Annotated in this window: 85 protein-coding genes and 6 pseudogenes (2 of these 91 only partly in view); 45 read left to right on the plus strand and 46 right to left on the minus strand. The window is 63.4% G+C overall.

Features of this window, described 5'->3' with window-relative positions:
• Positions 1-2,236: the 5' portion of a glycosyltransferase gene (locus IPK66_15810; GenBank protein MBK8176661.1), read on the minus strand. Its footprint begins 1,547 nt before the window's first position; only the first 2,236 of its 3,783 coding nucleotides appear in the window; the start codon lies at positions 2,234-2,236; the stop codon falls past the left edge of the window.
• 579 nt (positions 2,237-2,815) lie between these two features.
• Between IPK66_15810 and IPK66_15815 the strand changes: the two genes are divergently transcribed.
• Positions 2,816-3,061 carry a hypothetical protein gene (locus IPK66_15815; GenBank protein MBK8176662.1) on the plus strand — a complete coding sequence of 82 codons (246 nt, stop codon included), beginning with the start codon at positions 2,816-2,818 and terminating at the stop codon, positions 3,059-3,061.
• A 106-nt stretch (positions 3,062-3,167) separates the two neighbouring features.
• On the opposite strand, the gene IPK66_15820 is transcribed toward IPK66_15815, so the two are convergent.
• Positions 3,168-3,521, minus strand: a complete 354-nt coding sequence (locus IPK66_15820) for a hypothetical protein (GenBank protein MBK8176663.1) — start codon at positions 3,519-3,521, stop codon at positions 3,168-3,170.
• A 106-nt stretch (positions 3,522-3,627) separates the two neighbouring features.
• On the opposite strand from IPK66_15820, the gene IPK66_15825 reads away from it, so the two are divergent.
• Positions 3,628-4,323: an IS6 family transposase gene (locus tag IPK66_15825; protein ID MBK8176664.1), complete on the plus strand. Its 696-nt coding sequence runs from the start codon at positions 3,628-3,630 to the stop codon at positions 4,321-4,323.
• 183 nt (positions 4,324-4,506) lie between these two features.
• Here IPK66_15825 and cyoD read toward each other — a convergent pair whose 3' ends face one another.
• The 8 genes from cyoD to IPK66_15865 all read right to left on the minus strand — a co-directional run bounded on the left by cyoD (position 4,507) and on the right by IPK66_15865 (position 14,872).
• Positions 4,507-4,872, minus strand: coding sequence for a cytochrome o ubiquinol oxidase subunit IV (gene cyoD, locus IPK66_15830; GenBank protein ID MBK8176665.1), 366 nt, complete (start codon positions 4,870-4,872; stop codon positions 4,507-4,509).
• Positions 4,872-5,516 carry a cytochrome o ubiquinol oxidase subunit III gene (cyoC, locus tag IPK66_15835; GenBank protein ID MBK8176666.1) on the minus strand — a complete coding sequence of 215 codons (645 nt, stop codon included), beginning with the start codon at positions 5,514-5,516 and terminating at the stop codon, positions 4,872-4,874. The genes cyoD and cyoC overlap by 1 nt, the downstream gene beginning before the upstream one ends.
• Positions 5,513-7,486: a cytochrome o ubiquinol oxidase subunit I gene (gene cyoB / locus IPK66_15840; protein MBK8176667.1), complete on the minus strand. Its 1,974-nt coding sequence runs from the start codon at positions 7,484-7,486 to the stop codon at positions 5,513-5,515. The genes cyoC and cyoB overlap by 4 nt, the downstream gene beginning before the upstream one ends.
• Before the next feature lies 1 nt (position 7,487).
• The gene (gene cyoA / locus IPK66_15845; protein ID MBK8176668.1) at positions 7,488-8,417 is read right to left on the minus strand and encodes a ubiquinol oxidase subunit II; all 930 of its coding nucleotides are present in this window, start codon (positions 8,415-8,417) and stop codon (positions 7,488-7,490) included.
• A 14-nt stretch (positions 8,418-8,431) separates the two neighbouring features.
• Positions 8,432-10,162 carry a ubiquinone-dependent pyruvate dehydrogenase gene (gene poxB, locus IPK66_15850; GenBank protein MBK8176669.1) on the minus strand — a complete coding sequence of 577 codons (1,731 nt, stop codon included), beginning with the start codon at positions 10,160-10,162 and terminating at the stop codon, positions 8,432-8,434.
• Positions 10,163-10,436: 274 nt separating this feature from the next.
• Positions 10,437-10,832: a hypothetical protein gene (locus IPK66_15855; GenBank protein MBK8176670.1), complete on the minus strand. Its 396-nt coding sequence runs from the start codon at positions 10,830-10,832 to the stop codon at positions 10,437-10,439.
• A gap of 230 nt (positions 10,833-11,062) precedes the next feature.
• A complete protein-coding gene (locus tag IPK66_15860) occupies positions 11,063-13,123 on the minus strand; it encodes a thiamine pyrophosphate-requiring protein (protein MBK8176671.1) in 2,061 nt (686 codons plus the stop codon).
• A 486-nt stretch (positions 13,124-13,609) separates the two neighbouring features.
• Positions 13,610-14,872: a sodium:proton antiporter gene (locus tag IPK66_15865; GenBank protein ID MBK8176672.1), complete on the minus strand. Its 1,263-nt coding sequence runs from the start codon at positions 14,870-14,872 to the stop codon at positions 13,610-13,612.
• A gap of 170 nt (positions 14,873-15,042) precedes the next feature.
• Between IPK66_15865 and IPK66_15870 the strand changes: the two genes are divergently transcribed.
• Together IPK66_15870 and IPK66_15875 are read left to right on the plus strand one after the other, a co-directional pair.
• Positions 15,043-15,810 carry a DUF4396 domain-containing protein gene (locus IPK66_15870; GenBank protein MBK8176673.1) on the plus strand — a complete coding sequence of 256 codons (768 nt, stop codon included), beginning with the start codon at positions 15,043-15,045 and terminating at the stop codon, positions 15,808-15,810.
• Between the two features lie 195 nt (positions 15,811-16,005).
• Positions 16,006-17,805, plus strand: coding sequence for a glycoside hydrolase family 15 protein (locus IPK66_15875; protein ID MBK8176674.1), 1,800 nt, complete (start codon positions 16,006-16,008; stop codon positions 17,803-17,805).
• 35 nt (positions 17,806-17,840) lie between these two features.
• Here the strand turns inward: IPK66_15875 and IPK66_15880 are convergent, their stop codons facing one another.
• From IPK66_15880 to IPK66_15890, 3 genes and pseudogenes are all read right to left on the minus strand, one after another.
• The gene (locus IPK66_15880; GenBank protein ID MBK8176675.1) at positions 17,841-18,221 is read right to left on the minus strand and encodes a sensory rhodopsin transducer; all 381 of its coding nucleotides are present in this window, start codon (positions 18,219-18,221) and stop codon (positions 17,841-17,843) included.
• Positions 18,222-18,235: 14 nt separating this feature from the next.
• Positions 18,236-19,332, minus strand: a pseudogene (locus IPK66_15885) (mandelate racemase).
• A gap of 16 nt (positions 19,333-19,348) precedes the next feature.
• A complete protein-coding gene (locus tag IPK66_15890) occupies positions 19,349-20,404 on the minus strand; it encodes an SDR family oxidoreductase (protein ID MBK8176676.1) in 1,056 nt (351 codons plus the stop codon).
• Positions 20,405-20,612: 208 nt separating this feature from the next.
• Between IPK66_15890 and IPK66_15895 the strand changes: the two genes are divergently transcribed.
• Positions 20,613-21,542, plus strand: coding sequence for a cation transporter (locus tag IPK66_15895; GenBank protein ID MBK8176677.1), 930 nt, complete (start codon positions 20,613-20,615; stop codon positions 21,540-21,542).
• Between the two features lie 146 nt (positions 21,543-21,688).
• On the opposite strand, the pseudogene IPK66_15900 reads toward IPK66_15895, so the two are convergent.
• A pseudogene (locus IPK66_15900) lies at positions 21,689-21,850 on the minus strand (transposase).
• 333 nt (positions 21,851-22,183) lie between these two features.
• Here IPK66_15900 and IPK66_15905 point away from each other — a divergent pair.
• From IPK66_15905 to IPK66_15920, 4 genes and pseudogenes are all read left to right on the plus strand, one after another.
• Positions 22,184-22,783, plus strand: coding sequence for an IS1595 family transposase (locus IPK66_15905; GenBank protein MBK8176678.1), 600 nt, complete (start codon positions 22,184-22,186; stop codon positions 22,781-22,783).
• A 75-nt stretch (positions 22,784-22,858) separates the two neighbouring features.
• Positions 22,859-23,718, plus strand: a pseudogene (locus IPK66_15910) (site-specific integrase).
• A 12-nt stretch (positions 23,719-23,730) separates the two neighbouring features.
• A pseudogene (locus IPK66_15915) lies at positions 23,731-24,264 on the plus strand (transposase).
• Between the two features lie 186 nt (positions 24,265-24,450).
• Positions 24,451-25,032: a transposase gene (locus IPK66_15920; GenBank protein ID MBK8176679.1), complete on the plus strand. Its 582-nt coding sequence runs from the start codon at positions 24,451-24,453 to the stop codon at positions 25,030-25,032.
• A 59-nt stretch (positions 25,033-25,091) separates the two neighbouring features.
• On the opposite strand, the gene IPK66_15925 is transcribed toward IPK66_15920, so the two are convergent.
• Positions 25,092-25,961, minus strand: a complete 870-nt coding sequence (locus IPK66_15925) for a DDE-type integrase/transposase/recombinase (protein ID MBK8176680.1) — start codon at positions 25,959-25,961, stop codon at positions 25,092-25,094.
• 180 nt (positions 25,962-26,141) lie between these two features.
• On the opposite strand from IPK66_15925, the gene IPK66_15930 reads away from it, so the two are divergent.
• A complete protein-coding gene (locus IPK66_15930) occupies positions 26,142-26,285 on the plus strand; it encodes a hypothetical protein (GenBank protein MBK8176681.1) in 144 nt (47 codons plus the stop codon).
• A gap of 186 nt (positions 26,286-26,471) precedes the next feature.
• Positions 26,472-27,089, plus strand: coding sequence for an IS630 family transposase (locus IPK66_15935; protein MBK8176682.1), 618 nt, complete (start codon positions 26,472-26,474; stop codon positions 27,087-27,089).
• Here IPK66_15935 and IPK66_15940 read toward each other — a convergent pair.
• The 5 genes and pseudogenes from IPK66_15940 to IPK66_15960 all read right to left on the minus strand — a co-directional run bounded on the left by IPK66_15940 (position 27,072) and on the right by IPK66_15960 (position 31,139).
• On the minus strand, positions 27,072-27,341 hold the full coding sequence (locus IPK66_15940) for a transposase (GenBank protein MBK8176683.1): 270 nt from the start codon (positions 27,339-27,341) through the stop codon (positions 27,072-27,074). The two genes, IPK66_15935 and IPK66_15940, sit on opposite strands and share 18 nt — an antisense overlap.
• Before the next feature lie 15 nt (positions 27,342-27,356).
• Complete coding sequence (locus IPK66_15945) at positions 27,357-27,629, minus strand: transposase (protein ID MBK8176684.1); 273 nt, start codon at positions 27,627-27,629, stop codon at positions 27,357-27,359.
• Positions 27,630-27,702: 73 nt separating this feature from the next.
• Positions 27,703-28,188 (minus strand): annotated as a pseudogene (locus IPK66_15950) (transposase).
• Positions 28,189-28,531: 343 nt separating this feature from the next.
• Entirely contained in the window at positions 28,532-29,653 is a 1,122-nt protein-coding gene (locus tag IPK66_15955; GenBank protein ID MBK8176685.1) for a glycosyltransferase family 4 protein, read from the minus strand.
• A gap of 124 nt (positions 29,654-29,777) precedes the next feature.
• Positions 29,778-31,139 carry an oligosaccharide flippase family protein gene (locus IPK66_15960; GenBank protein ID MBK8176686.1) on the minus strand — a complete coding sequence of 454 codons (1,362 nt, stop codon included), beginning with the start codon at positions 31,137-31,139 and terminating at the stop codon, positions 29,778-29,780.
• A 477-nt stretch (positions 31,140-31,616) separates the two neighbouring features.
• Between IPK66_15960 and IPK66_15965 the strand changes: the two genes are divergently transcribed.
• Both IPK66_15965 and IPK66_15970 read left to right on the plus strand, forming a co-directional pair.
• On the plus strand, positions 31,617-32,552 hold the full coding sequence (locus IPK66_15965) for a glycosyltransferase (GenBank protein ID MBK8176687.1): 936 nt from the start codon (positions 31,617-31,619) through the stop codon (positions 32,550-32,552).
• Positions 32,553-32,850: 298 nt separating this feature from the next.
• Entirely contained in the window at positions 32,851-34,515 is a 1,665-nt protein-coding gene (locus IPK66_15970; GenBank protein MBK8176688.1) for a glycosyltransferase family 39 protein, read from the plus strand.
• A 113-nt stretch (positions 34,516-34,628) separates the two neighbouring features.
• Here the strand turns inward: IPK66_15970 and IPK66_15975 are convergent, their stop codons facing one another.
• Both IPK66_15975 and IPK66_15980 read right to left on the minus strand, forming a co-directional pair.
• A complete protein-coding gene (locus IPK66_15975) occupies positions 34,629-35,663 on the minus strand; it encodes a glycosyltransferase family 2 protein (GenBank protein ID MBK8176689.1) in 1,035 nt (344 codons plus the stop codon).
• A 69-nt stretch (positions 35,664-35,732) separates the two neighbouring features.
• Positions 35,733-37,571 carry a matrixin family metalloprotease gene (locus IPK66_15980; GenBank protein ID MBK8176690.1) on the minus strand — a complete coding sequence of 613 codons (1,839 nt, stop codon included), beginning with the start codon at positions 37,569-37,571 and terminating at the stop codon, positions 35,733-35,735.
• A 924-nt stretch (positions 37,572-38,495) separates the two neighbouring features.
• Here IPK66_15980 and IPK66_15985 point away from each other — a divergent pair.
• The 3 genes from IPK66_15985 (at position 38,496) to IPK66_15995 (ending at position 43,443) form a co-directional block, all read left to right on the plus strand.
• Entirely contained in the window at positions 38,496-39,761 is a 1,266-nt protein-coding gene (locus IPK66_15985) for a glycosyltransferase (protein MBK8176691.1), read from the plus strand.
• Between the two features lie 669 nt (positions 39,762-40,430).
• Entirely contained in the window at positions 40,431-41,531 is a 1,101-nt protein-coding gene (locus tag IPK66_15990; protein ID MBK8176692.1) for an NADH:flavin oxidoreductase/NADH oxidase, read from the plus strand.
• Positions 41,532-41,967: 436 nt separating this feature from the next.
• The gene (locus tag IPK66_15995) at positions 41,968-43,443 is read left to right on the plus strand and encodes a glycoside hydrolase family 13 protein (protein ID MBK8176693.1); all 1,476 of its coding nucleotides are present in this window, start codon (positions 41,968-41,970) and stop codon (positions 43,441-43,443) included.
• A 122-nt stretch (positions 43,444-43,565) separates the two neighbouring features.
• Here the strand turns inward: IPK66_15995 and IPK66_16000 are convergent, their stop codons facing one another.
• The 3 genes and pseudogenes from IPK66_16000 to IPK66_16010 form a co-directional block, all read right to left on the minus strand.
• Entirely contained in the window at positions 43,566-47,960 is a 4,395-nt protein-coding gene (locus tag IPK66_16000; GenBank protein MBK8176694.1) for a DEAD/DEAH box helicase, read from the minus strand.
• 242 nt (positions 47,961-48,202) lie between these two features.
• A pseudogene (locus tag IPK66_16005) lies at positions 48,203-48,680 on the minus strand (MliC family protein).
• A 250-nt stretch (positions 48,681-48,930) separates the two neighbouring features.
• Positions 48,931-49,821: an EamA family transporter gene (locus IPK66_16010; protein MBK8176695.1), complete on the minus strand. Its 891-nt coding sequence runs from the start codon at positions 49,819-49,821 to the stop codon at positions 48,931-48,933.
• 153 nt (positions 49,822-49,974) lie between these two features.
• Between IPK66_16010 and IPK66_16015 the strand changes: the two genes are divergently transcribed.
• Together IPK66_16015 and IPK66_16020 are read left to right on the plus strand one after the other, a co-directional pair.
• Positions 49,975-50,664, plus strand: coding sequence for a winged helix-turn-helix transcriptional regulator (locus tag IPK66_16015; GenBank protein MBK8176696.1), 690 nt, complete (start codon positions 49,975-49,977; stop codon positions 50,662-50,664).
• 181 nt (positions 50,665-50,845) lie between these two features.
• Positions 50,846-53,614, plus strand: a complete 2,769-nt coding sequence (locus IPK66_16020; GenBank protein MBK8176697.1) for an SUMF1/EgtB/PvdO family nonheme iron enzyme — start codon at positions 50,846-50,848, stop codon at positions 53,612-53,614.
• A gap of 108 nt (positions 53,615-53,722) precedes the next feature.
• Here IPK66_16020 and IPK66_16025 read toward each other — a convergent pair whose 3' ends face one another.
• Together IPK66_16025 and IPK66_16030 are read right to left on the minus strand one after the other, a co-directional pair.
• Positions 53,723-55,543, minus strand: coding sequence for a hypothetical protein (locus IPK66_16025; protein ID MBK8176698.1), 1,821 nt, complete (start codon positions 55,541-55,543; stop codon positions 53,723-53,725).
• Positions 55,540-56,847, minus strand: a complete 1,308-nt coding sequence (locus IPK66_16030) for a ferritin-like protein (GenBank protein MBK8176699.1) — start codon at positions 56,845-56,847, stop codon at positions 55,540-55,542. Before IPK66_16030 ends, IPK66_16025 begins: the two co-directional genes overlap by 4 nt.
• On the opposite strand from IPK66_16030, the gene purE reads away from it, so the two are divergent.
• From purE to minE, 5 genes are all read left to right on the plus strand, one after another.
• A complete protein-coding gene (gene purE, locus IPK66_16035; protein ID MBK8176700.1) occupies positions 56,825-57,310 on the plus strand; it encodes a 5-(carboxyamino)imidazole ribonucleotide mutase in 486 nt (161 codons plus the stop codon). The two genes, IPK66_16030 and purE, sit on opposite strands and share 23 nt — an antisense overlap.
• Positions 57,311-57,321: 11 nt before the next feature.
• A complete protein-coding gene (locus tag IPK66_16040) occupies positions 57,322-58,419 on the plus strand; it encodes a 5-(carboxyamino)imidazole ribonucleotide synthase (protein ID MBK8176701.1) in 1,098 nt (365 codons plus the stop codon).
• 348 nt (positions 58,420-58,767) lie between these two features.
• Complete coding sequence (gene minC / locus IPK66_16045; GenBank protein MBK8176702.1) at positions 58,768-59,604, plus strand: septum site-determining protein MinC; 837 nt, start codon at positions 58,768-58,770, stop codon at positions 59,602-59,604.
• Between the two features lie 77 nt (positions 59,605-59,681).
• Positions 59,682-60,497 (plus strand): septum site-determining protein MinD, encoded by an 816-nt coding sequence (gene minD, locus IPK66_16050; GenBank protein ID MBK8176703.1) that lies wholly within the window; start codon positions 59,682-59,684, stop codon positions 60,495-60,497.
• Positions 60,494-60,778, plus strand: coding sequence for a cell division topological specificity factor MinE (minE, locus tag IPK66_16055; GenBank protein MBK8176704.1), 285 nt, complete (start codon positions 60,494-60,496; stop codon positions 60,776-60,778). Before minD ends, minE begins: the two co-directional genes overlap by 4 nt.
• A gap of 67 nt (positions 60,779-60,845) precedes the next feature.
• Here minE and moaA read toward each other — a convergent pair whose 3' ends face one another.
• Complete coding sequence (gene moaA / locus IPK66_16060; GenBank protein ID MBK8176705.1) at positions 60,846-61,838, minus strand: GTP 3',8-cyclase MoaA; 993 nt, start codon at positions 61,836-61,838, stop codon at positions 60,846-60,848.
• A gap of 536 nt (positions 61,839-62,374) precedes the next feature.
• On the opposite strand from moaA, the gene IPK66_16065 reads away from it, so the two are divergent.
• The gene (locus IPK66_16065; GenBank protein MBK8176706.1) at positions 62,375-63,004 is read left to right on the plus strand and encodes an autoinducer synthase; all 630 of its coding nucleotides are present in this window, start codon (positions 62,375-62,377) and stop codon (positions 63,002-63,004) included.
• A 21-nt stretch (positions 63,005-63,025) separates the two neighbouring features.
• Here IPK66_16065 and IPK66_16070 read toward each other — a convergent pair whose 3' ends face one another.
• Positions 63,026-64,522, minus strand: coding sequence for an outer membrane protein transport protein (locus tag IPK66_16070; GenBank protein MBK8176707.1), 1,497 nt, complete (start codon positions 64,520-64,522; stop codon positions 63,026-63,028).
• 152 nt (positions 64,523-64,674) lie between these two features.
• Here IPK66_16070 and IPK66_16075 point away from each other — a divergent pair, with 152 nt between their 5' ends.
• The 4 genes from IPK66_16075 (at position 64,675) to IPK66_16090 (ending at position 67,273) form a co-directional block, all read left to right on the plus strand.
• A complete protein-coding gene (locus IPK66_16075) occupies positions 64,675-65,214 on the plus strand; it encodes a hypothetical protein (GenBank protein MBK8176708.1) in 540 nt (179 codons plus the stop codon).
• 246 nt (positions 65,215-65,460) lie between these two features.
• Complete coding sequence (locus tag IPK66_16080) at positions 65,461-66,279, plus strand: LuxR family transcriptional regulator (protein ID MBK8176709.1); 819 nt, start codon at positions 65,461-65,463, stop codon at positions 66,277-66,279.
• Positions 66,280-66,290: 11 nt separating this feature from the next.
• Entirely contained in the window at positions 66,291-66,620 is a 330-nt protein-coding gene (locus tag IPK66_16085; protein ID MBK8176710.1) for an HNH endonuclease, read from the plus strand.
• A 143-nt stretch (positions 66,621-66,763) separates the two neighbouring features.
• The gene (locus IPK66_16090) at positions 66,764-67,273 is read left to right on the plus strand and encodes an acyl-CoA thioesterase (protein ID MBK8176711.1); all 510 of its coding nucleotides are present in this window, start codon (positions 66,764-66,766) and stop codon (positions 67,271-67,273) included.
• Here IPK66_16090 and IPK66_16095 read toward each other — a convergent pair.
• The 3 genes from IPK66_16095 to IPK66_16105 form a co-directional block, all read right to left on the minus strand.
• On the minus strand, positions 67,270-68,508 hold the full coding sequence (locus IPK66_16095; GenBank protein MBK8176712.1) for an MFS transporter: 1,239 nt from the start codon (positions 68,506-68,508) through the stop codon (positions 67,270-67,272). The two genes, IPK66_16090 and IPK66_16095, sit on opposite strands and share 4 nt — an antisense overlap.
• Before the next feature lie 231 nt (positions 68,509-68,739).
• Complete coding sequence (locus tag IPK66_16100) at positions 68,740-70,608, minus strand: hypothetical protein (protein ID MBK8176713.1); 1,869 nt, start codon at positions 70,606-70,608, stop codon at positions 68,740-68,742.
• A 47-nt stretch (positions 70,609-70,655) separates the two neighbouring features.
• Complete coding sequence (locus tag IPK66_16105; GenBank protein ID MBK8176714.1) at positions 70,656-71,531, minus strand: hypothetical protein; 876 nt, start codon at positions 71,529-71,531, stop codon at positions 70,656-70,658.
• Between the two features lie 964 nt (positions 71,532-72,495).
• Between IPK66_16105 and dnaE the strand changes: the two genes are divergently transcribed.
• The gene (gene dnaE, locus IPK66_16110; protein MBK8176715.1) at positions 72,496-76,014 is read left to right on the plus strand and encodes a DNA polymerase III subunit alpha; all 3,519 of its coding nucleotides are present in this window, start codon (positions 72,496-72,498) and stop codon (positions 76,012-76,014) included.
• 85 nt (positions 76,015-76,099) lie between these two features.
• Here dnaE and ggt read toward each other — a convergent pair whose 3' ends face one another.
• Positions 76,100-78,016 carry a gamma-glutamyltransferase gene (gene ggt / locus IPK66_16115; GenBank protein ID MBK8176716.1) on the minus strand — a complete coding sequence of 639 codons (1,917 nt, stop codon included), beginning with the start codon at positions 78,014-78,016 and terminating at the stop codon, positions 76,100-76,102.
• Between the two features lie 873 nt (positions 78,017-78,889).
• Between ggt and ccoN the strand changes: the two genes are divergently transcribed.
• From ccoN to ccoS, 8 genes are all read left to right on the plus strand, one after another.
• Entirely contained in the window at positions 78,890-80,368 is a 1,479-nt protein-coding gene (gene ccoN, locus IPK66_16120; GenBank protein MBK8176717.1) for a cytochrome-c oxidase, cbb3-type subunit I, read from the plus strand.
• 21 nt (positions 80,369-80,389) lie between these two features.
• Positions 80,390-81,118: a cytochrome-c oxidase, cbb3-type subunit II gene (ccoO, locus tag IPK66_16125; protein MBK8176718.1), complete on the plus strand. Its 729-nt coding sequence runs from the start codon at positions 80,390-80,392 to the stop codon at positions 81,116-81,118.
• A gap of 31 nt (positions 81,119-81,149) precedes the next feature.
• Complete coding sequence (locus IPK66_16130; protein ID MBK8176719.1) at positions 81,150-81,290, plus strand: cbb3-type cytochrome c oxidase subunit 3; 141 nt, start codon at positions 81,150-81,152, stop codon at positions 81,288-81,290.
• Positions 81,291-81,294: 4 nt separating this feature from the next.
• Positions 81,295-82,158: a cytochrome-c oxidase, cbb3-type subunit III gene (gene ccoP, locus IPK66_16135; protein MBK8176720.1), complete on the plus strand. Its 864-nt coding sequence runs from the start codon at positions 81,295-81,297 to the stop codon at positions 82,156-82,158.
• A gap of 347 nt (positions 82,159-82,505) precedes the next feature.
• Positions 82,506-84,002: a cytochrome c oxidase accessory protein CcoG gene (ccoG, locus tag IPK66_16140; GenBank protein ID MBK8176721.1), complete on the plus strand. Its 1,497-nt coding sequence runs from the start codon at positions 82,506-82,508 to the stop codon at positions 84,000-84,002.
• Positions 84,003-84,006: 4 nt separating this feature from the next.
• The gene (locus IPK66_16145; protein MBK8176722.1) at positions 84,007-84,540 is read left to right on the plus strand and encodes a FixH family protein; all 534 of its coding nucleotides are present in this window, start codon (positions 84,007-84,009) and stop codon (positions 84,538-84,540) included.
• A gap of 4 nt (positions 84,541-84,544) precedes the next feature.
• Positions 84,545-86,989 carry a heavy metal translocating P-type ATPase metal-binding domain-containing protein gene (locus IPK66_16150; GenBank protein ID MBK8176723.1) on the plus strand — a complete coding sequence of 815 codons (2,445 nt, stop codon included), beginning with the start codon at positions 84,545-84,547 and terminating at the stop codon, positions 86,987-86,989.
• Positions 86,990-87,003: 14 nt separating this feature from the next.
• A complete protein-coding gene (gene ccoS / locus IPK66_16155) occupies positions 87,004-87,189 on the plus strand; it encodes a cbb3-type cytochrome oxidase assembly protein CcoS (GenBank protein MBK8176724.1) in 186 nt (61 codons plus the stop codon).
• A gap of 63 nt (positions 87,190-87,252) precedes the next feature.
• On the opposite strand, the gene IPK66_16160 is transcribed toward ccoS, so the two are convergent.
• Positions 87,253-89,955: a glucosidase gene (locus tag IPK66_16160; GenBank protein ID MBK8176725.1), complete on the minus strand. Its 2,703-nt coding sequence runs from the start codon at positions 89,953-89,955 to the stop codon at positions 87,253-87,255.
• A 259-nt stretch (positions 89,956-90,214) separates the two neighbouring features.
• Here IPK66_16160 and IPK66_16165 point away from each other — a divergent pair, with 259 nt between their 5' ends.
• Entirely contained in the window at positions 90,215-91,660 is a 1,446-nt protein-coding gene (locus IPK66_16165) for a GMC family oxidoreductase (GenBank protein MBK8176726.1), read from the plus strand.
• A gap of 134 nt (positions 91,661-91,794) precedes the next feature.
• Here IPK66_16165 and IPK66_16170 read toward each other — a convergent pair whose 3' ends face one another.
• From IPK66_16170 to IPK66_16180, 3 genes are all read right to left on the minus strand, one after another.
• A complete protein-coding gene (locus IPK66_16170; GenBank protein MBK8176727.1) occupies positions 91,795-93,504 on the minus strand; it encodes a GMC family oxidoreductase in 1,710 nt (569 codons plus the stop codon).
• A gap of 213 nt (positions 93,505-93,717) precedes the next feature.
• Positions 93,718-94,905, minus strand: a complete 1,188-nt coding sequence (locus IPK66_16175) for a cyclase family protein (protein MBK8176728.1) — start codon at positions 94,903-94,905, stop codon at positions 93,718-93,720.
• A 3-nt stretch (positions 94,906-94,908) separates the two neighbouring features.
• Entirely contained in the window at positions 94,909-95,778 is an 870-nt protein-coding gene (locus IPK66_16180; GenBank protein MBK8176729.1) for an SDR family oxidoreductase, read from the minus strand.
• A 232-nt stretch (positions 95,779-96,010) separates the two neighbouring features.
• Here IPK66_16180 and msrB point away from each other — a divergent pair, with 232 nt between their 5' ends.
• Both msrB and IPK66_16190 read left to right on the plus strand, forming a co-directional pair.
• The gene (gene msrB, locus IPK66_16185) at positions 96,011-96,457 is read left to right on the plus strand and encodes a peptide-methionine (R)-S-oxide reductase MsrB (protein MBK8176730.1); all 447 of its coding nucleotides are present in this window, start codon (positions 96,011-96,013) and stop codon (positions 96,455-96,457) included.
• Between the two features lie 48 nt (positions 96,458-96,505).
• A complete protein-coding gene (locus IPK66_16190; GenBank protein MBK8176731.1) occupies positions 96,506-96,709 on the plus strand; it encodes a hypothetical protein in 204 nt (67 codons plus the stop codon).
• A 45-nt stretch (positions 96,710-96,754) separates the two neighbouring features.
• Here IPK66_16190 and IPK66_16195 read toward each other — a convergent pair whose 3' ends face one another.
• From IPK66_16195 to IPK66_16210, 4 genes are all read right to left on the minus strand, one after another.
• Positions 96,755-98,020: a TolC family outer membrane protein gene (locus IPK66_16195; GenBank protein ID MBK8176732.1), complete on the minus strand. Its 1,266-nt coding sequence runs from the start codon at positions 98,018-98,020 to the stop codon at positions 96,755-96,757.
• Between the two features lie 215 nt (positions 98,021-98,235).
• A complete protein-coding gene (locus IPK66_16200; protein ID MBK8176733.1) occupies positions 98,236-101,829 on the minus strand; it encodes a hydantoinase B/oxoprolinase family protein in 3,594 nt (1,197 codons plus the stop codon).
• A gap of 27 nt (positions 101,830-101,856) precedes the next feature.
• Positions 101,857-102,660 (minus strand): SDR family oxidoreductase, encoded by an 804-nt coding sequence (locus IPK66_16205; GenBank protein ID MBK8176734.1) that lies wholly within the window; start codon positions 102,658-102,660, stop codon positions 101,857-101,859.
• Positions 102,653-104,248: an AMP-binding protein gene (locus tag IPK66_16210; GenBank protein MBK8176735.1), complete on the minus strand. Its 1,596-nt coding sequence runs from the start codon at positions 104,246-104,248 to the stop codon at positions 102,653-102,655. The genes IPK66_16205 and IPK66_16210 overlap by 8 nt, the downstream gene beginning before the upstream one ends.
• Positions 104,249-104,564: 316 nt before the next feature.
• On the opposite strand from IPK66_16210, the gene IPK66_16215 reads away from it, so the two are divergent.
• Both IPK66_16215 and IPK66_16220 read left to right on the plus strand, forming a co-directional pair.
• A complete protein-coding gene (locus IPK66_16215) occupies positions 104,565-105,953 on the plus strand; it encodes an aspartate aminotransferase family protein (GenBank protein MBK8176736.1) in 1,389 nt (462 codons plus the stop codon).
• Positions 105,954-106,195: 242 nt separating this feature from the next.
• On the plus strand, positions 106,196-108,085 hold the full coding sequence (locus IPK66_16220) for a PBP1A family penicillin-binding protein (GenBank protein ID MBK8176737.1): 1,890 nt from the start codon (positions 106,196-106,198) through the stop codon (positions 108,083-108,085).
• A gap of 89 nt (positions 108,086-108,174) precedes the next feature.
• Here the strand turns inward: IPK66_16220 and IPK66_16225 are convergent, their stop codons facing one another.
• On the minus strand, positions 108,175-108,330 hold the full coding sequence (locus IPK66_16225; protein ID MBK8176738.1) for a DUF1127 domain-containing protein: 156 nt from the start codon (positions 108,328-108,330) through the stop codon (positions 108,175-108,177).
• A 236-nt stretch (positions 108,331-108,566) separates the two neighbouring features.
• Here IPK66_16225 and IPK66_16230 point away from each other — a divergent pair, with 236 nt between their 5' ends.
• Together IPK66_16230 and IPK66_16235 are read left to right on the plus strand one after the other, a co-directional pair.
• Positions 108,567-109,511, plus strand: a complete 945-nt coding sequence (locus IPK66_16230; protein MBK8176739.1) for a transcriptional regulator GcvA — start codon at positions 108,567-108,569, stop codon at positions 109,509-109,511.
• 383 nt (positions 109,512-109,894) lie between these two features.
• Positions 109,895-110,827 carry a DMT family transporter gene (locus IPK66_16235; GenBank protein ID MBK8176740.1) on the plus strand — a complete coding sequence of 311 codons (933 nt, stop codon included), beginning with the start codon at positions 109,895-109,897 and terminating at the stop codon, positions 110,825-110,827.
• Positions 110,828-110,863: 36 nt separating this feature from the next.
• Here IPK66_16235 and IPK66_16240 read toward each other — a convergent pair whose 3' ends face one another.
• Positions 110,864-111,220 (minus strand): DUF1232 domain-containing protein, encoded by a 357-nt coding sequence (locus IPK66_16240; protein ID MBK8176741.1) that lies wholly within the window; start codon positions 111,218-111,220, stop codon positions 110,864-110,866.
• 336 nt (positions 111,221-111,556) lie between these two features.
• A complete protein-coding gene (locus IPK66_16245; protein MBK8176742.1) occupies positions 111,557-112,228 on the minus strand; it encodes a DsbA family oxidoreductase in 672 nt (223 codons plus the stop codon).
• 23 nt (positions 112,229-112,251) lie between these two features.
• Between IPK66_16245 and hspQ the strand changes: the two genes are divergently transcribed.
• Positions 112,252-112,719, plus strand: a complete 468-nt coding sequence (hspQ, locus tag IPK66_16250; protein MBK8176743.1) for a heat shock protein HspQ — start codon at positions 112,252-112,254, stop codon at positions 112,717-112,719.
• Positions 112,720-112,770: 51 nt separating this feature from the next.
• On the opposite strand, the gene IPK66_16255 is transcribed toward hspQ, so the two are convergent.
• Both IPK66_16255 and IPK66_16260 read right to left on the minus strand, forming a co-directional pair.
• Positions 112,771-113,445: a TIGR04283 family arsenosugar biosynthesis glycosyltransferase gene (locus IPK66_16255; GenBank protein ID MBK8176744.1), complete on the minus strand. Its 675-nt coding sequence runs from the start codon at positions 113,443-113,445 to the stop codon at positions 112,771-112,773.
• 459 nt (positions 113,446-113,904) lie between these two features.
• Positions 113,905-115,343, minus strand: partial view of an acyl-CoA synthetase gene (locus tag IPK66_16260; protein MBK8176745.1) — the 3' portion only. Its footprint extends 208 nt past the window's final position; only the last 1,439 of its 1,647 coding nucleotides appear in the window; its start codon lies beyond the right edge, outside the window; it ends in the stop codon at positions 113,905-113,907.

Below are 115,343 nucleotides of genomic sequence, written 5' to 3' on the forward strand. Positions count from 1 at the left end.
CCTCGGCGCAGCCGCCCAGGGGCAAGGTTCGGATCTCGCCGTCAAATTCGGGGTCGGGCCTGTGCCGGTGATGAAAGGAGTAGGGCACCCCGGTGACGATGTCGGCTCCGAAGCGTTGCGCTGCACGAATGAAATCGCTGACGGCGTGCGGCATCAGCAGGTTGTCGTCGTCGACAAACAGAAGATACTCGCCAGAGGCGTTGCGGACGCCAGTGTTCCTTGCGGCACCCAGATATTTGTTGTGCTGCCGCACCACTTTCACCGGTATGCCCCATTCTCCTTTTTCGATCTCGCGGAGATACTCGAGCGTCCTTGGCTGCTGGCTGCCGTCGTCGATGACGACGAGCTCGATGTTCGGGTACGTCTGGGCAAGGATCGACTCGAAGGCTTGCTGGAGAAAGTGCGGCCTTTCGTAATGCACGAGGCAGATGGAGACACGCGGCTTCGGCGCGCCGTCGGACTCGATATCGGCCGACTCGGCCGCTCCCGGGGCGGAGCCCGCTTCGGCCTTTTCGAGCCTCGCCGGAGCTTCCTCCGACAATTTCATGAAATCGCGCCAGCGCTGGCGCGTAAGTGGCTGCTCGATCGCCATCCGCGAAGGCTGCTGCCCGTCTTTCAGACAGGCCGCAATTCGCTCGGCCAGCGCCGCGGATTGCGGTGGCACGAGACAGCGCGACCGATCCTCCTCGGCGACGAGTTCGCCTGTGCCGCCGGTGCTGGTGGCGATGAAGGGAATGCTCAATTGGAGACATTCCGCCACCACGCACGGTGAGTTCTCGGCGAGCGAGGGAATGACGGCGAGACGGCCGGCCCCGCCGAGATACGCGTTAGCCTCGATCTGGCCGAGACCGGCGAGGAAGCGGACTTTAGTGCCCCATTTTGTACTTCTCGACAAGATATAGGCGGCGGAGTTCATCGCGCCGATCTTCCAGATCTTGCCCAGGAACGTGATCGTCACGCCCGCCAGACTGACTCCCGAAGCGATCGCCCGGTCGAGCGCATCGCAAAACAGCACGACGCCCTTTCGGACCTCTTGGCGCCCGAAGAATACGATTTCCGAAATCGATCGCCCGGACGAAGCGGCGTTGGGGAGGACGGCCTGTCGTCCCGCCACGCTCACGATATTCTGCTCGACGTAGAGGGACTTCGGCAATATCCAGTCGTGCGCCTTCATCCAGTGAAGGAGATACTCGCTGGGGCTGACCACGAAGTCGGCATACTCGACGCATTTTTTCTCCATGTAGGAGAGAACGACCAGTTGCGAATGCGCCCATTGCTGGGAGTTAAGTTCATGGGTCCAATCGTTCGGGCCATGCGTGACGACGAGGGTTTTCGGATTGCCCGCCATGACGCCCGCTTTTGCGGCCATGACCGTGTAAAAGCCTTGCCCGCCGCATTCGTTAAAATAAATCACGCCGTAATTCTTATCGCGAACATATTTATAAATCGCATAGGAAACCCGCCGGATGTCACGGAACTGCTCAAATATCTCAGAATATCTAGGAAGATAGTCGAGTGTGATCCCCATAGATCTATACCTAGCCGCCACATCAACGAACGGCTCCGACCGGATTCGCGGTCCATTATCGTCGCAGTCAATGAATAGGACGGTCACCTCCCATCCGGCTTCAGCAAATTCAATCGCCAACCCGGTATTGGCAGTGCCGATACCTCCATTCTTGAATAGTCCGTGAAACTCCGTTGTCACGAAGCAAACGCGCTTCGACTGTACAATCAGGGCCCCGGCGGGTAACCCTATTGTGTAAAAGGAGTCAGTAGTCTCGGCCGCATTCGCCTCGATGAGGCCCACTTTCCGCTGGACGTCCGGGCGAGCCTCAGGTGGGAAAAAGCACATAATTTGGGCGACCGAAAGATCTCCAACTGTATGCTTCGCCAAGAACTTGTTTCGGGATGGAACGTAGATTTCAACCACGGCGTCCGGCCTGTGGTGGGCCAGCTCTGACAGAATTTGCAAATCAAACTCATGCCAAGCGACAAAAAATCCAGAATTTTCACCGCACCCTAAATAAGTACTTACATCTATCCTTGATATGCCAGTGCTTCCGACAGACAAAATATTTCCACAACAAATAATATCAAACTTTACTACACTGTTTTGATCTTCAACATCGAGTATCCAACCGAATATCCCCCGGTCGTCAACAGCATCGACTACCCCAGCGACTGCCGCGGTCTCGCTCGGCCACCTGGGGAGACGAGCAGGCACACCGGTCAACCGACCCTTTCTTTTGGTCGAGCCAGGATAATAGTCCGCGCGGCTAGGCAATGGTTGATCCCCCCCTTTTTGCCCCCTGGACATTTCTTAAGGCGGATCTTGTCGCATGACAATGGCCTCATTGGGGTTACGTCGGTAGGTTGTTGCACGGATCGGCGGAGTTGCCGTCGGGAGCTGGCCGGCGTAGGGAAGGGTCCCTTTTCTGACCGATGGACGCGTAGCCGTGCCGTTCAAAGCCAATGCCGATCGCCGGCGACGGACCTGGCGGAGGCAGCGGTCGGCTTCACGCTCGCCGCACTGGGCGTGCTGGAAAACCTAATGTTGACCGGCGCGGGGGCGATCAACCTGACCGGCAACACGCTCGCCAACGTCCTCGTCGGCAACCGCGCCGCATACCGGCTGGCCGGCGGGAGCGCCGACCTGTTCATCTGAACTGAAGGGCGGCGACACCGCCGACAGCCTCGTCGCGGCGGTGGGCAACCGGCTCGACTTCAGCGCCGCGCTCAAGGAGGCGTTCGAGGTAAACAACGTCAGGCTGGCCACGACGGCAGGTGACCTGCGATCGGTGGAACGTTCACGGTGGGAGCGACCAACATCCGCTTCCTTGCCGCGACCGACCAGCTGCAGATCGACATCGACGGCAACGCCCTGTTCGGCGCCGTCGACTTTGAGGTCGTCCTCGGCGGCGTCAGCACGGTGGCCTGTTCAGCCGCGCTCGACACCCTCCCTGCTCGGCTGGGCCTGTTGCGCAGCGGCGCCCGGCGAGGAACACGCGCAGGCGCGCCGCCGCCCCCTTGCCCCCTTCGCCGATCCCCCCACGATTGATGCTGACGGGGTCCGGTTGCGAGCGGCCCGTCGATCGTCGTCGGCTTCCGCTTTCGCGAGAACCGAAGAGCGGGGCCCGATCGACGCTGATGACCCTTCGCGCCGGCTATCGCTCAAGGACTCGTTGTTTCTGCTCGTCCCAGGTGGTCAGCACCACCCGTGTAAGGTCCTCCAACTGCATGCCCTTCGGCTGTCGCCCGTCGAGGATGGCCTCGATGATGTCGGGGGCCATCAGCGTCAGGCGGAGCAGGCGGTTGACGAAGCTGCGGGTGACGCCCTCGGCCTCGGCCAGTTCGCCGGCCGATCGATACCTGCGCTCTTCCAGCATCCCCTTCCAGCGGTGCGCCCGCGCCAGCGCGCGAATCAGGGTGTCGTCCGGCCGTGGCTTCGCCGGCGCCCAGGCATCGCCGCCGTCCGGGGCGACGATCACCTTGCGGCCGCCACGCCGTTTCCAGGTCATCGGGATGCGGACGGTGATGATCTTGCCGTCGAACTCCCAGTTCTCGCCGGGGAAGGCACTGTCACGGGAACGTTGGCCTGCGCCACCGCCGCGGTAGCCTGCGGGGATGCAGCCTGTCTCGTACGCCCGTCACCAATTCCCGCCGAGCGTGATTCAGCACGCGGTGTGGCTCTATCTTCGTTTCCAGCTCAGTCTCAGGGACGTCGAAGATTTGTTGGCCGAACGCGGCCTGGACGTCAGCTACGAAACGATCCGTCGCTGGGTGATGAAGTTCGGTACGGCTTACGCGAAGCGGCTCAAGGCTGGACGCCCGAAACCGGTCGGACGGTGGCATCTCGACGAAATGTTCGTCTCGATTGGTGGTCGACCAATGTATCTGTGGCGCGCTGTGGATGCCGAAGGGGAAGTGCTGGACATCCTGGTCCAACGCCGCCGCAATAAGCATGCTGCGCTTAAACTTCTTCGCAAGTTGTTGAAAACGCGGGGAATGAGTCCCGACGCCATCGTGACGGACAAGCTGAGATCCTATGGGGCAGCACTTCGCGCGCTCGGCATGCAGCGACGACACGTAACTGGTGGCCGTTCGAACAATCGCGCCGAGAATTCACACCAGCCCGTGCGACGACGAGAGCGGGCGTGGCTGAGGTTCAAGAACCCGGGGTCAACCCAGCGCTTTCTGTCCGCTCACGCTGCCGTCTACAACACGTTCAACGTCCAACGCCATCTGATCTCGCGCCGAACCCTGCGTATCTTCCGTGCCACCGCCTTTGCTCAATGGAGCATCGTTACGAGCGTCGCGTGAACACACGCGAGCAGCTTTCCCCAGTTCGAGCGTCTCGTGAAGATGTGACAATGACCCCCCAGGGAATGCACAAACTACATCACCAATTGCGGATATCGACAGTCATCGTGAAATCGCTCTAGCGAGACGAAAATCTACTCCCATAAAGTGAAGGCGGAACATCGTCGCTTTGGAGACCTGCATTCAATGCATCGGAGCGGGCATCATGTTGGCGTTGAGATTGGCGATGATCCAGCAGGAGCCGGTGATGACGAGAAAGACAATGAGCAGGCCGAAGGCCAGCGCCAGAATATTGTTCGTGTGATCGGGCCCGCTACCCAGGTGCAGGAAGAAGACGAGGTGAACGCCGATCTGCGCGAAGGCGAGGACGATCAGCCCCACCGCAATGCCCGGTGCCCACAAAAGGTCAGTCTGCGAAACGACGAACGAAGCGATCGTCGCGAGGATCGCGAGGCCGAGCCCCACGCTGTACGAAAGAACGCCGGCACCGGCCTCGTTCTGCTCGACCCCCGGCGTCCGGTCGTAAAGCAAATGATCGTCGTCGCTCATCACCGGGCTCCCATCAGGTAAACCAGCGTCATCACTCCGATCCAGACGATGTCGAGCGCGTGCCAGAACAGGCTGAAGCATAGCAGGCGACGCAGCACGGCAGGTCGCAGGCCCTTGGCGACGACCTGGGCCACCAGATAAACGAGCCAGACGAGGCCGAGGGTGACATGCGCGCCGTGGGTGCCGACGAGGGTGAAGAAGGCAGAAAGGAAGGCGCTGCGCGATGGTACGGCGCCCGCGCCCACCATCCCGCCGAATTCGGAAATCTCGATGAAGAGAAAGGCCCCGCCGAGGACGAACGTGAGGGCGGCAAATAGGAGGAAGCGCGACGTCTGCCGTCGTTCGGCGGACAACGCCCCGAGCCCGCACGTATAGCTTGAGAACAGCAGGCACATCGTCTCGATAAAGACGTTGCGAAGATTGAACAGCTCGCTTCCGGCGGGTCCGCCGGCGGTGTTGCCCGACAGGACCGCGTACGCTGCGAACAGCGCCGAGAACATGACGATGTCACTGAGGATAAAGATCCAGAACCCGTAGGCGACGACGATGCGGGTCGGGGCCGGCCCATCGCCCGGCCGGTGACCAAATCCCCCTCCGTGCTCGGCGGAGACGGCGCCGACGGTATCGAGTGCCGCTGTCGTCATGCTGACCGCCCGAGGCCCGAGCGGGCCTGTTCCATATCCGCGACTTCGGACGCCGGGATTTCATGCTCCCGGTGGTCGGACCAGCCGAACACGAGAAGCGTGACCGCGGTGGCGAGAAGGCCGAAGATCACCAGCGCCCAGATATGCCAGATCAGGGCGAAGCCGGTCACCACCGCGAAGAACGCGAGGATGAAACCGACCGGACTGTTGCAGGGCATCTCGATGCTTTCGTAGCGAGGCGCCTCGGTTGGGCGGAGCCCGCGCCGCTTCATCTCCCAGAAGGCGTCGATTGCCTCGACTCTGGGCAACACCGCGAAGTTGTACGCCGGCGGAGGCGAGGTGGTCGCCCACTCCAGAGTTCGGCCGTTCCAGGGATCGCCGGTCATATCGCGGCGACGCTCGCGCGTGCGGATGCTGACAGCGAGTTGGGCGATCTGGCAGAGAATGCCGCAGAAAATGACGATGGCACCACACTCGGCGACCAGCAGCAGTGGCTGCCAGCCCGGCTCGGGAATGTGCTGCAGGCGCCGGGTCATCCCCATCAGGCCCAGGACATAGAGCGGGGTGAAGGCGAGATAGAAGCCGACGAGCCAGCACCAGAAGCTGGCTTTGCCGAACCGCGCGTCGAGGGTGAAACCGAACACCTTGGGGAACCAGTAATTGTAGCCCGCGATGCCGGCGAAGATGACGCCGCCGATGATGACATTGTGGAAATGGGCAACCAGGAAGGTGCTGTTGTGCAGGACGAAATCGATCGGTGGAACAGCGAGGAGAACCCCGGTCAGCCCGCCGATGACAAACGTGACCATGAAGCCGATGGCAAACAGCATCGGCGTGCTGAACACGACCCGCCCGCGAAACATCGTGAACAGCCAGTTGAAGACCTTGACGCCGGTCGGCACGGCGATGATCGACGACATGATGCCGAAGAACGCATTCACGTCGGCCCCCGCTCCCATCGTGAAGAAGTGGTGCAGCCAGACCGTAAAGGAGAGGATGCAGATGCCCAAGGTGGCGAGAACCATCGAGCGGTAACTGAACAGAGATTTTCCGGAGAATGTCGCGACCACTTCTGAGTAGACGCCGAATGCCGGCAAGATGAGGATGTAGACTTCCGGATGGCCCCAGGCCCAGAACAGATTAACATACATCATCTGATTGCCGCCGGCATCGTTGGTAAAGAAGTGCATGCCGAGGTAGCGGTCGAGCAACAGCATCACGAACGTCGCGGTCAGGATCGGAAACGCGGCGACGATCAAGAGGTTGGAGGCGAACGCGGTCCAGCAGAACACCGGCATGCGCATGTATGTCATGCCGGGCGCGCGGAGCTTGAGGATCGTGGTGACGAAATTGACGCCGGTCAGCAACGTGCCGATGCCCGAGATCTGCAATGACCAGAGGTAGTAGTCGACGCCCACATCCGGTGAGAAAGCGAGCCCCGAGAGCGGCGGATAGCCCATCCAGCCGGTGCGCGCGAAATTGCCGATGACGAGCGAGGCGTTGATCAGCAGGGCTCCCGAGGCGGTGAGCCAGAAGCTGATCGAGTTGAGCACGGGAAAGGCGACGTCGCGCACGCCGAGCTGCAACGGCACGACGACATTCATCAGGCCGACGACCAGCGGCATCGCCACGAAGAAGATCATGATCGTGCCGTGCGCGGAGAAGATCTGGTCGTAGTGGCTGGGGGGCAGGTAGCCTTGCGCCTCGCCGACGGCCAGCGCCTGCTGGGTGCGCATCATGATCGCATCGGCGAAGCCGCGCAGCAGCATGACCAGCCCGAGGAAGACGTACATGACGCCGATACGCTTGTGATCGACGCTGGTGATCCACTCGCACCAGAGGTAAGGCCACCAGCCCTTCACCGTGATGATCCCGAGCACGACAAGAATGACGAGGGCGACCACCGCCGCGCTGATCAGCGGCAGCGGCTCGTCGAACGGAATTGCCGCCCAGCTCAGCCGTCCCAGCATCTCAACCTCCTGCCTGTGGTACCGCCCGACACCACGCCTCCCCGGCACCGGCCGTCTCGCTGGTGCCCGCCGTCTGGTCGACGATCCGCTCGAACAGGTTCGGTGCGACCGAGCGGTAGGTCATTGCCGGCACGGCTTTGCTCGGCTTCGCCAGTTCCGTGTAGACGGCATCGCCGAGCGCGCCACCCGTATCGCGCACCTGCGCGAGCCAGCGGTCGAATTCGCCGGCCGGGACCGCCTTGATGACGAACCTCATCTCGGCAAATCCGTCGCCGCTGAAATTCGCCGAGAAACCGGGGTATTCACCCGGTTCGTCAGCGAGCAGGGCGAGGTGCGTGGTCATCCCGCCCATCGTGTAGATCTGGCTGCCGAGTTGCGGGACGAAGAATGAGTTCATCACCGTCGCCGAAGTGAGCCGGAACGAAACCGGAGTTCCCGCCGGAACGACCAGCGTGTTGACGGTGGCCACGCCCTCGTCCGGGTAGATGAACAGCCATTTCCAGTCGAGCGAGACGACGTCGACCCGCAACGGCGGGGCGTTCGCGGGAATGGGTGCCCGCGGATCGAGATCGTGCGAGCCGATCCAGATCACCCCGCCGAGCAAGGTCACGATCAGCGCCGGGATCGACCAGACGACGAACTCCAACCGTCCCTCGTAGGACATCTCGGGGCTGCGCTCGGCACGCGGATTGGATGATCGGTACCACCAGGCGAACACCAAGGTCGCGAGGATCACCGGCGCAACGACGACAAGCATGATCGCCGTGGCGTTGATCAAGATCAGGCGCTCCGCCGCGGCGATCGGTCCTCGGGGATCGAGGATGCCGGCCGGCTGACACGAGACGACGAGCAACGCGCTGCAAACGGCGAGCCCGCGGGCAAGCCCCGAACGCCAACACCTTCGTTGCAGATTGGCTGTTCCTGATCGCATCGGAAACGAGCCTCCTAACGCCACAGATTGGTTCGGGCGAGGTCGATCACTTCGTCGGTTCTGCCGCCGATCACCGCCTTTACCATGTAGAGCGTAAAGCCCTTGGCCATCTCGAGCGTGATCGACGGCGGCATGACCAGTTCCGTCCGGTTCACCACCGCATCGATGAGTACCGGCCCCTCGTGGGCAAGGGCAGCGGTTATCCCGTCGTCCACGTCGGCGGGGTCTTCGAGCCGGATACCGCGGATGCCGATGGCTTCGGCCATCGCCGCGAAGTTCGGATTTTGCAGTTCCGTGCCGAAATCGAGAAATCCGGTCGATTTCTGCTCGAGCTCGATGAACCCGAGCGCGCCGTTGTTGAACACCACCACCTTCACCGGAAGGCGGTGCTGGGCGAGGGTGAGGAAGTCGCCCATCAGCATGGTGAAACCGCCGTCGCCGGATAGGGAAATGACCTGCCGGCCGGGAAACGCTGCCTGGGCGCCGATCGCCTGCGCCATGGCGTTGGCCATCGAGCCGTGCCAGAACGAGCCGACGAGTCGCCGCTTTCCGTTCATCGCAAGGTAGCGCGCCGCCCACACTGTCGGAAGCCCGACGTCGCAGGTGAAGATGGCGTCTTCCGCCGCGCGGTCGCTGACCGCCTTGGCGATCTGCTGCGGGTGGATCACCCCCTTGCCGCGGGTGGCTACGGCGAGATCGTCGAGCCCCTTGCGCGCTTTGGCATAGTGGTCCTGCGCCTGGGCGAGATGCGCGCCGTCGCGTTTTTCGTCGAGTAGCGGGAGCAGTGCCGCGAGCGTCGCCCGGACGTCGCCGGCGACGCCGAGATCGACGGGAACCCGCCGGCCAATGTTCTCCGCCCGGATGTCCACCTGCGCGATGCGAACGTTCGGTCCGTCGGGATAGAACTGACGATAGGGAAAGTCGGTGCCGAGCATCAGCAGGACGTCGCAGTCGCGCATCGCGTAATAGCCGGACGAGAAGCCGATCAGTCCGGTCATGCCGACGTCGTAGGGGTTCTCCCACTCGACATGCTCCTTGCCGCGGAGCGCGTGCACCATCGGCGCCTTGAGGCGCTCGCCCAGAACGAGAAGCGCGTCGTGCGCACCTTCGCACCCGGAGCCGCACAAGATAGTCACCCGGGCCTCGCCGTTAAGCAGTGCCGCAAGGCGTTCGAGATCGCCTCGCCGCGGTGCGACGTCCGGTGCCGGCGGCAGCCCCTCGGCCTTGGTGGGCGGCGCCTCGACGGCCGCCTGCAGTGCCACGTCGCCGGGCAGCACCAGCACCGACACACCGCGCTCGCCGACGGCGGTACGGATGGCGATCTCGATGGCGCGGGGCATCTGGTTGGCACCGGCGACGAGCTCGCAATAGTGGCTGCATTCCTGGAAGAGCGTCTGCGGATGGGTGTCCTGGAAGTAGCCGCTGCCGATCTCAGCCGACGGAATATGGGCGGCGATGGCAAGCACGGGCACGCGCGAGCGGTGACAGTCGAACAGCCCGTTGATCAGATGCAGATTGCCCGGCCCGCAACTCCCGGCACAGGCCGCCAGCGCCCCCGTCAGATGGGCCTCGGCCCCGGCCGCGAACGCGGCGACCTCTTCGTGTCTGACATGTACCCAGTCGATCTGGCCCTGGCGGCGAATGGCGTCGGTCAGGCCGTTGAGGCTGTCACCGACGATCCCGTATATCCGCCGGACGCCTGCTGCGGCGAGAATTTCCACGAACTGCTCGGCAACGGTTTTTATCTCCCGTCTCCCTGGCCGATCGCGCGCCGACGCTCTGCGCCGTGCCTGGGTTGTCGCCGGGGAGCCACCCTGTCACGCCGGAGCCGTTCACGCTGTGAAGCAGCACCGACGTAGGGCCTCGCCCTCACTAGCCTCAACCCATTGACATAATTGCGCGAGTTTCGTTTGGGGTGGGATCCCGATTTGCGCCGATCGCCCCCCCCCACCTGATCGTTTCTGCCAAAATTTCAACACGTTGACTCTGTTTTGGCAAGGGGTCCGCTTGGACGCTCTTTCACATATCGCGCCAAACGCGCGTGGCACGATCGGCAAGTTTGGAGTCGAGGGCATCTTCAATCAGCAACGACTTCAGGTCGCTCTCCGTGGAATCCACGCCGTTGTGACCAGCGGCACGTCCAGCTTGCGGCGCCATCCTCAAGACTTCGGCAAGGTGCACGGGATGACGGTCGCTGAGCTGGGATATCTGCTCGAGATCCGATAGAGGATCGCCCGTCAGCATCTCGAACAGCAGTCGCGCTCGGCCGCGGGTTGAATACTTTTCCTCGAGAGTGCCGCGATAGCTCGGGCACATGACCTTCCCGGAGCGATTTCGGCACTTGCCGACGCCGACGCAACGACTGGCGGCACCGACAAAATCCCTTTCCTTGCGATAGGTGAAGGCGGTCTCCACGGCTGGGGGGGGGGAAATCGGGGCCGGCGCGCAGGTTTGCGTCCATGGACAGGGGGTTGACGACCTTGCCCGGGTTCATCTTCCCGTCGGGATCCCAGATCGACTTGAACTCACGGAACGCCTCGATCAGCTCCGGGCCGTACATCTTCGGCAGCAGATAGGCCCGGATCTGTCCATCGCCATGCTCTTTGGAGAACGAACCCCGGTAAGAGAGCACCAGGTCGGACGCGTCATCCAGGAAGCGCCGCCAGCGCCGGATGCCGTCGTTGCTGGACAGATCGAAATCGATGCGGACGTGGATGCAACCATCGCCGAAATGGCCAAAGAGCGCGCACCCGTACTCGTAACGCTGGAGAAGGGCGCGGAACTCGCGCAAGTAGGCTCCGACCTTCTCGGGCGACGTTGAAGCTCCTCTCGGGGAGCAGTTCGTCGAAATTGTAGCCCGAGACTCGACGGGGTATCCGCGGGTAGCGGGCCCGGATCAGGTCGGCGTATCGATCGCGCAACGCCTTGAGTTTCGCGTGGATTTCGCCGCGGCGACCGCCATCGCGAATGATCGCCTGCAGTTCGTCGTCCGCGGTCGCCCCGACCCACATCCGGTGGCCATCGTAGGTCAGCACCTCCAGCCGGCGCACGTTGTCGGCGGTTCGCCCCGCCATCACCGAATGGACGCCACAGGAGTTGTTGCCGATCATTCCACCCAGCGTGTTGTGGGCGTGGGTGGCCGGATCAGGGCCAAACGTCAGGTGATGACGCTCGGCGGACTGGCGCAAATCATCGAGAACGCAGCCCGGCTGCACGCGCGCCAACTTCGCCTCCGGCCGGATTTCAGTAATCTCGTTGAGATATTTGGACATGTCGACGACAACGGCCGTATTGCAGCACTGACCGGCGAGGCTCGTGCCGCCGCCGCGTGGCAGCAACGGGGCACCGTGGGCGCGGCTACCGGCATCGAATCGCACTTCGCCGGAGATGGCGATGACCGGCCGGTCGGGATATGCCATTTTGGCGGCGAAGGCATATGGCACGCCGCTGCCCATGGTCGCGAGCTTGCCAGAGAGCGAGCCCATCATGCCCCGGCGCATCTTGATGTTACGCGCATACCAGTTGGTGTGCGAGCCGGAGTCGCCACACACGATCGCGTCGTCGGGCAGAATCGACGACAGCTCCCAAAAGATCCGCTGTGGATTGATGGGGTTTGCAGGTTCCATCGCCTTGGCTTCGACCTCGCGCCACCACGACGCGACATTGTCCTCGATCGTCGATCGCCATTTCCCATCGCCTTTGGCTTTGAGGAGCGGGATCAAGCGCCTGAGGGTCTCCGCGCTGTCGCCAACGAGGTTGACCTCGGTGGGGTAGCGCAGATTAAAGTTGCGGGGCTGAATATCGATCTGGACGGCGCGCGCCTGACCCTCTTTCGGCAGGAACTCTGCGTAAGGAAAGGTCGTGCCGACCAGCAGCAGCGTGTCGCAGTCTCGCATCATCTCCCAGCTCGGGCGCGTGCCCAGGAGCCCGATCGAACCGGTGACAAAGGGCAGATCGTCCGGCACTGCGGCCTTGCCGAGCAACGCCTTGGCGACGCCCGCGCCGAGCGCCTCGGCGACGGCGACGACTTCGTCGGTCGCATGCAGTGCTCCGGCGCCGGCGAGAATGGCGACGCTGCTTCCCTCATTCAGCACTGCCGCGGCACGCGCCAGGTCATCGTCGGTCGGCGTGGGATGGGGGTCCGCATAACCGACGCCGGAATAGACATTGCCATGAGTCCGCGGCGGGCTTTCAATCGCGCCCATCTCCTGAACGTCGTTAGGAACAATGATGCAGGTGACCGTGCGTTCGGCGGCGGCGATGCGGATGGCCCGGTCGACCACGTGACGAACCTGCGCCTGGTTCACGATGGTTTCGACGTATGATGCCGCGACGTCTTTGAACAGATTATGCAGATCGACTTCCTGCTGATAATCGCTGCCGAGCGACGAGGATGCCTGCTGCCCCACGATCGCGACAACGGGAACATGGTCCATCTTCGCGTCATAGAGGCCGTTCAAGAGATGGATTGTCCCCGGCCCGGAGGTGGCGAGACAAAGGCCGACTTCGCCGGTGAATTTGGCGTGCCCGCCGGCCATGAAGGCCGACATCTCTTCGTGGTGAACCCGAATGTAGTCAAAACGGTCTTCCATTCGCCCCATGGCGCCCATCAAGCCACTGATCCCGTCGCCCGGGTAACCGTGGACGCGGCGGATGCCCCAATCGGCAACGCGCTGAAGCAGAAAATCGCCGACAGTCTGGCTCATGACTCCCTCCTCCAGTTCAAAGTTGTATGCGGCGCAAACCCCGCGCTCAGACCGTCTGCGCTCAGCTCGTCACAGTGAACGCCTCGTCAAACGCCAGTCAAACACCTGCTCCGTCCAACGTTAGCCAGCCACGATCGTTCCGATTTTCAGGGTAGTCCTTCAGTGAATGAGGAGAGTTACTCTCGGCAAGCGGCTGACGCACCTCGTATTCCGAAGTTTGTGCGATTTTCTCTGGCTTGGGGAGGGACTGACACAGGCTGGCAGGAAACAGCGGCATGCTCCCGGATTTACATAGAGGACACGGTCCCAACTACTGCGTCCGGATCGCCTTTATCCGCGATCACCGGCGGCCCCTATCCGACCGACCTGCGGAAAACGATGAAAATTATTACCAGGGGAGACGACTAACGCAGAGCGCTGTGAGGCTGGTAACCATGAGCCGCTGGTTCTGCGCTCCGCGCGAGGCTTATTCTCTGTGAGTTGAGATCAGCAGCGCGCTTGCTCACGCTGGACGAGGCGGCGCACCACCCGACCCAGCGACAGGCCCTGAACAAGGATGCTGAACAGAACGACGGAATAGGTGATCGCAAGGATCAGCGGCTTGCTTGCGGAATCCGGCATGGACAGCGCCAGCGCCACCGAGATGCCGCCCCGAAGACCGCCCCAGATCAGCACGGGGACCGTGCCGGGGGCGAACCGGTGCCATGTACGGAGGATCAGGAACGGGATCGATACCGCCAGGGTTCTGCCGGCCAGCACCAGAGGAATGGCGAGCGCAATCAGCCAGGTGAAGGCGGCGTCGAAACCGAGTACCAGCACTTCCAGGCCGATTAGCAGGAACAGCACCGAGTTGAGAATCTCGTCGACAACCGTCCAGAAGGCGAACAGGTAGCGCTGCGTTTCATCGCTCAGTGCGTCCTGCGGCCCGCGGTGGCCGATCAGCAGACCGGCGACGACGACCGAGATCGGCCCGCTCATGTGCAGGCGGCTGGCGAGCGCGTAGCTGCCGGTGACCAGCGCCAGCGAAATCAGGATCTCGACAGGGAAATCGTCGATCGCCCGCATCGCCCGATAGGCAACATAGCCGCTGGCGAACCCCAGAATCGCACCGCCCAATGCCTCGTAGAAGAACATCTCGGCAACACACATGACGCTGACCCCCTTCCCCTCACCGCCAGCAGCGAGAGCCAGAAGCACGGCGAAGATGACGACGCCGACGCCGTCGTTGAACAGCGACTCACCCGCCATGTCGGTCTCGAGGACTTCGGGAACCCGGACCTGTTTCAGGGTGCCGAGCACGGCGACCGGGTCCGTCGGGCTGATCAACGCGCCGAACACCAAAGCCCAGGAAAGAGGAAGGGGCGTGCCGAGCGCGCGGGCGAGCCACCACAGACCATAACCGACGACCACCGTCGAGATGAGCACGCCCAGCGTCGCCATCAGGCCGACCGAGGCTGAACGCCTTTTCAGCGTGGAGAAGTTGACGTGCAGTGCGCCCGCGAACAGCAGAAAACCGAGCATCCCTTCGAGGAGCGCCTGCTGGAAGTGAACCTGCCGGACGAGGCCGGTCAGCTCTTCGTAGGCCTTGATGTCGGCGTCGTAGGCCTCGACCGCCGAGAAGGCCAACGAGGCGACCAGCCCGATCAACAGCAGGCCGATCGCGTGCGGCAGGCCGATGAACCGATGGTTGATCCAGCCGAACGTCGCCGTCAGAGCGAGCAGGACGGTGATCAACTCAAAAACCGACATCTCGATCTCCCGGTCGTTTTGGCGGAACGCCCGGCGCGTTCACGAAGTGCCGTTGCGGCGCGCGAACGCTCCAGCAGGATCGCTTCAGATCAAAGGGGGGAACCCGCTGCCGCGCAGGCCGTTCCCGAAGGGATTGCCCGAACGAGGACCAATACGGGGAGCGGAATGGAATGACCGCTTTTGCTTGGCTACATGATGCCGCCATGCTGTCGATTGCGATCGGGGCGGCATCGGCGCTGATCATTGCGGTGGACGAAATCAAACGCCCGCAGATGATGTGGATCATGAACGCGGTCTGGCCGCTCACGGCACTGTTCGGCACCGTCTTCACCCTTTGGGCCTATTTTAGGTACGGCCGTGCCACTCCGAAGCATGACGCCCCGAATCATCACGGGATGACTCACCAGGGGCCGGGCGGCGACAGCGGCCATCATCACGCGCGGAATCAGGATCGATCCTCATTTCCGGTCAAGGTGGGAAAGGGGACATTGCACTGCGGCAGTGGCTGCACCCTCGGAGACATTGTCGCGGAATGGCTCGCCTTCCTGGCACCCGTCGTCGCGGTTTGGTTCGGCTGGCGCTGGCTGTTCGAAACGAAGATGTTCGCGGTATGGATCCTCGATTACGTGCTCGCCTTCACGTTCGGGATTGCGTTCCAGTATTTCACCATCAAGCCAATGCGCGAACTGTCCGCCGGACGGGCCCTGGTCGAGGCGGTGAAGGCGGATACCGCTTCCCTGACCGCCTGGCAGATCGGAATGTATGGTTTCATGGCGTTCGCCCATTTCTCCATATTCCCCCGCTTTCTTGGCATCGGGTTGACGGTCAATTCCGTGGAATTCTGGTTGGCGATGCAGATCGCCATGTTGTGGGGGCTCGCGACCAGCTATCCAGTCAACTGGTGGCTGATCCGCAAGGGAGTGAAGGAAGCAATGTAGGGCTGCGCCCTGGTCTCCGCTTTGCCTGGCCGCGGCATTCCCAGCCGGATTTCGACGACGCTTGGCGAGGCAGATCTGTGGCAGCCCCAGGAAAAGCAGTCTTCGTCGATTAACAGGCCGTTGCAAATTCGCATGGAACGGCGTCGCGGTTCCGTAGGTCGGACCTACTATCACCCTCAGCATCTCGGCGGAACAATGGCACTACCTATCGAAGATTACGCGCTGATCGGTGACATGCACACAGGGGCGCTGGTCGGGCGTAACGGATCAATCGACTGGCTCTGTTTGCCGCGGTTCGACTCGCCCGCATGCTTCGCGGCGCTCGTCGGCAATGACGAGAACGGCGCGTGGTCGCTTTCGCCATGCGGTGAAGTCCGGGCCTCGCGCCGTCGATATCGCGAGCACACGATGGTTGTGGAGACAGAATTCGAAACGGCTGACGGAGTCGTTTCGCTGCTCGACTTTATGGCGCTGACCGACAACTGCGGCCGCGCCGACGTCGTCAGGATTGTCTGCGGTCGAAACGGTACAGTACCGATGAAGACGGCCCTACGTTTCCGCTTCGACTACGGTCGGATCATCCCGTGGGTCAGAAAGGAGGATGGACAGCTGCGTGCCGTCGCCGGGCCGGATGGGCTGTCTCTGCGGACGCCCGTGCGGACCCACGGAGAAGACCACAGCACGATCGCAGAATTCACTGTTCACGAGGGTGATCGCGTTCCGTTTGTATTGACGTGGCATCCGTCCTATCGCTCGCTCCCGTCCCCAATCGAACCGGAGATGGCGTTGCGCCAGACGGAGGCGTGGTGGCACCGCTGGGCTGATGGGTGCAGCTATGAGGGCCCGTGGCGCGATCAGATGGTGCGCTCGCTCCTGACCCTGAAGGCACTGACACACTTACCGACCGGCGGCATCGTCGCTGCGCCGACGACCTCTCTGCCGGAAGCCCTCGGCGGAACGCGCAATTGGGACTATCGGTATTGCTGGGTGCGTGACGCTACCTTCACCCTGCTGGCGTTCGTTGCTTCTGGGTATGAAGACGAAGCAGCGGCGTGGCGCGACTGGCTGCTGCGGGCGGTGGCTGGTGAGCCGTCTCGCGTGCAGGTCGCGTATGGCATCGCCGGTGAGCGTCGCATCGAGGAATCGCAGCTGGACTGGCTGTCGGGATACGAGGGCAGCCGGCCGGTGCGCGTGGGCAACGCCGCACATACGCAGCGTCAGCTCGACATCTACGGGGAGATCATGGATGCCCTGCACGCCGCGCGGACGCATGGGCTGTCGTTCCGCCCGGAAGGCTGGCGTGTGCAGCGGGCGATGCTCAAATTCCTCGGACAGGCGTGGGCGCAACCCGATGAGGGGATCTGGGAAGTGCGGGGACCCCGCCGGCACTTCACGCATTCGAAAATGATGACGTGGGTGGCCTTCGACCGCGCGATTAAGGATGCCGAGCACTTCGGCTGGGATGCGCCGCTCGACGACTGGCGTCAGGTGCGCAAGACGATCTGCAACGACGTTCTCACCAACGGTTTCAATCGTAAGGTCGGTGCATTTACCCAATTCTACGGCGGGACCACTCTTGATGCCGCTCTGCTGCTGATGCCGTTGGTCGGCTTCCTGCCCGCGACAGACCAGCGCGTGGCCGGAACCGTCGAGGCGATTCAGCGCCATCTGAAGAGCGACGGATTTATTCAGCGCTACACCGCCGATCCCAGTGTGGATGGACTCCCGCCGGGTGAGGCCGCCTTTCTGCCGTGCAGCTTCTGGCTGGTCGATAATCTCGCGCTGGCCGGGCGCAACGACGAGGCCGAGCAGTTGTTCGAGCGGCTCTTGGGCGTTTGCAACGACGTCGGCTTGTTATCGGAGGAGTATGATCCGGTCAAGAAGCGCCTCGTTGGCAACTTCCCACAGGCGTTTTCCCATGTCGCCCTGATCAACTGTGCCCACAACCTGACACATGGTCGCACCGGACCTGCCCAGCGGCGGGCGGGTGGGTGAGGTTCTGGGCGGCTGAGCCCCTGCGGCGACTGCCTCTATTCAATTGCGAATGCGATCGTCGAGATCAGCGCCAACGCCTCCTGTCGGGTATCGAGCCGTGTGTGCTGGACGACGACCGGAACATCGGACTCGATCACCGAGGCATAGTCCGTGTCGCGCGGCACGGGAGATGGATCAGTGAGGTCGTTGAAACGCAGGTGCAAGGTGCGGCGTGCCGGAACGACGACCCGGTAGGGACCGACCGGGTCGCGATCGGCAAAGTAAACGGTGATTTTGACCCGCGCATCGTCACCGCCGGCGTTCAGAAAGCAGGCGGTCTCGTGGCTCTCGAAGGCGCGTCCGTCGCCAGTGCTGCAGCTGGGAATGTAGCCTTCGGCGATGACCCACCGCCGCTTTCCGATCGGATGCTTGCTCATCGTCAGTCTCTTTTTCACGCAGCGAAGCATGCGGCGTCCGCCCGCTTGAGGTCCAGTCCCAGCCCGGCTCGGGTGAGGTCGGGTGAGATTGTTCCGCCGCGGGGTGCGAGCGCGCCCTCGAACAGCATCGGTTCGATGCGGGCGTGATCGTGGAAGTATTCAACGTTGCGTACCCGCGCGCAGGCGCAGCCGAGGTGCCCGTGCAGCGTTGGCGCCGTGTGTGCCGATAGCGATATATCCCAAGCGTCGCCGAGCGCGCAGACGATGAGGAAGCCGGTAATGCCGCCACAGCGGGTTGCGTCAGCCTGCAGTACATCGACCGCGCGCGCCGCCAGCATGCGTTGGAAATACATGGGATCGTAACCGTATTCACCGGCCGCAATCTCCATGCACGGAGGCGCACGCTCGATCATCAGCGCAAGACCCGACAAATTGTCGGACGAGACCGGCTCCTCAAACCATAAGACGTCGTGCTCGGCAAAGCGTTCGGCCAGACGCAGCGCCTGCTTGAGGCGGTAGGCGCCTTTCGCATCGACAAAAAGTCCAACGCTCTCGCCAATCGCCTCTCGTGCGCTCAGCACCCGATCCGGGTCACGGCACGGTTCCCGCCCGACCTTCATCTTCACCTGCGAGATGCCGGCCTCGGCCCAGCCGGATAGCTGGCGCGCGAGACGCTCGTCTGAATAGGAGGTAAAACCACCGCTTCCATACACGGAGATGGCGGGCCGCACGCAGCCGATGAGGTTCGCCAGCGGCTGATTTAGAAGCTTGGCCTTCAGGTCCCACACCGCGATGTCGACAGCCGAGATCGCGCAGGCTGCGATCCCCGGCCGGCCAACGTTGCGGACGGACCGGAACATGGCGTCCCACGCCCCCTCGTCGCGAAGGCGTCACGACCGCAGACGATGGGCGCGAGTTTCTCCGCGATCAGGTGTGCCGCCGTCCGGTCCGCGTACGAATACCCGTACCCCACGTTGCCGGCACCGTGCGCCATCGCCAAAACGATGGTCGCTTCGGTCCATTCGATCGTACCGTCGGATTCGGGCGCGTCGGTCGGGATCGTGAACGCCGCCGCTTCGATAAGGTCGATGGAAGCTTCGGGCCGATGCATCGTCGTGAGCGCCTGCTCACACCACATTCTGGCGCTCGAGCCGGCGGCGGGATGGATGGCCGCTTCCGTGACGTCCGCGTGTGGCAACTGCGATCGCCGCACCAATCCCGGCGGCGAGCGCGACACTGGCGCCGATGACAGCGCGGCGAACGTTCGTCGGATCGACCATCACCAGGCTCGACCCCGCCTCCTCGTCGAACCGGCCGCGGGCGCGATGCATCTCTTCCGGTGCCGGCGCTTCCAGATTGTCGATCCGTCCGGGCAGGATGGGACGTTTGGATTGCTGACCGGAAATGACGTGTCGGGCGAGGTAAGCGTCCAGATACTCCGGCATCAGTTGCGCGCCCACGATCGTCTTTATCGAGGACCAGCCGAGCCAGTACTCGCGGCGGGGATCGAGCGCGGCACTGACCAGCGCATCGGCAACCGCCTCCGGCTGGAACACCGGTGCCACCGGACGCGGCTCACTCGGAACGTGTGCGCGTGCCCACTCGAACTGCGGCGTATTGACCGCCGGGAGTTCCACCATGCACACACGGATGGCGCTGCCTTCGGACTTCAACTCCGAGTGCAGCGAGCCAAGAAAACCGCGAATGGCAAACTTGGCACCGCAGTACGCCGACTGCAGTGGGATGCCACGATACGCCAGCGCCGAGCCGACCTGCAGGATCGTGCCGCGATCGCGCGGGCGCATGTGCGCGAGGGCAGCGAGAATCCCGTTGACCGAGCCGAGGTAGGTGACGTCTGTCACCCGTCGAATCTCCTGCGCGCGCAAGTCCCGGATCGGCGAGAACACGGTGAGCATGGCGGCGTTGATCCACAGATCGATCGGTCCCAGCTCTTCTTCCACCCGCTCGGTCGCTGCGCGCACGGCATCGGCATCAGCCAAGTCGAGGGGCAAAGCCAATCCCGTTCCACCGGCGCGGGTCACGTCTTCGACCGTCGCCACCAGGGCGTCGGCCTGCCGCGCGATCAGTCCGACGCGCGCACCCCTCTTCGCGAACGCCACGGCGGTGGCACGGCCGACCCCAGCCGAAGCCCCAGTGATCACGATCGTCGACGGGCTGTTCATCGCATCTCACCTTTCGTAGCAACGGAGAGAACAACGGAGGTCTGCGACGAGCGTTCCATGCCATCTCATGCACTACAGTGCATTACGCGCGGACATATACATGTGGCTGGTCCATATGGCTGGGTATCCACAATTGGCGCGAAAGCGCCGGAACTTTGGCGGGATTTGCCGGTTCGCCCTGCAGAGCGGCAAATGCAGGGAGCACGAGATGGCGGCAGAGTCCCGGAAAGCAGTCATCGCAGCATTAATGGGCAACGCCGCCATCGCCGCCAGCAAGTTCGTGGCTGCCGCCTTCACCGGCAGTTCGGCGATGATCTCCGAAGGGATTCACTCTGTCGTCGATACCGGCAACCAAGCCATTCTGCTGCTCGGCATGCGCCAGAGCCGCCGCGCTCCGGATGCAACGCATCCCTTCGGATACGGCAAGGAGCTGTATTTCTGGACTCTGATCACCGCGATCCTGATTTTCGCGGTCGGTGGCGGGATGTCTTTCTACGAGGGCATCACCCACATTCTCAATCCTGCCCCGCTAGGCAATGCCATCTGGAACTATATCGTCATCGTCATTGCGCTTCTCTTCGAGGGCTTCAGTTGGAGCGTTGCCTATCGCGCGTTTCGTCGCACGAAGCGGCACCGCGGGTTCTTCGGATCGCTGCACGCCAGCAAGGATCCGTCGCTGATGACGGTGCTGCTCGAGGACAGCGCCGCGATCATCGGCCTGGTGATCGCATTCCTGGGTGTCGCCCTCGGCCACTGGCTGCACAACCCCTATCTCGACGGCAGTGCGTCGCTGGCCATCGGCGTCCTGCTGGCGACGGTTGCCGCCGTCCTTGCTTACGAGAGCAAGGGGTTATTGGTTGGCGAAGCCGTCGTGCCGGAAAAGCTGGCGGCGATACGATCGCTCATCGAAGCCGATCCGGCGGTCCGCGAGGCCGTCCGCGCGCTGTCGATGCATTTTGGTCCGCACGAGATTCTGCTCAACCTCGACATCCGCTTCCGCGATGGCTTATCGGTCTTTGAGCTGAGTGCAGCCATCGACCGGATCGAAAAGGCCATCCGTCGCGACCACCCCGATATCAAGCACATCTTCATCGAAATGGAGTCTCTAACGTCAAAACGTCGTGCAACGGCCGGCTAGAGCATCGGGTGTTCATTCGTGTCCGTATCCTGTGGCATTGAAGTAGTTGCGACACTTGTTTATGAAACGGCATGGAATAAGGACCAGATATTCTGGGTGATCGGCGTTCAAATTTGGCTCTGACGCAATTTTTGTGGTGATTGCGCCTATTGGTGACCGATGACGCTGGCCTGAAGCAAGTCGATTTTTCCTCTACCGTACATCTGGCGTTTGACGAGTTTGAGTTTGGTGATTTGACCTTCGGTATGTCCATTGGACCATGGGGAGACGATTGCCGCCCTGACCGCCGCCTGATCTTTAACGATGCCCGCGTTTATAAGTGAAACGCAGCGATGTTCTTTGATTTAGGGAGTCTTCGTGCGATTCGGGGGCCTCGCGAGATCGAGGTGGTGCAATGTCGGAATCGGTTCGGTCGACGCTGGCTGAAATCAAGACGGTCGATGACATGGTGCGAGCGTTCAACGACGACGAGCGCTGCCGCCGGCTGATGGAAAGCATGGTCTGGCCGACCCGGGCGGGTCTATCCGGCGTGTGGCTATCGACGCTCGATTGCGCTCGCTGGGCGCGATATGGGGAATTGGCGGGCGCGGCCGGGTCTCTACCAGTGCTCGAACGGCAGTTGCCGGTTCCAGTTCACGGTGATGACACGGACACCGCTGCATTCGACCAAGCTGCCGCTCAGCACCTGGCTGAAAGCCCTCTGGCTGACCCTGCAATCGGATAAGGGGCTGTCATCGGTGCGCCTGGCCGAGGCCCTCGAGGTCAGCCAGCCCACGGCATGGCGCATGGGCCATGCGCTGCGTCTGATGATGGCGCGCGAGACTCCGCTGGAGGGAACGGCCGAGATCGATGACTTCTATCTTGGCGGACGGCCCCGCAAGCAGCGCGACGCACCGCCGGTTGGCCGCGGCCGGAAAGGCCAGAAGCCGACGGCCAGGACGCCCGTCCTCGCGGTGGTCGAGCGGCCACATGACGCGGTGATTGGAACGGTCGCGGGTGGCGCCCGGGCCGCGGTGGTGGTCGATCTCTCTGCCATCGAGGCCGAACGAGTCCTCGAGAAGGAGGTCAACGTGGCCGCGACCCATCTGATGAGCGACGCGTGGAGCACCTTTGTCGCCGTCGGCCAGAGCTTCGCCACGCACGATACGGTGCAGCATGCCCGGTGCGAATATGCGCGCGGCACGGTCCACACCAATTCCGTGGAGGGATTGAACGAACCCGGTGTCGTGGGAGTGGGGTGATCGGTTAGCGGGGGCGGCTCCCGTCTGGGAGGATTACGGCGTGTTGAAGCCCGATCCTCAGACAGGAGCACCGCGATGGCCGAGATGAGCCCTCTGCGCCGCCGCATGGTCGAGGACATGACCGTCCGCAATCTGTCATTGGCGACGCAACGATCCTATCTTCACGCGGTCAGCAAGTTCAGCGGCCACTTTGGTCGCTCGCCGGACCAGCTTGGCCTGGAGAACGTGCGGGCGTTCCAGGTCCATCTGGTGTCGACCGGCATTTCGTGGCCGGCGCTGAACCAGACGGTGTGTGCGCTGCGGTTCTTCTACGGCGTCACGCTGGGGCACGGTGAGATCCCGGAGCGCATCCCTTATGCACGCGAGCCGCGCACGCTGCCGGTGGTGCTGAATGCCGATGAAGTGGTGCGCTTTCTCGAGGCGGTGCCGAGCCTGAAGACCCGCGTGGCGTTGACGACGGCCTATGCGGCGGGGCTGCGGGCGTCCGAGGCGGTCGGTCTGAAGCTTGCTGATATCGACAGCGCGCGGATGGTGATCCGGGTCGAGCATGGCAAGGGCGGCAAGGACCGCACCGTCATGCTGTCGGCCCAGCTTCTGGGCATCCTGCGCACCTACTGGCGTCTGGCCCGGCCCAGCCACTGGCTGTTCCCCGGCCGCGATGAGACGAAGCCGGTCGACGTCAAGTGCTGCACGCGGCCTGCCGCTCCGCCTGCGCCGCGGCCGGACTTGCGAAGCGGGTGACGGTGCACACGCTGCGGCACAGCTTCGCCACCCACCTGCTGGAGAACGGCACCGACACCCGCATCATCCAGGTGCTGCTTGGCCATGCCAACCTGTCGAGCACGGCGCGCTACACGCGGGTCTCGAACGGCCTGATCCGGCATACGCAGAGCCCGCTCGACCGCCTCACGCTGGAGGTCGTGCCGCCCGCCTGATCCGGCCGCGCGATGGCGGCGACATGGGAAGTGGCGGATGTCTTCCGCCGCCACGGCGAGGCCTATCGGCGCATGCATCACGCTCACCTCGGCCGGGTCGAACGGCGGGTGATCAGCGCCATCACGCTGTGCCGGACGGCGGCGCTGGGCGGCCATGCCGAGAGCTGCGCCGACTGCGGCTTCGTTCGTCGCCTCCGCGATCTGCGGCGCGTCGAATGAGTGGTCTATGCGAAGCCGCCGTTCGGTGGCCCGGAACAGGTGCTGGCCTATCTCGGTCGCTACACCCACCGCGTCGCCATCGCCAATTCGCGCTCGGTCGAGGTGACGGGCAGCGACGTCGCCTTCCGCTGGAAGGACTATCGCCACCACGGCAAGGCGAAGCTGATGGTTCTCGCTGCCGATGAATTCATCCGCCGCTTCCTGCTCCACGCCCTGCCGGACGGCTTCCATCGCATCCGCCATTACGGCTTCCTCGCCAATCACCAACAGGCAGCAAAGCTGGCGCTCCGCCGCGAGCTGCTGGCCGCCTCGCCGACGGTCGATCCCGAGACCAAGGTCCCACCCGAGCAGAAGCAACTTACAAGCGCGTTCGATCGCTGCCCCTGCTGCGGCGGCCCGATGATCACCTTCGCCATCCTTCTGAGGCCGCCGCCGCAACCCTCGTTCCGGCAGGACACTTCATGAGTGGCCGCCACCCTTGCTGCCCCGCCTGTCCAGCACCGATGCTGCCGTGTGCCGGCACCCATCGTCTTGCCCAACAACCGTTCCGGCAGCACCAGGTCCGGCGCGGCGCCCCACGAAACCCCGGTTCAGCTCACTGCTGCCACCAACCGCCCGGCGTCGCCGGCCTCGACCGCGCCGGATCGATCCCCATGCCGAGCCGCCCGAAAGCGGTCTCGGACCACCAGACGCAGCAACAATCCCCATAGCTCGGCCATCCGCGGGTTCGTTCAATCCGGCTTCGATGAGGTCGCGCCGGCGCACGCCGAAGACCTCGTCCGCGACCTCACAGAAGCCTCCAGATTCAATTCCCGCGTCCGCCGTACCGCCGCTGGCGTGTTCCATCACATCAGTCCGGAGCACGCCGACCTCTACTTCCACGAGATGGGCTACCGCTGGTCACAGCGCGTTATCGCCGGCCAGACCACCCGCCGGTCGCCCCGCGGACGGGAGCGCGTTCGAACCCTCTGGGACCGCATCCCGCCTGCTATGCAACTCGTTGCGGTCCTCAGAACCGCTGTCGACCGCCAACTCCGCCGAACCCGCAACGGCAGCATCTCGATCAAATCGCCAATCGCAGCGTTTTGCTTATGAACGCGATCGTCCTCACGGGTTCACATCGGTGCCGATCGATACTCATCCCAAAGAAAGATTTATTCCATAATATCAATAACCTGCCGCGTCTCGGAAGGGGCTCCATCTTGTTGTCGTTTCACAGCGGCGAACAGGCCGCCGCCCCGATGGGCGTCCCGGCCGAGCATGATCGGCCCCGCGACGGTGACACCGAAGTGCAACTGCGCTTGACCCCTGATGCTACCTCGTGGGCCTTGCTCAATCCGGATCATCTCGATTTCAGGCCTCGGCAGGCCGCGCCGCAAGCATTCACCGATCAGATCGCGCGTCGTCGCTGTCGATGCATCGCAGGTTCTGCCGGCATGCCGTGTCGGTCGGTAGGGGGTCATGGACGTCCATGACCGGGCACGCGCGAATAGCGCGTCGTCGCCATCGGGGCTGCGCGGCGGCTCGAGGGCCAACACCCCCGCGGCACCGACCCGCAAGATGCAAAGGCCGCCCGCCACCCGCTCGAACCGGGCACGATCCGTTTTCCCGGGCTTCCAGCTCCGATCCACGAGGTAATACCGATGCGTGCATCGCGACCATCGGCGTAGCCCTTCAGATAGACGTCCTCGTCCTTCAGCGACCGCCACAGCCGTTCGATGAAGACGTTGCATCCATCGGCCGTCCATCGAGATCCGAATGTCGGCGCTCGCCAGCCGGCCGGTGAAGGCGGCGCTGATGGACTGGCTGCCCTGGTCGGTATCGAAGATATCGCGCCGGCCGAAGCGCGCCAGCGCCTCGTCGAGGGCGTCGCCGCAGAACGCGACGTCCATCGTGTTCGACAGCCGCCAGGCCAGTACCGCCCGGCTCACCCAGTCGATGATCGCCACCAGGTAGAGGAAGCCACGGCCGATCGGGATGTAGGTGATATCCGCCGCCCACACCTGGTTCGGCCGGTCGATCACTAAGCAGGATTCCCTTGGGCGATCCACATATGGCAGGCTCTGGTGGAGGGATCACTGGATTTTGGTGTTGTCATGGCGGGTCGTCCTCGGGTAGTGGCGACGGCGGAGCAGTGCGAGGAGTTGCGTGCGCTGGCCGGTTCGCCGGATCGGGCGTAAGCGGATCGGGCGCGGTCGATTTTGTTGTCGCTGCAGGGTTGGTCGAGCGCTCGGATTGCCGAAGCGTTTTCGGTCGAGCCGAACAGCGTGCGCCATTGGCGCTGGACGTTCGGTCGCGAGGGGTGGCGGGCCTGCGCGCCCGCAAGGCACCGGGGCCGGAGCCGGTGAAGGCGCGGGCGGCGCTGGCGGTGGTCTCGGCAGTGCTGACGGACGAGGTTGCCGATCGGCGGAACTGGACGCTGCCGCGGTTGCAGAACGAGATCGAGCGGCGCACCGGCGAGCGGATTTCCAAGTCGCGGCTGAGCGTGGTGATGCGCAAAAGGGGGCTTTCGCTGGCGGCGACCCCGGCACACGCTGAAGGGGCGGCAGGACGCCCAGGCCGTCGATCGCTCCGGCCTGCGGCTTCGTCTGCTGAAGCAGCAGGCCCAGGCCGGCGACCTCGTGCTGCTGTTCGAAGACGAGTCCGAGGCGCTCACCCATCCTTATCTCGCGCATGTGTGGGCCGGGCGCGGCGCCGACCTGCGCGTCGCAGCGCCCGGCCAGGCGCGCAAGGTGGCGATGATCGGCGCGCTCGACTTCGCGGCCGGCACGCTGGTCGTCGAGACCAGCCGGAGCAAGCGAAGCAGCGATTTCATCGCTCTGCTGACGCGGCTCGACGAGCTCCATGGCCCGCGCCCCGGCCGACCGACGAAGCCGGTCGTGCTCGTCATCGACAACGGTCCCATTCATACCAGCAAGGCGTCGCGTGCCGCCCTCGCCGCGCGGCCATGGCTGTGCGTCGAATGGCTGCCGAGGTACGCCCCCGAGTTGAACGACATCGAACATGCTTGGCGTGACCTGAAGCGGCATTTCCTCGCCCATCAGACCTTCCGAGACCTCGACCATCTCGACCGCGCCATCCATGCTGCCGTCACTGACCTCAACAACGAACGCCAATCCAAAACGTGTGCAAACCTACGAATCGCTGCTTAGGTCGTGCAGCAGATACGGGACGATCTTGTGCCCCGGCGCCGGCTTGGTCGTCCGCGGCTTCGGCCCCAGGGCTACGATCCCCATCCGCCGCATCAGCCGCTGCACCCGCTTGCGGTTGACCGAGAGACCTTCCGCCCGCAGCATCCCCGTCATCCGCCGCGAGCCGAGGAACGGCCAAGCGGTGAACAGCCCGTCGATCCGTAGCATCAGCGCCAGATCGGCGTCGTCGTTCGCCGGCGCTGGCCGGTACACGCCCGGACCTCCTGGCTAAAAATCCCGCTCGACCGTCAGCTGCCCGATCTTGGCGTGCGGCGTCTCGATCTCCCGCTCGCGCGCCTCGTCCGCGTCGATGCCGACGCCCGGATCGAAGGCCGGCGCCGCGTTGTCCAAGAGCTGCTTCTTCCAGGCATAGCTCTGGTTCGGATGAACCTCATAACGCACCGCCAGGCCCGCCACCGTCGCCTGCTCCCGCAGTGCCTCCAGCGCGATCTTCGCCTTCAGCGCCGCATCGAGCTTCCGTCTCGGCTTCTTCATCATCATCTCCGTCTACCACGACGGAGCCGACCCCGCTCCAATCAAGCCCCTGGTCCCAAATTCGGGGTCCACTTCACGGCTTCTCCTCGCGAAAGAGCCGCTGGACCCGCTTACGGTCCACCGCATGGCCCTCACGGCGGAGCATGACGTGCAACCGCCGATAGCCGAAAAGCCGCCGCTCCTGGGTCAGAGCCTTCAGCCGCTCGCGCAGGGCCCCGTCGTCAGGGCGCGTAGCCTTGTAGCGCACGCTCGTCCGATCGGCCCCGATCACCCGGCACGCCCGCCGCTCGCTCATCTCGAAGGCCCGGTGCAGATACGCCACCGCCTCCCGTCGCGCAGCGTTGTCAAGCATGGGGTCCGCCAGCAATCCGCTTCAGCCGCGCGTTCTCGCGCTCCAGCGCCTTCGGCCGTCGCGCCTCCGACACGTCCAGGCCGCCGTATCTGGTCTTCCATTTGTAGAACGTCGGCGAGCTGACCCCGTGCTTGCGGCACAGCTCTGCCACCCCGACCCCTGCTCCTTCAGGATCGCGATGATCTGCTCTTCCGTGAACCTCGATCGCTTCATTCGTCTGCGCCTCCCCGGGCCGGACTCTGCGCATCTTTGGAGGAGTTTCAGGGGGTCAGGTCACGGGGCTATAGGCGTCCGAGGCGGTGTGCACGCCATACGATCCGGCGAAGATGGTGCGCCATCGCCAACAGAGACGGGCGGCCTCGCTGCCGACAGGGGCTACCGCTCCCGCGCGGTTCTGAAAGTTCTCGACGGCAGCGTCGGAAGGCGCGCGTCGCCGAGCCGCAGCGCCGCTCCGCTGGTATGGCAATATCGGGGCGCAAAGCGCGGTCCACGCCAACCGCACCCGCATGCGCTCGCTACTCCCGCTGATCAGAGAACCCGCCGCTTGGCCTCGTCGTCACGAGACGGGCTCGAAGGCTTTCTCCTCGCCTTTTTGCGCAAGCTCAAGAAGTATCCGCATGAGGCGCTCACCAGATCGCTCCCAGGTGAATCGCCCGCCGCGCGCCCGGCCGCGCGCACGCATGCGCTCGCGCAACTCAGCGTCGTCGGCGAACTGCGCGATCTTCTCCGCCAGCTCGTCCGGTCGATGCGGATCGCAGAACAAGGCGCCGTCGCCGCACGTCTCGATCAGAGCTGGCGCGGTCGACACGACGACCGGGCAGCCGCACTGCATAGCTTCGACTGGCGGAATACCAAATCCTTCATAAAGTGATGGAAGAACGAAGCACAGTGCATGCTCATAAAGAGCGCGCAACGCAGCATCTGAGATATAGCCGAGGCGCACAAGGTTCGCGGTATCTTTGATTTCGTACCTGGAAAATACGCTGCTGTTCTGTCCACCTGCGACGGCAAGCGTAAGATCGCTGCGATTAAGCCGGTTGAATGCCTCGACGACGGCGCCAAAATTCTTGTTCGCGCTTATGCTACCGACAGCTAAAACAAAGCGGCGATTTTCGAGGCCGTATTCGGCGAGCACGGACGTTTCAGCCGGCGTGCGCAGGATATGGTCGGCACCATTTGGCACGACGTCGATTTTCTCCGGCCGAATGCGGCAATAGTGCGAAAGCTCTCGCTTCGAGAATTCCGAGACGGTGACGACGCGCCGCGCCGCCTTGGCCAGCAAAGGCACCAGCACCGAATAGGCAAGACGAAACTTCCGGGTGAAGTTCTCGGGATTGGCAAACGGAGCGGCATCGTGCAGCGTTACGACATGGCGCGGATGAAGGAGTGGACCCGTCCCACACAAGCTCAGCAGAACGCCGCCGAACGCGTGTCGTGCCAGATCGATCTGGTCCCAAAGATGTCCGTCGAACGATCCGACGATTTTGGTTTCGATGTGTTGGAGATCTTCGAGTGGATGTGAGCCCGGGGGAGCGAGGATGACAAAACGACAGTCGAGGCGCGATGCGTGACCGTTCTCCAGCCAGCGGTCGATCGCGCAGACGAGTTCACGCGAAAACCGCTGCTGGCCTGTCATTTTTTGCGCAAGGAAGCGACCGTTAATATAGATCGTCAGCATATCGTCATCTCTTCGTCTAAATCGATCGTCGTTCTCGGCTGCGTTTGCAGCCGCCATTCCGGGCATGATCTCGCGGACTGTGCGGATGTGCGTCGCCTCGTACGCGGAATTGCCGGCCTTGGTGCTACGGCCGGATTGCCCGGGCGAAGGTTTGACACACCGGCACAAACGCGTGCGCGCGAATGTTCAGCTTTTGGCGAACAAGGATCGTCAATGAAACGCACAAGAAGCTGGTGGCAAGCGTGGTTCCGATCGCGGCACCGATCAGTCCAAGATGTGGTATGAGCAGGAGGTTGATCGCGAACTGACCAACGACCGTGCTCGCCCAAACCACGGCACAGCGATCCTGATTGCCGGTCATTGTCATCAGATACGAAACCGGGCCGGTGCCGACGTTGATCAAGTGGCCGAGCACGAGGATCGACATCACCATATGTCCCGATTCGAATGTCGTGCCGAAAATGCCAAGTATGTAGCGACCGCCGAGGATGGCAATCACAGCGCCGACGAGACAGGGCCAGAAGACCACCTGTGTTGCCATCGTCACGGTGCGTTGCAAGTCCTCAAGCCGCTTTTCCGCATGCAGTCGAGCTATCATTGGCGCTACCAGCGCATTCAGAGCGAACAGCGGAAACGACACCAGTGCTGCTGTTCGCGACGCCGCCTGATAAATGGCAACATCGGTCGCCGAGAGGAAAAAGCCGACCATCAGCAGATCGCAATGGGTGAGCAGGCCGAAGCATACGGCGATAAACAGGAACGGCATGGATAGCCGCATCCAGTCGCCAACCGGGCTTATGCTTCGCACCCGGCGGGCCTCCGCTGGCAATTCGCGAATCAGCGTTACACCCTGCACGATCGCCAGGACTGCGGCAGCACTTACCGTCACCATGACCAGAAGTGCCGCGTCTGGGGTCCGGCCATAAACAACGATGGCCCCCACAGCCAGCAGGACAAGCGCGGGCAGGCCGATGTAGCGGGGCAGGAAAGCCGCAAATACACCGCCTAGAGCGCGACCAACACCTTGAAAGAAAGCGAGCAATCCGAAAAAGGGAGCGGCCGCAAACGTCAGCATCAGTGGAACGCGGTAATGCTCACCAACGTGATTGCCGAGCAGCGCCAAGCCGACAACGGCAGTCGCACCGGCCATGCTTCCGAGCGTAAGGACCAGCATTGGGCCGCGGACGACGAGCGCGCGCATCTTCGACCATTCACTGTGCGCAGCATAGGTTGGGAGCATCCTGAGCGCGGATTCGTTCAAGCCGAACGCCGCCACAAGAAAGATGAGGTTCATCCATGTCCAGGCATAGGCGAAAATACCGAATTCGAACGCCCCTGCCCACCGCGCGACAATGACCTGCATGGCATAAGCAAGGCCAATGCCGGCAATCTGGGTTGCCATTACCAGCGCTGAGCCGCGGAACAGCGTGCTCAGACGCTGATCATTGCCGAGAGCGCGATCGAGGAGACGACGCAGCCTGCTCATCATGCTCTTCGTTTTCCCTGTTCCTGGTGTCCGGTCAATTCCGGTGTCCGCGTGCCGATGGTCATAGTGATCGCAAATACGACACGAACGCCACTCTGGCCCCCAGTCGCCTCTTCGCATTCGGCGTACGACGACCGAACATGCCGTGGCGGTCATAGCGCCCGTGGTTGCCTATCGCCGGTGAACGGCCCCGGTACCCGACGACGTGCATGTCTTCTGCGACGACGGTCAACTCAAACATACCAGAGCACGATATCTATCAACTGATGCATCCAGCGTCTGTGACGAGCCTCACCGACATCCAAGATGATATGGGTTAGACCATGCGTGTCACGGTGGCGGGGTTCTCAACGCGTGCGCCGCTTATCGCGATGCAAAGCCCGGTCGCATGGTAAATCGGTTGCGACGGGACGGAGTGGCCGGTCGCCGGCAGCCGGCATCACCGGGCGGGCCAATGGAGCAACAACGGAAAACTCGATGATCACGACCAACCCTGTCGACCGCACGCCTGAGTTTTCCCTGGTCTTGTCGACCAAGGACAGGACGGACGAACTTGCGGCGTTCTTACGCAGCCTTGATGCGCAAACCGAGCGGTCGTTCGAGCTCATTGTCTCGGATCAAAACGAAGATGACCGTCTTGCGTCAGTTCTCGCGCCTTTCCAGCAACGCTTCCCGATTCACTACGTCCGCAGCTTCGGCGGCATTTCTCGCGGGCGAAATGCCGGTTTGCCGCTGGCATCCGGACGCTACATCGCTTACCCCGATGATGATTGCTGGTATCCCGCTTCCCTCCTTGAGACAGTCTTGCGTCTGTTTCGCAAGCATTCTGAATGGGATGTTGTCTCGGGTCGCTCGGTCGACGCCACCATGCGAGATACTCAGGGTCGCTGGCTCGATCACGTTGAAACGGCCAACCGCGGGAACGTCCTGCGGATGGGTATTTCCTACACCATTTTCGCCCGCGCGGACGCGGTCGCCGCGGCTGGCCCATTCGACGAATCCCTGGGGGTGGGTGCCGGAACGCCCTGGGGAAGTGGCGAAGAAACTGACTTTCTGTTGCGGGCGATCGAAGTTGGTAAGACGGTCATCTACACACCGGAGATATTCGTTCACCATATCGAGAAGGTTGTCGACTACTCAAAACGGGCACGTGATCGGCAGCATGCGTACGCGCGAGGACTTGGACGGGTTTTGGGAAAGCATAAATATTCGCTGATTGGAGCGTTTCACCATTTCGCCCGCCCGCTTGCGGGATCAGCGCTTTACATTATGCGCGGCCGGCCAGATCGAAGCCTATATTATCTACGCGTATTTGCTGGGCGCGCGGCCGGCTGGTTGTCTGGAACGATCGACCGGCGTGGCGGCTCTTCAGATGCCGGTATCCGATCCACGCTAGGGGAGATTCGCCAGTGACGGCCGGCGCCATCGGCAAGAAGTGACGGGGAGCGCAGGGTCCGTGACCTATGCGCACCGCCCGCTTGTATATCACGCTATTATTACGCGAAATTCAATTGCGCCAATCACATCGAACAAGCAAGATTGCCGCGCTCGATAGCGGGCGCCCCGGGGAGCGAACACATGGGACGGTGGGGCGGTCGTGAAAGGCTTCGGGACGGCTGAAGGGCTGACCGGCGGCTGAGCGGGCGAGTCATGCGTCGCCAATTACAGTTTCGGCGCATATTCATCGGATATTGAGGGAAAAAGCCGTCCCGTGGCCTACGTTGACGTCCTGCCCGTGCGGCCGCCGAACGCGGTCGCGCCGGCTTCAATCGATGGCTCATATGGCCGTCTGTACGACCGTCTCGCGATCATCTGCCTTGTCGGGGTCTTCATCGCCGCTGTCTTGACATTCGGCGATTTCGCAATCTCGACCGACGAGCAGGTTCAGCATACTTATGGTAGACTTCTTCTCGACTATTACCTTTCCGGGCTGACCGATACGCGAGTCTTCGAATATTCTAATCTCTATCTTTACGGCGGCCTGTTTGATCTGATTGCGGCAATCGTATCGGTGTTTTCACCACTTCCAGATTACGAAACCCGGCACCTCATCTGCGCAATCATTGGGCTCTGCGGAATATTTGCCGCTTGGCGTCTCGGGCGTCTCGCAGGCGGCCCACGCGTCGGACTGTTAACCGTGGTTTTGCTCACCGTCTGCCCGGCATATTACGGCGCGATGTTCAACAATACGAAGGACGTTCCCTTTGCCGCGGGCATGACATGGCTGCTTTATTTGTCCTGCCGCCTGTTACCGGAATTGCCGCGACCTTCGTTGCGGATCGTCGTGGGGCTCGGTACTGCGGCCGGCCTCAGTCTGGGAATTCGCGTCGGCGCATTGCTGGGCGGATTCTATCTAATTCCCGTACTCGCGCTGCATTGCCTCGACTCGGCACGACGTGTCGGCAGGCGACAGGCCATGATCGGCGCGGGCGTCATGTTGGTCCGCTTGCTTCCTGCGGTCGTGGTCGCGCTCGCGCTCATGGCGGTGTTGTGGCCCTGGTCCGTGATGGCTCCAGGCAACATCTTTACTGCCGTGCACGACCTCACGCAGTTCGACATTCCGACCGTCCTCGCAGGCCACCTGTACAGCTCGCACGACATACCGCCCTGGTATATTCCAGCATACTTTTTGGTCAAGCTGCCCGAATCGGTTCTTGTCGGCCTGTTGGCGAGTGTTATCGCCAGCGTCGTCTGCATATCTCGCACAGACCACTTCCTTTCCACTATCAGGTACCGCCAATGGCTGATCATTACCTTGGCGGCAACGCTACCAGTTTTATACGCAGTTGTAACTGAACCCGCCCTTTATAATGGGCTTAGGCATTTCCTCTTTGTTGTTACGCCGATGTGCGTGCTCGCTGCGGCTGGCCTCGATCGAATGTTCACGCTTATCCGAAGATGGCGCACCGTCTTCGGCCTCGCCTTGACCTTGTTCGCGTCCGCGGTCGTCAAGGATGTGTGGACGATGGTGGCGCTGCATCCCCATGAATACGTTTATTACAATCTTCTCGTCGGGGGTGTATCCGGCGCGAACGGCCGGTACGAAACCGATTACTGGTCGAACTTCACCCGCGAGGCAATCGATCGATTGACCGACCGATTGGCCGCCGAGAACGGCGGGAGCCTTCCGGATCGGACGTATGATGTCGACCTGTGTACGTCGTCCTGGCCACTGACCGCCTATGCGCCGCCACAACTGCGTACCGCGGATGACTGTCAGGACGCCGATTTCTTCATTTCGACGACCAACACCAACTGCGATCGCATCTGCAATGGTCGGACGATCATTGAGATCAAGCGCCTGGGCGTCGTTCTCGGTGTCGTCAAGGATCGTCGCTCTATCGCCGGAATGGCCGAACGAGGCGCTCAACACTGAGTGGGTCATGGCGTCAAATCGATATCGCGGCCCGCGCCGCATCTCCACCGCTCCATTTGGATGTATTTGCGCTGCGCTCCCCGATTTTTGGTGATTATGGGATTTTGTCGAATCTATTCTCGCCGTTTCGTATCAGCCTTTTCGTCGCCGTCGTGTTCATTGAATCCGACCGCATCGGCGATGACGTAAAGTGGCCTTTGCTTGACCTCGGTGAACACACGGCCGAGGTATTCGCCAATCACGCCCAGGCTGATGAGTTGCACGCCGGCAAAAAAGGTGATTGCGGTGATCAGCGAAGCATAACCGGGGACGTCTCGGCCAAAGAGCACTGTTCGCAGGACGATGAACCCGCCATAAGAGAGCGCGAATATCGAAACAAAGCCACCGAGATAGGACCAGACGCGCAGCGGCATCATGCTGAATGCGGTGATCGCATCGATCGCGAATCGCCACAAGGCAAAGACGCTCCAACGAGAGCCACCCAGGTTGCGCCCGCCAACTTCGAACGGAACGCCGACATGACGGAAGCCAACCCAGGCAAACAAGCCGTTGTTGAAGCGGCTACGTTCGCTGCAGGCGTTCAACGCATCAATCACGCGCCGGTCGAGCAGGCGAAAATCGCCGGCGCCGCGAGGAAGTTCCGTTTTGGCAACGACGGCGAAGATGCGATAGAACATATTGGAAGCGAGGCGCCGGGCAGCAGACCGACGCTCCCAGTCCCTCCTGACGCCGTAGACCATTTCGTATCCCTCCCGCCATCGCGCGACGAACAGCTCAATCGTTTCGGGAGGGTGTTGCAGGTCGGCGTCCATCAGGACCGCGACATCGCCGGCGGCGTGGAGGAGGCCGGCGGCAATGGCGACCTCTTTGCCGAAGTTGCGGCTGAGCCGCAGAATCTTTACACGCGGATCGTGTTCGCGTTCGCCGGCGAGGTGGACTAACGTTTCGTCCGAACTCCCGTCATCGATACACACGATCTCGGCGGGCAGTCCGACGCGATCGAGAACCGGGCGTAGCCGTGCCAGCAACGGGGCGACGTTTTCGGCTTCATTGTGCATTGGCACGATGACGGAAAGAAGCCCGGCGTCTGGGCCTCGGCGCGGCCGAGACGGCTGTGGCGCTGCGCTCCGGATCGACGTTCCGGCCATGTCAGCCCCTTTTCATACCGCAATGCCGACCGCTCTAACCTGGGCAACAGAATCCATCGCCGCGCCGCCTCAGACGAAGAGGATATCATCAAGAATGGTGCCAATGGTGCCCTGATCAATGGCACTCTCGAGCCGCAGGACGTCGCCATCGCCGGCGAGGGTAAGCACCCAGGCATCGCCGTCGTGGGCTTCGCTCACCACACTGGCCGCGCCCAGCGGCAGGTCGATGACATCGCCGCCGCTGCCCCAATAACCGATGATCGTAATCGTCTCGGCAACGCCATTGTTAAGATCCCGGAGCAGGAACCAGTCGCCTCCGGCGCCGCCGAACAACTGATCGTTGCCGCCACCGCCGTCGAGCGTATCGTTGCCGGCGCCGCCGTTGAGCGTATCCGCCCCTGCGCCACCGAGCAGCGTGTCACGGCCGTCGCCGCCGTCAAGGCTGTCGCGACCGTCACCGGCGGACATCCAGTCGTCGCCGGCACCTCCCCTCAGCGTGTCATTGCCGATGTTTCCCAGCAACGCATCGGGACCATTGCCGCCGATCACCGAATCATTGCCCGCGCCACCGTGGATGGTATCGCCGCCGCTTCCACCTAAAATCGTATCGTATCCTGCGGCACCGGCAAGCAGATTGGCCCCCGCGTTCCCATTCAGCGTGTTCGCCAGCGCGTTGCCGGTGCCGTCGATATCATCGCTGCCGAGCAACGTCAGATTTTCAACATTAGCCGACAGCGAACAGGTCACAAAACTTTGGACGCTGTCGATACCTGCACCGGCACGCTCGATGATGATATCGCGTGCCGAACTGAGGAGGTAAAGGTCGTCTCCGCCAGCCCCAAACAGGGTGTTGACGCCTGTCCCGCCGTCGAGCGTATCCGCGCCGGCGCCACCGTTTAATAAATCGTCTCCCGTGCCACCCGCGAGGCTGTCGGCCCCGTTTCCACCGAAAAGCTGGTCGTTCCCGCCACCACCGTCGAGGTGATTGTTCGCGGTATTCCCGCCGATCGTATCGTCGCCGCTGCCACCGATGGCGTTTTCGATCACTGTGCCAAAGCAGATGGCAATGTTGTCGATCGCGTGCGAGCCGTCGCTGTTCAGCCCGATTGAGCTGAACCCTCCCGGACGCAGATCGACGTCCACCCAACTCGTATGCGCCGATAGATCGAACGTATCGTTGCCGCCTCCGTCCCAGATTGCGCGCGCACGAAGTTCGCCGGGATTCGAAGTGTAAACCGTGTCACCCGAGCGTGTCGCGTAGTTCGCGCCATAAATGTACTGAATAGCCAGCACATCATAGAGCATCGGCGTGCTCGGATAGACGTCGGCGCCGTCGCTGTCCGTGTAGGACATAAGCGTATATTGGTAGTTGTCCTCTAATGTCGGGAGCGTATCACCCCCCTCAAACGGGTGCTTTAGTCCGAGCGTGTGGCCGATTTCGTGAATCAGCGTCATATAGCTGTAACTACCAACACCATATGACCAACTATAGTCGTCGTTAAGCCAGACGTCTCCAGATTCCGCATACGATGAAGGATAGTAGCTCCAAGCATACGCATTCGAATCAATACTCGACAGGGATGAATAAGCGACACGGATATCGCCGACATTTGAGCTTGTCTCCGTCGTTTCGACGAACTTAACATTCGCCACATCGGACCAGGCCGCGAGCGCGCTACGGAACCAAGCCTGTTCTGTCGCATTGAGCGGTTGATAGCCGGATTTGCTAGGCTCTCCGAGACCATAGCCGGACGCCCAGACAGAGGACGTCGAAGCAAAGCTATAGGAGATGGTCGCACCGACCCCGACCGACCCACCCCACTTGTCGCCTTCGATCAACGCGTCGATCCGATAGTCTCCACTATCGCCGACTGTGGATGACGCGCTCGCCGAATTCGGAGAAACCATTTGAAAAACTCGCTTTTTTTGTGTGGCCCGGGATGCTTTCAAGTTGATGACGCTTTTCAGGCGGCTCCTCAACCACCGGACGAAGCGGCAATGTACATTACTGCCGATTGCGCTGTGCTGTCCGTGGCACGGTTCACCTTCACGAGTCGGAGCCGGAAGAACGAAACGGAACAGTCCACGCCGACAGATCCGACTTGCCGGCGCCCGGCCGCTAAGTGAACGCGTTCGCTCCGTCCATCTGGCGTAATCGAGCGTCGCGTCACGACGGGGGGCACAAAGTCCGCGCCTGATCGATCAAGGATACAAAACAGGTTGGCACGCTGGCCATTGTGCAAACAACTTTTGCCCATTTTCTCAGAGATGAATGACTTTTTGTATTATAAGATGACGCGGAATCGCGAAATTACCCCGATATCCCCTGGCAACCCACAGTAACTTGTTGTAAATATCTTGCAAATATATAGTATTATTGCATGTTATAAGAATATATATATTCCAAATATGCACGGAACTCACTTCAAATAGTAATTTCGTCACCGTAATAATTGACGAAAATGAGATGGATAAAATTTCACTTGTACCGTGAAGGCCGATGGGTGACTCTGATGTACGCGCGTCGACACGGCTTTTTCGCCTCAAGGTATCATTGCGACCTTCGAGTAGAGGATCCAGCTATCCCGCGTCTTTGGATTGACCAGGATTAATCCGAAGCTATCGTCGCCATTCGACACGCGTCGATACGGATCACCCGAAATTGGCAACGATACGATCTCTGATAGAGAGTGCTCTCCATCACAATGCGATACGCGGCGCTTGTGTATAGTGTGAAAAGTGTCGTCGCAACGCAGCTCCGAGTGGTGGTCTTGGGGCCAGCCGAGCGCACGCGGTAGGAATCGCGGGGAGGGGGTCGTGGGAGAACCAAAATTGTTGAGGATCAAATCCCAAGGGGTTGGGCAGCCTGAGGCGGTATTCAAGAATAGCGGCGAAATTCCGCCGAAGGTCTTGATCGTTCTCGAGGCAAGTGGCGGCGGTTCCGGCCGGCACGTGGTTGAGCTCGTCCATGGGTTAAGCAAATCCGAGTGTGAGGTCCACCTCCTTTACTCGGAACTGCGCGCAGACAAGACGTTCCGTGATTCGCTCGCAGCGCTTAAAGACGTCAAGAACGTTCACCTTCAGCAGGTGCCGATGCGTCGCGAGCCGCATTTTTCGGACATTGCCTGCCTATGGCAGATACGGCGGTACATCGCTCGCGCCGGGGGATTCGATATCGTTCACGCGCATTCCTCGAAAGCAGGCGTGTTGGCGCGGCTGGCAACGCTAGGAACGCAATCGACGAATGTTTATACGCCCCACGCCATGCGGACGATGGACCCGACGCTGCATCCGGCATTTCGCGAATTCTATCGTCTCATCGAGGTTGGCTTGGCGCGGGCGCACTGTGATGTCATCATCGCCGTGTCCGAGGACGAGCGGCGGCACATCATAGCGCAGGGGGTTTCGGCATCGAAGGTCAGTACCGTCGTTAACGGAATTCCTGCTGTACACGGGATCGACCGCCTCGCTGTCCGGTCGTCCCTGGGTATCGCCGCCGAGGAGCTTTGTGTCGGATTTATCGGCCGTCTGGTGCCGCAGAAGGCTCCCGAGCGGTTTGTCGCGGTCATGGAGCGAATCGTCGGGCGCTTGCCGAACGCGCGCGGAATCGTCGTCGGAACGGGCCCATTGCGAGAGCAGGTTCACGATCTGGCTCGTCGTGCCGGTGTGTACGAGCGCTTGGTCTGGGTGACCGATCGACAGGGTCCGACGGTTCTGCCAGCGTTCGACGTACTGCTGATGCCGAGCCTTTATGAAGGGATGCCTTACGTTTTGCTTGAAGCGCTCGCGGTAGGGGTACCGGTGGTCGCAACCGACGTTGGAGGCGTCGCCGAAGCGATCGAGAGCGGCGAGACGGGATTTATCGTACCGCAGGACGAATTGGATGCTCTCGTTGACGCAGTCGAGTGTCTGTTGAGCGATTCGGAGCGACGGCATAAGATGGGCGTGGAATCGCTGCGCAAAAGCGGCGAAATGAGCATTGAGCGCATGGTGGATCAGACCTTGCAGGTATATAGCAACGCTCTTCGTAACCGCTGCCTGCGTGATGCCCAAATGAACTGGACTCCGTCGACTGGTCCGCTGGACCATCGTTCTTGAGTGCATATGGACGGTTTTGTTGGCGTTGACTTCACCACGCGCGGCATTTTTTGTCGTTGTTGTTGAGAGATGTCTAAGAACTATCCATCCTATCGGCGATATTGACAATTAAGGTGCCGTGACCCGCGCGTTTCCTATCGTCGTCCTCGTTTGACCGCCAACACCCGCTGAGGGGGTCAGCGATTGAAATAGACGGGTGAGGAAGCGATCGCAGCGTACCTTGCCGGCGGCAGATTTCGAGATCGGGCTCCGTGGCTGGCGCATCTCGGAAGGTATTCAGCGCTCGAACGCTGGAGCGAGGGCAGGCATTAGCCAGAACGCTTTCGTAACCTTGGCGTCGTCATCTTTGCCGACGTGGACTTCTCAGCGTCTCCCGTTTTAACCCTGAGGTCCGGCGTTCACGCCGATCACAGGGGCTGACGGTGCAAGACCCAGACTGGTCCACGCGGCGGTCCTAAAATCCTTCAGGAAAATTCATCACGCTTCTCGCGCGGCCGATGGCGCGTGAGGCGGAATTGACGAATGATGTGACGTATGGTCGCAGGTCTTGTGGTTTCAAGACAGCGCCACCGCGTGCTATGGCTCGCCGAGCTTGCCGCCGAGGAGGACACCGAAGCAGCGAGCGAAGGCATTTCGGGCGGCATTCACCGCGACAGAAAGGGCTGAGGCATGGCGCATCTCTTCGAGACCTTGAAGCTCCGGTCGATCACGGTTCCCAACCGCATCGCCGTCTCCCCAATGTGCCAGTATTCGTGCGTGGACGGCTTGGTGAACGACTGGCATCTGGTGCACCTCGGCAGCCGGGCGGTGGGCGGTGCCGGTATTGTCTTCGTCGAGGCCACCGCGGTGCTGCCGCAGGCACGGATCAGCCCACAGGACGTGGGGATCTGGAGTGACGCCCACGTCGCGCCCTTGGCGCGGATCACCCACTTTATCCATGAGCAAGGCGGTCTCGCCGGCATCCAGCTGGCGCACGCAGGACGCAAAGCGAGCACCCGCAGACCGTGGGATGGTGACGGACTTGTCGATGAGCAAGATGGCGGGTGGACCGATGTCGTTGCGCCCAGTGCGCTGGCGTTCACCGACGGATATCCGATGCCCCGGGAAATGGCCGCTGACGACATCAGCGCAGTTGTCGAGGCCTTCGGACGTGCGGCGCAACGGGCGTTCGACGCCGGTTTCGATGTCATCGAAGTTCATGCCGCCCACGGCTATCTTTTGCACGAGTTTTTATCGCCGTTGAGCAACCGGCGAACGGACATGTACGGCGGATCGCTCGACAATCGCATGCGCTTGTCGCGAGAAATTGTGGAGACCGTCCGCCGGGTTTGGCCGGATCGGCTGCCAGTCTTCGTCCGCATATCCGCAACCGACTGGATGGATGGTGGCTGGGATGTCGAGCAATCGATCGAACTGGTGCGGCGCCTCTCGTCCCTCGGCATCGATCTGGTCGATTGCTCGTCGGGCGGGAACGTTCATAGCGCCAGCATTCCGGTCGGCCCCGGATATCAGGCGACGTTTGCCGAACAGATCCGACGCGCCACCGGCGTTTTGACGGGAGCGGTCGGCATGATCGTCGATCCCGCCCAGGCGGATCACGTCGTGCGCAGTGGCCAGGCGGACATTGTCCTTGTAGCCCGGGAATTGCTTCGCGACCCCTACTGGCCGCTGCGCGCTGCCCGCGAACTCGGGGTCGCGATGTCCTGGCCACCACAATACCTCCGCGCTGCGCCCCACGGAAGCCCGCGGCGAAACGCCATTTCCGTCTGAGGGAAACCCGGCCGAGCCGAGCCCCGAGCGCACGTGTGGCGTGGCTCGATCATCGGGAGGAACGGCCTCTTTTGGATTTGGCGGCGCGTCCTTCGGTCTCCCGCGTTGCGGATGCCCGTGACGATTGAGCGGCCGACTTCGACAAGCTGATCTTTGGCAAACGCGATGCACTCGACAGCAGGATTGCCTTATGGCATCGCCTTTACTGTCACGGCCCCTTGCAACCTGGATCTGCGTAGTACCGGATTGTGACTCGCGCTATCGGGGAGTGTGCGACGGATTGTTATTCCATTTCCTGGTATTTATCGGCGGTAAGAGTATCATTTGTACCGTGGCGCGTAAGACTGTCACGATACGAATAGAAGAACACAGCGCAATCTAAGCGCGATCGTGACAGAGGCGCGACCACCGGCAGATACGGGAGGGGGCTCACGTCATGATCTACCAGATCTTTCCCGAGCGGTTTGCCATCGGCCGGCCGCTTGACGTCGGCACCAAGCTTGCTCAATCGGCTTACCAGCGCGACGGCTTTTCGCGCCATGCGCGCTGGGAGGAGGAGCCGACCGGTGGCAGCGATTTTTTCGGTGGCGATCTTAAAGGCGTGATCGACCACCTCGATTACCTGCGAGACCTCGGCGCCGAGGCGGTGTATCTGACGCCGATTTTCACCGCCTATTCCAACCACAAATACGATACCGTCGACTATGACCGTATCGATCCGATGTTCGGCGACGATCAGGTGCTCGGCGCTCTGATCGACGGGCTGCATCAACGCGGGATGCAGCTGATCATGGATGCGGTATTCAATCACGTCGGCACGGAACACGCTTGGTTTCAGGCGGCGCGGCGCGGCGAGAAACCCTATCGCGACTTCTTCACCTTTCTCGCCGACGGCAAGTATCTGTGCTGGTGGGGCTACGACACCCTGCCCGAGTTGCGCCTCGAGCATCCGCTCGTGGCGCAGAAGCTGTACCGCGATTGCGATAGCGTGCTCCAGCGCTGGCTCGCCCGCGGTCTCGATCAATGGCGGTTTGACGCGGCGCTCGACGTCGGCCTCGGTCCGGTCGCCGACCTGCGCGCTGCACTTGCCGAGCGCTTTGCGCGAAGCTGCCTGATCGGCGAGGTGCTGTCATTCGGCAGCGCGTACTGTGCCGGGGAAAGCCATTTCCACGGGGTTATGAACTACTGGTTCCGCTACGCGACGTTAGGCTGGCTACAGGGTTCGGTCAGCACTCGCGCCTACGTTCGCGCTCTCGCCGACTATTACCAGCACTACGGGCATGAGGCGGCATTGCGCTCGTGGAATATCTTGTCGACCCACGATACGCCGCGGCTCCGCCATGAACTGCCGGACGATGCCGCCCGCGCGCTCGCTTTGGTCCTGCAGTTCACCCTGCCTGGCGAACCGCTCGTCTACTACGGCGAGGAGAACGGGATGGAGGGTGGCGAGGATCCGCAAAACCGCCGGACGATGCGCTGGGACGAAACGACCTGGGACCAGACAACCCGCGGTTTTTACAAGACGCTGGTCGAGATCCGCCGATCGCGACGGGAGCTGCGCGAGGGCAGGCTCCTTTTGCTCGGCGAATATCTCGATGGCGATGCGGTGGCGTTCGTGCGCCATACCGAGGCGCCGAACCAGGAGGCGCTGGTGGTGGTAAACAAGAGCAAGCAAAGGCTGCAGCAACGGCTACTGGTACCGCACACGCACTTCGCACCGCGGCTATGGTTTAAAAACCTGCTCGCCCCGGATCAGCACCTGCAGTTCTACATGGCCGGCTTCGAGCTCGACCTGCTGCCGCAGTCGGCGGCGATCTACGTGCCCGACGACGGCTATATTCTTCCGAGCGGATCGAGGGAGACGAACTATGCCTACTTCAAGCCGCGCATCCTGGGTGGGGCCTGGCCGTAAACCGCCGCGCCGGCGGCTGTCCTTGCGGTAACGTCCGTGATTTGCGCCGATCCGGACAGGTGGCGGTTCGACCCGCGTTAGCACAGGTGCGTTAGCACAGGATTGTGCGGAGAGGAGGGTGATTAAGCCGTCTTTACGGCGCCATTTCCCGCGCGGCGGGCGTTCACGCGCGGAGCGGCCAGGGCGCTCGCGTGCCCCGCGGATCGCAGGAGGGTCTTGCGGGCCTCCCATTCGTCCGCGGCACCCAGTGCCTCGAGGATCTGCACCTCGCCGCCCGCGGACAATGCGATCGGCAGCCCGTCCCGAAAGAGCAGGCGATTGCCGGTCAAGGCGGCGAGCTTGGGGCCGGGCGTCAGAATGCCCGCGAGGTTGAGCGGATCGGCGCCGGAAAGCGAGACCAGGGCTCCCGAGCCTGGTTTGCGGCGCGCCTCGCGCAACAGACCGATCGCGTCGGGCAGGGCGAACTGTTCGCCGGAGAAGCCGGCGACGAAGCGACCGCCGCGGATTTCACCCCGCGCCTCGAACCGGCGATAGACCCGCAGCAGATCGCGCCACGGTGGCAGCCAGGCGGCCTCGCGCTCGAGCAGGCGCCAGAACACCACGCCGTAGCGGCGCAGCAGCGTGCGCGCCAGATGCTCGACGGCTGCCGCGTCCGCCTGCTGTCCCGCAGGGATCGGTTTGGCACGGCGGGCGAGCGCCCATCGGCCCGCGTTTGCCATGCCGACGGGCGGCCGGCGCCGGCGCGACGCACCGCTGCCCGCACCTCCTCCCGCCCTGCGTCGGTCCGAGGGCACCAGGAGGGCGCGTAGCCCGGCGAAGCTGTCGGACGTCACCAGCCCGAGGGAGACGAGTTCGGCCAGCGCCTCTTCGACCTGCGGGCGCAGTAGGCGGCTGGCATCAAGCAGTTCATCGAAAAACGATGCGCCGTGCTCACGAATGCAATCGGCAAGCACCCGCGCACGGGTGCTGGTCTCGATCCCATCCGGTAGCGGCGACAGTGTCGCCCAGAGCGCGGCGTTCCGGCGCACCAGCAAAGTGATCGGCGTGGTTCGTACCGGTACCGGGCCGTGCCCACCACCATCCGGCCGGACGCTGCGCGGCCTGAGGCGTGTCCAGGTGATGCGTCCGGCAAGGCAGGCATCGTCGAGCCAGGCTGGCTCATACTCGGCCAGTCGCGCCGGCAGGATCTCGGTTTCCCAGGCGCCGGCGGGCGCCTCAAATCCTTCGAGCTGTTCGATGACGGCCTCGAGCGCTGCGGGACCGGCCATGCGCGCGTCGGGCGCGACCCGCTGCCATTCGAGCAGAAAGCGCAGGAAGTCGCGGGCGGCGACCGGAGTGATCTCGGCGCGCAGACGCTTGACCGTGTACTGGTGAATGCGCGCCAGCAGCCGGCGGTCGCACCATTCATCAGTTTGGGCCGCGGGTGTAAAGCGCCCGCGCAGGGCGAAACCCTCGGCTTCGAGCGACGCGAAGCCAGCGGCGATGTCCGCGGGTGCGAGGCCGAGCAGCAGCGCCAGCGCTGCCTCGGTGACTGGTCCTTCCCCCTCGAGGCGGCCGCGCAGGATATCGATCAGCGCGTCTTCACGCGACCAGGCCTGTCCGGCGCTGGCGGCTGGCGCTGCGATCGCCGGCCGGATACTCGCGCCCGGCCAGACGGCCTGGAATTGCGGCAGGCGCTCGGCGGCGATCCACAGCGTCGTGCGGGGGGTGTGCAGCAGCGCGACGCGCTTGTCGCGGGCGAGATCCGCGAGCCAGCCGTCCCAGCCGGGTGCTGATCCAGTCTCTCCCGCGCCGATAAAGCCCAGCCAAACCAGCGCGTCGTGAAGTTCGTCGGCGTTGGCGGGGTCCGGCCAAGCTTCGCCGTGAACCCGCGCGATCGCCTCGGGGTCGAGCTGGCCGAGGTCGCTCGCCGCTTCCGGCGTGAGCCAGCGCCGGCTCATCACCGCCTGGGTCCGGCGCTCTTCGAGCGGGGCGTCGTCGAGGTACGCATAGGGCCGTGCCGACAGCACCTCGAGGGCGAGCGGCGATGGTTCGGTGAGATCGCGCGCGATGATGCGGCTGGCGCCGGATTCGAGCCGGGTCAGCAGACGTTCCAGGCCGGTGATGTCCATCGCCTCGTCGAGGCAGTCGGCGATCGTCTGGCGGATCAGCGGGTGATCGGGAATCTCTCGTTCGCCGGCCAGGTTTTCGGCGCAGGCGAGCTGATCGGGAAACACCGCCACCATCAGGTCCTCGGCGTCCATGCGGGTGAATTGCGGCGGCACCTTGCGACCGCCGCGGAAGCGCGGCAGGGCGAGCGCCACGCCGGCGACCCAGCGCCAGCGGGTAATGAACATCGGCGCGTCGAGCAGGGCCTGGATCAGCACCTGCCGGACGGTGGCCGCATGCAGGTAGCGCGCCGCCTCGCCGAGTTCGAAGCTGTGCGCCGTTGTCAGCGAAAGGACGATATTGTCCTCGGTCGCCGCCGCCTGCAGCTCGAAGTTGAACTTGCGGCAGAAGCGCTTGCGCAGCGCCAGTCCCCAGGCGCGATTGATGCGGCTGCCGTTCGGCGAATGAACGACCAGCTGCATCCCACCGGCCTCGTCAAAAAAGCGCTCGATCACCAAGGTATCCTGCGTCGGCAGGCAGCCCAGCGCCGCCTGCGCCGCGGCGAGGTAGTCAGCCAGTTGTCGTGCCGCCGGCTCGCCGATGCCGAGCGTGCTCATCAGCCAGTGCAGGGCACCATCGTTCGCCGGCCCGGCCGGCAAGCGCGCGGCGATCTCCGCTCGCAGCCGCGAGACCGAATGCGAGAGTGCGTCGCTGCGGCCGGGCGCCTCGCCCAGCCAGAACGGAACGGTGGGGGCGATGCCGTGCGCATCCTCGACGCGCACGGTGCCGCGCTCGACGCGGATGATGCGATAGGCGGCATTACCGAGCTGGAAGACGTCACCAGCGAGGCTCTCGACGGCGAAATCCTCGTTCACCGTACCCACACTGTAATTTTCGGGCTCGAGCAACACCTGATAGTCGGCGGCATCGGGAATGGTGCCACCGGAGGTCAGCGCCGTCAGCCGCGCGCCGCGCCGCCCGCGCAACCTGTGGTTGACGGTATCGTGATGGATCAGCGCGCCGCGCCGGCCGCGACGGGTGCTGAAACCCTCGGCCAGCATGCGTATGACCGCGGCGAAATCGGCGCGCGCCAGCTCGCGATACGGCCAGGCGCGGCGCAGCAACGCGAACAGCTCATCCTCGTCCCAGTCTCGCGCCGCGACTTCGGCCACGATTTGCTGTGCCAGCACATCCAGCGGCTGCTCGGGGATCGCCAGCCGATCGAGTTCGCTGCGTCGGACGCTGTCGAGCAGCGCGGCGCATTCGACGAGCTCGTCGCGCGACAGCGGGAACAGCCGGCCCTTGGGCGTGCCGTCGACCGCGTGCCCCGAGCGCCCGACCCGCTGCAAGAAGCTCGCGATCGAGCGCGGCGATCCGAGCTGGCAGACGAGGTCGACCTCGCCGATATCGATGCCGAGTTCGAGCGAGGCAGTGGCCACCAGAGCCGTCAACGCGCCGCGTTTGAGGCGCTGTTCGGCATCGAACCGCAGCTCCTTGGCAAGGCTGCCATGGTGCGCGGTCACCCGCTCCTCGCCGAGTCGCTCGGCAAGCTGACGCGTCGCCCGTTCTGCCATCCGCCGCGTATTGACGAAAATAAGCGTGGTGCGATGCGCGCGGATCAGTTCGGCTATGCGGTCGTAGACCTGCTCCCAGACTTCGCCGGACATCACCGCTTCCAAAGGCGATGCGGGAACTTCAAGGGCGAGATCACGGGCGCGGTGGTGGCCGGTATCGATGATCGCGCACGGCGCGCGGTGTGTGCCATCCGCCTCGATGCCGACCAGGAAGTGCGCGACCGTCTCGATCGGCTGCTGCGTGGCCGACAGCCCGATGCGCAGCAGCGGCGCAGGAGCCAGCGCCGCCAGCCGCTCGAGCGACAGCATCAGGTGCGCACCACGCTTGTTCGGTGCCAGGGCGTGGATCTCGTCGATGATCACCGTCCGCGTCGTCGCCAGCATCGCCCGCCCGGATTCGGACCCAAGGAGGACATAAAGCGATTCCGGCGTGGTGACGATGATATGCGGTGGGCTCCGGCGCATGCGCTCCCGCTCGCCCGGGGGCGTATCGCCGGTGCGCACCCAGGTCCGGATGTTCACTTCCGTCCGTCCTTGCGCACGCAACGCCTCGCCAATGCCGGACAGCGGAATTTCGAGATTGCGCTGGATGTCGTTCGACAACGCCTTGAGCGGCGAGACGTAGACGACCTGTGTCTCGCAGCGGAGCGTATTGTCGAGCCCTTGGCGGACCAGCCGGTCGATCGCCGCGAGAAACGCCGCAAGCGTCTTGCCGGAGCCCGTCGGCGCCGCGATCAGGACGTTTCGCCCGGCCTGAATCGCCGGCCACGCCTGGGCCTGCGCCGCGGTTGGTACCACGAAGCGGCGCTCGAACCACGCGGCGATGGCCGGATGAAACACGGACGCTAGCTGCACGGCATCGGGCCGGGGTTGCGACGATCGATCGTAGCGTCGACTGCCCGGCTGTCGCCCCGACGATGATTGCGCGGACTCATGGGCAACTCCCCGCGGCCCAGCCCGAAACCCGGACAAAAAGCGATTGGCGCGTGGCGGACTCGATCATTCACAAGATAGTCGCACCATGAGGCGAGCGTCCATGCGCAATCGGGAAACGGACGAACGGCCGTCCACCGGACCGGTGCGCCGTCCGTTCGCGCCTAGTGCTTCACCTGACAGTGCATCTCGGGGCTGCCGCAGCCCCAGATGATCAGAGCCTCGCCTTGGTGTTCCCACAGCGTCTCGTTCCGCCGGGGTGCTTAGCGCCGCTGGCGGCCGGCTGCAGGGCCATCAGCGATGTCTGGTCGCCAAACTCGGCGATTGCCGTTGGCGGTTCGGTCTGGAAGAAGGTGGCGATGACCTCCTTTGCCGGCTGACCATCGCAAACGTACGTTGCCGACACGCTCGCCGGAACGAGCCGGTACCGGGCCTGCAGCTCGGCGATGCGCAGCGCGTACGACTGTTCGACGCAGCGTTGCTTATCAAGCTCATCCAGCAGTCGTTGCGAGCCTTGATCCAGCCGCGTTGCTCCGCCTTCAGCACCGGCGGGCGCTCGTTGCGCGCCTTGTCGGTCGCCGCGGCGGAGAGCGCGCTCATTTTTCGGTCCAGCGCCGAGAGCTGATCGTCCTCGCAGACCATCGCCTCTATGCTGCCCGCTTCGATCTTGCTGCCGTCGAACGAGGGACCGCTGCCACAGCGGCGCCGGTCATAGGCTCCAGACTCAGCGCAAGCACAGCCACGCCGACAGCGGGCTGGGGAATCGCGTGCTCGACCGCACTGCGAACACTCCTCTACGGCAGGCGGAGGCTGGGATCATCGCGTTGGTTGACCGGAAGGGCCACGCTCCAATATCGAGCACCCGACATCTCCCGGCTCTTGTAGCGGCCGTTCACGTGGAGCGGGGGGCGGAGCAGATGAGGACGACGCCCGTGATCGCGGCGACGAGGCCGACGGCGACCGAGGGGCTGATCGTTTCACCCAGCAGCAGGAGTCCGAGGACAACGCCGACGCCCGCACGCAGGTAACCCTGACTGGCCACGCCGACGGAGCCGATCGTCCGCACCAGCCGGAAATAGATCAGCAGAGCGATCGCCGTGCAGAACACGCTGAGCGTGGCTGTCGCTCCAATCGCTTTCACCGACGGATTGAGCGTCCAGGGGCGATCGAGAACAAGCGCGAGGGGAACGAGAACCACGCTCGCCCAGGTCATCGTGCCGGCGGCGGTTACGACGGCGGGCAGGTGGCTGAAACGCGTGCCGTAGATGGCGGCGCCGGCGTAAAGGGCGGCGCCGGTCAGGCAGGCGAGTTGTCCCGCGACCTGGGTGCCGAGGCCGCGCAATGCGGCAACGCCAACGATGAGGACAACCCCAAGAAAGCCGATGATGACACCGGCCAGCTTGCGGCCGCCGAGCGGTTCATGGTGGGTGACGAGCGCGGTGAATGCGAACACGAAGATCGGAGACGTGGAGTTCAGGACGCTCGCAAGACTGGCGTCGACGAACTGCTGGCCCCAGGCGAGTATTGTCCATGCGCAGATGCTGTTGAACAGGGCCTGCCGTAGCAGCATCCGGCGGGTGCGCCAGTCCCGCGGCAGCGTCTCGCCCCGCAGCCGCAGAACGACGAGAAGGAAACCCGCAGCCCCGGTGACGCGAAGGGCGATGAGCGTAAGCGGCGGGATCTCGCTCACCGCCACCTTGAGGAACAGGTACGACGATCCCCATAGCAGAGCCAGGAGTGTCAGCAGGGGCAGTTCAGTTTTGAGAGTGTACTGACTCGTCATCTTTTGCGCCTTCTGCTCGCTTGAGCGGATCATGTCGATCGATCTCGCCGTGGCTCGCAACGATACGGGCGAGTATCCAAAAAGCCTTTGGTCGGTGGCCAATGACGAGACTAATCAATTGCCGGCGCTCTATGCTTCGATTAGGATCGAAGTATGAAAGAAGGCCCGGACATCGCCGGCATCGCCGCCCTCATCGGCGATCCCGCGCGCGCCAACATGCTGAGCGCGCTGATGAGCGGCAAGGCGCTGACCGCCAGCGAGCTTGCTGAAGAGGCAGGCATCACGCTGCAGACCGCCAGCTCGCATCTGTCGAAACTCCACGAGGGCGGATTGGTTCAGCCGCGCAAGCAGGGGCGGCACAAGTACTTTTCCCTCGCCAATGACGACGTGGCCCGGGTCCTCGAAGGGCTGATGGGCCTCGCGGCCGGAACGGGTCAACTCCGCAGCCGACGGGGGCCGAGGGACCCGGCGTTGCGCAAGGCCCGCATCTGCTACAACCACCTCGCCGGCGATAGGGGCGTGCAGCTCTTCGACAGTCTCATCCACCGGGACTTCCTGCGCGCGGAGGGGGAGGCGCTGGCGTTGTCTTGCGATGGACGGGCGTTCGTGACCGGCTTCGGCATCGATGTCGGCCGCCTTGAGTCCGCCGCGAAACCCCTCTGCCGAGCGTGCCTTGACTGGAGCGAACGGCGATCGCACCTCGCGGGCAGCCTCGGGCGGGCGTTTCTCGCCCGGTTCGAGGACATGGGTTGGCTGACCGTGCAAAAATCGCTGCGGATCGTCCGTTTCTCGCCGGCGGGGGAGACGGCGTTCGCAAGCAGCTTTCCGCTCGCCGCCGCCTGATCGGCGGCCACGATCACCAGCGCCCGGCCCGACCTCACCGCGCGGCTCGCGCGCCTGCGCGCGCTTTTCGAATCGGAAAACCTGCTCCCGTCGCGCTAAAATACCACGGAGTGTGTTGCGAGGTGGTTCTTCGCCGGCGGTCTTTAGCCGTCGGCGGCGTGACGGACGGGGAGGGGATCTGATGCCGATTCGTCCTGACCACGCCGGCGCCCGCCCGCCGGCAACCCCGTGCGACGTCTTTCTCAGCTACAGCCGAAACGACCTCGAGGCGGCGGCGCTGTTGCGCGCGCAACTCGAGCACACCGGCATCACGGTGTTCAAGGACGACCAGAGCGTCCGTGAAGGCGATCTCTGGCTGGAGGAGATCCAGGCGGCGGTGAGCGGCTGCGGAGTCTTCGTCGTCCTGGTCGGCCGGGACGGCGTGCAGCGGTGGATCGGCGCCGAGGCGCAGGTGGCGCTCATCCGCTACTTCGCGCCGCATGACGATGGCGATCGCCTGCCGATCTTTCCGGTATTGCTGGGCGCCGCCCTGCCGGACTCTTTGCCGGCGTTCCTGCGGCTGTTCCAGGCGACGCCATGGAACGGCACCGGCCCCTTATCCGATCGACTGCTCGAACAGATCCGCAACCGGACCCTCGTCGCCAACCAGCACTTGGCCTTCGAGGGTTGCCCGTTCGTCGGCCTTGCCGCCTATCGCGCCGACCAGGCGCACCTGTTCTTCGGCCGGCAGAAGGAGACGCTTGATGCGCTCGCCTGCTTCGAGTCGCGTGACGGCCGCGCGCCGGTGCGCTGGCTGGAGATCAACGGCAATTCCGGCTCGGGAAAATCGTCGCTGGTGAACGCCGGTTTGCTGCCGCTGATCGAGCAGGGGTGGCTGTGGCCGCGCACCGGCCTGGCGCACTGGCGGCGGATCGGGCCGATGATGCCGGGGGCTCATCCCGTGGCGATGCTGGCCGAAGTGCTGGCGCGTGCCTGGCAGAGCGAGATGGCGGAGGTGCATGCCCGCCTCGCGGCGGACGGCGAGGCGGCGCTGGCCTTCTGGCTGCGCGGTCGCAAACCGGACGATCAGAGCGCCTTTCTGCTCGCCATCGACCAGTTTGAGGAGTTGTTCACCTTTGCCGATGCCGAAGAGCGCCGCAGGTTCGATCGCCTTCTCGCCGCGGCGTTGGAGGACCCGGATTGCCCGCTGTTTGTTCTCTCCACGGTGCGATCCGACTTTCTCGACCGCTTCCAGGACGACCTGCCGCGGCTGGTGAGGGTGCGCAACGGTCCCGCCAAGCTCTGGACCCTGCCACAGATCGGCGGCGCGGCGTTGCGCGAGGTGATCGCCGGCCCGGCGCGGCTCGCCGGCCTCGACGTCAGCGAGATCAAGGAAGTGATCGTGGGCGAGGTGCGGGACGAGCCGGGCGCCCTGCCGCTGGTGGAGAACGCGCTGCATCGGCTTTGGCAGCAGCGGCAGGGCAACCGTCTCAGCGGACAGGTGCTCACCGATGAGGGGGGGCTTGCCGGCATCCTTAGCGGCAGTGCCGACGGGCTGCTGGTGGAGCTCGATGCACGCGAGCGTGAGCGCGCCCTCGACCTCCTGTTCCGGCTGGTGCGGGTCGACCCGGAAGCATGTCGGCATACGCGCCGACCGATCTCGCTCGCCGAAGCCGTTGCCGTCGCAGGCGGCGGCGAGCAAGGGCGATCGCTGGTCGCCCGCCTTGCCGGCCAGCGTCGCCGCGATGGTGGAACGGCGGAGCAGCCGCTGCGCCTGATCACCATCACCGAGGATAGCGAAAAAGACAAACAGCCGGGTGGCGGCCCTCGGATCAACCTCATTCACGAAACGCTGATCCGCAGCAAGGGTCTGGATGCCGCCGGCAAGCCGCAGCCCTACTGGCCGACGCTGTGGGCCTACATCGAGAAGAACACGGAGCGGGCGGCGCAGCGGGAACGGCTGCGGCTGTTGGCGCGGGAGTGGAAGGATCGCACGGGGCTGTCGAGACTCTTCGGGCTCGCCGGCTGGTCGTCGCTGCTCGGCTTTCGCCGGCTGGCCGCACCGGGGAGCCTCGAGCAGCGCTATCTGCGCTGGAGCCGCGCCCGCGCCGCCGTCGAGGCGGTCGCCCTGGCTGCGGCCCTTGGCGTCATTGGCGAGGGCGTGTCGTGGGCGATGCTCCGCGGGGCGCCTTTCGCGGTTGCCGAGGAGCGCTGGGCCTACGGTCTCGGCGCAAAGCCGCCGCTTCCGCGCCTCGTCGATATCCCCGCGGGATCTTTCCGCATGGGGAGCGAGAAGGACGATGAATCGAAACCCGTGCATCCGGTGACGTTCGGGCAGCCTTTTTCGATTGGCGCAACCGAGGTGACGTTTCGCGAATGGGACGCCTGCCTCGCCGACGGCGGTTGCAACTATTGCCCTGCCGATCAGGGTTGGGGCCGTGACACGCGGCCGGTAATCAACGTCTCCTGGCTGGATGCGCAGGTCTACCTCGCCTGGTTGAGCCGCCGAATGAAACGGGTCTGTCGGTTGCCAAGCGAGGCCGAGTGGGAGTATGCGGCCCGGGCCGGGACGGCGAGCGAATTCCCGCTCCCGGCTGCGAGCGGCAACGACGACATCAAAGGAAAAGCCCTGGCCAACTGCGCCGACTGCGGCAGTCCGTGGGATCTGAAGCAAACGGCGCCAGTCGGACAGTTTGCCGCCAACGCCTGGGGTTTGCACGACATGCATGGCAACGTCTTCGAGTGGGTCGAGGACTGCTGGCACGAAAACTATGCCGATGCGCCGGACAACGGAGCGACGTGGCGCGAGGAAAGTGGCGGCAACTGTTCTTCCCGCGTGCTGCGCGGCGGGTCCTGGTACGACAAGCAGGACTACGCGCGCTCAGCGACCCGCGATCGATACAACCCGGGCTACCGCTACGACGGCCTTGGCTTTCGTGTGCTGTGCTCGCCCCCATCTGCGGGGCATTGACCGCCACAAGCGCTGCGCAAGACTTATCGCCGGATTTCAAGACTGTGGGGTCGACCCAGCACTACCTGCCTTTCCGCGCGTATCGGTCCTGACGACGCAACAATACCCTCAGCCGCTCCGCATCGCCCGGCTCAGTGCGGCGATGTTACGGATCGCCGACGTCGGTATCGTGGCGGACTCGGGCATTTTTGCTTCCATCGTTCGCACTGCGGGGCTCATGTCTTCTGAGACCAACGCTTCCGGTGCGGTGTCGAGGAATTTGTAGAGAAGTATTCGCTCGCCGGCCGTCATGTCACGCACCACCGGCATGAACATGTACGATTCAAAGTTCGCAGGGTCGGTCAGCCGCCGGAGTAAGCTGCCGTACTTGCGGATTTGCGCCTCGTCACCAAGCCGGAGCCAGTTGTCCATGCACGGGGCCATGGCGTGCCATTTAACGAGTACGGACTTATAGACGTTATCCCAGGTGGGAGGCAGCGTCGCCATCGCCGAATTGGCGGGAAGCGTGCGGACGTACGTGTAGGTTGTCAGCTGCGGGTCAATTCCTTGCGGAAGAGGCGGGTTCACTCCTGGCACGAAGATGTAGGGGTTCACCGCGCCGCCCTGAATGCTCGCGACATCGAACCGGGCGACGCCTTGCTCATCCGTCACCGTTTCGGCCGCGAGCACCGGTGTGTCGGGCTGAGCATCATACATCGATACTGCGACACCATGGCCAACCGGCATACCGCCTTTAAGCACCTGCACGCTTAGCTGGGCTGATTGGCCTTCATCGATATAGACATTATGAGTGAGGGGCACTGCACGCAGGCCCGCTTCGGAAAGAAGCACCGTGCCGTCGCCAGCGAGGAGCTCAAGGTCGCTAACCGTTGCCGCCTCGAGTGACGCTTCGTCGAGCGGGATGGTAACAAGGCCCGATGTTGCCTCATAGGCGGACCGATCATACTGCGGATAGGAAAGGGTAGCGAGTTTCTTCGATCCTTCGGAGTTGGTGGCGATGATATCGACCGGACCGAAATTCTGCTTCGATAACAGTCCATTCACCTCCGCGATACTGTTGGAAAGGTCAATGGTGAGAGCATGGTGCGATAGGCGTGCATGCGCTGTTGCCGCCGTCTGCGCGGTCGTCGCTGCCAACAGCGTTCTGTCGCCGGGCTCCTGCGCCGGCTCGCCGCGCCGCCACAAGCCCAGCACTCCAACCAGGAGGCTGCGCGCGGGGTTCGGTTGCCAGCCGCCGTCGATCAGCTTCGCCTGGAGCGCGGTCGCGGCGGCGCGCGTTGCCGGCGTGCCGTTGCGAAGGCAGGCGTCGCCAAAATAGACCGTCCGATACGCGTTCCAGCGTACCGTCAGTCCAAGGACGTCGTCGCTCTCAAGCGCTGTTGCCAACATGGCGATCGCACGAGAATCGTGAGGATCGAACTGCAGGCCGGCCTTTGCAAACGACGTCTGCCAGACGACCGACGCGATGCCAGCGATCATCCGGTTGTGGCTGTTGCGCGTAAAGTTAATGTAACGCGCGATAAAGCGCGTGCTGCGCTGGCAGGCGATCCGGCAGCCGCCATCGACGCCGAACTGCATCGAGTCGAAGAACAACTGCGATGAGAATGCGCCGTAAGGCTCGCAGTCGACCAGCATGCCGAGGAAGCTCACTGGCGATCCGACGAAGCCCTCGTGGAGGCAAAGGCCGTCGCCCGTGTCTACGCCGCTTACGAAGGTATCGAAGAAGGCAGAGCGGTGCGAGCCATGCGGATTCCAGTTGCCGCTCGTTACGTCCGCGATCGCCTGGGAGCGAAAGACGTCAGCTGACACACCATCGGGCAGGGGTTCGGCTGTTACCTCGTCATAGATGTTGGGATAGTTATTGGTGACAATCGGGTCCCAGGTAACTTGGCCACGAAAGTAAACGCGAGGCGTTTCAAGAACGCTCATTGCACCGCTCCCGTGCTGGAGGGCGTGTAGATGAACGCCGGCCCTGCGACCTTGTCCGATTGGCTAAGCGGCGTGCTCAGTGCTGTTGTCGAGGCCATGCGAAGGTCAAACATCGCACGCACTGCATTGCCCAGTCGCGCGCGCTCACCCGAAACCGCGCGTTGCAGCTCCTCGATCAGCGTCGTATAGGCTTGGTTGCACGCGGCCTGCACGGCTCGAGCTGTTGGCGGCTCGTTGCTGAAATCATGGGTGCCCGGATCTGAAATGGCAGGGTAGACCGCGCTCCAATCGACGCCGAGTGGCGCCGGTCCCCAGGTGTAGCCCAGCCGGTTGTCCGCCTTGGTCAACACCTTGTCGTAGAATACCTCGCCAAAACGATAGTAGTGAGAGACCTCGTTCTCGAAGTCGAGCGGGTTCGCCTTTGTGCCTTCCCCCTCGCTGACGATGATTGAAATGGCGCGATGCGCGTCCGCATAGCTGTTTATTGGAAAGAGTTGGCCGGCGAAGAATTGGGCGTCGTCAATCTGGTTGCGATTCGGCGCCCACTGCGTATTCGGTAACTGTGCGAGAAAGGCATCGAGAGCCGCATAAAATTCACCGATCGTCACTGTGAGGGCCGCCTCGGCCATCATGAGGCGCTCGACCGGAAATGGGATCGGCTCTTCGGGCTCCTCTATGTCCATCCCCTGTTTCATCGCCTCGGGTGAAAAGGGCAGGAGATGAGCGATGAGCGGGGCTCCGTCCCGGCCGATACCTCCGGGTAAGGGGCCAGGGTAGACGGGGGACGAGAGTTTCGGCGTACCGCCTATCGCGTTGAGGATATTGCACGCAAGACACATGTGGGTCATCTCCTGACCCACTATCGAAGATAGGCTGTCCACGGCCTGCCGGTTGCTGCCCGGCTTGATCGAGAATTTGGTGTAGAGGTAGGCTGGTATCGTTGAGAACTCGAGGTCGATTGCCGTCTGGAGTGCCGCTGCCGCATCCCCCATCGATTCCAGCCGCTGTCGTTGCAGACGAAGCATTTCATCCCCCCTTTCGACTAATTTTTTCCAACATATCAGAGGGCGTGATGTACCGCAAATGCGGGCTTTTTTGCTCCAAAAATACTTAGCCTCGGCAATCGTCAAGGGCGCCGGCGGGGTGAAACATGGCGCTCGAACGTCCGCGGATCGATCCGGCGCTTGTTTCGCACGCGCGGTTCCTGAATAATCCCGCGCTCGTTTCGGAACGATCTCCGCCGGGCAAAGGGCTTTCATGAACATCAGCGTGCCGCCGCAGATGCCGGATGTCGGCATCGTCATGGGCAGCCAATCCGACTGGCAAACCATGCGGCACGCGGCCGAGACCCTTGCGGCGCTCAACGTTGCTTACGAGGCGCGCATCGTCTCCGCCCACCGCACCCCCGAGCGTCTATTCGCCTACGCCCAAGCCGCGAAGGCGCGGGGATTGAAGGTGATCATCGCCGGTGCCGGCGGCGCCGCGCACCTGCCGGGAATGATGGCGGCGCTCACGCCCCTGCCGGTTCTGGGTGTGCCGATTGAAAGCAAGGCATTGTCCGGGCGCGACAGTCTGCTGTCGATCGTGCAGATGCCCGCCGGCATTCCCGTCGGCACCCTGGCGATCGGGCGCGCCGGCGCGATCAATGCCGCGCTGCTCACCGTCGCCGTCCTCGCGCTCGCCGATCCCGTCCTCGCCGATACCCTCGATGTTTGGCGAAAACAACAGACGGCTGGCGTCGCCGACGTTCCCAGCGACGACGCCTGAGGCTCCGTTCCGTGCGCGATAAGCCCGCAGGCCCGCTTCCGCCGGGCGCCGTGATCGGTATTCTCGGCGGCGGTCAGCTCGGCCGGATGATGGCGATTGCCGCCGCCCGCTTCGGCTATCGCTGTCACGTGTTCACGCCCGAGGCGGATTCGCCGGCAGCGCAGGTGAGTGCGCACGCGGTCGTCGCCGGATGGGACGACGATGCAGCGCTCGCCGCGTTCGCGGCCGAATGCGACGTTGTCACCTACGAGTTCGAGAACATCCCGGTGATGGTGGCCGAGCGGCTCGCCCGTCACGCCCCCGTGCGCCCCGATCCGGCGATTCTCGCCATCTGCCAGGACCGGATCGCCGAAAAGCAGTTTCTATCGAAGATCGGCGTCGATACCGCGCCCTGGCAGCCGGTCGAAGTTGCCGCCAGCCTGGTTGGCGCCGATGAGGCGATCGGCCGGCCGTCGGTGCTGAAGACGTCCCGCCTTGGCTATGACGGCAAGGGCCAAGCCGTGATCGGACGGGAAACCGACCTTGCGCTCGCGTGGTCGGATCTGGTCGCCGGCCACGATATGGCGGGCATCGTTGAGGCATGGATCGATTTCAGCCTCGAGATTTCAGTAATCGTCGCCCGCTCGCTGAGCGGCACGCTCGCCACCTTCGTGCCGGTCGAGAATCAGCATGAACATCACATCCTTCGTCGGACGGTGGCGCCGGCGGCGATCGAACGGAGCGTCGCGTCCAGGGCGGATGCGATCGCCCGGCACATCGCCGAGGCGCTCGACCTCGTGGGCGTGCTCGCTGCCGAGATGTTCGTCTGCGCCGACGGAAACGTGCTGGTCAATGAACTCGCTCCCCGGCCGCACAATTCGGGGCACTGGACGATTGACGCCTGCGCGGTCTCGCAATTTGAACAGTGCGTGCGCGCGATCGCCGGATTGCCCCTCGGCCCGACCGAACGGCACTCCGACGCGGTGATGGAGAACCTTCTCGGCTACGAAGTCGAACGCTGGCCTGACCTCGTACGCAATTCCGCCGCCCGTCTGCACCTCTATGGCAAGGCGGAGCCGCGTCCGGGACGAAAGATGGGTCATGTGACTTGGCTGTCGCCTCGACGGTGACGCTGCTCACGCGCTGCGCCTTCGGAAACACAACAAATAGGTGTCTGCTGTCCGTGACGTACGACTGCTTGTTCCTGAGGTTGGCGAATCGGTCGAAGTGATTCGTTTGGGCGACGGCGCCTCGACGACGCCCGGCAGCTCTGATATGGTCACCAGATTGTGGGGTGTCCGACCGCAGAATCGATAGCCAGCGGGAGCGGTTAGAGACGCATCTTCAAGCCCGGTGAGAACGATTGCTCGCGCGTTCTGTGACTCGGCGAGAGAGCTCGTGCATCATTATCCGCAAAAGACCTGGGAGCGCCCGCACACGTGGCGCCGGACTGTGTCGGCAATTCATTGGGCCCTAGAATGACATCGGCAATAAAGGCGCACTCTTCGATCGACCCATCGCCCCCTCCATTCCAGATCCGCGGTGGCGCCTACACGCTGCTGGTTCTGCGTTTGAACGATCCCAAGGACCCGACGCTTTTCCAGCGCCTCGCCGATAAGATCGCCCAGGCGCCGAATTTCTTTCGCCACGCGCCGGTAGTCATCGATCTACAGGCGTTGGCGGCGGCGCCGGCGTTTAACATGGCAGAGCTTGGCCGGCGGCTGCGCCAGCACCAGCTTGTGCCCATCGGCGTGCAGAACGGTACCGATGAACAGAACCGGGCAGCGGTGAACGCCGGCTGGAGCCTGTTCCCAGAAGGACGGCAGGCGCGGCTGAATGACGCGGCGCCAAGCACAATCGAGGTGAGCGATGCGGCGCCGACGACTGGTGCGCCCCCTTTGGCTCATCGTCAGTCCCCCATCCAGACGGCTGGCGAGCGACTGACCTCTGTCCCATCGACCGGCGACGCGGACGCGGCCGCCGGATCTCCGGCGCGCGTCGTCACCCAGCCGGTGCGCTCGGGACGGCAGGTTTATGCGCATCGAGGCGACCTCGTCGTGCTCGCCTCGACCAGTGCGGGTGCGGAACTCCTCGCCGACGGCCACATTCATGTCTATGGCGCTCTGCGCGGCCGGGCGCTGGCCGGCGTGTCGGGTGATACCGGTGCACGCATCTTCTGCCGATCGCTGGAGGCAGAACTGGTCTCGATCGCCGGCTATTGGCGCGTGCGCGAGGACATCCCCGAGGCCCTCATCGGCAAATCGGTCCAAATCGCCCTCGAGGGCGATCGCATCACCATCGAACCGCTGACGTGAGCTATGCGAGGCGGCGATCAACTTGGCCCGAAGCATCCAACCGGCACGGCGGGCCTCGCGAAGAAGTGGAGGAAAACTTGGGTAAAGTCATCGTCATGACGTCCGGCAAGGGCGGGGTCGGCAAGACCACGTCGAGTGCCGCATTCGCCGCCGGCCTGGCGTTGAAGGGTCACAAGACGGTGGTCATCGACTTCGACGTCGGTCTGCGAAATCTCGATCTGATCATGGGCTGCGAACGGCGGGTGGTGTTTGACTTCATCAACGTCATCAACGGCGATGCACGCCTGAGCCAGGCGCTGATCCGGGACAAGCGCGTCGAGAATTTGTCGGTGCTGCCGACCAGTCAGACCCGCGATAAGGATTCGCTGACCCGCGACGGCGTTGAGCGCGTGCTGGACGAGTTGCGCGAGCAATTCGACTACATCGTCTGCGACAGCCCGGCCGGCATCGAGCGCGGCGCGCTGATGGCGCTCTACTTCGCCGACGAAGCGGTGATCGTCACCAATCCCGAGGTCTCCAGTGTGCGGGATTCTGACCGCATTCTCGGCGTTTTGCAAAGCAAGTCCCGTCGCGCCGAGCAGGGGCTCGATCCGGTGCGCGAAAACCTCCTGTTGACCCGCTACGATCCCGACCGCGTTGCCAAGGGTGAGATGCTGAAGGTCGAGGACGTCCTGGAAATCCTCGCGATCCCCCTGCTCGGGATCATTCCGGAAAGCGAATCCGTGCTAAAGGCTTCGAATCTCGGCATGCCGGTGATCATGGACAAGACCTCGAAGGCCGGGCAAGCGTATACCGACGTCGTCGGCCGCTATCTCGGTGAGACCATCGAGCATCGCTTCGTGCAACCTGAACGGCGAGGCATCTTCCAGCGCCTCCTGTGGAGGACGGCATGAGCTTTCTCAGCCTTTTCCGTGCCCGGTCAAAACCTTCGGCCGTCGAGGCCAAGGAGCGGCTGCAGATTTTGCTGGCCCACGAGCGATCGGACTTGGCGAAGCCGGATTACCTTCCGAAGCTGCACAAAGAGTTGCTTCAGGTCATCGCCAAGTATGTCGCGATCGACGAGGATAAGATTAGCGTCGATTTTGAAACGCAAGGCAACGTCTCGACGCTCGAGGTGAATATCGAGCTGCCGAACCGGTCGATGCGTCTGGTCGATAACGCGATCGCCTCATAGCCGTTGCGGTTTGATGGCGGCCGCGATCCGGGGCGAGTTCCCGTGCGGGTGATCGCGTTGCTGGCGCTCAGCCGCCGGTTACGCTCATATGGCGGGGAACGGCGGGCGCGCTGTGCTGGCGGTCGATCACGAAGTCATGTCCCTTGGGTTTGCGCGAGATCGCCTCGCGGATTGCCGCATTGAGCGTGTCTTCGCCTCCCTTTGCGCGCAGGGTCGTCCTGAGGTCGGCGGCATCTTCCTGGCCAAGACACATGTAAAGACGGCCGGTACAGGTCAGACGCACGCGGTTGCAAGATTCGCAAAAGTTATGGGTCATCGGCGTGATGAAGCCGAGGCGCACGCCGGGCTCCTCGACGGTCACGTAGCGGGCAGGCCCGCCGCTGCGCCAGGCAAGCGGGGTCAGCGTCCACCGCTCGGCCAGCCGGGCGCGGACGGCGCTTAACGGCAAGAACTGGTCGAGGCGGCTCTCGCCGCCGATGTCGCCCATTGGCATGACCTCGATCAGCGTCATATCGAAGCCGCGCTCGGCGCACCAGAGGACGAGGTCGGGGATTTCGTCCTCGTTCACGCCTTTGAGGGCCACGACGTTGATCTTGACCCGCAGCCCTGCCGCCTGAGCCGCGTCGAGTCCGGCAAAAACGTTGGCCAGATTGCCGATGCGGGTGATGGCGCGAAACTTTGCCGGATTGAGCGTGTCGAGCGAAACGTTGAGGCGGCGCACGCCGAGATCGGCCAAGGCTGGCGCGTGCGTGACGAGGCGGCTGGCGTTTGTGGTCAAGGTCAGCTCATCGAGCGCGCCCGAGGCGAGATGACGCGAGAGCGCGCGAAACAAGGAGAGGATGTCACGGCGGACCAGAGGCTCACCACCGGTGATGCGCAACTTGCGCACGCCCAGCCGGACGAACGCCGAGCACACCTGATCAAGTTCTTCAAGGGTCAGTAATTCCGCTTTCGGCAGAAACTGCATCGCCTCGGACATGCAATAGACACAGCGAAAATCACAGCGATCGGTGACCGAGACGCGCAGGTAGCGGATGTATCGCCCAAAAGGATCGACCATCGATCCCGGCACGCCCGGAAGAGCGGACGACAGGGCCGCGGAGCTGGCCGGAGCGGCCTTTGATTGCGGTTCGGCAAGATCGATAAGCGGTGGATCGAACAATGACATACGTCGGTCGCCTCGTTCCGTCCGGACGCTGCCGGTGATGCTTACCTAGGCGGCATCGGCCGTCCGGGCAAGAGCGGCAAACCACAGACGACGGTCTCGTTGTCGCAGGCAGAACGGCGATCGTTCCACGGCTCGCCGATCAGAGGGCTGCCAAGGTCCAGCCACCGGAGGCGCGAGCCTTCGGCGGACCAGCCATGACGGCTAATAATGTTCATTATATGTTCTTGATGCTTGATCGCATTCTGTAAATAGGTATATACACCTATTTGCGAAGGCCATCACTGTGCCCTCACGACGCGTTTACGACGCGAATGCGTTTTACCCGCTGTTTCCTGCCGTCTGTCCTTTCGCCGTGCGCTCATTTCATTGCGCCGGGCGCGTCCGTGCGTGAAGGCCGGCACGCCGCAACAATGAACCCGGAGGTCTGGATGATCGATGCGATCTCATTAAAAACTGCTCACCTGCTGGGGGACGCATTGCCCGCGGCGCACCGGCTGCGCTATGACATTTTCGTCGAGCGACAGAAGTACGACGTCCCCTCGTGGCAAGGCATGGAATGGGACCAGTTCGACACCCCTGCCGCGGAATACCTGTTGTGGCGCGACGATGAGGGGCGGGTTCGTGCCGTTGCCCGGCTAATTTCCACGTCGCGGCCTTATATGATCGCAGAACTCTGGCCGGAACTGGTCGAGACGGGAGAAGTGCCCGCGAGCGACGACATTTGGGAAGTCTCCCGCGTCGGCATTGATCGCAGGCTCGATGCGGCGACGCGGGCGCGGGTGTTGAGTGAAATGTTTTGCGCCCTCGCTGAGTTTGGTCTCGAGAGCGGCGTGCGCGCATACGTGTTCGTCACGCCACCCAGGATCATCGACGCGGGCCTCGTCGCCGCGGGGATCGACGTTCGCCGGCTTGGAGCGCCAAAGCGCCTGGGACGGTTGCCTGTGGTCGCCGCGCAGTCTTTCGTCAGCCATGGCGGATTGATCAAGCTGCGGCGCTACCATCGCATCGCCTATCCGGTCCTGCGCATCGCCGGCAGGCTTGACGCGCTAGCGGCCTAGCCGCACCGAACTCTTTCCCACTCAAAATGACCAGTTGACCTGCAGGGCGAGCATGTCGACGCCGTTGTGGCTCGATCCGGAAAGATTTCCGCGAGCGGCGTTTCCAGGCTCGTCGGCGGCAAGGCCGATGCGGGCACTTTCGATGAAATAGTGACCATAGCCTACCGAAAAGCCGATGTTGGGCGCGGCTTGGTAGCTGGCGCCGAGCGCGATCAGCAGGCCGTTGTTCGAGGGCGTTCGCGGCGTCCTGGTCTTATTGCGGGTCGGACTCTGATCGTAGCCGATGCCGGTTCGCAGGGCCCAATCCTCCGACGGACGATAGGTCGCGCCGGCGGAAAAAGACCACGTATCGCGCCAGTCCTCTTCCGTCACGTCATCCGGCTTTGCCGGGTCGCTGACGCTGATGCGAAGTTCACGGTATCGGCTCCAGCGAGTCCAGGTTACATCGGCCATCACTGCCCAGCCATGCGGGAGGTCCTGGTAGAGTCCGATGCCAATGACTTCGGGCAGTGTCAGTTTCGCCCGTGCCGCCGTCGTTCCCGGCTTGACCCCGAGCGCCGCACCGACGCCAGCGTCGTCGAGACGCACGCGCGTATCCCCCTTCAGTTGTTGGTGAACGGCCGAACGATAGGAGAGCCCGAGACGGGTTCCGGGCAAGGGCTCGAACAGCAGGCCGGCCGTCCAGCCATAACCCCAGTCGTCACCCGTAAGCTTGGCAAAACCGTCCTGAGCGCCAGGTTGCGCGCCGGGGACGCCATTTGCGGCGCCCAGTGAGCCGAAGTCGAGTGCGCTTGTAAGCTTGGCATCGACGTATTCGACCTGTAACCCCGCCGCGATCGAAAGGCCGTCGATGGGCCGATAGGCGATGACCGGGTTGAAGTCGATCGTACGTAATCGCGACTGCACGGCGTGATAGCGCCCGATCCAGTCCTCATCGTACTCCGTCTCGAATCCGAAGGGGGCATTGATCGCAAGCCCGAGCACGACGTCCGCGAGCTGGGTAAAAGTCTCATCCAGTTTCCAGGCACCATAAAGCGCCGGGACGAGCGTGTTGCCACCGCCGTCGCTGTTTCCGCCACCGATCGGTGAACCCAGGGCGTTTGACGCTCGTCCGTCGTCGAAACGGGCGTGCGCGTGCGTGAACGTGCCAAGCATGGCAACGCCGCTGCTGGGGACCCCGGCAAGAGCCGCTCCATTGAAGAACATGTATGTCAGGTCTTCGGCGTCAGCCGTTGCCCCGGCGTGGGCATTGGCAAGCGACGAGGCGCTCTGGTCGCGAACATAGAACGCCGAAGCGGCACTCGGTGACGGAGAGAATGCGGACGAGGCCGACATGGCCGCCGTCGCTGCGGTGATCCATCGGGCGCTGCTTCGCCGCGCGTACCGCGCCGCGAAGGCGTTCGGGCCAGTGATCTTCGCCATCGAGTGGCCGACGAAGCGTCCTTTCCGGCGATCGCGCGCCAACGCGGCAGCATGCCCGATCGGCAGCCCGGTACTTCCGCGCAGGACGATACGCATCGCCACTTATACGTGTTGTACATGGCTCAAATGGGTTATACCAGGACAAACGACAGGCGGCGGCGAGGGATCGTCAGATGGCTCCACGCGGATATTGAAAAAATTTGCGTCAAAATCCTTTCGATCAATTCCTTCCGACTTGCGTGGCGGGCATGAACCGGTCAGCGGCCGTTGGCGATCGCGGCGAGACAGTCGGCTCTCCGTCGGCACAGAAGGGCAAAACTTCGACATCGGCGGGCTTGCCAGCGCGCATCGAGCGCGCAGTGCAGATGCGCGGCCATCGCATCACGATCCTGATTGAGGTCGCGCGCACGACGCGCAGCCATCAGGAATTGTCGAGCAATGCGAAAGTATTGACTTGCGCGAGCGGTGGCGATGATCGCCGCCTGAATCAGCTCGGTGAGGCGCGTCTCGAATGCGTGCCGATCCACGCTATCGTCGTCGCATTCGCCATATGGAAGATCGGCAAGGGAAAACCCGGCGACCAACGGGATAGCGGCGTTAATGAGTTCCGGTTGGCTTCCGGGCGTCTCGCTGCTGGACATCTCACCCTCCAAACCGTCTGCTCTATACGATCCGTCTCCGCTCGTCTTGCGAGCGGACATTCAGGCCCGCGCACGGTAAAGGGGGAAATCGCAATCGGTAAACCTACCGAATCCAGTGGATTGACGCCGTCGAATTCGCCTGAATGACGGCGGCATCGAGGATCGTGCGAGTAAAACGCGTATTTTCCACACACGCGCTTGACAATATGGCCAAAATGACTTTTTTTACTCATATGGGGTAATATTACGGGCCCAAACTCAGTGTCGCTACCCTGTTTTTAAGAGTCGTTCGCGAGGAGGTGCGGTCATGCTGGACGCCTGGACGTCACTCCTGCACCAAGCCCGGCCTATCGACATCATGACTTGGCGGTGTGCCGTCGACGGGCTGCTCCGATGATCCCCGACAATACGAACAAGCCCGGCAGTGCGAATACGAAAGAGGTCATCGTTGCGTCTGCTCCGTCCTACGAAACGGAAGCATTGCGCGTGACCGACTTCATCGATCGCTGCGACCAAGCGACGGCGCCGCAGGGGGTTTTCGATGCGTTCCGCCATGCTGCGGGCCACTTCGGCTACCATCGGATCGCTCTCGTCGCGGTAACGGCCGCCGCTCAACAAGCGCTGGGCCTCGCAGAGTTGTCACCGGTCATCACGGCCAACGTGCCGGAAGAGTGGATCCGTCACTATCGCGCCAATAGCTACGAAGTGTACGACCCGGTGCTCTTACAGACACCCCACGAAGAAGGGCCGCTTGTCTGGGATGATCTCTTGCGTGGCGTGCAGCTATCTCCCAAGCAGCGGCGCGTTCTCATCGAGAGCCGTGATGCCGGCTTGTTCAATGGCGTGAGCATTCCTCTTCACGGCCCGAGGGGCGAAACCTACGTGACCAGCCTTGCGACCGAGCACGCCGCGGCGATGCACCGGGCAAATCTGGCAAAATTGCAGCTCGTGGCTATTCAATTCATGATTTCCTATTCCCGAACCGTCCGTCGGGATACGGAACGGCCGGCTTCGGTGCATATCACCGATCGCGAACGCGAGTGCCTGACATGGACGGCGCGCGGTAAGAGCGCCTGGAGCATCGGCAAGATCCTCGGCCTGTCCGAGCACACGGTTAATTTTCATCTCAAGCGCAGCATGGTCAAACTCGACGCCACCAATCGCATGCAGGCGGTCGTCGCTGCCGTGCGGTTAGGCCTCATCTTGCCCTGAACAGACCCGCGATGCCGTGGAAACCTATTGATCCCAGCCGAGCTGATCGTGAACGCATGCGCCGCCAGGCGATGGAGGCCGCGCGACCAAAGCATCACAACCGCGCCTACAAGAGTGCAACCTGGCAAAAGTTGCGACAGGAGAAGCTCTCGGTCGATCCCCTTTGTGAATTCTGCGGCGAGGCGCCTGCGACAGAGGTTGATCACATCAACCGCAATCCTTGGGATAATCGCTGCGAAAATCTGCGCAGCGCCTGCAAACCCTGCCACTCGGCGAGGACGATGCGCGATCAGAATGACGCCCGGCGCCGGGCGCAAACGGCCAAGGCGAATCGCTCCTGAGCTATTCATCCGGCGCCAAGCTGGCTTGCGCGCAAGAAGCGTTGAAATTGCCGTCGTGTCCTCGCACATCGACACTGCGACGCTTTTCGTCGCGCTCACGGCCCTCCGGCCGGCAGCGGTTCATAAGGGACCCAACGAAAACCATGAAGGATGATCAGACAAAGGCGGGGAAAAATCGTACCGATGTCGGAAGTTATGCATTTTGGACGCGGGATACGGTTCGCTTCTCCGATATCGACCGCTACCGGCACATCAACAATGTCGCCACCGCGACCTATTGCGAGACCGGCCGGGTTGAATATGCGGAGGCCCTGTGGCCCGGATCGACGGCTGGCGAGCACGCCGGCTGGGTTATCTTGCAGTTGACGGTGCGCTACCTCGCCCAGGCGCACTATCCCGGTGATGTTGCGATCGGTACGCGCATTGAACACGTGGGCCGCACGTCCTGCACCTTCGTGCAAGGTCTGTTCAAGGACGGCCTCTGCTTTGCCACCAGCGAGAGCGTGCTCGTCTGGCTCGATCTTGCCGACGGCGGTAAAGCGGTTCCTTTTCCCAAGGTTTTGAACGAGCGTCTGCACGCGGAAGCGGTTCAGCCGAGCCTGACCTCGGAGACCCTGACGCCGATCGGCGGACCGTTGATGCCAGCCGGCTAGCGCGCTTGGCCGTCGTCGGCGATCAGCCGATCGCGGCGGCGCAGGGCGGGGAACCAACGCGCCCACAGCACGGCGACGAGCAAGGTGCCAATCCCGCCGGCGACAACCGTCGGCACGGTGCCGATCAGTGAGGCGAGCATGCCGGATTCAAACTCTCCGAGCTCGTTCGAAGCACCGATGAAAACGGTATTGACCGCCGAGACCCGTCCGCGCATGGCGTCCGGCGTTTCGATCTGCACTAACGTTTGACGAACGAACACGCTGACCATATCGGCCGCGCCGAGCACGAGCAGGCAGGCGAGCGAGAAGACGAGGCTTGTTGAGACGCCGAAACAGACAGTCGCCAGTCCGAAGACGCCGACGGCCTCGAACATCCTGCGGCCGGTGCGCCGCGTTAGCGGCCGATAGGCGAGGAAAAGGGCCGTGCACGAAGCACCCACCGCCGGCATCGAGCGCAGCAAGCCCAGTCCCCATGGCCCGATATTAAGGATATCAGCCGCGAAAATCGGCAGTAGCGCGGTTGCCCCGCCGAGGAGCACCGCGAAAAGGTCGAGCGAAATAGCGCCGAGGATCACCGGCTCTTGGCGGATGAAGCGAATCCCGGCGACGAGGGTCGTCCAGCTGGTTTTTTCCGGAGCGCGCGTTTGCGAGCGGTAGCGTATTGCCGCGAACAATCCAAACACGACGATAAACAGCGTCGTCGAGATCGCGAACACGACGGCGCCGCCCAGCGCGTAGAGGAGCCCGCCGATCGCCGGCCCGGCAATGGTCGCGGTCTGCCAGGCGGTTGAGGTCCAGGCGATGGCGTTGCTGAAATGCTCGACCGGCACGAGGTTCGGAACCAGCGCCTGGCCGGCGGGATTGGCGAAGGCGCGGGTGGCACCGATCACAAAGGTCAGCAGATAGATCGGCCAGACCGCCTGCAAGCCGTGCCAGGCGAAGGCAAGCAGGCCTGCAGCGGCAGCAATGGTGAGCGCATAGCAGACGAGTAATACGGCTCGCCGGTCGAAGCGGTCGGCGACATGACCGGTAACCAGCGCCAGACAAATCGCCGGCAGGAACGCCACGAGACCGACGATCCCAAGCGCCAGGGGATCCCGCGTGATGTCGTACACCAGCCATCCGACGGCGACATTCTGCATTTGCAAGGCCACGGCGGACAAAAACCGGCCAAGACAATAGAGGGAAAAATCGCGATGCTGGAAGGCGACCCATCCCAGGCGGCGGGAGCTCATGCTCATGGCTCGAGGGTAATTCCGAACAGAAAGGCAGGGTCCGCGCCGACGCGCATTGGGGCGAATGCGCGCCGGCCGGCTTCAAGCAAATGGCATGTCTCGATGGCGATTCAATCCCCGAGCAACGCGAAATCCGCTTTGCTCACACCGATGTGTTGAGGTGCCCCTTAAACAAATATCCTCGTCTTATTGATCCTCATCATGAACATCTCACGCTTGGTCAGCGGGATGCTAAGCCGCATAGGTAACGTTGATTGCATACTGTCCCTGGGTCAGGTTCCAGTCGGCGTTGCTTTGGATCAGCACGCCATTTTTGCGACAATTTATGAAGTGGACGCCGTCCATTTTGTGCGTGGCGTCAAATCCGTTCAACGCGCTGGGGAGGGGCTGGCCGTCAAAGGAGCAATCTTTCAGGGTTATATTGTATGCTGAACCTCGAACGGTATCAGCGCTCCAAACGCTTTTTACAATATTCAATGAACACCATTGGCCGTCTCCGGTGTATGTTGCGGTGTGACCATGATGTCCAACAACACGTATATTTTCGAATAAGATATTCTGAATTGCCGCGTGATCGGATGCTTCGATATCGATCGCATGCGACGCGTGCGAATGCTCGACATCGATATTCCGGAATGTCACGTTCTGGATGTAGTCTGCCGGGGTCTCGGCGCCGATTCCGATTGCCCGCCCGCCGTAATCATTGACGACGAAGCAATTTTCCACGAGCACCCCGTCGGTCGACCGGTTATCGGATGGCGTGCACTTGAGGGTTATGCCGTCATCCCGGCCACGGACAAGGCAATGGTGCACCCATCCGTTCTTAAGGCTGTAAATATCGATACCATCGGAATTATTTCTCCAACCGAATATTTTGATCCAATCGACCTCGCAATTATCGGACTTCCACAGCGAGACATTGAACCCGGGGGAATCAACGATGGTTATGCCTGAGATGCGGGAATTGGCCCCGTAACTGATAATTGGCTTGCCCGAGCCCCATGCATAGTTGACATTTGTGATGATGCCGCGGCCAAGAATTTTACAGTCATTATTCAGCACGAATTGTCCGCTGACGATACAGCCATCGGGAATTACGATCGTCTTGCCGGCCGCCAATGTCACGCTGCCGACATCGTGGAATCCTGGCGTATAGACCGTAACGTTGGCGTCGGCGGCCGGGGTTGAAGCGATGGGATTGGCGGAAATATAAAGGGGATTGGCCTCGCTTCCGTTGACCTGGACTTCAAAGTGCTGGTTAGCAGTAATTCGGAATGAAATCGTATTCCCGGAAATTGTCGGGGTGATGCGAGACGCCGTGGGCAAAATCTTCGCCGAGGTCACGGTTCGATTTGAGACTTTGACCGTGATCAGCACCTCGCCGTCACAGTCGAAGTTGCAAAACCCGAGCCAGTCGAAGGAGGGATTGACCCCGCTGACATACGCATAGGAATTGGCGTACTTGGCGGAATAGACCGGAACCGCCAGCCCATTGGCCGTCACCGCGAAATCAGAATGAATCGCCGGCGCCTTGGCATCCACCACCGCGGCCGCGACGAATACCGTCCCGGCCGGCGGGGCGGGAGGTTGCGACGGCATGCCCGCCGAATCCGCATAGGTAACGTTGATTGCATACTGTCCCTGGGTCAGGTTCCAGTCGGCGTTGCTTTGGATCAGCACGCCATTTTTGCGACAATTTATGAAGTGGACGCCGTCCATTTTGTGCGTGGCGTCAAATCCGTTCAACGCGCTGGGGAGGGGCTGGCCGTCAAAGGAGCAATCTTTCAGGGTTATATTGTATGCTGAACCTCGAACGGTATCAGCGCTCCAAACGCTTTTTACAATATTCAATGAACACCATTGGCCGTCTCCGGTGTATGTTGCGGTGTGACCATGATGTCCAACAACACGTATATTTTCGAATAAGATATTCTGAATTGCCGCGTGATCGGATGCTTCGATATCGATCGCATGCGACGCGTGCGAATGCTCGACATCGATATTCCGGAATGTCACGTTCTGGATGTAGTCTGCCGGGGTCTCGGCGCCGATTCTGATTGCCCGCCCGCCGTAATCATTGACGACGAAGCAATTTTCCACGAGCACCCTGTCGGTCGACCGGTTATCGGATGGCGTGCACTTGAGGGTTATGCCGTCATCCCGGCCACGGACAAGGCAATGGTGCACCCATCCGTTCTTAAGGCTGTAAATATCGATACCATCGGAATTATTTCTCCAACCGAATATTTTGATCCAATCGACCTCGCAATTATCGGACTTCCACAGCGAGACATTGAACCCGGGGAATCAACGATGGTTATGCCTGAGATGCGGGAATTGGCCCCGTAACTGATAATTGGCTTGCCCGAGCCCCATGCATAGTTGACATTTGTGATGATGCCGCGGCCAAGAATTTTACAGTCATTATTCAGCACGAATTGTCCGCTGACGATACAGCCATCGGGAATTACGATCGTCTTGCCGGCCGCCAATGTCACGCTGCCGACATCGTGGAATCCTGGCGTATAGACCGTAACGTTGGCGTCGGCGGCCGGGGTTGAAGCGATGGGATTGGCGGAAATATAAAGGGGATTGGCCTCGCTTCCGTTGACCTGGACTTCAAAGTGCTGGTTAGCAGTAATTCGGAATGAAATCGTATTCCCGGAAATTGTCGGGGTGATGCGAGACGCCGTGGGCAAAATCTTCACCGAGGTCACGGTTCGATTTGAGACTTTGACGGTGATCAGCACCTCGCCGTCACAGTCGAAGTTGCAAAACCCGAGCCAGTCGAAGGAGGGATTGACCCCGCTGACATACGCATAGGAATTGGCGTACTTGGCGGAATAGACCGGAACCGCCAACCCATTGGCCGTCACCGCGAAATCAGAATGAATCGCCGGCGCCTTGGCATCCACCACCGCGGCCGCGACGAATACCGTCCCAACCGGCGGGGCAGGAGGTTGCGACGGCGTGCCCGCCGAATCCGCAAGAAGACCCTGAAGAGCAGTTCGAGTACCAGGCATATTACTTTCTCCAGTATTACGATTGCATCTACGCTCTCCGGGCACATCCGAGCACTTTTTATTGCAAATATAATATTGGACAGTCATAATTGTAGATTATGATAAATGAAAAACAGATATACTTTTTTATAGTATTGTATTTTATGGCTGATACTGTAATTTTTATTGTGAAAAACAAACAAAGACAGCGCCTATGGTCCACTGGCAGATAAAATGAAAAGCGAAGTCGTCGGGGCCGGATTCCCGGTGTTTTGTCCATGGATCGTCGGAGCGGTCGCGCGCCCAGTTCTTCACAGTGGCGAAGCCGCGCTGCGTCTAAGAACGTTCCGCGTGGGCGGCGACGGCGTGGGGAGCGCAACGCGCGTGAAGGCCCAAGAAGCCGCCCCTCCGGCCGTCGGTCCTCGCGGCGTCGAAACGAAAATGAACCTCGACGCAACCGCGTGGGCTTAGGGCGGAAAAGTCGATGCTATGGCGGTCAGCCTGCGGGCAAAAACGCTGCCGTATTCCCTAATAATATCGACGGCAGACCCTTAAGTCCTGATGATAGGATATAAAACTTATATTGTCTCGTCAATAACTTTTTGTCCTATTTTGGTGGATGCTTACGTTTAACAACGTACGATTTCACAATCGAAAATCGTTCAGTGTTGGATTTGAGATCGCATTAGTTGATTAAATATGACTCAAGCGTCGCGAGAGGAGTTGGGCGCTGGCGATTATGATCCAGCTTTCGTCGCTGGCGCCGGGGCCGGTGCTGGGCGAGGCCGTCTCAGCAGGCGTGGCGGGGGCATGAGCGGCGTGATCGACGCCTATACGTCAACTGTCAGGTCGCTGGCATCCTTCAGTCCGTCCGGCACAGCGGATGCCCCCGTCCAGTGACGCGCCCAGTTGGATTGTGTTAGGTCTGTCTCGCCCGTGTCCCTGGAGACGGGCGAGTCGAATGTCGGTGCACGGAGAGAACGAGATGAGGCAGACCGACACTCTGGCGGGTTTCGTACACCTCAGGGTGCACACGGCGTATTCGCTGTCCGAAGGAGCGATACGCGTCAAGGATCTCGCCCGCCTGTGTGTCGAACACCGCATGCCGGCCGTCGCCATGACCGACACCAACAACCTGTTCGGGGGCATGGAGTTCTCGACGGCGCTGCGCGAGAAGGGGGTCCAGCCAATCATCGGCTGCCAACTCGCCGTCGTCGCCGCAACGCCGGCAGCACGACCGGCACCGGGCCGGGCGCAGGGCTCGCCGTCGTCCGATCCGCTTGTCCTTCTGGTCCAAAGTGCCCAGGGCTACACCAATCTTCTTCGCCTGCTGGCGCACGCTTATGGTCCGGAGGACGCCGCCGCGAGCGAGCCCTGCGTTCCGCTCGATGTCCTGTGCGCGCACGCCGGCGGGCTGATCCTGCTCACCGGAGGACCGGACGGACCGGTGGGCCGCTTGCTGCTCGACGGGCGACGCGAGGCGGCAGACGCGCTGCTCGAGCGACTGCACGACGCGTTCGGCGACCGGCTGTACGTCGAGCTCATGCGTCATGGCTTGCAGAACGAAGCGGCCATCGAACCGGCGCTGCTGGCAATGGCGCAGCATCGCGGCCTGCCGATCTGTGCCACCAACGAGGCCTATTTTACCACGCCCGAACTCTACGAGGCGCATGACGCGCGGTTGTGTATTTCTCAGGGTGTGCATCTCGACGACGCCAATCGTCGGCGGCTGACGGTCGAGCACGGCTTCAAGTCGGCTGCCGAGATGCGTGCTTTATTCTCCGATCTGCCGGACGCCGCCGACAATACCCTGCTGATCGCCCGGCGCTGCGCTTTCGCCATCGAGACGGTCAAGCCGATGTTGCCACCCTTCGATTGCGGGCCGCAGCGGAGCGAAGACGACGTCGTGCGCGAGATGGCGCGCCTTGGTCTCGCTCAGCGTCTCGCCGCTCTGTCGGCTGAGGGGCGGCGGCATTCCGATGACGACTACCAGACCCGCCTAGCCTTCGAACTCGACGTTATTTGCAAGATGGGGTTTGCCGGCTATTTCCTCATCGTCGCCGAGTTCATCGGCTGGGCGAAGGAGCAGGGCATCCCGGTCGGCCCCGGCCGCGGATCGGGCGCCGGCTCGGTGGTTGCCTGGTCGCTGCGCATCACCGACCTCGATCCGTTGCGTTTCGGCCTGCTGTTCGAGCGCTTCCTCAACCCCGAGCGCGTCTCGATGCCGGACTTCGACATCGATTTCTGCCAGGACCGCCGCGACGAGGTCATCCGTCACGTCCACGCCAAGTACGGAGCCGAGCGGGTGGCACAGATCATCACCTTCGGTAAGTTGCAGGCGCGCGCCGTGCTGCGCGACGTCGGCCGGGTCATGGGCCTGCCCTACGGTCAGGTCGACCGCATCTGCAAGCTGGTCCCCAACAATCCGGCGAACCCGGTAACCCTCGACGGCGCGTTGAAGGTCGAGCCGCAGCTGCAGGCGATGGTCGCCGAGGACGAGACAATCGCCCGCCTCGTCGATATCGCCCGCAAGCTCGAAGGCCTCTACCGCCACGCCTCGACTCATGCCGCAGGCGTCGTTATCAGCGAGCGGGCGCTGATGGAGCTCATTCCGCTCTACCGCGATGCGCGCTCGGAACTGCTGGTCACCGGCTTCAACATGAAGTGGGTGGAGCAGGCGGGCCTGGTGAAGTTCGATTTCCTCGGGCTCAAGACGTTGACCGTGCTCGCCCAGACGATCGCGCTGATCCGCGAAGGGGGCGGGCCGCCGGTGGATCTCGCCTGCCTGCCGCTCGACGATACCAAAACCTTCGCTATGCTTGGACGCGGCGATACCGTCGGTGTCTTCCAGTTGGAAAGCTCGGGCATGCGCGACGTGCTGCGCAAGATGAAACCCGATACCTTCGAGGACATCATCGCCGTCGTCGCCCTCTACCGCCCGGGTCCGATGGACAACATCCCCAGCTACATCCGTCGCAAGCACGGTGATGAGGAGGCGGATTACCTTTATCCCTCGCTCGAGCCCATCCTGCGCGAGACCTATGGGATCATGATCTACCAGGAGCAGGTCATGCAGATCGCCCAGGAGCTCAGCGGCTATTCGCTGGGCGGGGCGGACCTGTTGCGCCGGGCAATGGGCAAGAAGATCAAGGAGGAGATGGACAAGCAGCGGACGAGCTTCGTTGCCGGTGCCGTCGGCCGCGGCGTCGGCGAAGCCAAGGCGAGCCACATCTTCGACCTCGTCGCCAAGTTCGCCGGCTACGGCTTCAACAAGTCGCACGCGGCGGCCTACGCGCTGATCGCCTACCAGACGGCGTGGCTGAAGGCGAACTACCCGCTCGAGTTCTTCGCCGCCTCGATGACGTTCGATCTCGCCAACAGCGACAAGCTCAACGGTTTCCGCCAGGAGTTGAACCGGCTCGGTATCCGCCTGCTGCCGCCCGATATCAACGCCTCGGAAGCGACGTTCAGTGTCGAGCGGATCGCCGGCGGAGCCAAACAGGACGGCCAGGCGGACGGCAACGGTCCCGACGGAGAAGGGGCGATCCGCTACGCGCTCACCGGCATCAAGACCGTGGGGGAACCGGCGGCGCGGGCCCTCGCGCACGAGCGTCGTCGTGGCGGGCCGTTCACCTCGCTCACCGACTTCGCCCGGCGGCTGGGCGGACTGCATCTGAATAAGCGGCAGATCGAAAATCTTGCCCGCGCCGGCGCCTTTACCTCGCTCTCTGCCAACCGCCGCCAGGTCCACGATAGTGTCGAGGCGATGCTGCGCTGCGCCAGCGCTTCGGCGAGCGAGCGCAACGACGATCAGATCGGCCTGTTCGGCGGCGCAGCCTTCGATCACGCGCCGCGCCTGCAGGTCGCGGATGTCGCCGACTGGCCGCCGATGGAGCGGCTGGCCGAGGAATTGGAGGCGGTCGGCTTTTATCTCTCCGCCCATCCGCTCGATACCTGGGGCGCGCGGCTGAAGCGGCTGAAGGTCGTGCGCTACGCTGATCTCGTCGCCTCCGGCCGTTCAGGCGCGGTGTTGCTCGCCGGCACCGTCATTTCCCGCAAGGAGCGCACCTCGTCCAAGGGCAGCAAGTACGCCTTCGTCCAGCTCTCCGATACCTCGGGTGTCTTTGAGGTTACCGTTTTTTCCGAGTTGCTGGCGAGCGAGCGCGAGCGCCTCGTCGCCGGCGCCTCGCTACTGCTGCACGCGACCGCCCAGGTCGAGGGCGATGCGGTGCGCTGTGTCGTCCAGCGCCTTGAGGCCCTCGATCAGGTAATGGACCGGCTGGCCGAAGGCGTCGAGATTTACGTTGATTCCGTGGGCCCGCTGCCGCGACTTCGCGAGGCGCTCGCCGAGGCGCCGGCCGGTCGTGGTCAGATCCGCCTGATCCCCTGGCTCGGCGCCGGCCGTGAAGTCGAGATCGTCCTGCCCGGGACCGTGCGCATCACCGGCGCGCTCGTCTCCCGCCTGCGCGCCATTGCCGGCGTCCGCGACGTCCGCGAGGCGTGATCGCAGCCGTGGTGCGTGCCGAATCCGCAGGCGCGAACGGTGATCGTCGTCCGCGGGCCGCCTGGGGGGGAGTGCGCGGGCACGCTTACGGAAGGCCGACCACCGTGCCGTTGCGGCGGGCATCGGCTATCCCTTGCGCCTCGCCGCTGACGGGGTCGATGACGATGGCCTGCACCGCGCCAAGGCGGGCAGACTCGAAGCGGTAGCCTTCGGCGCGCAGTCGATCGAGGACATCCAAAGCGAAACCCTTTTCGATCTGCGTAACGCTGCCGTCCGCAGGGTGTGAGAGCGAAAGGCGCGGGCGGGCAATAGCATCGGCGAGCGTGAGGCGGTAATCGATCAGGTTGAGGGTTACGGCGAGCAGGGTGTTGATAATCGTCGGACCGCCGGGCGTTCCAAACGCCGCGACGGGGCGGATACCCCCAGGCGTGTGAGCGAACAGCATCGTCGGCGCCATGCTGGAGCGTGGGCGTTTGAACGGCGCGATGTCGTTTGCGCCTGGATCGTAGCCGGCTTCGGCGGGGCGAGCCGTGCGCTGCGGGCGAAGATTGAAGTCGGTCATCTCGTTGTTAAGCAGGAAGCCGAATCCCGGGACCATCAGTCCGCTGCCGAACGACGCCTCGATCGAGGACGTATAACTGACGATCGTCCCCCAGCGATCGATGACCGTCAGATGCGTCGTATTGAGGCCCTCTTTTGGCGAAGTGGCTGGAGCGATCGGTCCTGGCGGTGAAACGGTACTCGCGGGCTCGTACACGCGGGGATCGCCGGGTCTGGCATCGGGTAGTGGCACACCCGGAGCGATACAATAGGTGTGCTCTCGCACATTCCCGTCGGGACAGGTCGCCGTGCGCCGCTGCAGATAGTCGCGATTGATCAGGCCCTGAAACGGCAGGCCGGCAACCAGATCGGGATCGCCGATCCACATATCGCGGTCGGCATACGCCAGCCGCATCGCCTGCTGCATGACGTCGAGCGTGGGAGCGCTGCCGAATCCGAAGCCGGCGTTTGCGTCGCCGATGGGAAAGCGCTCCAGCATTGTCAGCATCTGGATCAGCGTGAGACCGCCCGAGGAGGGCGGCGGTGTTGAGGCGACAATGAGCCCCCGGTACTCCGCTTCGACCGGGGCGCGCCGGATGGCACGATACGCGGCGAGATCGGCGCAGGTCATCCGCCCACGACCAACCTTTGCGACGCCGGCGCCAGTGCCGGTTCCACTGCCAGTGCTGCGGCGCGACGCGGTCTGTGCCGCGACGATCGCTCGTGCGATCCCCGCCGGGTGTCGGCAGTCGTAGAATGCGTCCGTGCCGTCCACTGCGATCAGCCGCAAGGTTCGGGCAAGATCCGGCTGGCGGAGTGTCTCACCGGCGGCAGCGGGCCGGCCATTGGGCGCGAAGACGGCGCGCGCCGCGCCATAGGCTGGATCACCGGCCTCGTTGGCGAGGCGGCCACCAGGTGCCAGGCCTTCGGCGATGCTCTCGGCGAGGCGTGGACTGACAGTAATGCCTGCCTCCGCTGCGGCGATCGCTGGCGCCAGCGCTTCAGCAAGGCTGATCGATCCCCAGCGCCCGAGCGCCATCTCGATGCCGCGCAGCGTTCCCGGCACACCGACGGCGGCACCGCCGGTCGAGGCGACGGCGAACGGAAGCGGCGCGCCGTCGGCATCGAGAAACATATCTGGCGTCGCCGCCGCCGGTGCGCGTTCGCGTGCGTCGACGACAACGAGATCGGCCTCAGAATCGGAGCGCCCGCTGTCGTCGACGCTGCCGGCGGTCAGGCCGGCGGGGGCATGGTAGACGAGCATGAAACCGCCGCCGCCGATGCCGGACGACTGGGGCTCGACAACGTTCAACACGAACTGGGCGACGGCAGCCGCGTCGACGGCATTCCCGCCGCGTGCGAGAACCTCACCCGCGGCCGCTGCCGCCTCGGCTGTGGACGCGGCGACGAGACCGCCGGAGAATCGCGGCGCCGTGCGATCCAGCCCGACGTCGACGGGCATCGACCTCCTTGGATCCTTCCCGCCGTGCGCGTCACTGGCCGGCGGCGCGCCGCCCGTCGCGTCGTCCAGGAGAGGGGCCGATGGCGGCGGCACGCTCGACTGAGGGCATCCGGCGAGGACTAAGACGGCGAAGGCGGCGCTGATGCGCGCAACGGTGGTTGCCTTGCGAACGGATCTCGGCCATCGGCGCTTCTCCTCGCTCGCCATGCAGTCCCCTTCCCGGTTCGCGATGCTTTGCTTTCTTATGGCCGTATGGCCGCTTCAGCGTCGCTTGAGGCAATGCGGCCCGTGTGCCGCATTGCCGGTCTATCGTTACTGTTAGTCTACCGTCAGCATTGGTGTAACGACAATCATCGCCGGCCGACAGCGACCGGGCACTTTGCGGATGACTTGGTCGCACGTGCTCAGGATGCGAGAACGAAACGGAAGCACGCGCGACAGCGTTGGTGCGGCGAATTGCGTAGCGGGCAAAGCAATACATCGGTTGAGGAATGAGCAAGGCTGTGTCGGTGACAACGATTCGCATTCGCGGCCGAGAAACCGGAAATCAAGGCAATGACTCTGCTCGTTTCTCGCTTCAGGCGCGCCGACCGGTTGTTGTATAAGGCTAAACTCGCTCGGGCGTTGACTTTTGCGAGACCGACTTTTAGCATGCGCAAACGCTAATGAATGGGTTAGCTTCGGCGTAAGTGGCTGCGTGGGCGTCGTTTCCGCCTCACGCCCATTGGTAGAGCGTGGATGAGTCTTATTCGGTTTTTTCCTTTCCAATTCTGCAAATATCTCGACAACACTTGATCATCGGCTGCAACGTATGGCCGAGGCTGGCCGATAGGACTGCCGATCCGCCGCCAGCGCATCCTACGGGAGAAGGTAATGAGCGTAGCCACTCTTGCGGCCGGGGCGCACCGGGCGCCGGTTCAGTATGAAGAAGAGGTTATTAAGAAATTTGCCATCGCGACGATGTTCTGGGGCGTCGTCGGCTTTCTTGCTGGCGTCTACATCGCTTGGGAATTGGCGTTTCCGGCGCTCAACCTTGGCCTCGAATGGACGACGTTCGGCCGCCTGCGCCCGGTTCATACGTCGGCGGTGATCTTCGCTTTCGGCGGCAACGCGCTCATCGGCACATCATTTTACTGTGTGCAGCGGACATGCCGGGCACGGTTGTTCGGCGGCTCGGCGCTCGGCAACTTCATCTTCTGGGGCTACCAGTTGTTCATTGTTCTGGCGGCGTCGGGCTACGTGCTCGGCATTACCCAGAGCAAGGAATACGCGGAGCCCGAGTGGTACGTCGACGCGTGGCTGACCGTTGTCTGGGTTTCTTATCTTGTCTGCTTTGTCGGTACGCTGGCCAAGCGGCAGGAACCGCACATCTACGTCGCCAACTGGTTCTATCTCGCCTTCATCATCACCATCGCCATGTTGCACCTCGTCAACAATGCGGCGGTGCCGGTGTCGATCTTCGGCACGAAGAGCTACATCGTATGGAGCGGCGTCCAGGATGCGATGACGCAGTGGTGGTATGGGCATAACGCCGTCGGCTTCTTCCTCACCGCCGGTTTCCTCGGCATCATGTATTACTTCATTCCGAAGCAGGCGCAGCGGCCGGTCTATTCCTACCGGCTGTCGATCGTCCACTTCTGGACGCTGATCTTCCTCTATATTTGGGCCGGTCCGCACCACCTGCACTACACGGCGCTGCCCGATTGGACACAGACGCTCGGCATGATCTTCTCGGTGATGCTGTGGATGCCGTCATGGGGTGGAATGATCAATGGCATCATGACCTTGTCGGGGGCGTGGGATAAGCTGCGCACCGATCCAATTCTGCGTTTCATGGTGGTGTCCGTTGCCTTCTACGGCATGAGCACCTTCGAAGGGCCGATGATGTCGATCAAGGCCGTCAACTCGCTCAGCCACTTCACCGACTGGACGATCGGCCACGTTCACTCCGGCGCGCTCGGCTGGGTCGCGTTCATCAGCTTCGGTGCGATCTATTACCTCGTGCCGCAGTTGTGGAAGCGCGAACGGCTCTACAGCCTGCGTCTGGTGACCTATCACTTCTGGATCGCCACCATCGGCATCGTGCTCTACATCACCTCGATGTGGATCTCGGGCATCATGCAGGGGCTGATGTGGCGGGCCTACGATCAGCTCGGCTTCCTGCAGTACTCGTTCATCGAGACGGTGCAGGCGATGCATCCGTACTATGTGATCCGGGCGACCGGAGGCACGTTGTTCCTCGTGGGCGGTCTGATCATGGCGTTCAACATCTGGAAAACCATTCGCGGAGACCTGCGGACGGAGGCGGCGTTCGTGCAACCAATTCCCGTCGCTGTTCGTACCGCCCGATAACCCGATAAGAAGAGCGATCCAATGCAGCTCAGTCATGCGCCCTTCGAGAAAAACGTCTTTCTGCTGATCGTCGGCGTGCTGATCACCGTGTCGATTGGCGGCCTCGTCCAGCTCGTACCGCTGTTCACCATGGAGCAGACCATCGAAAAGGCGGAGGGGATGCGGCCCTATTCGCCACTCGAACTCGCTGGCCGCAACATCTACGTGCGCGAGGGCTGTTACCTGTGCCACAGCCAGATGATCCGGCCGTTCCGTGACGAGGCGGAGCGCTACGGCCACTACAGCCTCGCCGCGGAAAGCATGTATGACCATCCGTTCCAGTGGGGTTCCAAGCGCACCGGGCCCGATCTCGCCCGTGTCGGCGGGAAGTATTCGAACGACTGGCACGTCGCGCATCTCACCGACCCGCGCAGCGTCGTGCCGGAATCGGTCATGCCCACGTACGGCTTCCTTGCCCACAAGGAGCTGAAATTCGACGACGTCGCCGAGCATATGAAGACCCTGCGTATTGTCGGCGTGCCCTACACCGACGAGGAAATCGCGGACGCCAAAAAGGATCTCGCAGCACAAGCCAATGGCGAGAGCGGTGATACCGACGGGTTGCTGAAGCGCTACCCGAAAGCGGTCGTCGGCGATTTCGATGGAGATCCGTCGCGGGTGACCGAAATGGACGCCGTTGTCGCCTACCTCCAGATGCTGGGCACCCTCGTCGACTTCAAGGACTATCATCCTGAAACTGATTTCCGCTAACGGAGCGCGTGTCTTGGATGTTTCCGGTGTCATGCGAACCCTCGGGTCGCTGTGGTTGGTCTGGCTGTTGATACTGTTCGCCGCCATCATCTGGTGGGCCTATCGACCGAAGAACAAAAAGCGATTCGAAGACGATGCTCAAATCCCGTTCAAAGATGAGAACGGAGGATAAAAACATGGCAAATAAAGACGTCGATGCCTTGACGGGAATTGAAACGACCGGCCACGAATGGGACGGTATCAAAGAGCTTAACAATCCACTACCGAAGTGGTGGTTGTACGTATTCTACGTCTGTATTGCCTATGCTATGGTGTACAGCGTTTTTTATCCCTCCTGGCCCTGGTTCCACGGTTACGTCAAGGGGGTTCTCGGCTACTCGACGCGTGCCGAATTCAAGCAGGGGATGGCTGCATTCGAGCAGAGCCGGTCGGTCTGGGTCGACAAGATCGCGGCCGCCTCGCTGCAGCAGATCAATGATGATCCGCAGCTGCTGGAGATCGCCACGGCCGGTGGCAAGGTAATCTTCGGCAACAACTGCGCACCATGTCACGGCACGGGAGCGACGGGCCGTCCCGGTGGCTATCCCGCGCTGGTCGACGACGACTGGCTGTGGGGCGGAACGCTCGACGACATCGATACGACGATCACCCACGGCATCCGCAATACGACGGACTCCAATGCGCGCTTCTCGCAGATGCCGGCGTTTGGAGCAGACGGAATTCTCACTTCGGCGCAGATTGCCGCCGTCGCCGATCACGTGTTGGCGATTTCCGGACAGGGTCCTGATAACGCCGAGGGCGCGGCCGTCTTCGCCGATAACTGCGTTGCCTGCCATGGCGAACTCGGCACCGGCGATCAGTCCGTCGGCGCACCTAACCTCACCGACCGCATCTGGCTCTACGGCAATACCAAGCAAGCGATCATCAACCAGGTCACTAAGCCACACCAGGGCGTCATGCCATCGTGGCAGGGCCGCCTGTCCGATGTCGAGATCAAGCAGGCAGCCGTCTATGTGCACTCGTTGGGAGGTGGGCAATAAGGTGGCCAGAGCGCTGCTGAGTACGGGTTGGCCGGTTTGATTTCGCCCGCCGGACCCGAACGCGGCGCGTCCGGGTCCGGCGGGTGATTTCGGCGCCGGACCACCAAGGAAGATATGGGCGTTGAGTATATAACGTGACTCTAATATGCTAGGAGTCACCCAGGGCGTAGCGGGGGAGTAGGGGCAATCGGTTGCCTCCACTCCCCCTTTTGTCATTGACGCGCCACGATGCCGATCGGTGATCTGGGCGCCGGTCTAGGAACGGGATGCTGACAGCGATGGCGAACGCACAGACCGCCGTAGCCAATTCGACGGATCAAAATGCTCCGGTCGAGCGAGACTCCACGATGGATGAGAGTCTCCGCGCAGCGGCGAGCGAGTCGTCGAAAGCGGCACCGCTCTTCGCCGATCGTGTCCGTGTTTACTCCCGCTCGGTGCGGGGCTACTGGCGCCGGGTCAAGTGGTGGGTGGTTGGAGTCCTGCTCGGCATCTACTACATCGTCCCCTGGATCCGCTGGGATCGCGGGCCGGGTGCTCCTGACCAGGCGGTGCTGATCGACATGCCCGGCCGGCGCGCGTATTTCTTCTGGATCGAGATCTGGCCCCAGGAAGTCTATTACCTCACCGGCCTGCTGATCCTGGGTGCCGTCGGGCTGTTCCTGATGACGGCGTGGGCGGGGCGGGTGTGGTGCGGCTTTACCTGCCCGCAGACGGTGTGGACCGATCTGTTCATGTGGGTGGAGCGCAAGATCGAAGGCGACCGCAACGCCCGCATGCGCCTCGACAAGGGGCCACTTACCTCCGAGAAGGTGTTCAAGAAGATCGCCAAGCACGGCGCCTGGCTCCTCATCGCGGTGGCGACGGGCGGCGCGTGGATCATGTATTTCAACGACGCGCCAACCCTCGTTCACGACGTCTTCACCGGAGAAGCGGGCAGCGGAACCTATGGGTTCATCGCCCTGTTCACCGGTACCACCTACCTGCTTGCCGGCTGGGCGCGCGAGCAGGTGTGCATCTATATGTGTCCGTGGCCGCGCTTCCAGGGCGCGATGTTCGACGAGGACTCGCTCATCGTCACCTATGAGGAATGGCGGGGCGAGCCGCGCGGCGGCGCGCGCAAGGACCAGTCGTTCGAGGGCCGCGGTCATTGTGTTGATTGCGGCATGTGCTGGCAGGTCTGCCCAACCGGCGTCGACATCCGCCAGGGCCAGCAGATGGCGTGTATCGGCTGCGGGCTGTGCATCGACGCGTGCAATTCGATCATGCCGCGCTACGGCCTCCCCGGCGAGCTGATCACCTACGATTCGATCAACAACCAGATCGCCCGCTCGAAGGGCGAGAAGACCCGGATCCGCCTGATCCGGCCGCGCACCATCGCATACCTCGTGGTGATCTGTATCGTCGCCGGGATCATGACCTTTGCGTTGACGACACGCTCGCGGCTCGACGTCAACATCATCCAGGATCGCCAGCCACTGTTCGTTCGCCTGTCCGACGGCTCGATCCGCAATGGCTATACGTTCAAGATCCTCAACATGCGGCGCGAGCAAAAGCAGTATCTGCTGGCGACCGACGGCTTGGTCGGGGGCGAAATCAGTGTGCTTGGCAAGCATGCCGAGGCGGGGCCATACGTCGAACTGAAGGTCGCGCCCGATGACATCGGCACTTTCCGGCTTTTCGTCAAGTCGCCGCCCGAGAGCCTGACCGGCAAGAGCACCGATTTCACATTTTATCTGATCGACCTCGATACGCGCGAATCGATCGCCCATCCAGCGATCTTCAATGGACCGGCCGGGCCGCAACCTGGCAATTCGCCATCGTTTTTCACTGGCGCGGGGAGCTGAGGCGATGGCTCGCGCGCGCGTTCCTGGCTGGTGGTATCCGTGGATCTTCGTCGGCGGGCTCGTGATCGTCATCGCCGTCAACGCGGTGATGATGACGCTGGCGATTGGCACCTTTCCCGGTCTCGAAACCGAGGACGCCTATCGCAAGGGGATTGAGTACAACCAGACCATCGCCGCCGCTCGGGCGCAGGACGCCCGAGGATGGCACCTCGATCTCCACTTTACTCCGTCACCTGAGGCCGGCGTTCACGGTGGTGACGTGAGCATTGCCTTCGTCGACCGGGACGGGCAGGCACTGCGTGAACTCGAGGTCAAGGTCGACTTCGTCCGGCCGCTCGGCGAGGGATCGATGATCCCCTGCCGTTCGACGAGCGCGGCGGCGGCGTTTACGGTGCCCGGTTTATCGCGCCGCTGCCGGGCCAGTGGGATGCGCGCATCTTGGCTCGGCGTGGCAATGAAACCTTTCAGGCGACGCGGCGGATCGTCATTCCGTGATTGCCGCATTGCGGCGGCGTCTTGCCGATTCCGCCGACGGTGAGGCGATGGCGGTCAGTGCCGGGTGCGCAGCCGGCGCGGCTCCCGCCGGGGCGGGGGCCCACGTCGAAGAAACGCTGTGCCGGCACTGTGGTGCCGCCGTTTTGCCCGGCACGCCGTTTTGCTGTTCCGGATGCGAGGCGGCTTACGCCATCGTCCGCGGACTTGGCCTCGAGGCTTACTACCGCCGGCGGACGATCGATCCGACCCAACGCCCGCTGCGTCCCGAAATCGACGCTCCACCCGTGGTCTATGACGCCTTTGTCGACGAGACGGGCGCCGGGGTTGCGTCGATCACCCTGATCGTCGAAGGATTGCACTGCGCGGCGTGTGTGTGGCTGATTGAGAGCGTTCTGACCCGTCAGCCGGGGATCGTCGACGCGCGCATCAACATGACCACCCGACGGATGCGCGTCCGCTGGCGGGTGGGCGAAACCACTCCCGAGCAGTTTGTCGGCGCCGTCGAGCGTCTGGGCTACCGGCTCGTTCCCTGGGATCCCGCCTGCCTCGCGCAAAGCGGTGAGCGCGAGGAAAAGACCTTGCTGCGGGCGCTGGCCGTTGCCGGGTTCGCAACCGGTAACGTCATGCTGCTATCGGTATCGATCTGGGCGGGAGCGTCCGAGGGCATGGGACCGGCGACGCGCACGTTCCTGCACTGGATGTCGGCGCTCGTCGCCCTGCCGGCGATCGCCTACGCCGGGCGGCCGTTCTTCACGGCGGCCTGGGCTGCGCTCCGGGCGCGAGGCGTGACCATGGACGTGCCGATCTCGCTGGGCGTGCTCCTCGCCGCGGCGATGAGCCTGCACGAGACGGCGGTGGGTGCGGAGCACGCGTACTTCGACGCCGCCGTCAGCCTGCTCTTTTTCCTTTTGATCGGCCGTTACCTCGATCGCCGGGCCCGTGGCCGGGCCCGCTCCGCCGCGACACACCTTTTGTCGCTCGCGGCGAGCGCGGTGACGATCCTTGAGGAAGATGGCGCACGCCGCGTCCTGCCACCGGCGCGGGTGCGTCCCGGTATGCGGGTGCTGGTGGCGGCAGGCGAGCGGATCGCCGTCGACGGCCACGTTATCGCCGGCGAGAGCACGCTTGATACCAGCCTGATCGATGGCGAGAGCATGCCGAAACCCGTAGGTCCAGGCGCGCAGGTCTTCGCCGGTACGCTCAATCAGGCGGCGCCGCTGACCCTCGCCGTCGTCGCGGTGGGCGAGAGCACGCTGCTCTCCGCGATCGCCCGCGAGGTGGAGGTGGCCGAGCAGCAGCGGGGGCGATATATCGTTCTTGCCGATCGCATCGCCCGTCTTTATGCGCCGGTGGTGCATGCCGCCGCCGCGGCGACGTTTCTGCTGTGGTGGGGTGGCCTCGGCGCCGCATGGCAGGCGGCGCTGATGAACGCCATCGCCGTGCTGATCATCACCTGTCCCTGCGCGCTTGGTCTTGCCGTCCCGGCGGTTCAGGTGGTGGCGAGCGGGCGGCTGCTGCGCGCTGGCATTCTGCTGAAGTCACCCACGGCCCTCGAGCGGCTGGCCGAGGTCGATCAGGTCGTCTTCGACAAGACCGGAACGCTCACCGAAGGCCGGCCCGTTCTCATCGCCGACGGGGGGCATGACCGGGCAACGTTGGCCGAGGCCGCGGGGCTCGCCGCCGCCAGCCGCCATCCGCTCGCCCGCGCGCTGGTACGCGCGCACGAACAGTCCGGCCGCGCGGTTACGGTTGCGGGCGGCGTGTGCGAGGTTGCCGGCCGAGGCCTCGAGCGCGTTACCGCCGAGGGCCATGTGCGGCTCGGCAGCCGTGCCTTCTGCGGCCTTACGGCCCAAACCGACGCGCCAGCCGAGCCGATCGGCGATGCGCGGGCCGAACTATGGCTGGTACGGCCCGGGCGAGCACCTGTCCGCTTCGCCTTTGTCGATCCGCTGCGCGCCGACGCGGCAGAGGTGATCGCGGGTTTGCGCCAGCGCGGGGCGCGTGTGGCGCTTCTGTCGGGTGACCGACGCGAGGCGGTTGCCGCGATGGCGGAGCGCGTCGGCATCGCCGATTGGGCGGCGGCTCTCAAGCCGGACGAGAAAGTCGCACGCCTTTCAGCGATGGCATCGAGCGGTCAGCGGACGTTGATGGTCGGCGATGGGCTCAACGACGCGCCGGCCCTGGCCGCGGCGCACGCTTCGATGTCGCCGTCCTCGGCGATCGACATCAGCCAGATGGCGGCCGATCTCGTTTTTCAGGGCGCCAAGCTCGCGCCGGTGGCACACGCGCTCGCCGTCGCCCGCCGTGCCAGAACGCTGGTCAAACAGAATCTGGTGCTGTCGTTCGTTTATAATGCGTTGGCGGTGCCGCTGGCGATGGCGGGATATGTGACGCCCCTGTTGGCGGCGGTGTTCATGTCGACGTCCTCGATCCTGGTCATCATCAACGCGCTCAGGCTCAACCGCGTCCGTGAGTTGAGCGGCGGTCGGTAAAGGCGAGGTGGCGCGTGGACGTTCTGATCTGGCTCATCCCCATGGCGCTTGCCCTCGGCGGCCTTGGTCTCGCGGCATTTTTGTGGGCGCTGAAGTCCGGACAGTTCGACGATCTCGACGGTGCCGCCCATCGCATCCTGTTCGACGACGAGGATATGGCGCGGGACACGCCGGACGAGGAGCGATCGGAGCCAAAGTGATCGGTTGCGAAAGCGGCCGGCGCGGCCGGAGGCGGGGCGAGGAGGTGGTCATGATCCCGCTTCCTATTCAGCGGCCTGGTCCCTCGCCAAATGGCGACTCCAAAATTCGGGAATGTCGCGGCGGTAGCGGCGCATCACCAGATTGGCGAGCAACCCGGTCCAGCCGGTCTGGTGCGACGCGCCCAGTCCCTGGCCGGTATCGGCGTGGAAATATTCGAAAAACAGCAGCAGATCCGCCCAGTTCGGATCGTCCTTGAACGGCGCCCGCCCTTGCAGCGCCGGAATGCCGTCGCCGGGGGCGTGGCGGTAGAGATCGACAACACGCTCGGCAATGAGATTGGCGATTTCGCCCAGGGTCATTTCTGCGTTGTTTCGGCAAGGGACGGTGAAGCGGTAGGAATCGCCGAGGAAGCGGTGAAACCGTTCAATCGATTGGATCAGCAGGTAGTTGACCGGCAGCCAGATCGGCCCGCGCCAGTTCGAGTTTCCACCGAAAAGCGACGAGTTGGATTCGCCCGGCACGTATTCGATCATCGCTGCGCCGATCCCCGGCAATTGCCCGAGGTCACGGTGCTCCGCGTGCACGCGGCTGACGCTGCGCACGCCGAAAGGCGAGAGAAACTGGGTTTCGTCGAGCAGGCGGGAGAGGATCGGGCCCAGCATCTGGTGATCGACGATCGAGAGCAGGTGCTCACCGCGTTCATTCTCCCACTCCGGGCAGGCGCAGACATAGTGGCCGTGGAACACGCCGGCCACATGGGCGCGTAACTGGTCGCGAAAGCGGGGAACGCCGGCTAGAAGCCGCCGGTCGATGACCTCGGTGGCGAACAACGGGATGAGGCCCACCATCGAGTAGACGTCGATGCGGTGATGGCGTCCGTCGGGTGTGGAGACCAGGTCCTTGAAAAAACCCGCCTCCGGGTCCCACAAGGACACGCCGGTGCCGGTATGCCCGCCGATGGTGCTGGCGATGGCGAAGAACTGCTCGTAGGTCTGGATGGCGATATCCTCGTAGTTCGGATCGACCGTCGCGAGTTCCAGCGCCATCACTGTCATGTTGAGCGCGAACATTGCCATCCAGCCGGTGGCGTCCGCTTGCTTCAAGCTGTAGCCCGGCGGCAGCGGCTGTGAGCGGTCGATCACCGAGATGTTGTCGAGGCCGAGGAATCCGCCTTCGAAGATGTTTTGTCCGTCCACGTCCTTGCGGTTGATCCACCAGGCGTAATTGAGCAGCAGCTTGTGGAAGACACGCTTGAGGAAACCGAGATCGGCCTGCCCGCGCTGAACCCGTTCGGCGCGAAAGACTTTAAGCGCTCCCATCGCGTGCACCGGCGGATTGACGTCGGAGAAGTTCCATTCGTAGGCGGGGATCTGGCCGTTCGGATGCAGGTACGTCTCTCGCAGGACGAGCTCGATCTGATCCTTGGCGAAATCGACGTCGATGAGCGCGAGGGCGCCGGTGTGGAACGCCAGGTCCCACGCGGCAAACCAAGGATATTCCCAGCTATCCGGCATCGAGATGACGTCGGCCGCTCGCAGGTGCGTCCATTGGCGGTTTCTGCCGTGCCTGCGGCCGTCCGGCGGCGGCAACAGATCGCCATCGAGCCAGCGCGCGACATCGTAATGGAAGAACTGCTTGCACCAGACCATGCCCGCCAGCGCCTGGCGCATCACCCGGTGATCATCCGGCGAAGCCTCGGGCAGCAACTCGCGATAGAACGCATCGGCTTCCGCGCTCCGTCTGGAGAACACGGTGCTGGTGTTGGCGAACGGCGTCGATAGCGCGTCGGCGGACAACACCAGATCAAGGTGCGCCGTCTGGCCGCCGCCGATCTCGAGCGCATGCCAGGCGGCGAACTTGCTGCCCTGCTGCTGGAGGTTGACGGCACTGACATCACCGTCGACGAGGCGGCGATGAAACGCGTCCTTGACGTATGGGCCGGCGTTGGCCTGTCCCCACAGCCGCTCGGTGTTGGTATCGTTGTGGGTGAACAACTGGGTGGCGGGCTGTCGCCCGTAGAGCCAGTAGCGTCCAAGCGTCGGGTGCTCCGCGCGCACCGTCCAGGCCGCGCCCAGGGGCGCGGTCTCGGCACGTAACACCGGCGCTGCCGACTGATCCCACGACCAGGTGTTGCGGAACCAGAGGGTGGGTAGCAAGTGTAGCGCCGCCAGCTCGCGGCCACGATTGTGGGCAAGCACACGCAGGTGAATTTCGCTCGGCGTCGCCTTGGCGTAGATCACCTCGACGTCGAAGTAGCGGCCGTCGTCGAACACGCCGGAATCGAGCAGGTCGAACGGCGGCTCGTCGCGTGAGCGGCACCGGTTCTCCTCGATCAGGCGTTCATAGGGAAACGCCGCCTGTGGGTACTTATAGAGGTAGCGCAGCCAGCTATGGCTCGGGGTGGCATCGAGATAGAAGTAGTATTCCTTGACGTCCTCGCCGCGGTTGCCTTGCGAGCCGGTAAGGCCGAAGGCGCGTTCTTTCAAGAAGGGATCGCGGCCGTTCCACAGCGCCAGGGCAAGGCAGAGGACCTGGTTTTCGTCGCTGATGCCGGCAAGCCCGTCCTCGTTCCAGCGAAACGCGCGTGAACGGGCGTGATCGTGCGGTACCGCGTCCCAGGCACTGCCGTCGGCGCTATAGTCTTCGCGGACGGTTCCCCAGGCACGCTCCGAGAGGTAAGGCCCCCACAGACGCCAATTCTCCCGACCGTCACGCTGGTTCTCAAGACGTTGCCGCTCGGCGTTCAACAAGCTCTTGCCGATCATCGGTCCATGCTCCCTCGGCTACGGTTCGTATCGTCTCCCCCGACGATGACGTATCGCATTCTCACCTGCCGGCGCCACGCGCGGAAATACCGGCCCGCGATCGTCACGATAGCGGGCGCGCATCGTTGCCCGGGAAAGCCCGTGTGCCTGCTTCCGTGCGCGCCTATCGACTTCATGCCCAGACAATAGTTCTCATTCAAACGATGAGAGAGGATAAACACGACGTGAGACCGGTGCGATAAAACAGGAGCGAAGGACGATGGGCGAGCAATCCGGACACGACTACGACGTGATCGTCATCGGATCGGGGGCAGGGGGCGCCGCGGTCGCATTCAAGCTGGCGCGTGCAGGCAAGCGCGTCCTCGTGCTGGAGAAAGGGCAGTCGCTGCCGCGCGACGGCTCCACCCTCGACGTCAAGCAGGTTTTCCGCGAGGGTCGATTCAAGAACATGCAAATGTGGGTCGACGGCTATAACAAGCAGTTCGTGCCGGGCGAGTTCTATAACGTCGGCGGCAAGACCAAGTGGTATGGCGCGGCGCTGCTGCGTTTTTCTCCGCATGAGTTCGAGGCGGACGCAGCGCACCAGTGCCTCGGCTGGCCGTTCGGCTACGAGGAGCTCGAGCCGTGGTACGACGAGGCGGAACGGTTGATGTCGGTCAACCACTTCGACAACGAGCCGGAGCTGCAGGCGCTGATCGACCGCATCACCAATACCGATCCCGCGTGGCGGGTAGAGGCGTTGCCACTGGGCCTAAAGCGCGAGATTCTCGGCGACGAGCAGGAGGCTAAACACTTCGACGGCTACGCGTCCGCCTGCGGTTATAAGTCGGACGCGGAATGGAACCTGATCGATCCCGTTCGCGACGCCCCTGGCTTTTCACTGCTCGCCGGCAAGCAGGTGGTCTCGCTGCAGCACGCACCGCACGATCCGGCGATCGTCACCGGCGTCGTCTGCGCCGACGGGACGGCTTTCGCCGCAAAGGAGGTCGTGCTCGCGGCGGGGGCGATGTCGGCACCCCGCATTTTGCAAGACTACCTCGCCGAGACCGGGCTCGACGCGGCGCTGCCGTGCGCGCCGCTCGTCGGCTGCAATTTCAAGTTTCATATCAACAGCGCGCTGCTGGGATTCGGCGCATTTCGCGACCACGACGTGCTGCGGAAGACGGCGATTTTCTTCAACGAGGCGTTCGCCCATTCGACCGTCCAGTGCCTCGGCTGGATCGACGGCGAGATTCTCGCAACGCAGCTCCCGGCGGCGGTGCCGAAGTTCGTCACTAAGGCCGTCGGCGAGCGGGCCATCGGCTTTTTCGTCACCACCGAGGATGGATCGGATCGCGATAACCGCATTCTTTCCGGCGGTGCCGGCGGCTTGCCGGTGATGAACTATGACCTCAGACGGCTGAAACCCGCGGACAAGGAGCACCGCCGCTTGGTTCGCGCCTTCATGGTTCGGCTTGCGCGCGCGGGTCTGATTGGCGTCGACCGTTATGTCGGCATGGCCGGAACGGCGCACGCCCTCGGAACCCTGGTAACCGGCAGCGATCCACTGGCGAGCGTCGTCGATGCCAACGGGCGGGTTCACGGCATGCAGGGACTGTGGGTCGGTGATGGCAGCGTACTGCCGCGCGCGTCGCGGGTTAACCCGGCGTTGACGATCTACGCCTGGGGACTGCGCCTTGGCGCTCGCCTGGCGCAGTTGACCTGATCGCCGGCGGGTTAAACGGCCGTGAGTCGCTGTGATGCGCCGCTATGAAGCGCCATTGTGATGCGCGAGCGCGACGGGCTGAAAAGACGGACTGCCGCTGAGTGGCGTTCTTGGCGCGCGCCCTCTCCCGGCGGTCAGACCCCGCGCATCGCGCCCTTACTCAGGGGAGTGCGAGCGGCATACGAGCGCGCTGCCGCCGCGTTGCCGAATTCGAAGTCGGCGGGGACGCGTTCGCGCTGATGGACGAGGCGGAGCGGTGGAAGCTTCATCCGGCTGCGGATACGATCGGTGATCCGCAGCGCCAGCGCGAGGATGGTGAATGTCGGCGTATGATTGCCCGCGGTGGGAAACACTGAGCTGCCGGCGATGTAGAGATTGTCGATGCCGTGGACCTTGCAATCGCGATCGACTACGCCGCACCGGGCCTCTTCGTGCATGCGGGTCGTGCCCATATGATGCCAGTTCCACTTGGGCGCGAGCACGTCGCTCTCCCACTCAGGCATCAAGGTCTTCACCTTGAGCAGCCCGGCGCGTTCGAGCTCGCCGGTAACGATCTCTGCCGTCCGCTGCACTGAGCGGTGATCCTGCTCGGTCAGGCGCCAGTCCAGACGCACGCGATTCATCCCGAGGCGATCGCGCAGGTGGGAGAGCATCACCCGGCTGTCGGGGTTCGGCGCCTGCTCGGCGATGAGGGTGATGCGCCGGCAGCGAATGAACCGCTCGGAGCAGGAAAACACGCCCCAGCCAAAAGTGGCGAGATCGATCGGTGAAGACAGGATGGCGGCGATCTGCTTGAGCGGCTCGCGCGGCCGCGCGCCACGCCAGACGTCCCAATAAATCTGCTTCAGCGCCGTCGTGCTTGCCGCTTCCTCACCGTGCAGAACCAGTTCGAGGTACGCGGCGGCATCGAGCAGTCTCTCTTCGTTCTGAACCGACGGGGCGATGTTCATCTCCGCCGCGACCGGCAGCCGCAGCATTGCGTAGCGCGGAAGGTAGGCGCGCATCGCCTGCTCGGCGTCTGCCAGCAATTCAACCTCGGCGACGACCGAGCGCGGATGTTCCATGAAGTAGCGCCCGACCATATCGTTCCGGTTGCCGAGCCCGCACGCCTCGGTGGAATTGGAGGCGAGCAGCAGCCTGGCGTTTTCGATCGCACCGGTGGCGAGGACGAACGTGCGCGCCTCGATGCGCCAACGCTTTCCGGTGAGGGTTCCGACGCGCACTCCCGTCACCGCGCTCGCGGCCTCGTTCGCCAGCAGTTCAACGGCGTTGGCGTGCAGGTAGACGGACACGTTGGGTGCTTGCTTCAGCTCTTCCCGGTAGGATTTTCCGAAGCAGCGGCGTTCCTTGCTCAGGCGTGACAGCCGCGTGACCAGGCGGTCCTTGGGCAACGCCAGCGGCCGCAGGTCGTGTCCCTCGATGGCGGGGAGGATCTGGTCCGCATCGAACCCGTCCGTGGCGATGCCGCAGACGTCGTGGACTCGCGGATAGTAAGGAGCGAGGTCGTCAGCGCAGATAGGCCAACCGCTGTCGGTGATCCACTCACGTCGTTCGAAGTGAAAGTCCTCGAACGGCCGGGAGAATCCACCCCAGCAATTGGTACTGCCGCCGAGAAACCGGGTTCGCGTCGTATCAAGCTCGTAAGGCAGGCCGACGCACTCGCCCTCGTAGAGCTTTTGCACCTCTCGCTGCATGCGAAGGCCACCGCTCTCAAGTACGCAGACGCGCAAGGGCTGGCCGATAAATTCGCGAGCGATGGTGATTCCCGCCGCACCAGCTCCAATGATACACAGGTCAGCCTCGATCAGAGTGCCTTCAGGAATGGTGCGTGCGTCTAACAGCATGAGGCAGCCCTGCTACTGGATACGGCTGCACTTGAGACATGTCCCCTCTCAGACATCTGCCGACCAGCCGATGAACAGGTGACCTTATACACGGACTCTTCGCGGCGGATCTGTGACGGTGTGCGCGATCATGTCGCTTTTTTGTCTCAAAATTCCGCGTCAATCGTGCATCTTATCCATGGGCACCAAAGCGTGAAGTGCGTATGTCAGCAGCTAAAACAGCGCGGCCGGGGCGACGAAAGCGGCGGTCGAGCCACGCGTACGCGCGTTCGTGCTGACGAACAGGAATTCGTAGATGTTGCGCCGGGCGAGCTCTTCGGTTGCGAGGTTTTCGAAGCCGAACAGGCCCATGTCGACATACATTGTCTGCGGCACAAGAAACGGCCGTGCCGGGTCTTCGCCCGGCACCGGGCCAATGCTCCAGCTATCGGTGCCGACGGCGGCGACATGACGGTCATAGAGCCAGCGGATTAGGTCCAGACCCGGTCCCGGCTCGCCTGACAGGAAGCGAGGATTATCGACGCCCCACAGGCCCCCCCAGCCGGTATGGAACAGGACAATATCCCCCGGTCCGATCGCGACCTTCTCGCGGGCGAGCGCCGCCTCGACATCGGACACGGTGATGACGTAGCCGGTTTCCAACCGCGTGACCGCCTTGGCTGCAGCGGCGTCGACGAGGACGCCGCGCCCGATCACCGGTGGGATCGACTCGGTCCCGAAACGGTTGAGCCCCCAGCTCTCGACGACGTCCTCGATTTTCCAGCCGTTGTAGAAGCGATCTCCGGTCTGGATGTGTCCGATAGAATCGATCTGGGTGCCGACCTGAAAGGTGCCGGCCTGGATTTCGGTGATCCAGTTGATTTCGTTCTTTCCCCAGCCCTGGCCGGAGGTATCGGACCGGTTGAGGTTGGTTATATGAGGCGTAATATCCAGAGATTGCCGCCACCAGCGGCCGGGGAAGACGGGAATGTTCTCGTCGATGATCCGCCCGAGGCTCGTCCGTTCGCCGGTCTTGACCATTTGCATCGCCGCGAGCACGCGCTCGGGGGTCAATTCGTTGAGCGTGCCGATCTGATCGTCCGCGCCGTACCGGCTCGGCCACCAGGGCTGCCGGCCCTCCGGAAGGCCGCTGGTATCCGCGCGGGAGTCGCGTTTGACGCCTTCACCGCCTTTCTCCGCCGACGCTCCGTCCGCCCCCGTTACTGGTGAGGGGCGATCGCTGTCCTTCGCCGCTGGCGGCCCGGCAGCCAGTTTCTCGACCGCGGCATGGGCGGCAGTTGCCGCGGTAATACCGCCTGCGAGCAACGCTCCCGAGGCGAGGAGCGAGGCGACCGCAAGCCCAGCCAGCCGGGTAGTCGCGCGCAAGTCGTGGAGCGCGAGAGGAAGGCTGCGCGTGCTCATCTTCTAGCCTCCCGTCTCGAACCCGGGATAAAGGGTCATGCCGCCATCGACGTAGATGGTCGCGCCGGTGAGGTAATCGCTGTCGTCCGAGGCCAGCCAGACGGCGGCGCGGGCGATATCTTCGACCTCACCGATGCGCTTGTAGGGGACCAGCTTCATCAGCTCGGCATAGGCCTCGGGCGTGCTCCACGCCTCCATGTTGATCGGTGTGCGGATCGCGCCCGGCGAGATGGCGTTGACACGAATGCGAAAGGGCGCAACTTCCTGGGCAATGCTCTTCATCATCAGCGAAACGCCGCCCTTCGAGGCCGCGTAATTGACGTGCCCCGCCCAGGGAATGACGTCGTGAACCGAGCTGATGCACAAGATCTTGCCAGCGGAGCACGATACGTCCTGGCGGATGCCGCGTCGCTTGAATTCGCGGACCGCGGCACGCGAACACAGAAACTGGCCGGTGAGGTTGACTGAAATCACCTTGTTCCACTGGGCGAGAGTCATCGCCTCGAACGGCGCGTCCTGCTGCAGCCCGGCGTTGTTGACGAGGATGTCGACGGTGCCGAAGTCCTCGCGCATCGTCTCGAACATCCGCTCGACGTCGTCTTCGCGGGAGACGTCGGCGCGGTGCGCGCAGGCGCGCGCACCGCAACGTTGAACCTCCTCGACGATGGCCTGCGCCTCGTCCTCGCCATTGATGTAGTTAACGACGACATTGGCGCCGGCGTGGCCGAGTCCGATGGCGATGCCCTTGCCGATACCGGAACTGGCACCGGTGACCAGCGCCGTTTGTCCCTTGAGCTTCTTTTCGATCGGACACGCCGGCATGACCACGTCCGGCAGGGACGGATCGTGATAAGGGGCGTATCCTTTGTCCATTGGATCCAGGGCGTCCATGCGTTCAACTCCCGTGTGGGATCAGCTACCTTGTGGGATCGGCTACGGCTGGGCCGGTTGAAAGACTGCGGCCTAGTCGAGCGAACGAAACGCAGTCTCGCTTATCGCTTGACCGGGTGCCAATAGCGAATACGTCATTCGATGATAGCGCTCACCTATGGGTGTTCGCGTCATGATCGGTTATGGCATTCACTCATGGCACCAGGAGGCAGTGATGGACAGTACGATCGCCGGCAAGGACACGTCCGGGCGGGTCGAGATGAGCGAAGAGGAGTGGAGGGCGAAGCTGACGCCCGAACAGTATCGGGTCTGCCGTGGTCATGGCACCGAACGGGCGTTTACCGGCGCCTACTGGAACACCAAGGACCCGGGAACATATCTGTGCGCGTGCTGCGGACAGGAACTGTTTTCATCGCAGAGCAAGTACGACAGCGGCTCCGGCTGGCCGAGCTTCTGGCAGCCGGTTGTCGACGGCGCGCTTGGTACCCAGACCGACAAGAGCATGTTCATGACGCGCACGGAGGTGCACTGCAGCCGGTGCAATGCCCACCTCGGCCACGTGTTCCCGGACGGACCGGAGCCGACCGGCGAGCGCTATTGCATCAATTCGGCGTCGTTGGCGTTCAATCCGTCACAAGAGGGAGACGCAACGAAGAAGTAGCCCTATAATATAAATCGACTTAATCAACGTCGATGAAAGGAGCCTCAAGTGCGCGCTTCCAGAAACAGTCTCGGCCGGATCCTGTGTGTCCTGCCGGCGGTGCTGGTCGCCGCCTGCGGGCTCCAGCCGGATCCGCCGCCGCAGTTCGATTCGACGGACTTCGCCGGCACGGGCAAGGAGATGGCACGATGCATGGAATTCGCCTCGCAATCGACCTGCGAGAATGAAATCTGGGGCGGAGGCGAAAACTGAGGTCGCGCCGCCGCGCCGTGGAGCCGAACGCGGTCCGCGGCCGGCTCAAGGTTGGGAAAGGCCCAGATCCTCGGGACGCAGCCGTCCAACTGCCTGCAGGAGGCGGAACGCGGATAGCGTTTCGTCGCCGCTGGCCTGGGTCAGGCTGATGCGGGCGTTATAGACCTCGTTTTCGGCATCGAGAACGTTGATCACCGTCTCCCGGCCGGCCTCCCGCAGCTTGTGGCGGGCATCGAAGACCTCGGAGGCGATGGCCACCGCGTTGTCCAGCAGTTCGACCCGCCGGCGCGCCGTTGCCCAATCGTTCCACGCCAGCCGGGTTTCCTCGTCGAGTTTGCGGGCGAGCAAATCGTGGTTCTCGCGTGCGACTTTGTAATCGAGGCCGGCCTGTTTCAGCCCCGCCGCCGTGGAGAAGCCGCTGAACAGATTCCACCGGGCGCTCAGGACCACCGAGGCGTCGGTGCGCGTGCCCTGCACCAGGTCGTTATCGTTCTCGCGGTCGGCGCGCGCGACGATGTCGAGGGTCGGATAGTACTCCGAACGCACGAGGCGCTTTTTCTCGTCAGCGATGGCGACGTTGGCGAGACTCGAGTCGATCGCCGGGTTTTCCTGGCGTGCCAGCTCCAGAGTCTGAGCCAGATCGCCGGGCAGAAGACCCGTCGGCGTCTGGGGCGCGGTCATTGCGCCGATTTCCGGCGGGTGGCCGAAGACTTGGATATATCGCGTGGTCGCGTCGGCGAGTCCACCTTCGAAGCCGACGCGCCGCTCCTTGGCGACCTGGAGCCGCGACTTCGCCTGCAAGACGTCGACGGCGATGCCCGAGCCTCGTTGGACTCGTTCGTCCTCGAGCCGGAGCTGATGCATGATCGTGGTCTCGCTCTCCCGGGCAAGGTCGACGAGCCGGTTCTGGCGCAGCACCTCGATGTAGGCGCTGATCCCTTCGAACAGTACCGCCTGGACCGTGCCGGCGAGGGTGAATTCCGCCACCTCGAGGTTGAGGCGCGCCGAGCGGATCTGCGAGGGGGTGGCGAAGCCGTCGAACACCTTCTGGGTGAGTTGGGCGCCCGCGACCTGGGCGATGGTCGACCAGGCGCCACCACCCTGGCTTTTCAGCACCGGGCTGTCGATGTATTGCGGACCGGATTCGCCGAAAATGTCGAGCTTGGGCAGATATCCGGAAAATGCTCGACGCACGCCTTCGTCCGCCGCCTGCGCCGAGCGTTCACCGGCGCGGATCTCGGGATGTGAGACGAGCAGGCCTTCGAGTTCGCCGTTCAGCGATTGCGCGCGCAGGTCTGGGGCTCCGAGCAAGCACGCGAATGCCACTGTCGACAAAGCAAGGACGAAAAATCGGCCCAAGGCGCCCCCTTCTGGGCCGGTCTTTGCTGACCGACCGCGGGAACTCTACCCGTATGGGTATGGGGCGTCAAAGTCGCTTGGCTGTCAATCCCTTGAAGGCGAGAGGGGTGCTGCTTTTGAAGCGCGTCGGCGTCGTTTGGAAATGAGGCTGGTCGACGCGGCAAGGATCACGTGTCCCCGAAGCCGCCACCACCGGGCGTTTCGATGATAAACTGATCATTCACGCGCATTTCCACCCGATCGGTGCCGGAAAGACACTCGCTCCGGCCATCGGCGCGGACAATGCTGTTCCGTCCGGTCGCGCCCGGCGAGCCGCCGGCGAGACCGAACGGTGGGACGCGTCGATGACCCGAGAGAATCGCCGCGGTCATGGGCTCGAGAAACGCGATTCGCCGTACCACCCCACAGCCGCCGCGCCGCCGTCCGTCGCCACCCGAGCCGTGACGGATGCGGAACTCGCGCAACAGGACGGGAAAGCGCCATTCGAGCACTTCCGGATCGGTGAGCCGGGTGTTGGTCATGTGCGTGTGCACGGCGTCCGCGCCGTCGAAATCGGCGCCGGCGCCGGCGCCGCCGCAGATTGTCTCGTAATACTGGTGGCGATCGTTGCCGAACGTGAAGTTGTTCATCGTTCCCTGAGCGCTCGCAAGGACGCCGAGGGCGCCGTAGAGCGCGTCGGTGATCGCCTGCGAGGTCTCGACATTGCCGGCGACGACGGCAGCGGGATAGCGAGGCCGCAGCATCGAGCCTTCGGGGATGACGATGGTAAGCGGCTTGAGACAACCGGCGTTGAGCGGGATGTCATCGTCGATCAGGGTGCGGAAGACGTAGAGCACCGCCGCCTTGGCGACCGCTGGCGGGGCGTTGAAGTTGCTCGCCAGCTCGCCCGAGGTGCCGGTGAAGTCAATGCACGCCGAGCGGGCGGCGGAATCGATGCGGATGGCGACGCGGATCATGCTGCCGTCATCCATCTCGCTGGCGAAGCTGCCGTCGCTGAGGACGCCAATGACCCGGCGGACCTGCTCTTCGGCGTTCTCCTGGACGTGGCGCATGTAGGCGTGAACGACGTCGAGGCCGAAGTCGGCCACCATTCGCCGCAGCTCCTGGGCACCCTTTTCGTTGGCTGCGGCCTGCGCCCGGAAGTCGGCGAGGTTCTGGTTTGGGTTGCGCGCCGGGTAGCGTCCGGAGGCGAGCAGGGCACGCAGTTCGGTCTCGCGGAACCGACCCTGCGCGATCAGGGTGAAGTCGTCGATGAGCACTCCTTCCTCGTCGACGGTGCGGCTGTCGGGTGGCATCGAGCCGGGGGTGATGCCGCCGATGTCGGCGTGATGGCCGCGCGATGCGACGAAGAACAGGATCTTGACGCCAGCATCGTCGAAGACCGGGGTGATGACGGTGACGTCCGGCAGATGGGTGCCGCCGTTGTAGGGGGCGTTGAGCATGTAGACGTCGCCGGCGGCCATCGTCCCGGCGCGCTCGCGGATTACCGTCTCGATGCTCTCGCCCATCGAGCCGAGATGCACGGGCAGGTGCGGCGCGTTGGCGACCAGTCCGCCCGCGGCATCAAACACCGCGCACGAAAAGTCCAATCGCTCCTTGATGTTGACGGATTGCGCGGTGTTGGCGAGCACCGCGCCCATCTGCTCGGCAATCGACATGAACAGATTGTTGAACACCTCGAGCATCACCGGATCGGCCGCGGTGCCGATGGCGTGGGCCGGCCGGCGCGGCGCGGCGCGGGTGAGCAGCAGGTGGCCGAGACGGTTCACTTCGGCGCGCCAGCCCGGCTCGAGGACCGTCGTCGCGTTGGTCTCGACGAGGATTGCCGGACCGTCGATCACCGCGCCCGGCGCGAGCGCGGCGCGATCCCAGATCGGCGTCCTCTTCCAGCCGCGGGCAAACCAGACGCCAGCGTGCTCGATCGGTCGTGCCGGCGGGTGGTCAGGACGCGGCGGTGCGTCGGCATCGAGGCCGGTTGCGCCACCACCGATCGCCTCGGCCGCCAGCGCCTCGACGATGATCGGCCGTCCGGCCATGGTGAACCCAAAGCGCTGGTGGTGCAGCGCCTCGAACGCCGCGATCATCTCGGCCGCCGTGGAGAAGGCGATCGGCAATGGCGTATCCGTGCCCTGATAGCGCAGATGCGCTTGGCGTACGAGGGTGATCACGTCCGTGGCGATGCCCTGGCGGGCGACCTTGGCACGGGCGTCGTCGGCGAGGGCGGCGAGCCTTGCGGTCAGCTCAGGCATGCACGCGGCGGTTAGCTCGACCTCGATCGCCCCTTCGCGCAATGCGCGGACATCGGCGAGCCCCATGCCATAGGCGGACAGCACGCCGGCCAGCGGATGGATGAGCACGCGGGTCATGCCGAGCGTATCGGCGATGGCGCAGGCATGCTGACCGCCGGCGCCGCCGAAGCAGTTCAACACGTAGCGGGTGATATCGTAGCCGCGCTGCACCGAGATCTGCTTGATCGCGTTCGCCATGTTTTCGACCGCGATCTTGAGAAACCCTTCGGCGATGTCCTCGGGCGTACGCACGGCACCGCTTTCGGCGGCGATGCGCGCGGCGAGGTCGGCGAACTTGCGCCGGACAACTGCGTCGTCGAGCGGCTGATCGCCGGTAGAGCCGAAGACGGCGGGAAAGTGAGCCGGACGGATGCGCCCGAGCATGACGTTGGCGTCGGTGACACTGAGCGGCCCGCCGTGGCCGTAGCAGGCGGGCCCGGGCTCGGCGCCGGCGGATTGCGGGCCGACGCGAAAGCGGGTGCCGTCGAAGGACAGGATGGAGCCGCCCCCCGCCGCCACCGTGTGGATGTGCATCATCGGCGCGCGCAGGCGCACGCCCGCCACTTGGGTTTCGAAGCTGCGCTCGAAGGTGCCGTCGTAGTGGGTCACATCGGTCGACGTGCCGCCCATATCGAAGCCGATGACCTTGGCAAAGCCGGCAGCCTCGGCCGTGCGCGCCATGCCGACAACCCCGCCCGCGGGTCCCGAGAGGATCGAATCCCGGCCCTGGAACAGATGGGCGTCGGTCAGTCCGCCGTTCGATTGCATGAACATCAGCGGGACCTCGCCGAGTTCCGCCGCGATGGCATCGACGTAGCGGCGCAGGATCGGTGAGAGATAGGCATCGACGACGGTGGTATCGCCGCGCGAGACCAGCTTCATCAGCGGGCTGGTCTCATGGCTGGTGGAGACCTGGGTGAAGCCGAGCGCGCGCGCCATCGCCGCCAGCCGCGCCTCGTGCTGGGTGTAGCGGTAGCCGTGCATCAGCACGATGGCGATGGAGCGGATGCCGGCCTCGTGCGCCGCGATCAGGGCGGCGCGGGCGCCGTCGGCGTCCAGCGGCGTCAGCACGCGGCCGGCAGCGTCCACCCGCTCGTCGATCTCGATTACCCGTTCGTAGAGCATGGACGGCAGGACGATCTGGCGGGCGAACAGCTTCGGGCGGTTCTGATAGCCGATGCGCAGCGCGTCGGCGAAGCCGCGGGTGATCGCCAGGGCTACCCTCTCGCCCTTGCGTTCGAGCAGCGCGTTGGTTGCCACCGTCGTGCCCATCTTGACCACGGCGATCCGCTCGGCCGGGATCGGCTCGTCCGCCGCCAGGCCCAGCACCGCGCGAATCCCGGCGATCGCCGCATCGCCATAGCACCGCGGGTTCTCGGAGAGCATCTTGCGGGTGACGATGGCGCCGTCCGGTGCGCGCGCGACGATATCGGTGAACGTACCGCCACGATCGATCCAGAACTGCCACGTCATCGCGTCATGCCGGGCGCAAGGGGCAGCTCAGGCGAAGCGCAGGGTGAGGCCGCCGTCGACGTTGAGCGCGACGCCGGTGACGTATTTCGCCTCGTCGGAAGCGAGATAAAGGGCGGCATGGGCGGTATCCCAGGCGTCGCCCATGTGACCCATCGGGCATTGCGCATCGCGCGTTGCGATCAGCGTATCGATATCGCCTTCCTCGCCGTAGACGGTCGTCAACGCCTTGTGCACCAGTGGGGTGTTCATCAGGCCCGGGCAGACGCAGTTGGCGCGAATGCCCTTGGGCGCGTACTGGACGGCGATGCTGCGGGTCAGCGAGATCATCGCGCCCTTGCTGGCGCCGTAAAGGCCATAGTTCACACCGCACCAGCCCCAGGCGGCGATCGAGGCGTTATTGACGATCGCCCCCTTGCCCTGGCGTTCCATTACCGGCAGGACGTGCCGGCAGGTCAGCAGCGTGCTCTTCAGGTTGATCCGCAAAAGATCATCCCAGGCATTCTCGTCGAGTTCGACCGGTCCGCCGACGCGGGCGATGCCGACGTTGTTGATCAGGATATCGATCCGCCCGAGCGCCTTGAGGCTGTCGTCGACGATGGCGGCGATCTGCGTGGCGTTGCTCACATCCGCCACCCGCGCCCGGAAACTGCCGCCTTCGGCCGCGATGATCGCGCGCGTTTCTTCCGCGGCGGCCTCGCTGCGATCGATGCCGATGACGTGCGCGCCCTCGCGGGCGAACAGCACCGCCATCGCCTTGCCGTTGCCCCACCCTGGTCCGACCGAGCCGCAGCCGGTGACGATGACCACCTTATCCTTCAACCGATCAGCCATGCCCGTCCTTGCCATCGGGGTTTGCCAGTTGTTTCCGCAATGCGGTCTTGAGCACCTTGCCGTAGTTGTTCTTGGGCAGGGAGTCCACGAAGATATAGCGTTTCGGGCGCTTGAACCGGGCGAGATGATCGAGGCACAGGCGATCGAGCGCCCCTGGGTCGGCCTTGCAATCGCGGCTCTCCGAACGGGGCCCGGCCACGGAATCGCGCGTATCGAACGTGCGCTCGACGACGAAGGCGACGACCATCTCGCCCCAGTCGCGATCGGGCGCGCCGATGACGCTGACTTCGGACACCCCCGGATGGCGCAGCAGCACCTCTTCAATCTCGCGGGGATAGATGTTGTTGCCGCCACTGATGATCAGATCCTTCGAGCGGTCCTTCAAGGTCAGGAACCCGTCTTGGTCGAACGCGCCGACATCGCCGGTGTGCAGCCAGCCGCCGCGCAGCGCCGCCGCGCTTGCGTTGGGATCGTGCCAATAGCCGGCCATGACCGGATCACCACGAACGAGCACCTCGCCGATCTCGTTTGGCTCAAGGCGCCGATCATCGGGATCTGCGATCATGACCTCGACGACGCTATGGGGCACGCCGACCGAGGCCAGGCGCTGCGCGTAACGCGGATGCGCCGTGTCCGCATGGCGGGCGCGGCTCAGCGCCGTGATCGTCATCGGACTTTCGCCCTGGCCGTAGATCTGCACCAGCTTGTTGCCGAGCACGCCGAGCGCGCGCCGGCAATCCTCGACATACATCGGCCCACCGCCGTAGACGATGGTCTTGAGATTTCGGGTATCGGCGCTGGCGGCCGCCGGGCTGTCGATCAGCCGGCGGACAATGGTCGGTGCGGCAAAGAACGCGGCGCCGGGATGGGCGGCGATCAGGGCGAAAAGCTCCTTGGCATCGAAGCTGCCCGACGGGGGAATGACCTGCCGCGCCGCTGCCGCCACATGCGGCAGGATATAAAGGCCAGAGCCGTGCGACATCGGCGCCGGATGCAGCATCGCGTCGTTGCGATCGATCGAATCAACGTCGATGAAATAGCTGGTGGTCATCGCCAGCAGATTGCGGTGGGTGAGCATCGCCCCTTTCGAGCGCCCGGTCGTGCCGCTGGTATAGAATAGCCAAGCGAGATCGTCCGGTGCCCGTTCGACCATCGCCATGGGCTCGCAGGCGGCGGCGGCGGCGTAGGCGCGGCCGTCGACCGCGATCACGCCGCGCAGCTCCGCCAGCCCCTTCGCCGCGGTGGCAACCGCGGGCTCAAGATCGGATGTCACCAAGCATATCCGTGCGCCCGCGTGCTCGAGAATAAAGGCGAGTTCGCGCGGATGCAGCTTGGCGTTGATCGGCACCGCGGTAAAGCCGCCGTGCCAGCAGGCGAACAGCGCCTCGACGTAGGCGGCGCAGTTGCGCATGACGAGGGCGACGCGATCTCCCGGATGGAGCTTGAACGCGCGGCCGAGGCCAGCGGCGATCGCGGCGGCGCGCCGGGCGAGCGTGCGATAATCGGCGACGACCTCGCTGCCGACGCAAACCGCCGGGCGCTCGCCATCGGCGCGACCCGCTCTCGCAAGAAGGTGGGCAAGGTTCACGGTCTCGGCCTTCGCAAATCTGGCACCGAAGGGATCGCTCCTTACCCGCGCCCCTCGGCGCCCGCCCCTGATCGCACACTCTGGCGGCACGTCCAGACCAACAACCCTACGACATTTCCATGGGCGCGGGTACGGGTTAACGGCGGGCGCCGCGATCCGCGCTTGGGCCCGAGAACGACGCGTCGCGGCGCCGGGGCGCGCGCGGCAAAAGCGTGCCGTGGCCGCCGCCACGCCCTATGTTTGGCTTGTCCTTGCCGCGACTTGGCGGTTAGCGTCGGTGCGTGGCGGGCGGGGCCAAATTACCTGGGAAGAGATCATGCCGTTCGACTTGCAGCAGACGATAACCAGCCGCGGGGCAGAAAAGTTCGCGCTGTTCGACCGGTATCTCAATTCGCAGCTCGTCCGGGTCCTCAAGACCATCGGTTATGACGTCAATTACGTGCGCGGCGAGGGTCCGTACCTGTTCGATGCCGCCGGTCACCGCTACCTCGATCTGCTGAGCGGCTTCGGCGTCTTCGCCGTCGGGCGAAACCATCCGGCGGTGGCGGCGGCGCTGCGCCAGGTTCTCGACGCCCAGATCGCCGGCCTCGTGCAGATGGACGTCTCGCTTCTCGCCGGCCTGCTCGCCGAGCAACTGATCGCTCGCATGCCGTGGCTCGACAAGGCGTTCTTCTGCAATTCCGGCGCCGAGGCGGTCGAGGGGGCGATCAAGTTCGCCCGCGCCGCCACCCGCCGGAGCAAAATTGTCTTTTGCGATCACGCCTTTCACGGTCTGACCATGGGCGCGCTCTCGTTGAATGGCGATGATCTGTTCCGCACCGGCTTCGAGCCGTTCATCGGCGGATGTGTGCGTGTGCCGTTCAACGACCTTGCGGCGCTGGAGCGCGAGCTCAAGGCCGGCAATGTCGCCGCCTTCGTCTTCGAGCCAGTCCAGGGCAAGGGGGTGAACCTGCCGGCGGAGGGCTACCTCGCGGACGCCCAGAGCCTGTGCCGCAAGCATGGCGCGCTGTTCGTCGCCGACGAGATCCAGACCGGGCTTGGCCGCACCGGCCGCTTCATCGCCTGCGAGCACTGGGGGCTCGAGCCCGACATGGTGCTGCTCGCCAAGGCGCTTTCCGGCGGCTTCGCCCCGGTCGGCGCCATCGTCATGCGCAAGGCGATCTTCGATAAGATGTTCGATCGCATGGATCGTGCGGTGGTACACGGCTCGACCTTCTCGAAGAACGACATGGCGATGGCCGCCGGCCTTGCCACCTTGGCCATCTTCGATGACGAAAGGCTCATTGACCGCGCGGCCGCGGCGGGCGAAGGCCTGATCGCTGCCTTGCGCCAGCGGCTCGCCGGCTTCGAGTTCGTGCATGCGGTGCGTGGCAAGGGGATGATGATCGCCATCGAGTTCGGGCCGCCGAAGAGCCTGAAGCTGAAGGCCTCCTACGCGCTGCTCGACAAGGCGAACAAGGGGCTGTTCTGCCAGCTCGTGCTCATCCCGCTATTCCAGCGCCATCGCATCCTGGCGCAGGTCGCCGGGCACAACATGCCGGTGATCAAGCTGTTGCCGCCGCTGGTGGTAAGCGACGCGGACATCCACTGGACCGTCGAGGCGTTCGTCGACGTCATCGGCGAGGCCCATGCGCTGGGCGCCGTCTGGGATCTCGGCCGCACGCTGGTCGGACATGCGCTCAAGAGCAAGGCGGGAGCGGCTTAGACGTTTGCGCTGTGCCGCGGATTCGCCCGGCGCCGTTGATCGGGACCATCGGCGTAGCCGAGGCCGGCCTTAATCTTAGCGGAATTTACAAGCAGTTATGCCACTGCTGGCGATCCAGCACGCGGGCCTCGCGGGATTGAGGTAAGAGAATCGTCACGATGGTTCAGAAAATTCGCCCGTCTGCCGACGAGAGGATCAGTAGACGGCGGGCGCCGAAGGCTCGCGCGCGCCCGTCTCGCGGCCTGCTGGGCACGCTGGCCAAGTGGACGGCGGTCGCGGCGATCTGGGCGTTTGTGCTTCTCGGCGGGATCGTCGCCTGGTATGCCGCTGATCTTCCCGACATCGACGAGGCTTTAGCGCCGACGCGCAAACCGGCGGTTACCGTCCTCGCCGCCGACGGCTCGGTGCTGGCGACGATGGGTGACTTCTATGGCCGGCCCCTCGCCGTCGCCGACCTCCCGCCAGCGCTGCCGAGAGCCGTGCTCGCCGTCGAGGATCGGCGGTTCTATCACCATTTCGGCCTCGATCCGATCGGGCTCGCCCGCGCCCTCTTCGTCAACCTGAAGGCCGGCTCGGTTGTTCAGGGCGGCAGTACGATCAGCCAGCAGGCGGCGAAAAACCTCTTCCTGACCCAGGAGCGCACGATCAAGCGCAAGGTGCAGGAACTCATACTGGCGCTCTGGCTCGAGTATCGCTTCAGCAAGGACCAGATCCTGGCGATCTATCTGAACCGGGTGTATTTCGGCGCTGGCGCCTATGGCGTCGACGCCGCATCGCGCAAGTTCTTCGGCCGTCCGGCAACGCAGGTAAACACCTATCAGGCGGCGATGCTGGCGGGGTTGCTCAAGGCGCCGTCGCGCTACAATCCGCTGGCCAACGAGGAGCTGGCGGAAAACCGGGCCCACGATGTGCTCGGCATTATGGTCGATGCGGGCTTCCTCGACGACGCGCACGCGCAGGCCGCATGGCGCCAGCGGACGACCAGCCTCGCCCACCGGCGCGCAGGACCGAATGCCCGCTATTTCGTTGACTGGGTGATGGCGCAGGTCTCGGGCTTCGTCAGTGCGCCCGACCAGGATCTAACGATTCAGACGACGCTCGATTCCCGGCTGCAACTGATCGCCGAAAACAAGGTTGCCGCCGTTCTCGGCAGTGCCGCGGCCCGGCGAGGTGACGCCGAGCAGGCGGCCCTGGTGGCAATGACCTCGGGGGGGGCCGTGCGCGCGCTCGTCGGTGGCGTTGACTACCAGGAAAGCCCGTTCAACCGGGCGACGCAGGCGCAACGCCAGCCGGGATCATCGTTCAAGCCGATCGTCTATGCTGCCGGTATGGAAGCGGGGCTGACGCCGGACAGCCGGATGATGGACGCGCCGGTCGAGATCAACGGCTGGCAGCCGAAGAACTTTACCGGCCGCTTTTCCGGCGAGATGAGCCTGCGAACGGCACTGGCGCAGTCGATCAACACGGTCGCGGCGCAGGTCGGCCAGTATGCCGGCTATCGACGGGTGATCGACGTCGCGCGACGGCTCGGCATCACCGCCGACATGGATGCGACACCGGCGCTATCGCTTGGCGTCAGCGGCATTCCAGTCATCGAGATGGCGGGGGCCTACGCCGCTTTCGCCAGCGGGGGCATCGGCGTATGGCCTTACGGCATCGAAGCGGTGTATGACGCCGAGGGCCGGCCGCTCTACCACCGCAGCGGCGGTGGGCCGGGCAGGGTGTTGTCGAGCGCGTGCGCCGCGGACATCACCAGCATGCTCGTCGACGCGGTGGAAAGCGGAACCGGTCGGGCGGCGCGCATCGGCCGGCCGATCGCCGGAAAAACCGGCACCAGCCAGAATTTCCGCGATGCCTGGTTCATCGGCTGGTCCGCCGAGCTGGTCACGGCGGTGTGGATCGGCAACGATGACGACCGGGCGATGCGCGGCGTCACCGGCGGCGGGTTGCCGGCGCAGGTGTGGCGCGCATTCATGGCCGACGCCCTTGCCGGGCGTCCCGCGCGGCCGCTCCCCAGCCTTGATGTACCGATCGCCCGGTCGACGCCACCCAGGAGCGACGCCGACGCGGGCGATGGGGAGGAGCAGGAGCCGGGATTGTGGGACCGGCTGATGCGGGTCTTCGGCGGCTGAGGGTCATCAAGGACCGATCGGCCGTGCCGCTCTTCTCCGCTGCCGGTTGTTCCCGGCAAGCAGAGGCCGGCGCGCGAATGTCCGCGCACTCATTTCACCCAGAACGGCTTCGCTGCTTCATGAATGGCCGTCGCGCGGTCGACGCCGATGTCACGCAGCATCTGATCGTCGAGCGTCGCCAGTCGGCGCCTGTCGCGCACGCGCTCCTGCCATGCGCCGAGCGCATCGACCGTTCGGATGAGCATTTCTTGTGCGCGCACCCATCCCTGCGAATGCCCATCTGCTCGAATATTCGGCAGGGACGGAACGCTAGAGCTGAAATACGTGGCGCGTGCCATAACCATCTCCTTTGAACTCTTTAAAAACCGCTACTTGGCGGTATGTGCGCTCCGCATGATGGCTAAGGTAGTTCGGGCAACGTTGCTTGACAAACGAGCTTTTGTCCGCTTCACATTAGATAAAATAATGATTGGAGCCGGCAATGAGCCGCCATCTTCCACCGCTGAATGGCTTGCGCGTGTTCGAGGCTGCGGCGCGGCACCTGAGCTTTACCCGTGCCGCAGACGAACTCAATGTCACTCAGGCGGCTGTCAGCCACCAGATCAAGGCCCTGGAAGACCACCTCGGTCTTGCGTTGTTCCGACGGCTCAACCGCGCGCTCATGCTGACCGAGGAGGGGCAGACCCTGTTCCCGGCGGTGCGTGACGCGCTTGATCAACTCGCCGAGGCCGCGGCGCGGCTTCGCGCGCGCGAAGAGAGCGGCACCCTCACCGTCTCGACCCTGCCATCGTTCGCGGTCACCTGGTTGGTGCCGCGGATGAGCCGGTTTCAGGACCGCCATCCGGAGATCGATTTGCGCATCTCGGCGAAGGAGTATCTCGTCGACTTCGCCAGAGACGGCATCGACGTCGCTGTTCGCTTCGGTGGGGGGCGGTGGCCGGGACTGCGCGCCGACTGGCTCGCCGACGAAGCGCTTCTCCCGGTGTGCAGTCCGTCGTTACGACCGCGCCTGCAGAGTCTCGGCGACCTTGCTCATGTCACGTTGCTGCACGAGGACATGCTGCCGCTGGGACGCTTTCCGACCTGGGAGACATGGCTGGCGGCGGCCGGGGCGAGCGGTGTCGACGCCACGCGGGGGCCGCGCTTCAGCCATACGCATCTGATGTTGCAGGCGGCGATGGATGGGCGCGGGGTCGCGCTCGGCCAAGCGGTTCTGGTCGGCGACGACCTTGCTGCGGGACGGCTCGTCGCGCCGTTTTCCGCGCGTCTGCCAACCGGATTCGCCTATTATGTGGTCTGCCCGCCGACGTCGGCGGAACGCCCGAAAATCCGGGCGTTCCGCGACTGGGTGAAGAGCGAGATTGCGTCCTCGCGTACAGTCGCCGGCGCGGAGGCGGCGCCGGCAGCCGTGCCGCTCAGACGCTGACGATGATGGTCAGGACCAGTCCCCAGACGATCAACCAGGTGACAACGGTGCGAAAAGGCTGGTTGTCGAGCGCATTGCGATCGGAGGCGAGTGTTGCCATTTGGAAAACCCTTCAACGGCTCTAGACGAGAATCGAATTCGTTCGTGAAACACCTGCTACCCGTATTTAAGGATCGTGACGATGAACGGGTTCACGAAGCTCTGCACAAACGCGTGAACGCGCGTTGTTTACACCTGCTACTGCGTCTTTTTTACTGCATCTCTGAGTCAATACGGTGTTGCGGGACGGCATTTCCGGCGAACAGCGCCCTGCGAGGATCTTGGCCTGCGTCTGCTTTCCTCCCGTCTGCTCCACGACCTTGCGCACAACCCGCGCCAGGCGCATGAACAGGCCCGCGTTCGCCGCCGCTTACGCCGCCCGCTTCGCTCGCCTGGACGCTCCGCTCAAGGGCGCAGTGTTTATGATCGGTGCCTGCGCCGGCTTTGCCGCGATGATGGCGATTGTCCGCAAGCTGGCGCCGGAGATCCATCCGTTCGAGGCGGCGTTCTTCCGCAACCTCGGTGGCATTATCTTCATGCTGCCCTGGCTCGCCCGCGTCGGTGTCGGCCGCCTGCGTACCGGCCGGCCGGGAATGCACCTGCTGCGCTCCGTCCTTGGCCTTGGCGCGATGCTGCTGCTGTTCACCGCGCTCAGTCTGATGCCGCTCGCCAACGTTACCGCGCTGTCGTTCACCGCGCCGCTGTTCGCCACCATCGGCGCCGCGCTGGTGCTGCGCGAGCATGTCGGGCTCAGGCGATGGACGGCGACGCTGATCGGCTTTCTCGGCGCAATCGTCATCGTCCGCCCGGGTGCCGATACCTTCACCCCGGCGGCCCTCCTGGCGCTGAGTTCGGCCGCCGGCATCGCTGCGGCACAGCTTTCGGTCAAGGCACTGTCGCGCACCGAACATCCCAATGCCATCGTCCTGATCATGGGCCTGTTGATGACGCCAATGGCGCTGGTTCCGGCCTCGTTCGTCTGGACATGGCCCGATTTCCAAACCTTCACCTGGCTGCTGTTGCTGGGTCTGGTGGCAACGGTCGGCCAGGTGTTTCTCGTGCGTGCGATGTCGACCGCCGATGCCTCGGCGGTGATGCCCTTTGATTTTTCGCGGCTGATCTTCGCCTCGTTGCTCGGCTGGCTGATGTTTGGCGAGGCGCCGGACGCCTGGACCTGGGCCGGTGCTGCGGTCATCGTTGCCGCGACCGTTTATATCGCCCGACGCGAGGCGAAGGTCTCCCGCCGCGCCCGCACGGCCCGGCCCGCGGATCACTGACCGCCGCGCATTGCGAAGGGGTCGGGCTGATCGTGGCTATCCCTCGGCATCGAGAGCCTCGCGGGCGCGAGCGACATGCTCGGGCGTCACGTGGGCCGACAGAGTCTGCAGCGCCATCAGCAGCACTGCGGCATCGTCGGAGAAGCCGAGACCGGCGATGATGTCCGGGATCAGGTCCGCGGGCATGATAAAGTAGGCGAGCGCCGCCAGCAGCACGGCTTTGGCGTGCTTCGGCGTTGCCGGATCAAGAGCGGCATAATAAGCGGCGACGGCGCGATCGGCGAACGGCATTCGGCCCAGTGTTCGGCGCAGCTTGCCCCAGAATCGGCGCCGCACATAACTCTCCTGGCCGGCAACGGGCACCAGTGCCTGGGAAAGATCGGGGGTTTCCATCGCTTGTGCACCTCGCAAGTGACTGTCACGCGCGCCACGCGTACCGCAGGTCGGTGAAGAAGCGGCAGTTTGAGCGCGCCGCGTGCAGGGCCCGCGCACCTGCTCTGAGCTAAGCACACCAGGACATGCCTGCAAGGAGCCGAAACGCGTTTCCCAATCAGCAGTTTCCGGCCAAGACTGGTTTGTTTGTGTAATGTACTGATAAGTAAGGGAAAAATATGAACTACCGATCAATGTCGTCCGATGTCATCGGTTGCCGGCAGTTGTGATGAGGCAAGTCCAAGAGAGAAGGAACGCCATGGGAACGCAGATTTCCGCTGCACCTTGCAGTAGCGACTATCGCTCTAGGCTGATGGGGCTGCGCTCGCTCACGGCGGGGGAATGCGCTTCCCAGCCCAGGTCGAGCATGCGTGAGAGAACCAACGGTTCCTGTGCGCCACAGATCACGAACCCACCATTGAACACGAACGCCGGCACCCCGTTAATGCCGAGCCGGTGAGCGCGCGCGTTCTCGGAATAGACGGCTGAGAGCTCGGCGTCACTGCGCAGGTAGCTTCGCAAAGACCGGACGTCAAGTCCGAGTTCACCACCAAGTTGGATCAGAAAATGGGTGTCGCCGATGTCGCGGCCGCGGACAAAGTGGCTATAATAGAGCGCTTCGACCATCGCGTCCGCGCGCCCGTACAGCGCCGCGAAGCGAATCAGCCGGTGCGCGTTCACGGTGTTCGGTGTTCGTCGGATACGATCGAACGCAAAATCGATTTCAACAGATTGCCCGACGTCGGCAATCGCCAAGTGTATCCGTCCGACCCGGGCTTCGCTGCCGAATTTCCGGATGAGATATGTGGTGCGGTCAATACCCTCAGCGGGCAAATCAGGATTGAGCAGAAACGGCCACCAATCAATGTGCACGTCATTCGACGGGTGTTGGGCTAACGCCCGCTCGAGCTGCCGCTTGCCGATGTAGCACCAAGGACAACCAGGATCGAAGATCACTTGGATACGCATGTGTGCCAAACGCTCACCTTGGTATGGCCGAGCGCGTTGCCCGATTCGATGGAGGATTTTGCTGCGCGGCGCGGCGGCGTGCAACAACCATTGGTCGAACGGGGGTTGAAATCTGCGGTCAATTCGAACCACCTGTTTATGCGAGGAGGGCTGCAACCGTGACCGATGTGAGGCACGCACGATTCCAGATTGGGCAGGTCGTTCGCCACCGCATTTATCCGTTTCGTGGTGTCATATTTGATGTCGATCCGCAATTCGCCAACACCGAAGAATGGTGGCTGTCGATCCCGGAAAACGTGCGCCCGCATAAAGACCAGCCATTCTATCATCTTCTCGCCGAAAACGCCGAGACAACGTACATCGCATACGTCTCGGAGCAGAATCTGATTCCCGACGATTCAGGCGATCCGGTTTCGCATCCGCAGATCGAGGAGATCTTTGCCGGCGTCAAGGACGGTCGCTACGTCAGTCGACGGGTGGCCAGTCACTGATGATCGTAAGGCACTGATTTTTGGGGTTTTAGTCCCGCCGGGCAGCGGTACTCAACGATAGCGCGTGCTCAGATATCGCGGAGACACGCCGGCAGCATAAAGACTGAGGACGAAGAGGTTGCGCAAAGGGCGCAAAAGGTAGCCATCGCGCCGATACTTTTCCGCCGATGTTACCGCGGTGGCTTTGAGTGGCCGCATGCGGCGTCGGCCGATCCGGCGAACGAAATCGACGTCCTCCATCAGCGGCAAGCGCTTATATCCGCCGAGCCCTTCATAGAACGATCGACTGATCAACAGCCCTTGATCGCCATAAGGCAGGCAGAACACCCGGCTACGCAGGCGGACGGCGTATTCGACGATTCTGGCGGCCAGCGCGCGATCGTTCAACGCGAAGCGAAAATATCCCGCATGTGCCTGATTCGCTGAATCGGCGATGAACGCCTGCACGGCCTGGGTCCAGCCCGTCTGCAGTTGCGTGTCGGCGTGCAGGAACAAGAACCAGTCGCCAGCGGCCGCGAGCGCGCCCTCTGCCATCTGTTGTCCACGGCCGCGGTGTGTTTCAAGAAATATCGCACCGCCGCGTTCGGCGATCAACGCGGTGTCGTCGACGGACCCACCATCGGCGACGATCACCTCGTGGGCGAGCGAGGCCGCCGACACGATTGTATCGAGTGTCGACTTCAGGGACTGGCCGACATTCAGTGTCGGGATGATAATGCTCAGCACGTTGTCGTTCCGTCCAGCGTCGATCGATCACCGTTATAAGGCGCCGGCCGGTACGCCGGAAGGACCAATCCCAACGATACCGGTCGATGCGTTGCGTGATCGCCACACTTATACGCCAATAACAACTAATAATTGACTAATTCTATCATAAATCAGCGAATTGCGGGAGTGATTCGGCTTGGGCCACGGTACGTCTTCCGGCTCGGCGACGTTGACGGGCGATCGCGACCGGGCAATCCGAGACGGAACGGCGACCGTCGCCTTCCGAAGCCTCTGCCCGGGCAGAGGCTCGCCAGTAGTCGAGCGCCGGATCTCGGCGCAAAGCGAGCCCGATCATGGGGGAGACGACGCGTACCCGGCAGCTCGGTGACGGTGCCATCACGCCGGCCGTTCGCACGCGCCGAAAAGCACGCCGCGTCGCGGCGGTGTGCTTCCCTAATTTGGATAACGGCGCAGGTTTCAGACGGCTTCCTTTGCCGTAGAGCGTAGCTTGAACTTCTGCACTTTGCCGGTCGACGTCTTTGGAACCTCGCCGAAGATGACCCGCGTCGGGCATTTGAAGTGGGCGATGTGTTCACGACAGAAGGCGATGATCTCCTTTTCTGAGATGCGAGCGCCCGGCTTGAGCTCGACGAAGGCGCATGGCGTTTCCCCCCATTTGTCGTCTGGCTGGGCAACGACGGCGGCGAGCAGCACCGCTGGATGCTGGTAGAGGGCGTTCTCGACCTCGATCGAGGAGATATTTTCCCCGCCCGAGATGATGATGTCTTTCGAGCGGTCCTTGAGCTGGATGTAGCCGTCCGGGTGGCGGACCCCGAGATCGCCCGAGTGAAACCAGCCGCCAGCCAGCGCGTTTTGGGTGGAGAACCGGTCCTTCAGGTAGCCTTTCATCACCACGTTGCCGCGGAACATCACCTCACCGATCGTCTCGCCGTCGTCTGGCACCGGCTCCATGGTCAGCGGGTCGAGCACGGCGAGGCCTTCGAGATTGGGGTAGGGAACGCCCTGGCGAGCCTTGAGGTTGGCTTGCTCCTCGATCGGCAGATCGTTCCATTCATCGTGCCACGCGCAGACCACGGACGGCCCGTAGGTTTCAGTCAGGCCGTAGACGTGGGTTACGCGGAACCCCTGGCGCTGCATCCGCTCCAGCGTGGCCGCCGGCGGCGGAGCCGCAGCAGTCATGACGTTGACGATGTGATCGATCGCGGGGCGTTCCTCTTCCGGCGTGTTAACCACCATGTTGAGGACGATCGGCGCGCCGCAGAAGTGGGTGACGCGGTGCTCGGCGATTGTCTGCCACACCGACGGGCCGGTGAAGCTGCGCATGCACACGCTCAGCCCGGCGATGGCGGCAAGGGTCCATGCGAAGCACCAGCCGTTGCAATGGAACATCGGCAGCGTCCACAGGTAGACTGGATGTGGGGGCATCTGCCAGGAGACGACGTTCCCAATCGCGGTAAGATAAGCGCCGCGATGGTGGTAGACGACACCCTTGGGATCACCCGTGGTGCCGGAGGTATAGTTCAGGCTGATCGCATTCCATTCGTCGGCCGGTAGTTCCCAGGCGAAAGCCTCGTCACCGTCGGCGATGAATTGTTCGTAGTCGATTCCACCAAGAGGATCGCCGCGGCGGTGCGCCAACGGATCGTCGATTTCAATCAGCAGTAATTCGCGACCAAGCAGCCGCAGCGCCTCACCGATCGGTCCGGCAAATTCGCGATCGCAGATCAAAGCCCGGGCTTCTCCATGCTTCAGGCAGAACGCAAGGGCGGGCGCATCGAGTCGGGTGTTCAATGTGTTCAAGACGGCGCCCGACATCGGCACGCCGAAGTGGGCCTCAAACATTTCGGGGGTGTTCGCGGCCATAACGGCGACCGTCTGTCCGCGCTTGAGGCCGG

The sequence above is a fragment of the Rhodospirillales bacterium genome (assembly GCA_016712595.1).
GTDB lineage: Bacteria > Pseudomonadota > Alphaproteobacteria > Rhodospirillales > Defluviicoccaceae > Defluviicoccus.

Excerpts from the sequence above, each read along its gene's own strand:
- IPK66_15820 (MBK8176663.1), bottom strand. The coding sequence starts at position 3,521 with ATGACCTGGAAACGGCGTGGCGGCCGCAAGGTGATCGTCGCCCCGGAC.
- IPK66_15825 (MBK8176664.1), top strand. The coding sequence starts at position 3,628 with ATGCAGCCTGTCTCGTACGCCCGTCACCAATTCCCGCCGAGCGTGATT.
- cyoD (MBK8176665.1), bottom strand. The coding sequence starts at position 4,872 with ATGAGCGACGACGATCATTTGCTTTACGACCGGACGCCGGGGGTCGAG.
- cyoC (MBK8176666.1), bottom strand. The coding sequence starts at position 5,516 with ATGACGACAGCGGCACTCGATACCGTCGGCGCCGTCTCCGCCGAGCAC.
- cyoB (MBK8176667.1), bottom strand. The coding sequence starts at position 7,486 with ATGCTGGGACGGCTGAGCTGGGCGGCAATTCCGTTCGACGAGCCGCTG.
- cyoA (MBK8176668.1), bottom strand. The coding sequence starts at position 8,417 with ATGCGATCAGGAACAGCCAATCTGCAACGAAGGTGTTGGCGTTCGGGG.
- IPK66_15860 (MBK8176671.1), bottom strand. The coding sequence starts at position 13,123 with ATGAGCCAGACTGTCGGCGATTTTCTGCTTCAGCGCGTTGCCGATTGG.
- IPK66_15865 (MBK8176672.1), bottom strand. The coding sequence starts at position 14,872 with ATGTCGGTTTTTGAGTTGATCACCGTCCTGCTCGCTCTGACGGCGACG.
- IPK66_15870 (MBK8176673.1), top strand. The coding sequence starts at position 15,043 with ATGACCGCTTTTGCTTGGCTACATGATGCCGCCATGCTGTCGATTGCG.
- IPK66_15875 (MBK8176674.1), top strand. The coding sequence starts at position 16,006 with ATGGCACTACCTATCGAAGATTACGCGCTGATCGGTGACATGCACACA.
- IPK66_15880 (MBK8176675.1), bottom strand. The coding sequence starts at position 18,221 with ATGAGCAAGCATCCGATCGGAAAGCGGCGGTGGGTCATCGCCGAAGGC.
- IPK66_15890 (MBK8176676.1), bottom strand. The coding sequence starts at position 20,404 with ATGAACAGCCCGTCGACGATCGTGATCACTGGGGCTTCGGCTGGGGTC.
- IPK66_15895 (MBK8176677.1), top strand. The coding sequence starts at position 20,613 with ATGGCGGCAGAGTCCCGGAAAGCAGTCATCGCAGCATTAATGGGCAAC.
- IPK66_15905 (MBK8176678.1), top strand. The coding sequence starts at position 22,184 with ATGACACGGACACCGCTGCATTCGACCAAGCTGCCGCTCAGCACCTGG.
- IPK66_15945 (MBK8176684.1), bottom strand. The coding sequence starts at position 27,629 with ATGATGATGAAGAAGCCGAGACGGAAGCTCGATGCGGCGCTGAAGGCG.
- IPK66_15955 (MBK8176685.1), bottom strand. The coding sequence starts at position 29,653 with ATGCTGACGATCTATATTAACGGTCGCTTCCTTGCGCAAAAAATGACA.
- IPK66_15960 (MBK8176686.1), bottom strand. The coding sequence starts at position 31,139 with ATGAGCAGGCTGCGTCGTCTCCTCGATCGCGCTCTCGGCAATGATCAG.
- IPK66_15965 (MBK8176687.1), top strand. The coding sequence starts at position 31,617 with ATGATCACGACCAACCCTGTCGACCGCACGCCTGAGTTTTCCCTGGTC.
- IPK66_15975 (MBK8176689.1), bottom strand. The coding sequence starts at position 35,663 with ATGGCCGGAACGTCGATCCGGAGCGCAGCGCCACAGCCGTCTCGGCCG.
- IPK66_15980 (MBK8176690.1), bottom strand. The coding sequence starts at position 37,571 with ATGGTTTCTCCGAATTCGGCGAGCGCGTCATCCACAGTCGGCGATAGT.
- IPK66_15990 (MBK8176692.1), top strand. The coding sequence starts at position 40,431 with ATGGCGCATCTCTTCGAGACCTTGAAGCTCCGGTCGATCACGGTTCCC.
- IPK66_15995 (MBK8176693.1), top strand. The coding sequence starts at position 41,968 with ATGATCTACCAGATCTTTCCCGAGCGGTTTGCCATCGGCCGGCCGCTT.
- IPK66_16010 (MBK8176695.1), bottom strand. The coding sequence starts at position 49,821 with ATGACGAGTCAGTACACTCTCAAAACTGAACTGCCCCTGCTGACACTC.
- IPK66_16015 (MBK8176696.1), top strand. The coding sequence starts at position 49,975 with ATGAAAGAAGGCCCGGACATCGCCGGCATCGCCGCCCTCATCGGCGAT.
- IPK66_16020 (MBK8176697.1), top strand. The coding sequence starts at position 50,846 with ATGCCGATTCGTCCTGACCACGCCGGCGCCCGCCCGCCGGCAACCCCG.
- IPK66_16025 (MBK8176698.1), bottom strand. The coding sequence starts at position 55,543 with ATGAGCGTTCTTGAAACGCCTCGCGTTTACTTTCGTGGCCAAGTTACC.
- purE (MBK8176700.1), top strand. The coding sequence starts at position 56,825 with ATGCCGGATGTCGGCATCGTCATGGGCAGCCAATCCGACTGGCAAACC.
- IPK66_16030 (MBK8176699.1), bottom strand. The coding sequence starts at position 56,847 with ATGACGATGCCGACATCCGGCATCTGCGGCGGCACGCTGATGTTCATG.
- minC (MBK8176702.1), top strand. The coding sequence starts at position 58,768 with ATGACATCGGCAATAAAGGCGCACTCTTCGATCGACCCATCGCCCCCT.
- minE (MBK8176704.1), top strand. The coding sequence starts at position 60,494 with ATGAGCTTTCTCAGCCTTTTCCGTGCCCGGTCAAAACCTTCGGCCGTC.
- moaA (MBK8176705.1), bottom strand. The coding sequence starts at position 61,838 with ATGGTCGATCCTTTTGGGCGATACATCCGCTACCTGCGCGTCTCGGTC.
- IPK66_16065 (MBK8176706.1), top strand. The coding sequence starts at position 62,375 with ATGATCGATGCGATCTCATTAAAAACTGCTCACCTGCTGGGGGACGCA.
- IPK66_16070 (MBK8176707.1), bottom strand. The coding sequence starts at position 64,522 with ATGCGTATCGTCCTGCGCGGAAGTACCGGGCTGCCGATCGGGCATGCT.
- IPK66_16075 (MBK8176708.1), top strand. The coding sequence starts at position 64,675 with ATGAACCGGTCAGCGGCCGTTGGCGATCGCGGCGAGACAGTCGGCTCT.
- IPK66_16080 (MBK8176709.1), top strand. The coding sequence starts at position 65,461 with ATGATCCCCGACAATACGAACAAGCCCGGCAGTGCGAATACGAAAGAG.
- IPK66_16085 (MBK8176710.1), top strand. The coding sequence starts at position 66,291 with ATGCCGTGGAAACCTATTGATCCCAGCCGAGCTGATCGTGAACGCATG.
- IPK66_16090 (MBK8176711.1), top strand. The coding sequence starts at position 66,764 with ATGAAGGATGATCAGACAAAGGCGGGGAAAAATCGTACCGATGTCGGA.
- IPK66_16095 (MBK8176712.1), bottom strand. The coding sequence starts at position 68,508 with ATGAGCTCCCGCCGCCTGGGATGGGTCGCCTTCCAGCATCGCGATTTT.
- IPK66_16105 (MBK8176714.1), bottom strand. The coding sequence starts at position 71,531 with ATGCCTGGTACTCGAACTGCTCTTCAGGGTCTTCTTGCGGATTCGGCG.
- dnaE (MBK8176715.1), top strand. The coding sequence starts at position 72,496 with ATGAGGCAGACCGACACTCTGGCGGGTTTCGTACACCTCAGGGTGCAC.
- ggt (MBK8176716.1), bottom strand. The coding sequence starts at position 78,016 with ATGCCCGTCGACGTCGGGCTGGATCGCACGGCGCCGCGATTCTCCGGC.
- ccoN (MBK8176717.1), top strand. The coding sequence starts at position 78,890 with ATGAGCGTAGCCACTCTTGCGGCCGGGGCGCACCGGGCGCCGGTTCAG.
- ccoO (MBK8176718.1), top strand. The coding sequence starts at position 80,390 with ATGCAGCTCAGTCATGCGCCCTTCGAGAAAAACGTCTTTCTGCTGATC.
- IPK66_16130 (MBK8176719.1), top strand. The coding sequence starts at position 81,150 with ATGCGAACCCTCGGGTCGCTGTGGTTGGTCTGGCTGTTGATACTGTTC.
- ccoP (MBK8176720.1), top strand. The coding sequence starts at position 81,295 with ATGGCAAATAAAGACGTCGATGCCTTGACGGGAATTGAAACGACCGGC.
- ccoG (MBK8176721.1), top strand. The coding sequence starts at position 82,506 with ATGGATGAGAGTCTCCGCGCAGCGGCGAGCGAGTCGTCGAAAGCGGCA.
- IPK66_16145 (MBK8176722.1), top strand. The coding sequence starts at position 84,007 with ATGGCTCGCGCGCGCGTTCCTGGCTGGTGGTATCCGTGGATCTTCGTC.
- IPK66_16150 (MBK8176723.1), top strand. The coding sequence starts at position 84,545 with ATGGCGGTCAGTGCCGGGTGCGCAGCCGGCGCGGCTCCCGCCGGGGCG.
- IPK66_16160 (MBK8176725.1), bottom strand. The coding sequence starts at position 89,955 with ATGATCGGCAAGAGCTTGTTGAACGCCGAGCGGCAACGTCTTGAGAAC.
- IPK66_16165 (MBK8176726.1), top strand. The coding sequence starts at position 90,215 with ATGGGCGAGCAATCCGGACACGACTACGACGTGATCGTCATCGGATCG.
- IPK66_16170 (MBK8176727.1), bottom strand. The coding sequence starts at position 93,504 with ATGCTGTTAGACGCACGCACCATTCCTGAAGGCACTCTGATCGAGGCT.
- IPK66_16175 (MBK8176728.1), bottom strand. The coding sequence starts at position 94,905 with ATGAGCACGCGCAGCCTTCCTCTCGCGCTCCACGACTTGCGCGCGACT.
- IPK66_16180 (MBK8176729.1), bottom strand. The coding sequence starts at position 95,778 with ATGGACAAAGGATACGCCCCTTATCACGATCCGTCCCTGCCGGACGTG.
- msrB (MBK8176730.1), top strand. The coding sequence starts at position 96,011 with ATGGACAGTACGATCGCCGGCAAGGACACGTCCGGGCGGGTCGAGATG.
- IPK66_16200 (MBK8176733.1), bottom strand. The coding sequence starts at position 101,829 with ATGACGTGGCAGTTCTGGATCGATCGTGGCGGTACGTTCACCGATATC.
- IPK66_16205 (MBK8176734.1), bottom strand. The coding sequence starts at position 102,660 with ATGGCTGATCGGTTGAAGGATAAGGTGGTCATCGTCACCGGCTGCGGC.
- IPK66_16215 (MBK8176736.1), top strand. The coding sequence starts at position 104,565 with ATGCCGTTCGACTTGCAGCAGACGATAACCAGCCGCGGGGCAGAAAAG.
- IPK66_16225 (MBK8176738.1), bottom strand. The coding sequence starts at position 108,330 with ATGCTCATCCGAACGGTCGATGCGCTCGGCGCATGGCAGGAGCGCGTG.
- IPK66_16230 (MBK8176739.1), top strand. The coding sequence starts at position 108,567 with ATGAGCCGCCATCTTCCACCGCTGAATGGCTTGCGCGTGTTCGAGGCT.
- IPK66_16235 (MBK8176740.1), top strand. The coding sequence starts at position 109,895 with ATGAACAGGCCCGCGTTCGCCGCCGCTTACGCCGCCCGCTTCGCTCGC.
- IPK66_16240 (MBK8176741.1), bottom strand. The coding sequence starts at position 111,220 with ATGGAAACCCCCGATCTTTCCCAGGCACTGGTGCCCGTTGCCGGCCAG.
- IPK66_16245 (MBK8176742.1), bottom strand. The coding sequence starts at position 112,228 with ATGCGTATCCAAGTGATCTTCGATCCTGGTTGTCCTTGGTGCTACATC.
- hspQ (MBK8176743.1), top strand. The coding sequence starts at position 112,252 with ATGGCCGAGCGCGTTGCCCGATTCGATGGAGGATTTTGCTGCGCGGCG.